We start from the raw sequence: 101,668 nt of genomic DNA on the forward strand, positions 1-101,668 counted from the left end.
CAGATCACTTCCGAGAGGCTTTTGCGGTCTGGACGGGACTCGAACCCGCGACCTCCTGCGTGACAGGCAGGCATTCTAACCAGCTGAACTACCAGACCAATTTTTATCTATTTTCCCCACCTTTTTATCGGTGAAAATCTTCATTTCTGAAGCCCTTTTGTTTAAGGTGTTGCAAATGTATGGTGGCGATTTTTTAAATGCAACAACTTGTCTGAATTTATTTTAATTTTTTTTCAAACTGCTGAAAATGCAACAGATGCTTACCAAAAGTCCATATAAGTTTTAATTTTGTAGCCTTAACTAAAAACGACATGCTATTGGATTTCGAAAAACCCATCGCAGAACTGGAAGCTAAGCTTGAAGACATGAAAAAGATCGCTCAGGAGAGTGATGTGGATGTTAAAGATGCTGTCAAGTCCTTGGAAGCAAGGATCAAAAACCTGAAAAAGGAAACCTTTGGTAACCTTACACGCTGGCAGAGAGTGCAGCTATCACGGCACCCCGAGCGGCCTTATACATTAGATTATATATATGAAATGTCTGATGATTTTGTTGAGTTGCATGGCGACAGAACAGTGAAGGATGATAAAGCTATTGTAGGAGGCTTTGCAACCATTAATAAACAGACTTTTATGATCATAGGTCAGCAGAAGGGAAGGAATACCAAACAACGGCAAATGCGCAATTTTGGTATGGCCAATCCGGAAGGTTATAGAAAGGCGCTGCGTTTGATGAAGCTGGCGGAAAAATTTAACAAGCCTATTATTACCTTAATAGATACTCCGGGAGCATTTCCTGGCCTGGAAGCTGAAGAACGTGGACAGGGGGAAGCCATTGCGCGAAACCTCAAGGAAATGTTCATGCTTAAAGTACCGGTGATCTGTATTGTGATAGGAGAGGGAGCTTCTGGCGGAGCCTTAGGGATTGCCATTGGCGACAGAGTATTTATGCTGGAAAATACCTGGTATTCGGTGATATCTCCTGAAAACTGCTCAACAATCTTATGGCGTAGCTGGGATTATAAAGAACAGGCTGCTGAGGCCATGCGTGTAACAGCTCACGATATGCTTGATCTTAAATTGATCGATGGCATTATAAATGAACCGCTGGGAGGCGCTCATGTTGACCTGAAGGCTATGACCAAAGAGCTTAAAAAGGTAATTATGGAGCACATTAAAGAATTACTACAAAAAACACCGGAAGAGCGTATTGAACAACGCATAGATAAATTCTGCAAAATGGGTGTAGTAAAGGAATAGATTATAGAAGGTTTCTTTTAATTTTAGGCCACAGGATATCAATTCTGTGGCTTTATTTTTATCACTGTCAGGAAGCTGAAATATTATGAAATTACATGTTATAAATACCGGGTTTTTTAAGTTGGATGGAGGAGCTATGTTTGGCGTGGTGCCAAAGTCCTTGTGGCAGCGAACGAATCCTGCCGATGAAAATAACCTTTGTACCTGGGCCATGCGTTGTCTGCTTATAGAAGACGGAGACCGGCTTATTTTGATAGACAATGGAATTGGAGACAAGCAAAGCGATAAGTTCTTATCCCACTATTATCTGCATGGAGACGCCAGTCTGAAAAAATCTCTCAATGAAGCAGGGTTTAAAGAAGATGATATCACAGATATGTTTCTCACTCATCTTCACTTCGACCATTGTGGAGGGGGGGTGAAATATGCCACGAACGAAAAGCTGGAGCTAACCTTTAAAAATGCCAGTTATTGGACGAATGAGGACCATTGGAAATGGGCCACAGAGCCCAATGCCCGTGAAAAGGCCAGCTTTCTAAAGGAAAATATTATGCCCATGCAGGAAAGCGGGCACCTTAAATATGTACCCACTGATGGCGCCTCACCATTTAATCAATTTGATATTATTACAGTAGACGGACATACCGATAAGCAGATGCTTCCCCGTATAAAATATAAGGATAAGACCATAGTATTTGTGGCTGACCTGCTGCCGTCAACCGGACATATCCCCTTGGCCTATGTAATGGGGTACGACACAAGGCCGCTGCTTACACTTCAGGAAAAAGAAGCATTCCTCAATGAAGCAGTTGATAACGAGTACATTTTATTCCTTGAACATGATCCTGTCAACGAATGTTGTACCGTGAAGCATACTGAAAGGGGCGTTAGGCTAGACAAAACATTTCCTTTAAAAGAGGTGCTGTGATGAAAAAGGTAGGACTTGTTCTTTCCGGCGGTGGCGCCCGGGGTATAGCACATCTGGGTGTCATTAAAGCCCTGGAAGAAGCGGGGCTTATTTTCTCGGCAATATCCGGCAGTAGCGCTGGTGCTATTATTGGAGCGTTTTATGCGCAGGGATTTACAGCCGATGAAATAATATGCATTGTTAAAGAAGTTAAAACCTATCATTTTCTGTTGCCTTCCCTAAGTTGGAAGGGCCTTTTAAAAATCGATGTGATCAGAAGGTTTGCTGATCGTCATCTACGGGTAACTACTTTTGAGGAATTAGCTATACCGCTATATGTTGCTGCCACTCACCTGAAGTCCGGGCGCACAAAGATATTTCAATCAGGTGACCTTGTGAGCGCTCTGGCTGCATCGTCATGTATACCGGTGCTTTTTGATCCTGTGGAGTATGAAGGCGAGCTTTACATTGACGGAGGGATCTTAAATAATCTTCCTGTAGAGCCAGTACGCAAAAGCTGTGATGTGGTGATAGGCTCTCACTGTAATCCCGTGGATCATAATTTTGATGCAAAAAATGCCAAATTAGTAATGGAAAGAGCGCTTTTGCTGGCCATTTCCTGCAATGTATATAGCAGAAGCGGTCTTTGCGACTTCTTTTTTGAGCCTAAAGGCCTGGAAACATATAAAGTAATGGACCTTTCTGCCGTTGATGATATGTATGAAATCGGCTATATAGAGGCTAAAAAACAGATTGAAGCACAACAAATTGTTGAGCGCCTTAATACATAAGCTATCAAACTTATGCTTGATTTGAACCTCAGTTAAAGACTAAACAATAGAATTAAAAAATGAATTTTAAAGAACTCATACTTCAGGGAATACCGGATGAACTGCCTCCTAAAAAGGAGTATGATCCGTCCGTTAATCACGCACCAAAACGCAAGGATATTTTATCTGATCAGGAAAAGAAATTAGCGATAATCAATGCGCTGAGATATTTTCATCCGAAGCATCATGGGGTATTGAGCAAGGAATTCAGTGAGGAATTGCACCAATACGGTCGTATATACATGTACCGGTTCCGTCCGGGCTATGCCATGTATGCCAGATCTATTGACGAGTATCCCTGCCAGTCGAAGCAGGCGGCAGCCATAATGCTGATGATACAAAACAACCTTGATCCCGCGGTTGCACAGCATCCCCATGAACTGATCACCTATGGGGGAAATGGCGCGGTGTTCCAAAACTGGGCTCAGTACCTGCTTACTATGCAGTACCTGGCCACTATGACTGATGAGCAGACCCTTCATATGTACTCAGGCCATCCGCTGGGGCTGTTTCCTTCCTCCAAAGGAGCGCCACGTGCGGTGGTGACCAATGGCATGATGATACCCAACTACTCCAAACAGGACGATTGGGAAAAATACAACGCCTTAGGAGTAACCCAATATGGCCAAATGACCGCAGGGTCCTATATGTATATCGGGCCTCAAGGTATCGTACATGGCACTACTATTACTGTGCTTAATGCCGGTCGTAAGATCGCTAAAAATGGAGAGGGGCTTGCTGGTAAATTGTTTGTATCTTCAGGGTTAGGTGGTATGAGTGGCGCTCAGCCAAAGGCAGGCAATATTGCGGGATGTATCTCTATTGTAGCCGAGGTCAACCCCAAGGCCATCCACACCCGTCATTCTCAGGGATGGGTCGATGAAGTGATAGAAGATATGCACTCGCTTATTCAGAGGGTGAAAAAGGCTAAGGATGTTAAAGAGGTAGTATCCATTGCCTACCATGGTAACATTGTTGAAATATGGGAAGAATTTGATAAAGCCGGAGTTTATATTGATATGGGTTCTGATCAGACGTCTCTGCACAACCCATGGGCAGGCGGCTATTATCCCGTAACACTCTCATTTGAAGATGCCAATGCAATGATGGCTTCAGACCCGACTCAGTTCAAAGAACATGTGAAGGAGTCATTAAGAAGGCAGGCTACTGCTATCAACAAGCACACGGCAAAGGGCACTTACTTTTTTGATTATGGGAATGCCTTCTTACTGGAAGCATCCAGGGCAGGAGCCGACATCATGGCTGAAAATGGTATAGATTTCAGGTACCCTTCCTACGTACAGGATATTATGGGGCCTATGTGTTTTGACTATGGCTTCGGGCCTTTCAGGTGGGTATGCACGAGTGGAAAAGCAGAGGATCTCGAAAAAACGGATCAGTTAGCTGCTGATGTACTTGAAGAGATCATGCGTAACTCACCAGCAGAAATACAACAGCAGATGGGTGATAACATACGCTGGATCAGGGCTGCCGGTGAAAATAAACTGGTGGTAGGGTCTCAGGCCAGGATCTTATATGCAGATGCTGAAGGTAGAATGAAGATCGCTTCGGCATTTAATGAAGCCATCAAACGCGGAGAAATTGGACCGGTTGTGCTCGGGAGAGACCACCACGATGTTTCCGGCACGGATAGTCCATACAGGGAGACATCTAATATCTATGATGGCTCACGCTTCACTGCTGATATGGCCATTCAGAATGTAATTGGTGATGCCTTCAGAGGAGCTACCTGGATATCTATTCATAACGGTGGTGGTGTAGGCTGGGGAGAGGTGATCAACGGAGGATTCGGCATGTTGCTTGACGGAAGTGAGGAAGCGCAACAGAGATTGGAGAACATGCTTTTCTATGACGTGAACAACGGCATAGCGAGAAGAAGCTGGGCCCGGAATGAAGGGGCGGTCTTTGCGATTAAACGAGAAATGGAGAGAAATCCTAATTTAAAAGTTACGGTACCATATTCTGTTAAAAATGATGATTTTTTTCGTTAAGAGATTGATATAGTAATTTTTCTATAATTTTTTAAGTTTAAAAAAAGGCGAAATTTGTTGGATAAGTAATTTTAACCAATAGATTTGCAGTAAATTTAATTTTTTAAAATACAAAACATTATGAAAAAAGTATTACTTTCTATTTTTGCAGTTATTGCTTTTGCTGCAACATCTAATGCGCAAGTTAACTTTGGTGTTAAAGCTGGTCTAAACCTTGCGGATCTTGCATCTTCTGAAGACGAGTTTGAAGCGGATTCAAAAATTGGTTTGCACCTAGGTGGATATGTTGAGTTATCTCTTTCTGATAAGTTTGCTTTACAGCCAGAATTAGTTTATTCCGCTCAGGGAGCGAAATCTGAGTTTTCAGGAGAGGAAGATTTGGGCGGAGGAATTATTGGAACTTACTCTGAAGAATATAACCTTAAATTGAACTACCTGAACGTACCGGTATTGTTTAAATTTAAACCTTCTGAATCATTTTATATAGGAGCAGGTCCTCAATTAGGCTTACTTCTGAGTGCAAATTCTGAATATGACTACACTGTTACTGCTTCTGGAATATCGGTTTCTGATTCTGGCGAGGAAGATGTGAAAGATGAAATGAAAGGAATGGATTTGTCTTTTGCCATCGGTGCTGGACTGGAGCTTGAGAGCGGTTTGAACTTCGGTTTACGATACAACTACGGCCTGTCTGATGTATATGATAAGAATGAAGGAGATGCTGTAAGAAACTCTGTTCTTCAATTTTCTGTAGGATTCAGATTGACAAATAACTAAAATATTAAGTAGTGTTTGTAAGAAAGCTCTAAGTGGCTTTAAGAAAAGGTTCCCGCTAAAGAGCAGGATGAAGTTCAAAAAAGCAGTAGTCCCGTACAGTTGTCGGGAAGAGTATTTTTGGAACGAGTGTAACGCGAACATTGGCGTTTTCTTAGAGACACTAAGTAAATAAATTGGAGCCGGAGTGTATTGCACTTCGGCTTTTTTGTTGATAAATAAAATTTGTCAGATATTTACCTCTTAAAACCAAAATTTACTTATATGAAAAAATTTTTACTCGTTGTCTTTGCTTTAGTTGGTTTCTTGGCTTCAGTGAATGCGCAAACTGAAAAAGGTTCTATTACTGCCGGAGGAAATATTTCGATAGACTTTGAAAAAGAGAAATTCAAATCGGGAAGTACCACCGTAGATGTGGGAAACAATACTTCTTTTACTTTTAATCCTTTAGTTGGATTTTTTATTATGGATGGGCTGGCTGCGGGCTTGGAGGTTAACCTTCAGACGTCAAAATTTAAATCAGATGATGATACGTTTGAGTCAAAGTTCAATGCTATATCCATAGGTCCATTTGTTAAATATTATCATACAAGTGGCGCCTTCGGGATGGGAAGTATTGGCTTTGGGTCTGCAAAATCCGAATCAACAAATAACAATAACACCAATGAAGCGGAATTTGGTCTGTTTACATGGCGGTTAGGGGGAGGCTATGCGCTGTTTCTTAATGATCATGTTTCTCTTGAGCCCATGCTTTCTTATGGGTCATTTGTCACTAAAGATAAAGACTCAGATCAGGACGAAAAGGATATTACCAATGGTTTTCAGATTAGTGTGGGGTTCCACATCTTTTTGAAATGACATTTATTGGGTAGCACCCTGGAAATGAAAAAGGACTGTCATGTTGATCAGTCCTTTTCTATTTTTGATAGTATATGTGTTTTATTTTTTACCTCCGAAAATAAAAGCACCTATTCTTATGCCAATGTAGCTGTTCTTGAACTCATATTCTATGGTTTCAGTGCCGAATTGCATACTGTCTTCTGTTTTAGGAATAATGTTGTAGTCAATATTAATATTGAAATGCCCAATATCAGCACCAATTCTTGGATATAATCCGAATTTAGAACTGGCATCAAGTTTAAGATCTGCATCATCAAAACCTACAGAAGCGATTGAATATAAACCAAATCCAAGTCCTACATAAGGACGGAAGGTGTTATCGCTCAGATAGTACTGCCCGTTTAGAGTATAGGAGCCATTTGTTGAAATGTCAGCCTCGGTATTATCAATACTCTTAGCCATTGCAGCCCATTCCATTCTTAAACCAACTGCAATAGCATCGTTAACCCTATAAGCAGGTTCAATGGCAAAAAGAACACCGCCACCACCATCTGGTATGGCATAGCCTAATCCTAATCCAAGCTTAAAAGGCTTGTAATTTTGTGCGTTTACGGTTGCAAAAGCAACAAAAAGTAACGCAATAGAAAAGAAAAATTTTTTCATAAAAAGTAAGTTTTGGTTATAAAAATTTTTTCAAAATAGTGATAAAAATGAATATGTCAAATTCTTTTTCGATAGTTTTTTGATCAACTAAATAAGATGAAGTAGAAATATACTAACATTATCCAATGTTATAGTAGTTCATCTTGAGGCCTTTAGCTTACTTTATGGTCCTTTTTTGTATATATTTATCAAAATAAAAAAACTAAAACCAAAACTGATAAATTATGAAAAAGCTGTTACTAACATTTGGTATTGTCTCCTCAATCATCACCTTTTCGAATGCCCAAGGTATAACGTTAGGAGGTGGGTTGGCTTACGGTACAGAAATAGACGAGTTGGGATTAGGGTTTGACGCTGAATTTTATCTTAAAGATAACCTGTCCATTTCTCCTGATCTTATCATTTACTTCGTAGATGACTCCCGTTTTGTCGACCGTGGTTTTGGGAGATCAATGCCAATATAAACTATTATTTTCTTCAGGAAAGCTCAGTCGATGTATATGGAGTTGGAGGCTTGAGTTTGGGCACCGTTAAGGTGAAATACGATGATGGTAATATCAGGTATAAGGACACGAATTCCGAACTGGGCCTGAATTTGGGAATAGGCACCAACCTGAATTTAGGAGGTAGCATTAAACCTTTTGCGGAATTTAAATTTACCATAAGTGATTTTGACCAGGCCGTACTGTTTTTCGGGGTTAAGTACGACTTAAAGTAGTATTTGTTCGAAAAACTTATGCAGAGACAAATTATTTATAGCCTTTTTTTATATTGCGGCTAACAATCAAAAGAAAACTAACTATGAAAAAACTAACTATTCTAGTCTTACTCTTGGCTGCCACCATGGCAGGGGCTAATGCTCAAGTAGGTTTGGGTGTTAAGGCAGGATTAAATTTTGCTAACTTAGATGCAGCAGGTGACCCGGATGCAAAAACCGGATATCATTTTGGTGCTTTTGCAGAAATTGGATTGGGAGGCATTGCCTTACAACCTGAGTTGTTGTTTTCAGCAAAGGGAGCAGAGGATTTTGATTTAAGTTATCTTGAAATTCCAATTTTGCTCAAGAAAAATTTTGCTAAAGTTCTAAATATCCATTTAGGACCTCAATTTGGCATTTTAACAAAGGCTGAAGCAGATTTTGGAACTGGTAGTGAAGACATCAAAGATAGCCTTAAGTCATCGGATTTAAGCTTGGTGGCTGGTGCAGGTGTAAACCTACCTATGGGATTGGTTGGAGGAGCAAGGTACGTTCTGGGGCTTTCTGACATCAATGACTTTGAGGGGAGTGACTCCGACATAAAAAACAAAACCTTCCAGGTATATGTAGGCTGGAAATTTGCCGGTAACTAATAGTACAAATATACGTTTTATATCTAGCCCCGTTTTTGCGGGGCTTTTTTTATAACAAAAATATAAACCATGAAAAAACTACCATTACTAATTGCTCTTTGTCTATTTGGTTTTATTATTGGATCTCATGCTCAGGTAAGCGCACGACTGGGAGTAAAAGCCGGCCCTAACTTTGCAAATGTAGATGCAAAAAGTTCTTTTGGGGAAAAATATAATTCTCGTACTGGCTTTCACGCTGGTGCTTTTGCCACTTTTAAATTTACCAAGTTGGCGGTTCAGCCAGAATTGATTTTTTCAAAACAGGGCTCAACCATAGATTTTAATGGAGAGGATCTGGATAGGAATTATTCCTATTTTAATATCCCTGTAATGCTAAAGTTGTATTTATTAGGAGGATTGAACCTGCAAGTCGGCCCGCAGTTCGGCTTTTTGGCCTCAGCCAAGGGTGATGTTTTAGACGGGCTTGGAAACAAATCAGAAGAAGACATCAAAGATGAACTAAAAGGCTCAGAGATCAGTCTCGGGCTGGGTGCCGGATGGGACCTGCCTTTTGGACTTACGGTAGATGCACGTTATAACCTGGGTTTATCTGATATCAACGACAATGAGGCTTCACCTGAAGCAAAAAATCAGGTGTTTCAGGTTTCCATAGGTTACCGGCTTATTCAGTTGGGAAAATAATCTCTGTCAGTAATTAAAAAAATCAAAACTAACAGTCCCCGGACCTGTTCCAGTACAGTTGTTCGGGAAGTGGAACGAGCGTAACGCGGACATTGGCGTTTTCTTAGAGACACTAAGTACATTTAATTCAAGAAGCCTTGTCATGCGACAAGGCTTCTCTTTCTTCATAACATTGGTGCGGCATTTGCAAAGTGTAATGTATGGCAAGAATAAAAATACAACACGGCAAATCGCCCATAGTAGTATGTGCTATTCACAACGGCCATAATATCCGGCCGGAGGTGCTTCCTTACCTGAATTTATCTGAAGCCGAACGTTTGCGTGAGGAAGACCCTTATACCACCGAATGGCTCTATATATCGGATAATACCATAAAATTAACTGTCTCCAGATTTGAGCTGGACATCAACAGGCCCCGGGAAAAGGCTGTGTACCTCAAGCCGGAAGACGCCTGGGATCTTCAGGTGTGGAAACAAGATCTCCCGCAGCAAATTGTAGATAACTCTCTACAACTGTATGACGAATTCTATGATCAGATAGAAGCCTATTTTGATCAACTGTTTCACGAACACGAATGGCTGGTAATATACGACCTGCATTCCTACAATTATCGCAGGGGAGGGGTAGATCAATATTCCAGTCCGGAGGGAAACCCTGAGATAAACCTGGGGACCCAAAATCTTAACCGGTCGGTTTGGACTCCTGTTATTGACACAATGCTTCAATCCTTTCGGGAGTTCAATTTTGAAGGCCGACACCTCGATGTACGGGAAAATGTAAAATTTGGTGGTGGCTACTTCAGTAAGTGGCTTTATCAGAAATATGGCGACCGCATCTGTCCTGTGGCTTTGGAGTTTAAAAAGTTTTTCATGGATGAATGGACTGGCGAGCAGGATGACAGGAAGATCCAACATATCAGGGAGTTGCTGATCGCTTCTATTAATCCTGTAAAAGAAGCCGCCTCCAAAATAAAAGTGTCGGTATAATATGATTGAACAATCTTTTATCCAATCCATCTGCAAGTCATTAAAAAGAGGTAAGAGCGTTAATCGTCTATTACCGGATGGTGGAAAAATAGTTATTGATCAATTGCTGCCTTATATCTGTATTTACAGGTATCCTGCTGATCACCAGGATGTTTACCTGTCGGGTATTCTGCGTACGCAAGCGGCCTATATTCTGGTTAGTCAGGACCTGGATATCAGGGAGTTGGTTCGCTGTATAGCGTCAACGGTTTCCTCACGATTTAAGGCGATGATGATCATTGAAATGTGGCCGGGCAAGGGAGCTGATATCGAAGCATTTAAAGTGTTGTGCCCAAGTGAAAGAGCACCGGCTACAGCTAGGGCACTAAAGGAAGGCCTGGAAGAGGTAAAGCTGGACTATCCACAGTTGTCAGTAGAGGTTATTGATACTAAGCACCGTCATCCCGATGGCTTACCAGAGTTGCTGTCTATTGATCAATCAAAAGAAGCGGGCAGCTTGATTATCGGTATTGAAGTGCCACCTATATATATCAGTGCTAATAAGGCATACTTTGCTCTCTTATACAGGAAATTGAGAACCCGGTTATCGAAGGTGCTGAAGCGCGCTGCGTTTGAATTTGTAAGGGTACAGACCGCCAACGAATTTACGCATTATCTCATGATGGGCAAGACCCGCCTGACGCAACTTGTACGGTCTGCGGATCAGAGAATAGCAGAGGTGAGTGAGCGAATGAATTTTCTTATGCGCGTGACACCTGTCAATGATGTTACAGCATGGGAAAAATTTAAGGAAAGCAAGTTTCAGAAAGTACCGTCATTTAAATACCGGCTAATTCCGCTAGATCCTGAGCTCGAAAAGAGGAAGCTTTATAGCATAGAACTGGAAAGGATAGAAGATCCTACGCTTGCATTTCTTTTTAGGAGCAAAAGAAAGGAACTGGAGCTCCAGCTCTCCATGCTTGAGGCAAGGCAAAAGCAAAGTTTCAGGCACCTGAGTCAGAGTTTGTTCGGAGAGATACCTGAGAGCACTAAACGACTTGCAAAGGATATTCTCAGCAATATCTCGCTTGCAAATACCACTGGTGCGAAGAAAATGAAATGCTATGAATTTGCAGAATTAGCAAAAAGGGAAATAGCTATATATCAGGAAAAATTTCCTGAAATAAAAATAGGAGTAGAGATCAGGCATGATGTTACTGGTCTGATGGTTTCCAAATCAATGCTGCTCGTGGGGGATACGCTTTCTATAAATCCGGCAAGGGCAGAGGCTTTGATCCAGCACGAAGTGGGGACACATATATTGACCTATTGTAACGGTAAAAGACAGCCCATCCATCAAATGTATGCAGGTCTTGATAGCTATGACCAGCTTCAGGAAGGGCTGGCGGTATTGGCAGAATACTTTACCGGAGGGCTTACAGCCGGCAGGTTGCGGTTGCTGGCTGCAAGGGTACTAGCTGCTGACCTTATGGTGAAAGATGCCGATTTTATTGAGACTTTCAGATATTTAAAGGATGAATTGGACTTTCCACCGGTAAGCTCTTTTGACATTACTGCAAGAATATTCCGCGGTGGCGGGTTCACCAAAGATGCAGTTTACCTGCGTGGATTGGAACAGTTGCTGAAATTTCTTCATAAGGGGGGCAATATCGAGACGCTCTATCTGGGAAAGTTTGACCTCAAACATGTTAGCTTTATTGAAGAACTGTTGCACAGAACTGTTCTTAAAAAACCAGTATTGCCTCCTTTTTTAAAGCAAAATATAGTTGAAAAAAAATTAGAAAAAATCCGCCAGGGTATGTCACCGCTGGCGCTGTTGGAACCATTGCAACAACTAAATTGAAAATGAAAATAGCATTTATAATCAACGATATAAAAACCGAAAAAAAAGGGTACACTACAGTAGATCTGGCTCTTACCGCCCATAGAATGGGGCATGAGATATATGTGATAGGGGCCGGAGAGCTGGCTTATGCTTCTGATGGCTTTATGACCGCACGAGCCTACATAGTACAGGAAACAAAGTACAAGTCTGCCGAGAATTTTTTGAAGGCTCTTCAGAAGTCCGACCCGGTAACGATCAACGCTAAGGATCTGGATGTCTTGTTTATCAGGAATGATCCCTCCGATGATATGAATGACCGCACCTGGGCGCAGAATTCACCGTATGTTTTTGGGCAGATCGCTATGCGAAACGGTGTATTGGTGCTGAACCATCCCGTAACGCTGCCCAATTCCATTAATAAGATGTATTTTCAGCACTTCCCAGAGATTATACGTCCAAAAACTATTATCACCCGGGATGTTCGGGAGATAGAGGATTTTTTTAAAGAGCAGAAAAGCAGGATGATCCTGAAACCACTTCAGGGCTCAGGAGGGAAAAATGTGTTTTTGATAGAAGAAAAAACAAAGAAAAACCTGAAGCAGATAATAGAAGCCATAAGCCGGGATGGTTATATCATTGCCCAGGAGTATCTGCCTAAGGCAGTTGATGGCGACACTCGTATGTTTTTAATGAATGGTGAGCCACTAGTGGTGAATGGCAAGTATGCGGCTATCAGGCGTGTTAATAATAATGGAGATATCCGGAGCAACATACATGCTGGCGGGCATCCGGAAAAAGCAAAAGTAGATGATGATATGCTCAGGCTGGCCGATGCCCTTCGACCGAAACTGATCCAGGATGGAATGTTCCTGATCGGTATCGACATAGTAGGGGATAAGCTAATGGAAGTAAATGTTTTCAGCCCGGGCACATTAAATATTATGTCAAAAACATATGGAGTGGACTTTAGTAAGGCGGTTATCCAATCCATAGAACGCAAGATCAGGTACAAGGAAATATACGGACCGGATGTGAATAATGCTACATTAGCAGTCCTGTAGAGGGCTCGGTGGCCGTAGTCTAAATTCAGGTTCTTCCGACTTCGGTCTTCGGACTTCCCCGCCACTGTCCTCCGCTGGCGGAGGTGTCCGAAGGACGGAGGTGGTAGAGCGTGGAGCCGAACGGCAGGCGCTAAGAGTCAATTCACTTTTGCATCTATTTTCGGGAGGAGCATGAGCACGTGTATTAAAAACATTGCGGTTTGGGATTAGTGATGACTGCTTACTATTCAGGTTCTTCGGACTTTCCATAGTTATTCATCGGATGAGACATGCTTTGAGAAGACACTCATCGGATGAGTTCGCACACCTTGCTTCGGACTTCGGTCTTCCGACTTCATCCTAAACCACATGTATCAAATAGTAGTTCTTCTTACCTTTTTGCGCCAGCAGGTATTTCCCCTGCAGCAGTTCAAAATCAACCGCCTGCTTAGGGTCGCTTACTTTGGTTTTGTTGATGCTTACACCACCACCCTGTATCATCTTACGCGCCTCACCTTTTGAGGAGAAAATGATACCGTTTGATGCGTCTGAAAGCAGTTCCGTAATATCTGAAGTTGTGCCTAATGTATCCTTGCTGATCTCTGTTTGTGGTACACCTTCAAATACTGACAATAGCGTTTGCTCATCAAGAGATGCCAGGTCTTCTGTGGTAGACTTTCCAAACAAGATCTGGGAAGCCTTTACGGCCATATCAAAATCCGCTTCTGAATGAACTCTTATGGTGATGTCCTTCGCCAGAGCGTGTTGCAGCTTCCTTTCATGAGGTGCTTCGGCATGTTCTTTTTCAAGCGCTTCGATCTCTTCTTTGCTCAATAGCGTAAATATTCTGATGAAGTTGGAAGCATCTTCATCGGAAGCATTTAGCCAGTACTGGTAGAATTTATATGGGGATGTCCTTTCCCTGTCCAGCCAAACGTTACCTTCCTCAGTTTTGCCGAATTTGGTGCCGTCTGCCTTTTTTATCAATGGAGTTGTAATGGCAAATGCCTCTCCCTGGTCCTTACGTCTGATCAACTCTGTTCCCGTTACAATATTTCCCCACTGGTCTGATCCTCCTAGTTGTAGCCTGCAGTTTTTGTTTTTGTATAACCAATAGTAGTCATACCCCTGAACGAGCTGGTAGCTAAATTCAGTGAATGACATACCGCTTTCGAGCCTGTTTTTAACGGAGTCTTTTGCCATCATATAATTAATCGTAATATGCTTACCAACATCCCGGATAAAATCCAGGAATTTAAAATCTTTGAACCAGTCGTAGTTGTTAACCACTTCTGCCGAATTATCACCGCTATTGAAGTCGAGGAATTTCTCCAGTTGTTTTTTTACACATGCCAGATTGTGGTTGAGTGTCTCTTCAGAAAGCAGGTTCCGTTCTGCTGATTTTCCTGAGGGGTCGCCTACCATTCCGGTGGCTCCACCTACCAGGGCAAATGGCTTATGACCGGCTTTTTGAAAGTGTACCAGGGTCATGATCTGAACCAGGTTACCGATATGCAGCGAATCAGCAGTAGGGTCAAAGCCTATATAGCCGGCAGTCATCTCTTTGTTCAGTTGCTCTTCAGTGCCCGGCATAATGTCGTGAATCATGCCCCTCCATCTCAATTCAGCTACAAAATCTGTCATTTTTTTTAAAATTTATTAGCATTGTAAATAGGGTGCAAATATAGAAAAACGAATGAACCATTCTCGAAATTTAAATATCAATATTGACAGGGTTACTTACTGGAGTCAAATTAAATAACATGTTATTGGGATGTAATTGACAGACGTTTAACACCAATTTTTTCCGTTTGAGTAATAAATGACAACCGATCGGATATTTTTGTCGCTATAAATGTAACCTATTCACCGCAAATCAGTCAATAACAGAAGGATTATCTAAGTAACTATGAATATAAGACAAATTGTAATTGTAGGAGTCGGTATAGTAGTTTTGGTCGGTTCCTTTGTGCTAAGTGGGATACTGGGGAGTATGAAAGAACCACCTCAGGTAAAGGCTCCTGTTGAAATAAAAAAATATGTGAAGACTAAGCCGGTTGACTATGACCCGATAGCTACAGAGGTCACTGCTTTTGGCAGAGTAAGAACTGCAGAATCTTTGGACATGATAGCCGAGGTGTCGGGAAGGATGTTCGAAGGTGCCGTTACTTTAAAGGAGGGACAGCGATTTACTAAAGGTACACTATTGTACAGAATAGATGACACCGAAGCTAAATTCAATTTACAATCACAAAAGAGCACTTTCCTGAAGGATCTCGCAGCTATTTTACCCGATATGAAAATTGATTTTAATGATAATTATTCGGTATGGGAAAGCTATTTCGGATCTGTGCGTATGGATGAACCTCTGCCGGAGCTTCCCGAATATAAAAGTAACAAAGAAAAGACTTTTCTGGCTACAAAGAATATTTTCAGTAGCTACTATAGCATAAAAAGTCAGGAGGCGAATCTTAGAAAATTCAGGTTTTATGCCCCATTCAACGGAACAATTTCAGTAGTAAACCTGCAATCCGGATCATATGTAAATCCCGGTAGTAATATCGGTAAGCTACTACGGTCCGATAAACTGGAGATCAAGGTAGATGTCGCTACTTCGGATATTGACTGGATAGAGCTTGGCTCGCCCGCTACCGTAGTTTCTGAAAATGGTGATGAATGGACAGGGAGGGTAACCCGGATAGGAGAGTTCGTAAACCAGCAAACACAATCTATTGATGTTTTTGTGGCCATTCAGCCCGGAAATCGCAGGATCTATGATGGTGAATACCTAAAAGCACGAATACCTGGCAAAACTGTAGATAATGGAATGATCATACCACGTAATGCTATTTTTAATGGGAATGAGGTATTTGTTTTACAAGACAGCACACTGAAAGTAAGGCAGATCCAGGTACATAAACTGAATCCTGAGACTGTGATATTCTCAGGCTTACAGGAGCAGGAGAATGTGGTTGTGGAGCCGTTGATCAACGCACACAATAATATGAGGGCCTTTAAGCTGGAACAAAAGGAAAAGGAAATAGATCTCGAAAAAAAAGAGAGCTCGAACACTCTGGTAAAAAACTAATCAATCATGATGAAGTCGGTTAAAGGCTTAATTGAATATTTTGTTAAATATCCAATACTGGCCAACGTAATTATTGCACTCACACTCCTGGCAGGAGTAGTAAGCTTGCTCCATACTAAAAAGTCATTCTTCCCGACCCAAAAGGATAAAAATATTATCATTCAGGTGGCTTACCCGGGAGCTTCCCCGGAAGAAATGGAAGAAGGAGTGACATTAAAAGTAGAAGAAGCCTTAACCAGTATTGCCGGTATTGATGAAATTATATCCACGTCTTCCGAGAATTCAGCCAATATCACCGTAGTTACTCTTGAGAGCTATGCTATTGATGAAGTATATACGGATATAAAGAATGCAGTGGATGGTATCAGCTCCTTTCCGGTCAATGCTGAAAAACCCATCATCTACAAACAGCGTCAACAGTCGGTAGCACAGTGGCTGGGACTCACAGGTGATGTCGACCTGAGGGTTTTGGAACGGTATGCCAAAGATATAAAAGACGACCTGTTGGCCTCTGGTGTTATCTCTCAGGTCAATATCAATGGATTGCCACCCAGGGAGATCTCTATTGAGGTATCTGAGCAGGATCTTGCGCGATATGGCATCACTTTCGATGAGGTGGCCAATGCGGTAAGGCAAAATAACCAGGATATTTCCGCAGGCTCCATTAAGGCGGAAACGGAGGAAATCCTCATTCGCTCAAATGCAAAAGAGACGGATGCGGCTATTATCGGAGAAATAACTGTACGGTCCAACGCTGATGGAAGCAAACTTTTGCTCAAAGATATCGCTACAATTAAGGAGCAGTATGCTGAGCAACCGCAGAAGGCGCTGCTCAATGGAAAACGTGCTGTATTCATACAAGTGAATAAACTGGAAGACGAAGATCTTCAGGAAATATCAGCATTTGTAACACCCTATGTTGAGGAGTTTAACAGTACCCATAATGGTGTGAAGCTGGAGTTAACGTGGGATTTTATGACCATGTTGAACCAGCGCCTTGAATTGCTTACCAGTAATGGATTGATCGGCCTGTTCCTTGTACTTATTGCACTAGGTACTTTTTTGAGTCTCAGGTTGTCGTTTTGGGTAGCCTGGGGTATTCCTTCCTCTTTTCTGGGCATGTTTGTGCTGGGCAGTTTTGTGGGCCTTACTATCAACATGATCTCCCTTTTCGGTATGATACTCGTCATCGGGATACTCGTTGATGATGGAATTGTGATTGCGGAGAATATTTATTCTCATTTCGAAAAAACAAAGAACCCTATAAAAGCGGCCATACAAGGTACTTTGGAGGTGGTGCCGGCAGTATTTACTTCCGTAACCACTACCATTGTGGCTTTTCTGCCATTGCTGTTCCTTACAGGTGGGTTTGAATTCCTCAGAGACATGGCCTTCGTGGTGATTTTTAGCCTTGCATTTTCGCTCTTGGAGGCATTCTTTGTGCTGCCTGCTCACCTGGCCAGCAAAACGGTACTGAGTGTAAAAAAAGAAGATACCCGTAGCCATAAGATCAGGGGCTATATCAATCGAGGTATTGATTTTATGCGCTATAGCCTCTACGGCAATATGTTGAAATATACCATTAAATATAGGGCCGTGTCAATATGTTTCCTTATAGGGTTGTTTCCAATAATAATGGGGCTGTTCCAGGGTGGATTCATTAAGTCTACATTTTTCCCCCAGATCCCGTTTACAAGCTTCAATATCAATATTGCTTTTAAACCCGGTGAGCGGGAATCCAAGGTCGAAGCTTACCTGGAACGGTTTGACAATGCAGTTTGGGAAGTAAACAGTGACTTGAAAGAGGAACTTGATATAGAGGAGGATATTGTGAATTACACTTTTGGATCTGTGGGAAATACTGGTGATGGCTCCGAGTCAGGCTCACATGCAGGCAACATTAATGTGTTCCATAAAGAACTGGACGATTACGGTATCAATAGCTTCGATCTGATCAGGAAAATAGAAGAGAAGATAGGACCTGTGCCAGAGGCGGAAAAATTCAACATCGGTGGGGGCAACAGGTGGGGTAAGCCCATTTCTGTTAGGCTACTGGGCAAAAACTATGAGGAGCTGCAGCAGGCAAAGGATTTCCTAAAAGCAGAGCTGGTGAAGATTACCGACCTTAAAGATGTAGAAGATAATGTGGCTATCGGTCGCAGAGAAATGCTTTTCGATCTTACCCCTGAAGCGTACTTCTTAGGCCTTACGCATAATGACATCACCAAGCAGATCCGCCAGGGCTTTTTCGGCGAAGAGGTGCAGAGACTACAAAAAGGAGATGATGAAGTAAGGGTATGGGTAAGATATCCGGGATCAGGCAGATTGAATGTAGGCCAGCTTGAGGATATGAAGGTTAAAACCCAGCAGGGAGAACAATTCCCGTTGACACAGGTTTCAAACTATACTGTTGAGCGTGGTATTTCAGGTATAAGACATTATAATACCAATCGCGCTGTTACTGTTGAAGCGGATATGGTCGATCCCTTTGGAGAAGTACCACCGATATTAAATAAAGTGCAGACAGAAATTGTTCCTCAGCTACAGACCCAATACCCCACGGTAAAGGTTGACTACGGTGGGCAGGCTAAGGAAAGCGCCCGGGCAGGACAGGAAATAGGCTTGTTTTTCGGAGGAGCATTCTTGCTGATTTTCTTCATCATTATGATTACCTTCAGGTCCTTCTACCAGGCGGTTATGATCTTGGCCATGATCCCGCTAGGATGGATAGGAGCGGCTATAGGCCATGGGCTGGAAGGACACCCCGTGTCATTACTGAGCGCATGGGGAATGATCGCTTTGTCCGGTGTAATTATTAACGATGCCGTGGTATTCCTTGCAAAATACAACTCACTGGTGAAAGATGATGGACAATCGGTTTCAGAAGCTGCTTACAATGCTGGTATAGCTAGGTTCAGGGCTATTATGCTTACTTCCATCACAACTGTTGCCGGGTTGTGGCCTTTGATCATGGAGAAGAGCTTTCAGGCACAATTCCTGATACCAATGGCCATTTCAGTAGCCTATGGAGTGCTGGTAGGTACATTTATCATACTACTCTTCTTCCCGGTGCTCATCCTGTTCTTTAACGATGTAAGGAGATTCGCCAAATGGGTTTGGACAGGCGAAAAGCCTCTGAAAGAAGATGTGGAAAGAGCGCTGATAGATGAAGAGCGCGTCCATAAATATGACATTGCAGCATAAACCTGTTGAAAGATGAATTACAAAAAGGTATTTTTTAATAAAAGTAATGAGGAGCTTCTGGAGCTTTTGGAGCACGATGAAGGTACTATCAACTATAGTGCTAAATTATCCCTTCTTGATCTGCTGAAGGAGCGGAAAATAATTGATGAAGATGACCCTCGGGTTATTGCTATCAAACAGTCGTTGCAGGTGGAAGAGGATAAAATTAAGGATTTGAAATACCTGCACAATATGGGCTTTAAAATTCATGCTGCTGACGGTCAGGTGAAGATTGTAAGGTCAGGGATGGCGAAATTTGTTGATCTCTTGGGCGCTTTCCTCGGATTTTTGCTAATGCTCGTGTTTATACCCGCTTTTGGCAGATGGCGCGAAATATTTGATACAGGTATGGAGATAATGCCATTAGTTTTTGCAATAGTCCTTTCGGTTATTGGTCTACTGGGACTTATGCTTTTCCAAAAAGGCGCTGCGAGGTTTATTGATCACCTGGGGTTTGAGATTTTGAAAGACGGAAGTGCAATTAGGGTAAGCAGGCTTACCGGTTTTAAATTAAACAAATTTGATGTAGCCCCAAATGCTCTTTTTGTTGAAAAGAATGATGGAAACGTTAGTCTCGTTTGCGACAGCAATGATACCAGGTTTGCATTGATCACAACACATGGTGGCCCCCGTTTTGAAAAAACCATCTACTATTTAAAGTCGGAACTTGCTTAAAATGAATATGTATCGATCATTACTAATAATTGCTTTCAGCTTTTTATATATTTCTGTGTCCGCTCAGGAGGAGCTTTCACTTTCAGATGCAATAAAAACTGGTCTGAAAAGAAATTATGACATCAGAATTGAAGAGAAGAATATCGAAATAGCAGAGAATAACAACAGTTGGGGCGAAGCAGGCAAATATCCTACGCTTACACTTAATCTGAATCAAAATAACAGTTTGACTGATAATATTAAAACCGCCAGTCCTTTCCAGCTTCAGGACCAGACTATTTCAAATAGTTTGAACCCTGGAATAAATCTGAACTGGACATTGTTCAACGGTTTTAAGATCAATATCTCCAAGTATAGATTGGAGCAATTGCAGGCTCAATCAAAGGGAAACGCAGAAATTGTGATCTCCAATACCATACAATCGATTATACTGGGGTATTACAAGGCTGTTCTCGAAAAAGAGCGTTTGGAAGAGTTTGAGAAGCAGTTGCGCCTTTCTTCCGATAAATACGAATATACAAGGGTTAAATCAGAGTTGGGTAGCGCGGTGAGTTCTGATTTGCTTTTAGAAGAAGCCAATTATCTCACAGACTCAACGAATTATATTAATCAGCAGTTGACACTTCGAAATGCGGTCCGTGACCTAAATGTCCTGCTTGCTGAGCCTGAAGTGGATAAGCAGTATGTGCTTACCACAGAGTTGGCGGTAGAGGTGGAGGAGTATGAACTCGCGAACCTGATGACAAAGCTTAATACAAATAATGTTGATCTTAAGAAGCAATATATTGCTCAGCGACTTCTGGATTATGATGTAAGGCTGAGTAGGGCTGAAAGGTATCCCCAGGTTGCTCTTAATGCTGGTTATTCCCATAACAGGAGCCGTGTTGATTTGAGTAACGCTACTTTCCCCAGCCAGGATGGCAGCAGTTCTCCCGGGCCTCCGGATCCACTAAATGCTGTCACAGATAATTATTTCGCTAATTTTACAGTCTCCTTTACACTTTTTAACGGTGGACGAATTAACAGGGCCATACAAAACACTATAATCCAGGAGGATATCGAAAATATAAGAACTGATAAACTTAAAAATTCATTGTATGGAGATCTGGCAAAAGCACATGATGAGTACCAAATAAGGGCTCGGCTCTATAGGATCAGTGACAGAAGGAAAACTTCAACTCAAACTAACCTGAATATTTCAGAAGAAAAGTTTAAAACGGGAACGATCAATTCTTTTGATTACAGGACCGTGCAAAACAACCATCTTTCTGCCGCAATCCAGGAGCTCCAATCATTGTATAATGTAATAGATGCGAAAGTCACATTGATGCGCCTTACCGGCGGTATCATCGAAACTTATGTAGTAGAATAGTGGCGATCATGAACGATCTCAATAAAAACCCGTGAATTATCGCGGGTTTTCTTTTTTCAGCTCACTTAAATGGTTAAAATTGCATTTTTAAATTGATCATCTTTTATGAAGCAACCCGAATCTCTCCAACAAGTAGCCGAATTCCATAAAACTTTCCAGCATCCGATATTGGATAACCCTACTATCCCTGATGAAAAGCGGTGCGCGCTTCGGGTTTCGCTCATTGCGGAAGAGTTAAAGGAATTGGAAGAGGCGATAAAGGCTAATGATATTGTGGAGATTGCTGATGCTCTTTGCGATATACAGTACGTGCTGTCAGGCGCTGTACTTGAGTTTGGGCTCGCTGAAAAATTTAAAGCTCTTTTTGATGAGGTACAACGCTCCAATATGAGTAAAGCATGCGATAATGAAGATGAAGCCAAAGCCACAGTAAAATACTATCAGGAGGAAAGAGATACAGAATGCTATTTCAAAAAGATCGATGGTAAATACCTGGTTTTCAGAAGGTCAGATAATAAGACTATCAAGTCAATTAATTATTCTCCTGCTGATCTAAGATCAATTCTCAATAAATAATATTTCCTGAAGACCCCGGAAAATATTATATTACAAGTAGAGAAATAGCTACATGTCTAAAGAAGTTGAATCCCTTAAGGCTGAAATAGACAGGTTGAAAGCGATTATCAATCGGGATCATTCTGCGATAGATGATCAAACTTTTAAAGACCTGTTCGACAACAGCAGTGACCTGATTTACATTCATGATGAAAATGGCATTTTCATAGATGTCAACAAGGCTGTTTTAGAAAAATATGGTTATAGCAAAGAGGAAGTGATAGGGCAAACACCCCAAATGCTTTCCGTTGCCGGTATGAACGATCTTGATGATGTAGTTGCCAAAACAAAGATCGTATGGACGGGTGGGCCTGCGCAATCTCTTGAGTGGTGGAGCAGGCGGAAGGACAACACCATGTTTCTCAAGGAGCTTATCCTTCGTAAGGGTAAATATTTTGGCAGAGAGGTGATCGTTGCCACAGGCAGAGATATAACCGAAAGAAAAAGGGTTGAGAATGAACTTCGTAATAAAAACGAGGAGCTTAAAAATCTAAACGAAGCGCTTGATGCCTTTGTGTATAGCGCTTCACACGATCTGAAGGCACCGCTTCTTTCCATTAAAGGCCTCGTGGGGCTTATGAAAGTTGATAAGGAGACTAATCCTAACTATTACCTGGAGAAAATCAATCAGTCAATTCAAAAACTGACAAGCTTTGTCAATGACCTGGTGGAATATTCCAGAAATACACGCACAGAGGTAAAGGTCGAAGGTGTCGATTTCAGGGAATTTATTGATGAAGTATTTAGCAATTTTGAATTTTTACCTGACGACAGGCAAGTATATAAAGATATTGAAATAGATCAGGTCCACGATTTTTATACTGATCGTTATCGCCTGTATGTTATCCTCAATAACTTAGTCTCTAATGCCATCAGGTACAGCGACAAGGAGAAGGGGCAGTCTTTCATTCATGTGAAGGTACACCAGGAAAAGAGCAAGGTGATGATAAGTGTTTCTGATAATGGCATTGGTATCGCCAAAGCTCATGCCGGTAAGATATTCCAAATGTTTTATCGCGGCACAGATGTAAAAACAGGGTCAGGCTTGGGATTATACATTGTGAAGGAAACATTGAATAAGCTACAAGGCCATATCACATATACCTCTGAGCCAGGGCAGGGTACAACTTTTGTAGTAGAGCTCCCTAACCTGAAGGGGATGACTAATATTTAAGACCCATGAATACCTGATCACCTTTTTGTCTGACTGTGGATTCCGGTGAGGCCATGCAGCAGGTTGAACCAAGTAAAAATTTCCCAATTTCATCGGCTACATTCATAGATGCTCCTGGCTTAATTTGTAGATCAAGTACGATGGTACCAACAGCAGGTCCACCCACTATAGATAAGTGCCATGGACGACCAAGATCATCTGTTAGTTGCAAGTTTACACGTTCATTTCTTAAAGCAGGTAAAGACGGATCTTTCTTATAAACCCAGGGCCTGAGCAGGATCAGCTCTCCGGGGATGCGTTCTATCTTTTCAACTATACAATTCACAGGGCTATGGATTCGGTGATAATTGTTGTTGTGTAAAAACACATTGGAGAAAAAGTAGTGGCCGGGGATGTCTTTACCTAAATTTCCGAATATATGATGAATCAGTCGTATATCTCCCTTGACATTGATAGCGGGTAATTCATCCACACGGCCGTAATCACAAAGCAGTCCTTCACACGGCCAGATGTATGGCTCATCAGTTATGGGGCCCTTTTTGTACACGCGGGTAAAAAAATCCTGGAAGCTGCTATAATTAGCGTTGCCGGATTCTGATTGAAACTGTGACAGATATTCTTTAGTAAGTCCGTTGAATCTGCAATACGGTTTGATGATAAACCGGGTAAATGCGTGATTGTATACCCTCGCATATACCGATGAGATCATCTTTTGCCATAGAGCAGGGAGCTGTCCCCAGATGTGTAGTGAAATGAATCTATAGAGCACCATATTAAGATACGAATTTATAATGGAGATATTTTTTCGATATACGTGATGCAATGGCAGAGGGATTACCCTTGAAGAGGTTTTTAGACCAATAACAGGTTGCTGATGATCAACGATGTACATTTCTATATTGAGGAAGCCTAACACCCTCGCACCAGCTCCCGGACTTGTTCCCATAGCCGTTAACTTAAGAGAATAACGAGCCCCCAGAGGGGGTAAATCTTTGTAGCCCGGGGTGAAGCCCCGGGTTTAAACGAGAAGTTGAGTGTGCCATAGGAAGGCCCAACCATGGAACACAGGCTTCCTTGGCACACATGGCAGGAATGAGTTCGAAGCATTTACCTTAGTAAGCATGGATGCGCCAAAATAGCCTTCTCATCTTCCCAAGCTTGAATGTGGCGCATAAAAAAATCTAATCCTGTCCCGGGGCTTCACCCCGGGCTACCAATATTGCATCCCTACCGGGATGCTTAAGTTAACGGCTATGGGACTTGTTCCGGGACCCTTCAGCAAAGCACTTCTTGAGAAGTAGCCCGATAAACCCAGTCAATGAAATGGCGCAGAAAAAATCCCTATTTTTCGGCTTTTCATTGGTTTTGGCGGAGTGTTACTTCGGTTAATCCCCCTTCTCTCAAGGGCCCCGGAACAGGTCCGGGGACAAGTGGTTATGGATTTGACGTCTAAATATAGAACTCCAGTTGAAATACGGGAGATGTTTTTACAGGGATCGGGCGTACAGCCAGAATATTGGCATTGTTAAATACATCGATGAATTCAGTACGGCTAATACGTTCTTTACTCTGACCTGGTTTGATCTTGTGGTATTGCATTCGTCCCGATGAATTTGCCGTTGCGCTGTAAACATAATTATAGCGCAATGGAATAGGGGAGGGGACAAATCTCATATTGTTCATATCGTAACATCAGTCAGTATGAATTCTTGAAATTTGTATATACCATCCTGTTTTGCAGACTGTTATACTGTGAAAGCAGTATATAAGCTGAGTCGGGAACGTAATTAAACCTTCTTTTAAACTCATCAACTTTCATAGATAGTTCGTTGACGTAAAATCTGATCTGTTCCAGGTTTTTACACCGGGTAGGTTTTTCAAAGTTCTTTCTGGCGAAACTTGAAAACTCTTCGTCCAGCCTCTTTTTTTCGAATTCACTCATAGATTTGTGTATTTTTGCACAACTATCTAAAGCAATAATAACTAATACTCAGATTAATAACAATAAAATTGAGCATTTTTTTTGTGCATTTCTGCACATAAATAATAGACGATAGTTATCAATGGGTATGAAATAAACGAATTTGATGAAATGTTATAGTTTGTTGATTTACAGGTAGTTATTATATCTAACCGAAGTTATTTTTTAATCGTATTTTAGTAATATAATAGCGATAAGCATTGATCAGTTTGTTCCATTTGCTCAGTTTGTCGAGGTCTTTCCTGCTGTATCTCTACACACAAGAGTTTTTAAACATTATTTTTCTGACTTTTCTCATCATAGGAAAGTTGATGACATGTAAATTGAACAATTTACTCAAGGGATTAACAACTATTTAATTATATTTATGGCAAGTAAAAATAATTAAATAACAGTGACTATGGAAGAATCTACTGCAGGTGGCTTTCTCTCAAATTGGCATAGCGCAATGATTATAGGCGCTATTGCATTTACCGCGTTAGCTATTATCATCTATATATATCATAACATTCGTGTTTCTGGTATTAGTGATTATAAGGATAAATATGACTATCTGAGAAAATATGAGATCAAAGCGTACAAGCTGTGCTTTATACTTATTGCGGTAGCCGTAGCTATGTTGATCAATACATATGGTAAAAACACGCTTGAATTCGATCCGGTATGGTTTTTCGTGCGTTTGTTTATTTCCGTTGCAGGCGGAACACTCATAGGGTATATAGCTGCGTTGGTACTACAATACTACTACCCTACGAAGCTAAATAAAAAGCTCAGAAAATGGAGGTATACACCTCGTGTCAATCCTAATACCGGCAGAAAAATGAGACTGTTGAGCGAAGATGAGGAAGATGTACATTTGGATGAAGGGATGCAAGCGGAAGAGAATGTATTTTCAGTGGATTATGATGTTTGGATAGATGAGGAAACCGGTTATACCAAAATAGAAAAGTATCAGGGACACCTTGAAGCGCTGCAATGCGGCAATTGCGGCTTTTACACAATGAAAGTTGTTAGGGAGGAGATCATTGAGCCTCCAACAGAAACAAAGGAGGGTGAGCTGATCAAACATTATGAATGTCAGTATTGTGGCTCGGTTAGGGCTACACAATTCCATATAGCGAGGGAAGAAAACTATGATGGCTTCAAGCCCGAACAGTCCAAGTTCAAAAAAAATGCGCTGGTAAACGTAGTAAAAGTAGAGATCCATGGTTCAAATGGCGAAAAGAAAAGCTATACTTTTCAAACCGTAGAGCAGGCCACAAAATTTCTTGATGAGTTTGATTTCGAAAAAACAGGAGCAATATAGCTTTAATGTCATTCTTGGGAGGCTTTTCTCTATAGTCAACAAAAGTGAAAGCCTCCCTTATTCTACAGATGAAAAAACCTGAAAATCACTTCCTTTTATTTTTTATTTTGCCTAATTTACTCAATGCTTTTTCACCCGGTTTAGTTTTTTTTGAGAAGTTTTGTTACTTCTGGCACCCTTTTGGTGAAGTATGCGTTAATACCACAGAAAAATAATTATTGATTAGAAAGCAGAGAAGCATGAAGAAGATCGCAGTTCTATTAGCTCCCATCCTGGTACTTTTAAGTTTCATCACCTATAGTTCTAACCCTGCTGCTGACCTGGGTCTTGCTCCCGGAGATAGCACCGAGCTGGTTCCTAAATCGTATTACGGAGATGAAGCCAAACTGATCGCTCAGATACTGGACACCTACCATTACAAAAAAATTAAGCTTAACGACTCACTTTCATCAGTGATCCTCGATACGTACATTGAAACACTGGATAATAACCGTTCCTATTTTTTGAAATCGGACATCGAGTCTTTTGAGAAGTTCAGAACTAAAATTGATGACTTAACGAAAGCAGGAAGCGTTAGCCCCGCTTACGAAATATATGCAGTTTTTAAAGAACGGTTTGACAATAGAATGTCCTTTGTTCTCGATAGCCTGGTAAATGTGGAATTTGACTACACCATTGACGAATACTACAACACTGACCGCTCAAAAGAAGCCTGGTCTAATAACGATCATGAATTGAACGAGCTTTGGAGGAAGATGATAAAAAGTCAGACGCTTTCGTTGAGATTAAACGGCAAGGATCAGGAGGGCATAAAAGAAACTATTACCAAACGATATGAACGCTTTGACAAGGCCATTCAGCAATATAAAACAGAAGATGTGTTTGAACTGTATATGAATGCTGTTGCAGAAGCATTCGACCCTCATACCAATTACTTCTCACCACGTACTTCAGATCGCTTCAAACAGAATATGAGCCTTTCATTGGAGGGTATCGGAGCCAGATTGCAGACAGAGACAGATTTCACTAAAGTTGTGCAGGTATTGCCTGGAGGCCCTGCAGAAAAGAGCAACCTGTTGCATGAAAACGATAGAATAGTAGGTGTAGGACAGGGCGAGGAAGGTGAGATCGTAGATGTGATAGGATGGCGTATAGACGATGTAGTGCAATTGATCAAAGGGCCAAAAGGTACTACGGTAAGATTAGAAATATTACCTGCCGAGACTGGTGTTAACGGTCCTTCAGAAGTGATCACACTGGTTCGTGATAAAATTAAGCTGGAAGATATGCAGGCCAAGGCAGAAGTCGTGCCTCTGCGTAAAGATGGAAGAGAATTCAAAATAGGTGTTATCACGCTACCTAGTTTTTATATGGATTTTGATGCTTATCAGGCGGGAGACCCTGATTATACCAGTACCACAAGAGATGTGAAACGCCTGGTAGAAGAGCTCGAAGCGCAGGGGATTGATGGGTTGATGATGGACTTGCGTAATAATGGTGGCGGATCGCTGGCAGAGGCCATAGATCTTACCGGTTTGTTCATAAAGGACGGTCCGGTAGTGCAGGTGCGTACCTCAACCAACCGGATCGAAGTGGGTGAAGATGACGATCCGGGAGTGATCTATGACGGACCTTTGGCAATAATGATCAATAGATTTAGCGCTTCGGCCTCTGAAATTTTTGCTGCTGCTATACAGGATTACCACCGGGGTGTGGTAATCGGTGAACAGACATTCGGGAAAGGAACGGTTCAGAGTATAATTGACCTTGGTAAGTACCTCCAGTTAGATGGACAGCAGCAGGCAGGCCAGCTTAAGCTAACTTTGCAAAAATTCTACAGAGTAACCGGTAGCAGCACCCAGCATTTAGGTGTTAATCCCGATGTCAATCTGCCGTCAGCATTTGATGCAAATGAATTCGGAGAGAGCGCAAGCAAAGGTGCATTGCCCTGGGATCAGATCAAAAGCGCAACATTTAAAATGACAGACAAGGTATCACCCAAAATGGTGGTAAAGCTGAATGATGTTTACAATAAGAGACTTACCAGCGATAATGGCTTGAAAGGCCTGGTAGAGGATACCCGTGAGTTAAAAGAAAGCCTGTCTAAAACACAAATTTCGCTGAATGAAGAGAAGCGGAAGCAGGAGATAGCAGAGGCTGAAAAGAGAAAAGCCAGCCGGGTTTCACTTTCCGGGACTAAAATACAAAAGGAAGGAGACGGAGAGAAAGATGCTATTAAAATTGAAGACCCATACCTAAAAGAAGGGGTAATAATTCTATCTGAAATGATCTCAGAGATAGGATAAGATCTGTTGTATATTAGAAAGGAGCCATTATTCGCAGTTACGGAATAATGGCTCTTTTTTTTGGAAGAAGAGTGGCAGGCATGCATTAAATCGGCCTCTGGTTACCGATTATCACCGATTACTTCCGGCCTTAGTCTTCCAACTTTCACGTTTTTGATTTTTGAGCTATCTCCGTGCTACATTGTAGAAATTATTTAATTTTAAGCTTCAAGTAAACTTATAATGTATGTTAAATCGTAAGATATATTTATTGCTTTTCATCATGAGCATACTGGCTTTCAGGCCGGAATTAATTGCTCAGCAGAAGGAATATTCTGATGTCCGTGAGGCATTGTTTTCAGGAGGCAGGCTTTCGGGTGGTAGCGGCCCTGCCAGTGTCAACTGGATCGATAAGGGGGACCGGTTTTCCTATATTGATAGCAAAAATGGTACTCCTGAAATCAGGTCCTTCAATCCCAAAACTCAAAAAGACGAATTGATCTTTAAGGCAGAAGGGGTGAAATTTCCTGACCATGACAAAAATTTTGAGTACACCTCCTTTCAGTGGTCAAAAGATTCAAAGTATATATTATTCCAAACCAATTTCAGGCCGGTATGGAGAAGGTCAGGAATTTCTGACTTCTACTTTTACTCGGTGGCGGACAAGACACTAAAGCTCGTGGCTAAGGATGCTCAGACTGCTGAAATATCTCCTGACGGCACCAAGATAGGCTATGAAAGAGACGGGAACCTGTTTGTTTTTGACTTTAGTACCCAAAAGGAAACACAGCTTACCCTGGATGCGGAAGAGTATTTTTATAACGGACGTTTTGGTTGGGCCTATGAAGAGGAATTCGGATTGGCCCAGGCGTGGGTTTGGTCACCGGACAGTAAGTATATTGCATTTTGGCAGTCCGATGAACGTGACGTGCCTATTTTTCAGATGACCGACTATTCAGGGCAGCATGCGGAATATGTAAATGTGCCATATCCAAAGGTAGGTGATACCAACCCCACAGTAAAAATAGGCGTGATAGATGTGGCTGCACGCCACAATCAATGGATGGATGTGAAACTGAATGGTGGATATATTCCAAGAATTTACTGGACATCTACCTCCGGTCAGTTGGCTATCGTGCATCTAAATCGTAAGCAAAATCATTTGAAACTGTTCTTTAATGATGTAAAAAGCGGACAGGGAAAGCTGATCATGGAGGAACAATCGGAAGCATGGATAGATGTGTTTGATTTCTTTGCCGGTATCATGCATTTATTCTTTTTCCCTGAAGATAAGGAGGAATTCTTGTGGATATCGGACAGAGACGGGTGGAGCCATATTTACAGATATGATTACCAGGGTAACATTATCAACCAGGTGACCAACGGTGAGTGGGAGGTGACACGAGTGGAGGCTGTGGACTCAAAAAATAGCACGATATACTATACCAGCACCGAAGTGTCTCCCCTGGAACGTCACCTTTATGCTGTTAACTTTAGTGGTAAGGATAAGAAGAAGCTAACAAGAGCGGCAGGAAGACACTCACTTGATGTAGCTCCTAATGGAAAATATTATATCGATTCCTATTCAAATATTAATACTCCTCGTCAGGTGGAATTATGGACGTCCAAAGGCCAGATGCTGAAAAAATTTGAAGAGAATAAAGCCGTGAAGGAATTTACCAATGAGCACTTCTATTCCCCCAAAGAATTGGTTACCTTCACTACCAGCGATGGGCAGAAGCTCGATGCGTATATTATTAAGCCTAAAGATTTCAATCCCGAAAAGGCTTACCCGTTAGTGCTCAACATCTACGGAGGACCCGGTGCACAGTCTGTATATAATGAATTCGCCACCAGTGCCTGGGAGCAGTATCTGGCCCAACAGGGTTATGTCATTGCCAGCGTCAACAACAGGGGCTCAGGAGGCTATGGCAGTAAGTTCGAAAAGGTTGTCTATGGTAATTTGGGAGAGTGGGAGAGTAAGGATTTTGTTGAAACTGCCAAATACCTCGCTTCGCAATCCTGGGTAGATGGAGACCGGATGTCTATCCGAGGCCATAGCTATGGCGGATATATGTCAAGTTATACCATGCTTAATCACCCAGATGTTTTTAAGGTGTCGCTTGTAGGAGCGCCTGTCACCGATTGGAGGTTGTATGACAGTATATATGCGGAACGTTATATGGACCTGCTTAATGATAACAAAGAGGGTTATGAGAAGAGCGCTGCTACGGCAGCCGCTGGGAATCTGCAAGGAAGAATGTTTATTGCTCATTCAGCCATGGACGAGAACGTTCACATGCAAAACACCATGCAGTTGGTGAAAGCGCTGATTGACAATGGAAAGGATGCAGATCTGAGGATCTATCCCCCCGGCGCACATGGCGTGGCGTATAATGGCCCAAGCTATGTGTTGTTATACACCCAGTATGTCGACTATCTCAATGAGCACCTTAAGGCAGAAAATAAGCCAAAGGGAGTGAAGGTTGATAGTAAGTAGTGTCTTTAAGAAAACGCCAATGTCTGCGTTACGCTCGCCCCAAAAATGCTCACGTACCTCTTAGTAAGCCTTGACCTTGGCGTTTTCTTAAAGTCACTAAGTAGTTGAGTGGTCAATGGTCATTAGTTCCTTATTCACTAATGACCATTGACCATTGACCATCCTTACTTCGTTGTCTGCCCCTCATAGCTATCTGTAAAAACCTGATCTACAGGCTCCCACAATTCGATTTTATTATTTTCCGGGTCCAGGATATGGACAAACTTCCCATATTCATAGGTCTCTATATCATCCAGCACTGTTACCCCCGAAGCTTTTAGTTCATCAACCAGTGCTTCAATATTTTCCACCCGATAATTGATCATAAAATCTTTCTCCGATGGCTCGAAATAAGTAGTGTTTTCACTGAAAGTACTCCATTGCAAGTATCCTTTTTTCTCAGGATCATCCGACTGACGGAACTCAAATAAGGAGCCATATTCGTTAGTAACCAGCCCCAGATTTTTGTCATACCACTCTCTCATTTGATTGGGCTCCTTACATTTAAAGAAAATTCCTCCTACACCTGTAACTTTTTTGTTGTTTTTACTCATAATACTTGAATTTATTGTTGATTATTCTTTTCTCGCTATTCAAACTTACACCACAAGCTGTTTGAATGATGTCATCTCTTTAGCTCGCAAATAGGTAGATAATCAGGCATTTTTCCTCATACTTTAGTATGATTTGCCTTCTTTGCTATCATTGATTGTATTAAAAATTGCAATAAAAGTTACATGAGTCATGGTGTTTGTTATTAACTAAACTTATTTAAGTAATTGTTAATGTTATTTATATAATTTAGGTTAAATACTAAAAGTTTTTTGTTCACTAATGTTTGTTACTGTTACCTGGGCTGGATTTCAAATATAAACAACAGACCGGAAGATGCGGTAAAAGACATCTAAACTGGTAAAAAGGTGTTATGATAAAAGTATTTGTGGTCGATGACGACCCGGTTTATTCTATGATGATAGGAGAGACCTTAAAAAGACATGAGTTACTTGAGTTTACATATTTTACAAACGCTGAAGACTGTGTCTCCAGCTTGCATGAGAGACCTGATATCATTACGATTGATTTTCATCTGCCGGATGCTAATGGACTGGAGTTGCTATCGAAGATCAAAAAGTTTGATACCGGTATCTATACCATTCTGATCTCAGGTCAAAAGGACCTTGAAGTAGTGGTGGAGGCCTACAAAATGGGCGCCACCTCTTATCTGATAAAAAATGAAGATACGCTGGTTGAGCTTGATAACAGTGTGAAGAACCTGATCGCAGCTATCAAACTGGAGCAGGAGGTGGAGTCGCTCAGAGAGCAGGTGTTTGAACGAAATAAATACAGCAATATCCTGGGGAGTAGCCCAGCGATCATGAAGATGCTGAACCTGGTTCAAAAAGTTGAATCAAAGAACATACTGGTGATGATTTCCGGTGAGAGTGGTACGGGAAAAGAACTTTTTGCACGTGCTATTCACTACAACTCTCAAAGAAAGAAAAAACCTTTTGTAACCGTAAACATGGGAGCCATTCCCCTTGATCTGGTGGAAAGCGAATTGTTTGGTCATGAGAAAGGAGCTTTCACCGGAGCCACTTCAAAGCGGATCGGGAAGTTTGAAGAGGCAAATCAGGGTACCATCTTTCTTGATGAAATAGGAGAGATAGATATGGATACCCAGAAAAAGCTGCTACGAGTACTGCAAGAGCAGGAAGTGGTGAGGTTAGGAAATAACAAAGCCATGAAGCTCGATGTACGCGTGATTGCAGCAACCAATAAAGACCTGATGAAGGAAGTAAAAGAGGGACGTTTCCGGGAAGATCTTTTTTACCGTCTGCAAGGGTTTTTATTACAGTTACCTCCGCTCAGGGAGCGTGGTGATGACATCATTATTCTGGCAAAGGCATTCCTCAAGGAATTTACAGAGCAGAATAAGATGGGCGAAATGAAAATATCACGACCTGCTATGGAAGCGCTTGTGAAGCATTCATGGCCTGGTAATGTGAGAGAGCTAAAGTCTATAGTTGAAAGGGCTGCTTTAATGGCTGATAGCTCAGAAATACAGGAAGAGGACTTAATATTCTCGGGATAAATTTAAATACATGAGTTATGAGACTACGTCAAAAACAGAAACCTACCTTAAAAACCAGCACGAGTATTTATCTTAGATATGCTGCTATCGGTATGGCAACCGCGGTTGTCATCTTTATAGTGGTTTTTATCTATAACAGTTTTGTCAATGTTGATGCTACGCGTGCCGAAGGTGATTTCGGAGGTGGCGTGAAAGGACCGGGCTACGCGCTCACCTTTGATGGCGTAGATGATTATGTGGCGTTGGATGATTCTTTTGAAAAGGCGGGACAGTTTGCTCAGATCACTATTGAAGCATGGGTGAATACCACTGCAAAGGGTGGGAATAATGTGAATGATGAAGGAGCTATCATTGATTTTGATGGAAATGAGTACTTCAGCCTTTATATAGATAAGAAAAAGGGTCGTGTGTCTTTTCGAACTACCGATGAGAGTGAAACAGTAAACGACCTGGAGGCTAAAGATAAGGTGAATGATGGGGAATGGCATCACATAGCGGCTGTGTATGACGGAAAGGATAAGGTTATTTATATTGATGGGAAGGAATCTGCTTCTGTAAAAAATGCTCACAGTGGCCAGAATCTGGGTACCGGGAAGAGTCGTTTTGGCTTTATCGGGGAAGGCTCAAAGGCAGATAGTTACAACGGTTCACGAAAGTCTTATTATTTTGAAGGTAGCCTGGATGATGTGAGACTTTGGCACATAGCCAGAAGCCTGTCTGAAATTCGAAGTACCCTTACTGAAAAGCTTTCCGGTAATGAAACAGGCCTGCTTTACTACTTTAATTTTGATGAGGGAGTTGATGGAATAACTTCTGATAAAACCCGTGGTGTTACAGGTACTTTAAGTGCAGACTTGTCAGCAGGGTGGATGGCTTCCGGTGTTTATATGGGCGACCAAAGTAGCTATGCGTATGATGCCGATGAATATACATACAGTATCCCGGGGAAGGGCGCGGTAACTGTAACTATTACAGATGGCAAACCTCAAGGTATTCATATTTATTATGTTGGAGCAGCGCCTAATGATATTACCTTGCCTGACGGTATAGAAAGCCTGGAAGGATATTATTGGGGTGTATATGTAATGGGCAATACGAAGTATACACTTACTTACGATTATAGTGATTATGAAGGGGCGATTGATACGGCAGTGCTGGTATTGGCCGAAAGGCCGAACAGTGGGGCTAAATGGGCGCATGGAAACCCGCAAAAAGGCTCTAAAAAACTGGTAATTCCCAATCAAACTGGTACAGAATATATACTTGGATCGGGAGAAGAGACCGTTATGCCTATTGAGCTGCTAAGCTTTGAGGCAGTGGTAGAAGGCTCGGATGTAATTATAGACTGGACCACAACCTCCGAACTGAACAATGACTTCTTTACTATTGAGAGAAGCCGCGATGGAAAGGAATACCAAATTGTGGGCACAGTAGATGGGGCCGGCAACAGTGATGAGTCATTGTCTTACTCCTTCACTGATAGAAATCCTATGGCCGGAAAATCGTATTACAGGCTTAAGCAAACTGACTTTGACGGTAAGTTTGAATATTTTGCTCCGGCGCTGGTAAGTTATACTACTACAACTACGGAAGAATTGATGTTATCTGTGTATCCAAATCCCTCTTTTAACCAGACAATTACAGTCACCGTTGAAGGTATGGCCAGTGGACAGGACGCCCGGGTGGTGATGATGGATCTCCAGGGTAATGCGGTTTTCAGACAAGACATTCAAGATGAAGGTATGGGAGCAGTTGCCGTCAGGATAGATCCAAGTAACATGTCGGCAGGCAATTACCTGGTGATGGTATCCACTCCTGAGAATAAATACACCAAGCAGGTGATCCTAAGAAAATAACCATGTATGTTTAAAGTAAGCGGGCGGCTGTGGTTTCATGGCCACCCGTTTTTTTAAGCCGGGAAGGGTATTCTTCCTAAATAGGCTTAGTAATTCCGTTAAAAACTATAATATAAAAACAGGTGCAAAAGTGTAAATTAAGATGGATCCAAATCTGAACTACTGATTATCATTGGCAGGGCATCCTGCGGGTTCATACCTTTTGAAATCTTTTCATTTTCGGGCGCTAAAGCAGTGGGATGGCAAGATTCCATTCCGGGTACGCGTGTAATCCGTGATTGTTAATAAAAAAGCTATCTCGTTAATACTACATAGTCATTGATCAGGACTTTTAGAAAGTCGATATCCGGCATAGAGCCCTGATCGATGTTTGTTTGCGCCTTTATTTTGTCAACAAGCATATGCACTGCTTCCCTATGTGCCCGGTTGGGAAATTCTTTATAACGCTCCAGCACATTTTTTACCAGGATCATATTTGCTTCGGATAGTTTCTTCACCTCAGGAAACTTCGGTTCATAGTTTTCCAAAGAATTTATCTTGATGATATCGCTGAAGCGCAACACTTTTGAGGGCTTGATCTTGATAACGGAGGTTTCGGCAGCCATATCGCCCAGGCGCTGGTTTTTGTTGGAGCTGCTGATGAAAATAGAAGCCAGCGCGCCAAGCGAAAAGTAAATATCAATCATGCGAAATGACCATCGCAGTACATAGTCACTGGAGCGTGGTTCCGACCCGTTTAGCTTGACCACTTTCAGATCTACTGCACGTTTACCGGGTGTTTGTCCGTGGTTCAATATTTCAAATAACAATGTATAGAATAGAAATATAGGAACAATAACAAGATAATATGCATATTCGACCCCTGATCCTAATGCCGCGGCCATAATAATCATTAATATTGTGATACTACCGGCCAATATGAGAAAATCGATGAAAAAGGCAACAATTCGCTCCCTCAGAGAGGCGGCCTCAAATTCAATATTAACATTTTGTGTGGTGTTAATTTCAATTTTTTGCATATTGGAAGTCTAATAATATTGAATCACGGATAACTGATGAAGGAGACAAAGTTCATTGAGCAAAATAAGGAAAAATGGTTGAAGTTTGAACAACTCCTGCGACTTAATAAAAGAGATCCTGACAAATTAAGTGATCTGTTTATTCAAATTACCGATGATTTGTCATATGCACGCACTAACTACCCTAATCGCTCCATAAGGGTTTATCTCAACAACCTGGCCCAACAGCTTTTTTATAATATCTATAAAAACAAAAAGGAGAGCAGGAACAAATTCACCCATTTTTGGAAAGAAGAGCTACCTTCCATTGTGTTTCATTCACGTGTGGAGTTATTCATCGCCTTAGCCGTGTTTCTATTGGCTGCAGCCATTGGTGTGGTATCTTCGGTGCATGATCCGGAATTCGCCCGCAGTATACTCGGAGATTCGTATGTAGAGATGACAATCAGGAACATTGAAGAGGGAGATCCGATGGGTGTTTATAAAAAAATGAATGAGGTTGATATGTTCCTTGGCATCACCCTCAATAACGTGCTTGTTGCGTTCAGAACATTTATTACCGGCATTTTCTTCTCCCTGGGGGCCATTATCATTCTTATTTACAACGGCATAATGGTGGGCACTTTTCAATACTTTTTTATTGAAAGGGACCTGGGCTTTGAATCATTCCTTACCATCTGGCTTCACGGCACATTGGAGATATCTTCCATCGTCATTGCCGGTGGAGCAGGTATTGTATTGGGGAAAGGATTCGTTTTTCCCGGTACCTATTCGCGGTTGAGGGCATTTCAGCTTTCAGCAAGACGCGGGCTGAAGCTCCTGGTCGGAATTGTACCTATATTGGTTTTTGCAGCTTTAATAGAGTCATTCATAACCCGATATACGGAGCTGCCCACTTCGGTAAAGCTGGCTTTGATATTGGTGTCGCTGGTATTTATGCTTTTTTATTTTGTTTGGTATCCTTTTGTAAAACACCGTAATGGAACGCTGCAAGGGATCCTGGAAAGTCATTTGCAAGTCAGAAAAACACAGATTCCTCAATTTAAAGGAGCAATCAGAGGTGTCAATGAAATTTTCAGAGATGCGTTGATCATTTATAAGAAACTTTTCAGGTACTATATTAAACCGGTATTTCTTTGTTCGGTGATATATGTGGGAGCGGCTGCTTATATTTTGCAGAAGCCTGTTTCTATTGGCTTGATTTCCATCGATGTCTGGGCTTTTGAAAAGCTGTCGTTCCTTATTAATTACACGGAGTTTCCCTCATTGTTTCTTTTGAATACAGCGCTTTTAGCCGGAGTTGCTTATTGGACGCTTTACAAAGCTTCCGACATCATGATGTTCGAGCTTAATAAAAAAAGGCTTTTATGGGGAATAGTTACCAGTGCCATTTTATTCAATATCCCGTTTTTTGCCGATGGCTTTTTATCATTTATCTTATGGCTAGCAGTGCTTCCCACCGTATACTATAGCTTGTTTATCTATCTGCAGGCCAAAAGATCATTTATTTCCGCAATGGGTTTTTTTAAGGGATTCTTAGTGCAGAGTTCGGGTCGTATTCTAGGATTATATTCGCTGCTGTTATTTATTGCATTTGTGTTTTTTGTTTTGGTTGATTCCCCGTTTTTTGCTTTCTACCTTGATTTCCTAACCTCCAATTTTGTGCTTGACCCTGATACGACATACTATGTAGGGCTGGTGCTCAACGGACTTGTTATTACCATATCTATCACCCTGATTTTACCATTGTTTTTGTATGGTTTTTCACTGCAATATTTTAGCTTGCTTGAAATAAAGGAAGCAGGTTGGTTAAAGCAGCAGATCGAGCTATTTGGAAAGGACACGGAATGATGAGGATGCGTGGTATTTGTTTATTAATATTTGGATTAACATTTGTTTTGTCCGGCCTGAGAGGACAGGAATTCGAATCGTTTGACAGGAAGGAGTGGCGTCAGATTACAAAAGATATTGACTATTCTCCCGATGGAAAGGGGGGTAATGCAGGTGAGAATAATATGCCTCGGGGAAAAGGAAATGCCGGCAAAGGACGACAGCGTGGAGAACTTCAGGATGATAATACTTCGCGTCCGATCAGCGGCTCTGGATGGGGAACCATCTTTCCTTTCGCAGGTCCGGTTTTAAAAATCATTTTTATAGTGCTGGCGATTGCGGTACTGGTGTTGGTGATCAGCAAACTGGTGGGTAATAATATTTGGCTCAAGAGGAAAAAGAAGGAGGGGGATCAGGAGCAAATGGCCTTAGAAGACATAGAGGAAAATCTGATGGAGTCAGATTTGATGCGCTGGCTACGAAAGGCTGTTGAAGACAAGAATTACCGGCTCGCTCTTCGGATCTATTACTTAATGATCATTAAAGAGTTATCCATCAAAGGCCTTATAATCTGGAAGAAAGAAAAGACCAATCTTGAATACCTCTATGAAATGCGTGACCATGGCAGTCATTCGCAATTTGAGGAGATTACTGGTATCTATCAGTTGGTATGGTATGGCGAGAAGGAGTTAGGAGATGGGTACCTGATCAATGCCAGCCACAAGTTCAAGGATTATTTTCAAGCTATTAACACCCTTCAGAATGGATAGAAAAAAGCTGTTCATTATTATCGGGGCGTTGCTGGTGGGGGTCTTTCTTGTTTTCTATTTTACGAAAGACCGGGACTCCAGGTTCTTTAGCTGGCGAGAGACCTTACGTATTGATAGCAAGGAGCCTTATGGTGCATTTGTTTTTCACCAGTTACTGAAATCACACTTCAGTGATTCCTTTACCATATTGGAGTCATCGTTGTCAGACACAATATCCGGCACACAACGCAACTCACTCTATGTGCTTTTGGGGCAGAGCGGCTACTATCAGTATGAAGATATTGATTCTCTGATGTCGTTTGTAAATGCTGGTAATGTTGCTTTTATAGCAACAAACGCTTTTCCCTATGATGTCAGTTATGAGATACTTACCGGTGAGTGTGGTATTATTCAGTCATGGCCGTCAGAGGAGGTAGAAATGAACCTCGAAAATGATTCGACACGTTACTGGTATACCTACGTGCAGAATCATGAAGCTGCCGACTACTATTGGAATTATCTGGACAGTCTGATCTGTCCGCAGCAACTGGAGGCATTGGGACACTTTGAGGGAAGCAGAGCCAATTTTTTGCGGGCTCCTTATGGAGAAGGTTATTTTTACTTTCATACTACTCCGCTGGCGTTTACTAATTATTACCTTACGGATGAAGAGCACCTGGGTTATGTGGAAAATCTATTGGCTTACTTCCCGACCGGGCATATTTACTGGGATGAGTTCAGTAAACTTCCTTTTCAGGCTGGAAATGATAAGAATAGTCCGCTGAAGTACATACTTTCGCAGCCAGCACTTCGATGGGCATGGTATCTTTTATTGGCAGGCGTACTCATTTATTTCATCTTTTATGCCAGGCGCAGACAAAGAATTATTCCTGTACTTGCTGCTAACCGCAATACATCAATAGAGTTTGCCGAAACCATGGGATACCTCTATTTTGAGGAACAGAATCATAAGAAAATAGCTGATCATAAAATGAACCTCTTTATGGCATTTGTGAGGAACAGGTATTATCTGCATACGAATAATGTGAATGACCAGTTGATCAGAAAAATAAGCCTGAAATCTCATGTGTCTGAAGACGAGGTGCACAAGATTTTTAAAGAATACCAAAGGCTTGATTTTAAAGTGGAAATATCAGCTAATGAGCTCATTAGATTTCACGAAATGATTGAGTCGTTCTATCAAAAAAGTAAATAAGAAGAAAATATAGATTAATGGAAGAAGAAAATATACAAGTAGATGAAAAGCTGGTTCGCTTCAGGGAAAGTGTGAATGCCGTGAGGCAGGAAATAAAGAAGCTCCTTGTTGGACAGGATCAACTGGTAGACCTGATGATGGTGTCACTTTTTACCAAAGGACACATATTATTAGAAGGGGTACCCGGACTGGCCAAAACTATGGGAGCAAAATTATTTGCCCAAACTTTGTCGGTTAACTACAGTCGCATCCAGTTCACACCGGACCTCATGCCTTCCGATGTTGTAGGCACTTCGGTGTTTAATCTTAAAAATTCGGAGTTTGTGTTTAATTCCGGGCCGGTATTTTCCAATATTGTTCTCATAGATGAGATCAACCGGGCGCCCGCAAAAACGCAGGCAGCCCTCTTTGAAGTAATGGAAGAACGACAGGTGACAGTGGATGGCACCACCTACCCAATGGAATTTCCATTTATGATCATTGCCACACAAAATCCGATAGAGCAGGAGGGTACATACAGACTTCCTGAGGCACAACTCGACCGGTTCCTTTTTAAGATTAAGCTGGATTATCCAAACCTGGAGGAAGAAAAGCTTATTCTTAGAAAGTTCAGGCAGAACTTCTCACTAGAGTTAATGAAGACCGTAAAGGCGGTACTGAAGGAAAAGGATATCAAAGAAGCGGGACAGTTGATAGAGAAGGTACATATAAAAGATGAGATCCTCGATTATATTGCGGAGATCATCTTTGATACTCGTAATAATGGCGATCTATTCCTGGGCGCTTCCCCCAGGGCGTCTCTGGCGCTTATGCGGGCCTCAAAAGCAGTTGCAGCCATCAATGCACGAGATTTTGTGATCCCCGATGACGTAAAATTTGTATCAAAGGCTGTGCTGAACCATCGTATCATTCTCAACCCCGACAGGGAGCTTGAAGGAATGGAACCAGAAGATGTTATCGAAGAGATCATCAAGAAAACTGAAGTGCCCAGGTGATAAAACTACGCAACTTGTATCTGCCTTCCAGATTCTTTTACCTACTGGGAGGCATCATTTTCATATTTGTACTGGGCTTTGTATGGCCAGTATTTTTGGCTATTGGCCAAACAACTTTACTGGCACTGGCAGCTACACTGATCGTGGATGTTCTGCTGCTATATAACAAATCGCTGAAGCTGAGGTGTGTGCGGATTACCTCAAGGCTTATGTCGCTTGGAAATGAAAATGAGGTGAAGTTGAGAATAGCAAGTGCCGCTGGTATTCCTCTTATTATTGATGCGGTAGATGAATTGCCCTACCAACTCCAACAGCGAGATTTTCGGCTGAAGTTTATGATCAATCCCGGAGAAAGAAAGCTATTGGTATATCATGTGCGGCCATTGGTGAGGGGAGTCTATAATTTTGGCCGCCTGCATCTGTTTTTGTCTTCTGCAATCGGTTTAATACAAAGAAGGTTATCGTTTGAAATTCAGCAGGATATTGCGGTGTATCCCTCTATCATGGACATGAAGAAGTACGAGCTGAGATCTGCCATGAGCGCCACCGCTAACTTTGGAATCAAAAAGATCAGAAGGATAGGGCATAGTTATGAATTTGAGCAGATCAAGGAATATACCAGAGGCGATGACTATAAAAGTATGAACTGGAAGGCTACGTCACGGATCAATAAGCTGATGGTAAATAGCTACACAGATGAGAAGGCCCAGCAGGTGTACTGCCTGATCGATAAGAGTCGTTATATGAAAATGCCTTTTAATGGTCTCAGCTTACTTGACTATTCGATTAACTCGAGTTTAGTTATTGCGAATACATCGCTTCAGAAGCAGGATAAGGCGGGATTGATCACTTTTTCGGACCGGGTGGAAAGTATGATTCGGGCCGATAGAAATCGCAATCAGCTTAAACTGATACTCGAAACTTTATACAAAGAGGAGGAGTCGATGCTGGATGCTAATTATGAAAAGATGTACCCTGCCCTGCAGCGAACGCTTAGAAGCAGAAGTCTTATATTCCTGTTTACCAATTTTGAGAGTGTGCATTCTTTGGAACGGGTATTGCCTGCTCTTAGAAAGATCAATAAATCGCATTTGTTGGTCGTCATAGTATTTGAGAATAAGGAGTTGATAGAATACTACAATGCTGAGAAGAAATCCCTCAAAGACATCTATTACAAAACAATTGCTCACAAGCTGGCTGCTGATCGGGAGCAAATAGCCAACGAGCTTCGGCACTATGGCATTCAATACATCTTTACCCGCCCTGAGCATTTGTCTATCAATGCCATTAATAAATACCTGGAATTAAAGAGTAGGGGCATGATATAAAGTTTCACACTATCGTATATTTCTCATTTTCAGAGATCAAATGACTTTTTGCACCTAACTATCCAAGGTTGTGATTGTTATTAGAAAAAATAATAATTCAATAAATCAAGGATATACTATGGAAGCAAAGGTAGCTAGTGAAATAAAAGAGATATTTGAAGTGCTTAACGAAAGGATCAAGGGCTATGAAAAAGCTTTTAACAATGCTGAGGCTCCTGAAATTAAGTCCATATTTGAGAAATATATGCTCCAGTCGATAAGCTTTGAAGAAGAGCTGAGGCCATTTTCAACCAAACGTCCCGAAGACGCGGGTACACGAGTGGTTGGTGATGTCTGGAGGTTCTGGATGGACATAAAAAAAGCACTGTCAGCCAATACCGATGAAGCTATGATCAATGCTTCAATTACCGGTGAAGAGGCGGCAATTGACAAATACCAGCATGTGTTAAGGGATCCGGATCTCTCTTCTAACCTAAGAGAGCGCCTGGAGCAGCAGTTGATCGAACTTCGTGGCGCTCACGGCAACTTATGCCGTTTGAGGGATCTTGTAAAAGAGTCGCATTAGAGAGAAGTCCGAAGTCCGAAGTCTGAAGTAAAGAAGTGCAAAACTGGTCGGATGAGCATGTTTTTAAAACAAGTCTCATCGGGTGAATGATTTTTGAAAGTCGGAAGACGGAAATTGGAAGAACCTGAATAGAAGACGGTGATCGGTAATGCGAAACCTGTGAGTTTTTATATACGCGCTCATTCTCCTCCTTCGGAGATACAGAGGTGGATTGACGCTTAGCGCTTAGCGCCCGGCTCCACGCTCTACCACCTCCGTCCTTCGGACACCTCCGCCAGCGGAGGACAGTGACGGATGTAAGAAGTGCAAAACTGATCGGATGAGCATGTTTTTAAAACAAGTCTCATCGGGTGAATGATGACTATAATGAGGTAGCCTTAAAAAAATAATCCGGCCGCAGAAGCCGGATTATCAAACATTAGGAATTAGATTAACTTAATGGAGAATATTTTCTTCAACTTTTCTTAAATCACCATATACAAAAGATGTTCCTTTATTTTAAACTGCTTCAATGCTTAAAATTTAGCCGTTTGAAGCATCTACTTCTTCATGTAATCCCCAAATAACCTCAAAAATGTGGAGAAATATTCTCAAAATTGCACAAAGGCATGATGCCGTTATTTAGAAATTGTTACTGAAAACAGGGAATCAGTTTGAAGCCCCTTAACAATCTTTTACATTTCGGTTCCTGTTCACACAGTTTCCCTGGTATTCTCCTTTTGAAACTTATAGATAAGATAAAACAGAGCAGGCAGGATGAACAGGCTCCCCATTATTAAAGCCCAGCCCAAGCCATCTACCGGGCCCTTGTTTGCTGCGGCATCCAGCAGAGACAGGTTGTCGCCATTGCTGGTTACGACAAAGTCAGGAAAATAAAGATAGCTCACTGCAAAAAGTATCATCGTAATTTGGAATCCAGCAGTGAGCCTGATCCTGACTTTGCTTCTGCGCTTGAGGAACTGCCATAGCAGGATCAGAGAAAGTGTGGCTGCTATAAGTGCCGTTAACGTCACCGGTTGACTGATAAGCTCTCTCATAAGCTTTAATCCCTCTATTTCCGCAGCTATGAATACCAACCCACCTGTAGTAACTGTGGTAATGTTAAAAAGACGCGATTTTCTGATGAAAACGGTTTTCATTGCCTCATCTTTTGTTTCACCCGTTAAGTAAATGGCAGCCAGGAACCCACAAATGGAAACAGTAAATAGTCCTACGGCAAACGAAAAATAATTTATCCATGTCCAGATGTAGCCTTCGCTGAAAGTTTGGGCTTCAGGGTCAATATTCCCCGCAAGTAAGGAACCTGCTATTATTCCCAGAAATAACGGAGTGATGAAGCTGGAATAAGTAAATATAAAGTTGTAGACCTGTTGCATGTCATCCTTCACCGCATCGTAATGGCGAAAAATAAATGCCGTACCTCTTCCAATAATACCGAAAAGCATTAATAGCAGAGGGATGTGCAGGTGGACGGAAAGAATGCTGTAGATAGCCGGAAATCCTACAAACAGGATAACAATAACTATGATCAGCCACATGTGGTTGGCCTCCCAGATAGGGCCTATAGTTTTGTAGGTGAGTGTTCTTACTTGCGTACGCACTTTGCCTCCGGATGTCAGTTCAATAATGCCGGCTCCGAAATCAGCTCCCCCAAACAAGATGTAGAGGAGTATGGAAAGGTATAAAAAAGCTATTACAACGTATATCATACAAAAGATGGATTAGTAGTGTCTCTAAGAAAACGTCAATGTCTGCGTTTCGTTTGTCCCAAAAATGCTCTCGTACCTCAGTACGCTCCGCTTTTTGTGACTTCGTCCGGCACTTTGTCGGGAATGTTTTCTTAAAGCCACTTAGAGTTTTCTTACCAACACTAGTTAAGATAAAGAGAGTCGCCCGGATCATCGCCATTTGCATCATAGAGTACAGGAACCATTTTCATCTGCCTGTATAACAGAAAAGTAACAACAGCAGCCAGTGATATATACACTATGGTGAAAAGAATAAACGAATAGAAGATACCAGGCATGGGTGTTACAGCATCTTTGGTCTTCATTATCCCATATATTATCCACGGTTGCCGGCCCACTTCTGTTACTGTCCAGCCGGCCTCTACCGCTATGAAGCCAACAGGGGTGGCCGCGATAAAGAGCCGTAGAAACCATTTCTTCATTATCCAGCTTTTCTTCTTCCACCGAGCAATAAAAAACAAAATACTAAGGGCTACCAGCGCCATCCCAAATAATACCATGATCTGAAATGCGAAATGTGTGATCAGCACCGGAGGGTGATATTCCGCGGGGATATCGTTGAGTCCGGTTACGCGAGCGTCAAAATCTCCATGAGCCAGATAGCTGAGCGCTCCGGGTATTCTTATTGCATAGTCAACAGTTCGCTTTTCTTCATCAGGAATACCGCCAATGATCAGGTCCGCGTGATCTTCGGTCTCAAAATGAGCTTCCATGGCCGCCAGCTTAGCAGGTTGTCGCTGTGCTACATCTTTAGCGGCCACGTCACCTGTTAAAGGCTGTGCTATGGCTGAGACAGCTCCAAATACGAGGGCAATTTTAAATGCCTTAAGATGAAATCGTATATTTTTTCTTTTTAGAAGCATAATAGCGTGTATGCCGGCTACCCCGAACCCGGTGGCAACAAAGGCAGCCACGATCATATGTAATGCTTGGGTAAACCAGGCATCGTTAAACATGGCTGCTATCGGATCAATATTGTGGTATTCTCCATTGACATAGTCAAAGCCTTCAGGGCTGTTCATCCATCCATTGGCTGCTACTACAAGTATACCCGAGGCAATACCGCTGATCCCAACAACGACACCAGTTACCCAATGGAACCATTTGTTGAAACGGTCCCAGCCATAGAGGAAGAAACCAATAGCGATCGCTTCTATGAAAAATGCCGTTCCTTCTAAAGAAAAGGGCATACCAAAAATAGGTCCTGCATGTTCCATAAACTGGGGCCAGAGAAGGCCCAATTCAAAAGAAAGGATGGTGCCGGAAACAGCGCCGGTTACAAAAAAGATGGCAACTCCCTTGCTCCAGGCTTTGGTCAGGTTTCTATATTGCTCGTCATTGAAGCGCAGGTAAAGGTAATGTGAGGTGGCCATAAAAAAAGGCATTACCATACCGATGCAAGCAAAAATAATATGAAAGCCCAAAGACAGGGCCATTTGCGAGCGGGCTGCCAGCAAGTCATCCATAGTAGCAATGTTTTGGTTTTAAAAACAGCCATGAATACTCGATTGTTGCTCTGCAAGCCTGAGCATTATGCCGTTATATAATGCTTTCAACAAGTATTCGTCTGTACCGTAAAAGTAGTCATCAAAGAACAAGTATCATTAGTTGTCGATGATGAATATCTGTGATAATGTCATCTTTTTTTTATATATTATAATCACAACCTACCTGGATCAACTGAACACTGGAAAACTAAAAAAAAAATAATATGGCACAGTTTATTGCTTATGACAAGAAGGTCAATGTAAACGGACAAACTATTCTTTCGGTGATCAATGCCATGGACTATGGTAAAGATACCCGGGCGGCTATTCTGAAAAAGCATGGTTTATCAGGTATCGAGCCTGAGAAGTGGTACAACCAACAAAATTGGTTGGATGCATTTAAAGAGATACAGTCTTCGCTAGGCGAAAAGACATTGTATATTATTGGTAAGGCCATACCTGCTAATGCTAAATTTCCACCCGAAATAGACAGTCTTGAAAAGGCGCTTGGCTCCATAGACATTGCCTATCACATGAATCATAGTAAGGGTGAAATAGGTCATTACAAACTTGCCGCGTTTGATGGTAATAAACATGAAGCTGTTATGGTTTGTAACAATCCTTACCCCAGTGAATTTGACCGGGGAATAATCATGGCCATGGTGAGCAAATTCAGACCAAAAGATTCAATTAAATATGATGTGCAACTGGATGCCTCAAAGGAAACGCGAATAAATGGCGCTGATAGCTGCACCTACAAGATCAGTTGGTGATGGGGCTTAGATATGAGATATGAGATGGGCCTGGTGGCTTTAGGCACTTCTATTAAGCCTGAGGCCAGTAGCCTTATCAACGGTGAAACTGAGAACTGAGAACCGGCTGACAACAATCATACCCCAATGTGACGCTGGTCATCTGATTTTAACGGTATCTCACTTACTTTCATATAAAAATTAGAGCTATGAGATCGACACGAGTAAAAGCCGGACCATTTCACAGAATAGGAGATAGTTATGCAACATTCTTTGATCGCGATCATTTTCTGGGTAGGAACGCCTTCGAAGACGGATGGTTAACCAAATCTTCCCGCGACTTGTTAGTAAGGTTAGGAAAGGATAAGCATGGTAATACCCGCCTGGAAGTATTGACGCCTATTAAACCGGTAAAATAGTTTGGTAAGCGAAGGGGTAGTACTCTATTGACACCTGGACTTTTGCGGAGTAGGGTATTCCAGGTCAGGTAGGAATTGATTTGTGTCATTTAAATGAGTAACTTATGATAATCATAGTATTTGGTTTACCCGGATCCGGTAAAACGTATTTTGCCGAACGACTGGCGCATCGAATTAAAGCAAACCTCATAAGCAGCGATACGTTACGCAAGGAAATTGTGGATGTGCCCACATATTCAGACGATGAGAAGAGGCTGATATATAAGAAAATGTTTGACATTATGTATGATTTTCTTCATTCAAAAAATCACCTGGTGTTGGATGGCACATTTTACAAAGCTGAACTCAGGAATAATTTTATAGAAGAAGCACAGGGCATAGGAAAGAATATCAGTTTTATTGAGATACAGGCAGATGAAGGGCTGATCGAAGAACGGCTGGCTCATAAACGTAAAACCAGCGATGCAGATTTTGAGGTATATCAACGTATTAAAAATGAGTTTGAGCCTTTTCATTTGGATCATCTGGTCTTAAAATCAACCAATGAAAACATAAATGAAATGCTGGGAACAGCTATGGAGTATCTTTTTCCGCAGCATGTCATAAAACAATAATGCCATGATGGATTTTAATAAATATGCAGCAAAGGGTAATCAAATATTAGATGAAGTTGCTGTTGAACTCGGCTTCGTTGATGACAGGGAAAGAGCCGGGCGAATATTACGCGCAGTATTACACACATTACGGGAGCGCCTTACGATCCAGGAATCGTTTCAATTGATAGCACAGTTGCCATTTGTCATCAAAGCGCTGTATGTAGAAGGGTGGAAATACCAGGAAAAACCATTCAGGATCAAGCATATAGGTGAATTTGTAAAAAATGTCATCCATGAGGATTTCCCGGTTGGCCACCATGACATATCTACGGCAAAAGATGGTGAAAATGCAATAATGGCTGTGTTAAAAGTAATTAAACGACATGTGTCAGAAGGAGAGATAAGAGATATATTGGCTACTATTCCGGCAGACTTGCATCCACTATGGGGCGAGGTAAAAAAGGAACCGTCTTCATGACTAAGAATGAGGTAGACTTACTTATTACCAGTGGGTTTTCTGACCAAGGAAAGACCATTGAAATGATAGAAACTCATATTTCATGGGTTATTATCACTCCTTTTTTTGCTTTTAAACTAAAAAAACCAGTCAAATACCCTTTTTTGGATTTTTCAACGCTCGACAAACGTAAATTTTACTGTGAGCGTGAAGTGCTTTTAAACAGCAGACTTTCCAATGATGTCTACCTGGGAGTGCTTCCGGTTTGGCAGTATAAAGACAAGTTCGTTATCGGGGAAGCGGGCCCGGGTACAATAGTAGATTATACAGTGCAGATGCGTACGCTCGATCCCGATAAACGAATGGATAAGCTGTTAAATGCCGGACTTCTCACCTTTAATGATCTAAAACCTATAGCTGAAAAGTTGATTACCTTTCATCAGCATGCCACCGAAATTAAGGGGGTGGAGTATAATGCCATTGGGAAACGCTTTGCTGAGGTAGCTTCGGAAACTGAATTTTTAGCTGGTACATTGGGTAGCACAGCCGACATCATACAGGAAGCCATCCAGCAGTCGGACAACTTTGTTGACCAAAATAGCGAGCTCTTAAAGGAGAGGGTAGAAAAAGGGTACATAAGGGACGTTCATGGAGACTTGCATGCCCGCAACATTTTTTTGCTTGATAAACCAATTATTTTTGATTGTATCGAGTTCAGCGATGAATTGCGACAGATCGATCTGCTCAATGAGCTTGCCTTCTTTTGCATGGATCTTGATGTAGCCGGGTACCAGGAGTTAAGCTCCCGGTTTTTTGAGTATTACAATCAACTGTTCTGCATTTGTAAAAGCGCTGAGGAAGAAAAGCTGTTTGTTTATTTCAAAGCATACAGAGCCAATGTGAGAGCGAAGGTCAACTCACTCAGAGCCAGGAGCGCTGATAGTGAGGAGGCGCTTCAGCAGGCTTTGAATGAAGCCAGGCGGTATCTCATACTGATGAAAACTTATATGGATATATTAGTGGAACAGCATGCAGATCACAACCGGTAATTGTTTGTTTTAGAACTTAAAGCTTGGATCTTGCTGCTATACTGATCTCCTTGATCCCAGATAATATGCCAGACACAGCTATTCGTTTATAGTTAAGGCGCTAATTACCACATCCGAATCTTCCTGAGCTTTTAAGACAATGTCTTTAATATTCTGATCAACGGATATCAGCATCAGGTCGCCCTCTCCTAAAGAGTAATGGCTATCAAGCGCTATTTCCAACGCGCCTCTAAAAGTATAGCATCCAATTACTGAGCTATCCTTATTGACGGCATGTTTGTATGTATCGCCCTTCTTTAACGTAAATCCTTCCAGTCTTCCTTTGGTTTTGCCCCTGGTCATTAAATTAAAGTCAGTAGCTCTGCCATAGCTAATAGTATCCCAGCCCCCGTTAAAGGTGTCGGTATCAAATTTCTCCAGTGTGACGGTGTGTTTACCCGGGTGTTCCAGGGTGAGGCGCCCATCCAGCACTAATAGTGTTCTGTCAATTCCAGGCAATTTGGTAAAACTGGACTCATCTATTTCTACCTCGGCCAGGCTCAGCCGGTAAAAAAAATTCCTATCCTTAAAACGGCTTTTTTTTGGATAAATGACCAATTCTGTAGTCGTGCCACCGGTCCATCTGGTGGTCGCCTGTTCTTTTTTCCTGATGATATTAATTTGCATAAACAAATGATTTAAGACCGGTCTATTACTAAATACCGGAGAGGAACCGGAATAAGCAATATATTGTGAGTTCGATATAAAATACCTAGTGTCTCTAAGAAAGTGTCAATGTCTGCGTTACGCTTGCCCCAAAAATACTCTTTCCGGCAACTGTACGGGACTCTGATTTTTGGGGCTTCGTCCCGCCCTTTGGCGGGAACATTTTCTTAAAGCCACTTAGAGTTTTCTTACAGACACTAGTTAGATGCACAGATGCATCTGAAGTCACCCAATCCTCGTTGAAGAATCATTCCCTGCCTTTTGGGTAGGGTGTTTTAGGTTCCCTGGGAGGTGGGGTAGGTGGTTCGCCCGGAGGTTGAGTAATAGGTTCCTTTGGTGGTTTTTCCGGCTCTTCAGGGGGAAATTTTTCCGGACTATCCGGCTCCGGTATTATTTCAGGGGGCCTGTTAGGTGGATCTATTTCTGGTCTTTGCTGGTCTGTCATAATTTTAATCTTGAATTATTGAGTTTTGTACCTTAATTCAATGAGCCTTGAAATTGGGGAGCTTTGTCAGCTCTATCATTAAAATGAATTTTACTCGCGTTTTGTTTAATATCATGCCCATTTTAACTTGTTCAATAATCGGCTGGAAGTGTCAATAGCGGTGTGTCGCTATGCAAAACCAGCTTTCTGGTGGTACTTCCTTCTACCAATTGGTATAAAAAACTATGCTTACCGGGGCTCATGGCAAGGAGGTCGATACCATTTTTAATGGCATACTCATTTATTGAATTCGCTACGTCTTCAGATGAAATGTTAACGTATGTTTTATTGAGGTCTTTCAGTTGTTCCGAAAGCCATAATACCGCATCCGGGCTTACATCATCATCCATCGAAACGTCTTTGTCTTTTTTGATGTGCAACAGTATAACCTCCGCTCTGAAATGACGTGCCAAATGCTTCAATACGGTCAGCAAATGGATGTTTTCCTTTTCATGCAGCCCAACCGCGAGTGCAATTTTGTTGATAGAAAATTTTGAGGCTTTCTGAGGCACTGTCAGTACCGCGCATTCAGCGTGTTTCACTATTTTGTAGGTGTTACTGCCAAATATGTCCTTCAATTTGTTGTTTGAACCTTTTGTGCCCATGACAACAAGCGACACCTCTTTGCTCGCGACCATCTCCTCGATCTTGTTCACAACAAAGCCGGTTACCACTTCAATATCTACCAAACCAGGATCAATGTTCGGGAGTTTCTCTCTCACCAGTTGATCAAGCTTTTCTCTGGCTTCCTGCATTTCATCTTCAATCATACCTTCATCTACAAACATAGTGGCATCTCCTCCTATGGGTTCAACCACGTGCAGAAGCATCAGTCGGGCATGCAGGGCCTGTGTCATTTGTGCTGCATAAGCAAAAGCATTTAAAGCACTTTCGGAAAAATCAACCGGCATTAAGATCTTAAACATTTCTGGTACGGTTAAGTTGTGAATATCTTTTTGTTTCAGTTTAATAAAAGTTAGCCAAAGGAATATCACCAGCTTCCATTTTTTTGCCTTTTTTTCTGTTGCTCAGGTAGTCGGATATGATCTTAAACTGCAACCTGTTCATTTTTTTTGTTTTATGAGGTGAATTTAGAGCCAGATAGGTAAGCCCCAGCAGGGAGAGTTTCCAATCTTCATATACGCGGCCCTGATCACAGCGATAAACCAGCTTGATGTTTTCCGAAGCGTCAATATGAGCATCAGTCATAGCATCTATGAGTGGAGATATCGCGTGATGTAATTCATCCATATTTGCATACCCCATCGATTTCATCCAATCTTGTGCATAGTAAGTTAAGTTTCGATCATTTAATGCTTCAATAAAACGCTCCAGTATGGCGCTTTTTGATAATTGTTCCAGTGATGTTATTGAGATTTCCATGTTTGTTTTCTGTTTAGTTGGCATGACTCGTTTGTTTGGAATGGTGCATTGCTTTAAGCTGCTTGAAAAGCGCTGTTTCCTGATCACTTAAGCTGGCAGGTATCAGTACATTGACAGTTACATAAAGATCTCCGTATCTATGACCCGTTTTTGCTGGCATACCTTTCCCTTTTATCCTTAATACTTTGCCATTAGCAGTACCAGCAGGAATGCTCAGGCTCACCGGCCCGTGTAGGGTGTTTATGGTTATTTTTCCACCCAGCACGGCTGTATAGATGTCCAATGGAAGGTCAGCATACAGGTCGTCTTCCTTGCGCTGATAGCGTGGATGAGGATCGATATGAATTTGCAGGTAAAGATCCCCCCGTGGACCACCGGCAGAAATGCCTTTTCCCTTTACGCGTAGCGTTTGACCATCCTGTACACCCGGCTTTAACTTAATTCTGATCTTCTCACCGTTGATATTGAGTATCTTAGCTCCTCCGCCAAAGGTATCTTCAAGGCTTATCCGTATATCGGCATGCAGGTCCTGTCCCTGGGGTTGACGGCTGGTCCTTCCGGCATTTTTTCTGCCAAATCCGCTTCCAAAAATGGTTTGAAAGAAATCTGAAAAATCGCCCCCGCCAAAGAAATCATTCATATCGCCCTCATAATAGGTATGTCGCTGCCCCTGGGGACCGGACGCATATTGAGCCCAGTCAAAACCTGACCCATCGCCACCGGCATGTTGATAATGTCTCCAATTGGCTCCCAATTGATCATATTTCTTTCTTTTTTCCGGGTCCTTCAGCACTTCATATGCCTCGGCAATTTCCTTGAAACGAGCTTCTGCCTCTTTATTATCAGGGTTTTTGTCAGGATGATACTTTACCGCCAATTTTCGGTATGCTTTCTTTATATCCTCTGCGGAGGCTTTTTTGTCCACACCCAGTGTTTTATAGTAATCCTTGTATTCCATCAGTTGGCCAGATCAGGAGGTCTTCTTTTTTAACAAACAAATGAAGTATTCAATGAGTTAAAATTATTGTGAGAAAAGGGAAGTAAGAAAAACATTCGTCAAACGAAATAATGATTTATGTCATGTGCTAAAATTTAGCTTTAAACGAAACATTTTAAACCAATTAGCATTACTACATTAAGGATGAATTGCCCGGGCGCACATGACGAAGATCAGGTGTAATCTTGAGATTTATTATTACAATTCTTCATGTTCAGTTTTTAACTTTAAGAAATACAAGATCCCGCTATGAATACCAAATCCAAAGTTCCGTACAAAGTCTCTGAGTATATCAGGGATACATTTCGCGAAGAGTTTCTGTGTTCGATCAAGTCTTATACCAGAGATGGTAAAACTTATTATCTTGCAGAGGTGACTAAGGATGATCTTATCCATCACCTGAAATTTGATGAGAAGGGCCAATTGATGAAAGATGATGCCGATCCGGCTTTTCCTCCGGATATTCATGATGAATCCTTTAAAGAGGAGGGACTTGATTTTGAAGATTATTGATTTACCTTCTTTTTGTGTATATTAGGTATACTAACAAGCACTTGTCGTATGAAAGGCATTTTTATTTTATTTTGTTGTTTTTATGTCACAGACTTGTTGCAAGCACAGGATATCATTCCCTTCAGAGAGGCAAATTCTTATGTCTTTGAATTAGACTATAACTTTAAAACAAAACCGCCGCCACCTAAAGACTTCATATCGATGACCGATACATCTCCGGGTACCACGGATCTGTTGCCCTATGTTAAAGTAAAGTTTGATCTACTCACGCTGGGGCAAAATGATTATCGGATTAAAGTGGTAAACGGCCATGGAGGATCAGTTTTTAGTAGAAAATTGAAGGGGCCAATGGCCTTTGATATCGATATGGGATTTGCAGAAGACATTAAAGACCGTATAGTACCCCATTCCTATAGCGTCTATTTTATGGATAAAGCTAAAAATATCCTTTCCCAGATCACCATTGAAGTAAAAAAAGACGGTGAACTACTGCTTAATGAGCAGGTATATGGGAAGTTGTAGTGGCTATATATCTGTCTGATTACCAGTTATTTAAATTTTATTTTCTCCTTTTGGTCCTATAATTGTTCTACAACGTGCAGAACAATCTCTTAAGGCTATGAAGATAACTGTACCGTTTTTATTGATACTGGCTGTTGCAATCCAGGCCTGCCACATCGATATAGAAGAACCGGCTCCCGTGATAGTATATGCCGATGAGAGGGATTATTTCACTGGAGTTTTTAATGTGGAAGAATACAGCGAGACATTCGATGTTCATAACTATTATACTATTGATGTGGTGAAGGCAGCGGGATATCCAGGTATGGTTTACCTGAGAAACTTTTACGGAGCAGGTGTAATGGTTTTGGCCGAAGTAGAGGGCGTTCATTTGTATATTCCTCACCAGGAAATAAATGGATTTGAAATTGAAGGAGAAGGTATAATTAACGATCACCGGCTTGATCTGTACTATACAGTGCATGATCATCTGGCGGCATATGATTTTATAGATTACTGTAGTTCCACGGCATGGCGATAGCCGCTGTGGGGTGTTGTTTTGAGTTTTATGACCTGAAATCCCGGATTACCCCGGGATTTTTTTGTTTAAACATTAATTATAAACCGTGCCTTTCCTTTTATTTAGTAATTTAGCGTTTTCAATAAGGTTTTTAGAAGATGAAATTAGATATATTGGCATTGGCGGCCCATCCGGATGACACAGAGCTTAGCTGTTCAGGTACGTTGGCGGCACACATAGCTCAGGGATATAAAGTTGGAGTGGTCGACCTCACCAGGGGTGAAATGGGCACCAGGGGTACTGTTGAGATCAGGAAACAGGAGGCGCAAGCATCAGCAGAAATATTAAAATTGTCAGTACGGGAAAACCTGGGATTTGAAGATGTGTTTTTTGCCAATGATAAGGAACATCAGCTCCGGGTTGCAGCAATAATCCGAAAATACCGGCCGCACATACTGCTGGCTAATGCAGTTAGAGACCGGCACCCTGATCATGGGAAAGCTGCAAGCCTGGCTACTGACGCTTATTTTGTTGCTGGTCTGAAACAAGTGGAGTTGACTGATGAAGATGGACAGGTGTTGGAGCCGTGGCGTCCTAAGGCGGTTTACCACTATATTCAAAGCAACTACATAAAACCTGATTTTGTAGTGGATATCAGTGATGTATGGGATATTAAAATGGCGTCTATAAGAGCATTTAAGTCACAGTTTTTTAATCATGACAGTGCTGAGCCTGAAACTTACATATCCAATCCGGAATTTATGAAGATGATAGAAGCCCGGGCTAAGGAATACGGCCATAGCATAGGCGTAAAATATGGAGAAGGGTTTACAGTAAACCGTAATATCGGCATTAAAGATATCACCGGTTTACTGTAAGTTGTTACAAACCTTTAACAGGCTCTACTGTATAACCTTCCTGGGAAAGCAGGTGTAAAATTCCCTCTTCATCGGCAAGATGAGAGGCACCAATAGCGAAGAACGTAGGTGATTCTTTCATATAAGAGGTCATTTTAGGGATCCACTCCCTATTTCTTTCAACAATAAAATGCTGTTTAAACCGGGCATTTTCTTCAACAGGATGCATAGTATACTCCAATGTAGTGTGAAGATCGCCCTGCTTATATGCCTCAATCAATGTTTTGTAATCGGCCAATTGGGCATCAAGATTTTCCAGTGTATGTTTCAAAGCGTTTACCTGATCTTCGATAGGGAATTTTTCCAGGGCTTCCACCTCTCGTTCTACAGTTTCAAGGCCGAGCGTCAGCATATCCTTTTCTACAGCTTTTTCAATCAGGTGTAGCTCATAATATTTCACCTCTTTACCCAGGGCCAGCCGGGTAATAGTCGTGGAAAGCATTACAGGTTTAAAGTGTTTGTATACCAGATTAAATTTCATGCTGCTTACACCAAATTTATTGGTAAACAGATCCTTCAGCTTGTTGTATTCTTCCTTTGAAAGAAAATCTTCAATGCTTTTGTGGCCATCGAGGTGAGCGGCTTTGTTTAATTCATGTTTGGCATGATGATCTAACAGTGTTTCTGTGGAGAGTATTTTACATTCGGCCAGGCGCTCGCTGACGTTTTTAGGCATGAAAAAATCATCGGCAGGTATAAATTTGACAATGGCGAAAATGTAAGATGGTTTTTCCAGCCCATTACCGCTTACCTTCCAAAGGAGCGCGTTTTCTTTGTAAACCTCAGTTTGCCCGACTGAAGAAAAGTGAATCAGAAAGAGAATGGCAGAAAGCGCCAATTGCACGCTTCTTTTGAAGGATGTAGTTAAAGGATTGTTCATTAGTACGTTTGGTTGATATCTTGTTGTAATTTTACAGAGCGAATCTAAAAAAATAATTTGAATAATGTCGATAAATATTACAACGCCTGCATTGCTTTTTCCTGCCATTTCACTTCTGCTATTGGCCTATACAAATCGCTTTTTGGCCATAGCCACATTGATCAGAAGTTTGCATAAAAAGCACCAGGAATACCCAAACGAACATATCATTGTAGGGCAGATCAAAAACCTGAAAACCAGGCTCAGCCTGATCAAAAACATGCAGGTGTTTGGTGTGTCCAGCTTCTTTTTATGCGTATTGAGCATGTTTATGCTTTTCCAGGACAATGAACTTTATGGTAATTACATGTTCGGTGCCAGTATGCTGCTTTTGTTGATATCTCTGGGTATTTCTTTGAGAGAACTCCAGATCAGTACCCGTGCGCTTAGCCTGGAGCTGAGTGATATGGAGCTTAAGAAGTAAGCTTCTTTACACCTATTGCTTCTTGAGGCTGTCTATTTCTGCGCCAGCAGGTCTTAGGAATAATGATGCATCCGCTTGTTTATCAGAAAGATCGACATTTGAAAATTCGGCACGATATCGCACCTCTCTGATGGAATCAGCTTCATATTTGTGACCTGTCATCACTTTAGGTACGGTCAGTCCGTTTACCTGCTGCCATTCGTTGTACACAAGTACATTGTAGTTTTCATGTTTTTCTCCACTAAAATAGGTGACCGTGTATAGCAGTACCTCAAGTTGAAAGGTCTCGGGATTGAAATGGGCGATATACAGATCACCATCTGCGTCTCCTACACCTTTTTGAAATGAGACTTTTAATGCCAGGTAGCGCTTTCCTTCTATTTCACGTTCACCCAGATCTTCATAATTAATACCTGGATCTGCCAGCACAAAAGGCATAGCAAAAAAATAGAAAACCAGGTTGTGATAAAACCTGGGTGGCATTTGGGCAAAAGCAACTTTATCAGGCGTCACCCACACATCTTCACCATCAAAGCCTATAGTATAACTGCTTCCGCTAATGCGGACTTTACGGCTCTTAAGGTCTATCAACTGATGCTCTTTTTTCTCTTTACCAAGGGTGGTTGTGAGGTCATATTCGAGGGAATAGAATGTTTGCCAGTGCGCTGAACTGCCATGGGCATCCAATGCCTTTTGTAAAATGTGGGGATATTCCGGTTTATTTTTTTTCGCTATTACAGCGTCCGGCCTGTCTGAAGGTTTATCTGAACAAGCCGATGCAGTAAAAACCAAAAGGAAGAGCAGATACTTTCTAAATGGGTGCATGCGTATTTTCATCTTGTTATTTTTCATCACTGCTTCTACATATGGTTAAATTCATATTGATGAGGTAAAGATAGGGTCACCTTTGTTCACCTGAATGTCTCATGGTTGACATAATAGCCCATCCGGGTGAATATAGTGAATCACACTAACGTCCGATGCTCATAGCGCTCTGCATTCTTTTTTGGTTGTATATGATGTCCTTTTTCCTTCATATATACCAAAACGAATGCGGCTCCGAAATACATGATGAGTGATGCATAAAAAATGAACAGTAATAGAAGCATGATGGATGCAGAGGCACCGAAGATGTTGTTCAGGTTGTCGGTTATCAATAATCTACCAAGCAGAAACTTGCCGATATCGAACAAGATAGCTGTGAAAAACCCTCCGATTATGGCGTATTTGCTTTTAATTCTGGCATTGGGCAGGTACCTGAACAAAATAGCAAACCAAAGGGTGGCTATCAGCAGCGATATGAGCTCATTGACTCCTCTGATCACTAGTGCATTTACTGAAGGTATGATCTGGTCGAGGTAATCTTTTAGCAGTGTGATAGCCGCGTCAGTGAGTATAGAAATCGAAAACAAAATTCCACCAACAAGTATGAGTGCAAAGGCACTCAGCCGCTGTTTAATGTTGTGTTGAATCTTTCGTGACTTCTTCAAGCGTATCTTCCATATCTGGTCAAATGCTTGCCTGATAATATGGAGAAGGGTAGTAGCTACAAATGCCAGAAAGATACTTCCACCGATAGTGATCCATTTACTACTCGCTTGTTTTCGAAAGTTATCGGCTATATTTCTTATCTGATCGGCTGTATCAACGCCAAACCAACCGGCCATATGTTGATAAGCTTCTGTTGAAAGTGTATCTTGCCGGAAATAGAGACTTAATATATTGAATAAAATAATTAAAATGGGAGCTGATGCGAAAAGTGTGAAAAAGGCTGTTGATGAAGCCAGCAGCAGGGGTTGACTTCTTTTCAACACATGGAATGATTTCGCGATGATCTTTCCGGCCTTTTTGATGTTCATAAATTGTTGTACACATTTATTCTTCGATACTACAACAATTTTCAGTGCATCGAGTTTTATTAAAGTTTGTTTTTTGGCCTGGAATGAATAGTGGGCAGTGGGCGAAAGTAGTGGCGAAAAGAGTGTGGGTAATAACCGGGTCTTCTGTGCTGCACTTTGCTCTTAGGGCTTTCGGTCTTCCATCTATCTCAATACTCAATACTAATATCTCAATACTAATATATACAGGTGAAAAGTATTAATTATTTTTATATGTTTATGGAATGACACTGTGCCGAAGCAATGTATTGGCAATTTTGCTAATGACTATGTCCTTACTATCATGTTCAGAGGGTGAAAACAACCTACTGGCGCCCGGTATATCAGAGGAGTTGGCGAATTATCGCAAATCTACCATTGATAGTATTGTATATGATCTTAGGTTCAATATTCCTCCCGGAAAGGATGCTCCGGTAACTGGTGAGGCCAGGATATCTTTTGCGCTTAAGAATAACGCTGAAGATGTGATCCTGGATTTTAACGCCTCTTCGGATAAGATCAAACAGGTAAAGTCAAATGGAGAGGTTATTGATATTTGGTGGGAGCAAGAGCATTTGATTATTCCTGCAGCACAATTGCAGTTGCAAAACACTATTCATATTCAATTTGAAGCGGGAGAGCAGTCTCTTAACCGGTATGAGGACTATCTGTACACCCTTTTTGTCCCGGAAAGAGCGTCCACATGTTTTCCGGTATTTGATCAGCCCGATCTGAAGGCTCGCTATAAGCTGGCATTGACAGTGCCCAAAGGATGGCAGGCCGTGGCCAATGGGCCTGTGACATCCATAGAAGAAAATGGTGATGCTGTTAGCTACTATTTTGCAGAGACAAAACCCATCAGCAGTTATTTGTTTTCGTTTGCTGCCGGGGACTTTAAAGTTGTAACCCGAGATGCGGGAGGCAGGGAAATGCGAATGTTGCACCGTGAAACTGACAGTGCTAAAGTAAATAGAAATGTAGATGCTATTTTTGAATGGCATGCCAAATCGCTGCAATGGCTGGAGGAGTATACAGGTATACCTTACCCTTTCGAAAAGTTTGACTTTGTATTGATCCCTTCCTTTCAGTATGGTGGTATGGAGCATCCGGGAGCTATTTTATACTCAGCTTCGACCTTATTCCTTGATGAATCATCCACACTCAATCAGGAGCTGGGTCGTGCGCGGCTTATTGCTCACGAGACTGCCCACATGTGGTTTGGAGACCTCGTCACCATGAAGTGGTTTAATGACGTGTGGTTAAAAGAGGTATTTGCCAATTTTATAGCAGCAAAGATTGTGAATCCCGGTTTTCCTGAAGTGAATCACGACCTTCAATTTATGATGGCTCACTACCCGGGAGCTTATCATGTAGATCGTACGCGAGGTACCCATCCTATTCAGCAACCATTAGAGAACCTTAAAAATGCCGGCACGCTTTACGGAGGTATTATATACCAAAAGGCTCCGGTAGTGATGAGAATGCTCGAGGAGAGCACAGGCAAGGATAAACTACAGGAAGGACTTCGTCAATATCTTAATACCTATGCTTTTGATAATGCCAGTTGGGATGATCTCATAAATATTCTTTCGGATGACGTCACCTTTAATATAGACGGTTGGAACCAGAGGTGGGTAAAGTCTGCCGGTATGCCAGTGGTTTACTACAGGCTTTCAAGTAAGAAGAAAAATGAGACACTGATAGACAAACTTTCCATTTGGTCGAGAAATGAGTATGCCGATGAGGTACAATGGTGGAATCAGGACCTTCAAATACTATTGGGCTACACTGATTCTACGGCCATTGTTGAAGCTAATATTCTGACAGACTCAAAATCTTTTGACCTGGAAGGGATGCCATATCCGGAGTACCTTTTTTTGAATGCAGGAGGGTTGGGGTATGGATATTTTCGTATGGGTGGGGATTCGAAGGAGCATTTTTTGAAAAACATTGATAAGCATCAAGATCCTGTATTACGGGGTGCAGTATGGATCAACCTGTTTGAAGCGATGCTAAGAAGGCAACTGGACCCGGAAAAACTGATGAGCCGGGCTATGGCTAGTCTTCCACAGGAGAAGGAGGCGCTGATAGCAGAATATATTACCAGTATTATTGAAACCATATATTGGAGGCTCTATAGTCCTGAGCAGCGCCTACAACTGGCTCCGCGCTTAGAAGGACTGCTGCTCAATATGACGCTTCATGCCCCTACGATTAATTTGAAGTCCACTTACTTCAACATACTCAAAAGGATCGCCATTACTGATAATAGCGTGATGATCTTAAAGAGGATATGGAGTGAAGAAATGACCCTGGAGGGCCTGCCTCTGGCTGAGCGTGATTTCACCAGCCTGGCCTATGAGCTGGCGGTAAGAGAAGTAGAGGGATACGAAGACATATTGAAACACCAGTACGAAAATATTACTAACCCAGACAGAAAGAAAAAATTTGAATTTATAGAGCCCGCGCTTTCTGCAGATGAGACTGTAAGAGATGCTTTTTTTGCGAGTCTGAGAGATGAAAAGAACAGAAGCAATGAAGCCTGGGTGCTTGATGCTTTATCTTATCTCCACCACCCTTTGAGGGCGCAAAGTGCAGTGAAATATATTAAACCTGGTCTTGAAATGCTTACTGAAATTCAGTTGACAGGAGATATATTCTTCCCCTACCGGTGGCTGGACAGAACACTTTCGGGGCATAGCTCTGAAGAAGCTGACAATGAAGTAAGGCAGTTTCTGTACAGACATAATAATTATCCGGCAAACCTGAAAAACAAGATATTACAGACTTCCGATATGCTTTTCAGAGCTGTTGAAATTAAAAATAAAACTGATAAATAATGGGTAATGAATTTTTTATCAAAGGATTATTGCTTTGCTATTGAAGCTTTTATTAATTGAGCTGTCGTTTACTTTTTAAAGATTAGTTACCCCGATCCATGAGCGAGGAATTACTTAAGGCCATTATTCAATTGTTTGCTATCGTTGCCAAAGAACGTGTTACGGAAGACGAGCGTGCCAACATCAAAGAATTCCTGTCAGTTCACCTCAACCAGGAAGCCATTGGCTTCTACCTCAGCCTGTTTGACAAATACTGTTGTGAAAACGACCTGTCTCAAAAGGCAGACCTGGGGCAGTTAGATGATGATACCCTGGAGTTTGTGGGTGACTGGGCCAGGATAATGGCAATTACAAAAGAGGTAAACAAGGCCCTCACCATGCAGCAGAAGGTGGTTTTGGTAGCAAAGATCATTGAGTTAGTGTTTGCTGACGGTGAAATTTCCGAGCGTCAGGGCAACCTGATTTTTTATATTGGTGAGGCGCTTAAGCTGTCACGTAAAGACACGATATTACTTCGCAACTTTGTCACAGGCCAGGACCTGGAGGAGCTGTCTTCCAGCGATATTCTGATTATTGATGAAGGATCGGGTGAATACGACCTGGAGGGACCCAGGCTTGTAGCCAAGAACTTAACCGGTCTCATAGCGATATTACGGCTGCCGGAAATCGAGACTTATTTCATTAAATACCTGGGTATATCCACCCTTACGCTCAATGGTATTCCGCTGAAAAGCAGGAAGATAGATATTTTTCCCACAGGCAGTACCATACGAGGAAACAAAATAGAGACTATCTACTACAGTGATGTGGTAAGTGAATTTTTACAGGGGCATGTAAAAAGCACCATCACCTTCAGTGCAGAACATATATTCTATCACTTCAGGGGTGGTCGTGCCGGGCTTCAGAATGTCAACATATTTGAGAAAGGAGGGAAGTTGATCGGAATCATGGGTGCCAGCGGTTCGGGGAAATCCACCTTACTCAACGTTATCAATGGCGCGGAGGCTCCTTCCAGCGGACGGGTGCTGATCAATGGTATCAATATTCATGAAAATCATGATGCTGTACGAGGTGTGATAGGGTATATCCCCCAGGATGACCTGCTCATTGAGGAGTTGACTGTATTTGAAAACCTCTACTATGCCGCCAGGCTATGTTTTAGCCAATATAGTAAGGAAGATACCGAGCAACTTGTGAATAAAGTGCTGCTTAGCCTGGGGCTTTCCGAAATTAAGGACCTTAGAGTAGGCTCGCCACTTGATAAAACCATTAGTGGAGGCCAAAGGAAAAGAGTAAATATCGGCCTCGAATTATTGAGGGAACCCAGTGTACTTTTTGTTGATGAGCCTACCTCAGGTTTATCCTCACAAGACTCTGAAAATATCATGGACCTTTTGAAGGAGCTGACATTGCGAGGAAAAATGATATTTGTGGTGATCCACCAACCTTCGTCCGATATTTTTAAGATGTTTGATAACCTTCTCATCCTCGATGTTGGGGGGCTGCAGATATACTATGGAAACCCTATAGAGTCGGTCACTTATTTTAAAGAGATTGTAAATGCCGCCAATAAAAACCAAAGCTCATGCCCTGAGTGCGGCAACGTTAATGCTGAGCAGGTTTTCAGCATAATCGAAACTAAAGTGGTGAACGAATATGGCAGGTTGACAAATACAAGAAAGATATCTCCGGGGCAATGGTACCAATATTTCCGGGAGCGCATTAAGCTGCCGAAGGTGAAGCATGTAAAGGAAAGTATAAATGTAACCCAGGAGATACCCAATTGGTTTAGGCAGTTTGGGGTGTACGTCACACGTGATGTACTTTCCAAGGTGGCCAATACCCAGTATATGGTTATTAACCTGTTGCAAGCCCCTGTGTTGGCCATTTTTATGGCCTTTTTGGTCAGGTATTATACCACAATCGAAGAGCGAAATCCCGCCTACTCGTTTTACGAGAACGATAATATTCCGGTATATTTCTTTATGAGTATTATTGTTGCCCTTTTTATGGGACTGACAGTGAGTGCGGAGGAGATATTCAGGGATAGAAAAATACGAAAGCGTGAAAGATTCCTTGACCTGAGCAGGAGCAGCTATTTGTCCTCCAAAGTATTTATTTTGTTTTTGATCAGCGCCATTCAAACAGGTTCGTTTATTATTATTGGCAACTGGATACTGGAAATAGATGGGATGGGCGTTCGCTTCTGGATGATACTCTTCAGCGCTTCTTGCTTTGCTAATATGCTTGGGCTAAATATTTCAGCGTCATTTAACTCTGCAGTCACTATTTACATTTTGATACCCATTCTGCTTATTCCTCAGCTATTGTTAAGTGGAGTGGTTATCAGTTTTGATAAATTTAATCCAACGGTAAGTTCACAGGATGAAGTACCGTGGATTGGGGAGGTGATGGCATCCAGGTGGGCCTTCGAGGCTGCTATGGTTACCCAATTCAGAGATAATCCCTATGAGAAAATGTTTTACGAAGTAGACAAGAAAACTGCCAACGCTGAGTATAAAAAGCTATATTATATTCCCAGGCTGGAAACGGAACTTACTTTTGTTTTTAATAATATGTCGAAAAGGATGACCCCTATGGCAGGCGAGATGAGGGCATCTTTGGAGTTGCTGCGCAATGAGATAGGCCATGAGTTAACCAAGGTTGGAGAGGAGAAATTCTCAAAAATGGAACGCCTGGTTCTTGAAAAATTTGACTCTGCAACCTATTTCGCTACCCAAAATTTTCTTAATACATTAAAACAACTCTATATTAACAGGTACAATGCTGCAGTAGAAGAAAAAGCTCTCGTGGTTGAATCATTCACCAGCACACAGGAGGGATTACACACACTGGACTCTTTACGTCTCAACTATCAAAACGAAGCTATCGTCACCGCCTTGCAAAATACTAACATTACACACCGCGTTATTGCAATGGATGGCCGGCTTGTACAGAAAATTTATCCGATATATTTTGACGATTTTCAGCCTACCGGGCCTTTAGATTTCCGGGCCAAATTCTTTGTGCCAAAAAAACACTTTGCCGGCTTATATATTAATACCCTGTATTTTAATATTGTGGTGATATGGGTAATGTCCCTGATATTGTTCATCACCCTGTATTACAGAACCTTGCAATGGATGATATCGCTTTTTATAACCAAAAGAAAGAAACGATAAGAAGAGCCATCTTTACTGTAAGAAATTTGCATAAGCAGAAATTTAAAATGATCTGCAAGTGGTATTTTGTGCCTGAAATGAGTATATTATTACTGTTTTGTTGTTAAAAAAAACGTTTTATAGTTGGAAGCTTTACCTAACGGCTTTTATTTATCTATTAGATGCGAAAAAGATGCATTTCAACATTATTGAGTGATTAGTCAGGTAGTCCCTGCCTGTGCGCAAAGGTGCTTTTAAGTAATGATAAATGAATTTTATTTTTTTTCCACATCTAATAGATTCCAGATACAGGGCAACTTTTCCTTTTTTCAGGAAACTGATGCTGGTATTGTGTATGATATTCTCAGGTTCAGCGTCACTGGCCCAAATAGGAGAGAACAGGCTGAAGAGTGTCTGGATGGAGAAATTTTCCAGGTTTATTGAATGGCCCGATACTGACACCTCCGAATATTTTGTAATTGCCATATTGGGTAACGGAGAAATTAATCACGCTCTTGAAGATCTTTACAGCGAGAGAACCATAAAGGGCAGGCCTGTGAGGATAAAAGTTATTGAAAACGCCCATGATCTGAATGGCTGCAATATACTTTTTGTCAATTCCGATCATGATGGAAAGCTGGACGAGATCGTCAGAATTGTGAGGTCGAAGCCAATTCTAACCATTGGTGATACCGATGGGTTTGCTAAAAGAGGCTTGATGATCAATTTCTTTATTGAAAAGAACAAAATACGTTTTGAGTTCAATGTCTCCGCAGCAAAAAGCAGTGGTCTTAGTGTTGATTTCAGACTTTTGGAGGTGGCTAAAATTATAAAGAGTAGCTGATGTTATCTTTTAAACAGTTGACGATCAAAAATAAGCTCATTGCAGCAATACTTGCTGTTACCATATTGGCTTTGCTCACCAGTTCGGGATTTTATAGCTACTATTCATACTACAGCAGCCGAAAGGCTATCCTTAACCAGATGGAAGTTACGGCCAGATTGATCAGTGAATATGCTGTTGGGCCCCTGGTATTCGAAGATAAACGGGGAGGTAATGAGATCATTGAAAAGGTTGCCAGCATCCCTGAGATCAGTCATGCCTATATCTTAACAAAAGACAGTACCTTGTTTGCATACTACAAAGGTGTAAATGAAAAGGAAGATACTTTGATATTTCATCAGGCTGGGGAAAATTACTTTCAAATAAAGAATATTATTGATTATCAGGAGGAAAACTTTGGCTATGTAATGCTTTTGGTGCCCAAGCGCTGGGTGAGCCAAATGGTATGGAAGGATGTGTCTTACCTTGTAATTATTTTTATTGGCACCTTGTTGGTATCCGTGTTTTTGACTCAAAAGCTACAAGGGTTCATTTCCAGACCGATCATACGTCTGGCGGATTTTGCAGAAGAGATAGCAGAACATAACGATTACACCCGGTCAATAGAGCATAACGAAAAAGGAGAGGTAGGGTACTTATATGACAGGTTCAATCACCTGCTCACCCAGGTCAGAAAAGAGGAAATTGAGCAAAAAAGGATCAATAGAGCCCTGAAGCTAAGCAAGGAAAATTATCAAAACCTCTTTCGAAATTCATTGGTGGGAATATTTCGCATAGATATAGCCACAGGAAGGATTACCCAGGCCAATAAACGCACCTGGGAGATCTTTCAGGTGGAGCCGGTGTTCGATCAGAACATTTTCAGCCAGTTTCTTAAAGTGGAGAATCTGTGGAGCTTATTACGGACGCTACTCAGGCATGGGTTTATAGAAAATAGCGAGGTAAAGCTTTCTACCAAAGACAATAGTCCTGTATGGGTGTCTGTTTCAGGACGTTTAAATGCCAAGGATAACTATTTTGAAGGAGTGATCCAGGACATTACCGAAAAGAAGAAAAACTACATTGAGCTTCAAAAGGTGAATTTCGAACTTGACAACTTTGTTTATCATGCTTCCCATGACCTTCGATCTCCCTTGAGAACTATTCTTGGCCTGATCCATATATCGAAGCTGGAAAAATCAAAAACCAATATAGATAAGATATTACAGCGGGTAGAAATCAGCGTCAAGCGCATGGATAAGCTGATCACGGACTTGCTGACATTTTCCAGGAATGGCCGCATAAAAGGACAGATCGAAGAGATCAATATCAGAAGAATGATCGAACTGTCCATAGAGCAGATAGATCCGACCAGAGTAGAAAAAATTAGGATTGAGATAGATACCAAAGGGACTGCAGTATTTAAATCTGACCCTGTCAGGGTAGGGGTAGTATTGAATAACCTTATCAGCAATGCTTCGAAGTACCAGGTTGAGGATAATCCGCACAAATATATTAAAATAAAAACAGATGTAACTGAGCAGGAACTGGCGCTGCTCATAGAAGATAATGGTGAAGGAATACCTATTGATAGCCAGGCAAAAATTTTTGATATGTTTTACCGGGCCTCGGAAAATTCGGAGGGCTCCGGGTTGGGGTTATATATCGTTCACAATGTTCTGGAAAAATTGGGAGGTAACATTTATATCACATCTGAGCCGGGCAAAGGCACCTCGGTTAGGGTAGTTCTGCCTAACTTTGCTAACCCTGAGTTACTTAGTTTTATTTCTCTTATAGAAGATCATTCTTAATGCTGAAAATAGCCTGGTCAGACTGTTATTGCCACCCATTGCCTGCTAATCATCGCTTTCCTATGGAAAAGTATGAGCTACTTCCGGAGCAGTTGTTGTATGAAGGCACCATATCAACGAGTAATTTTTTTGACCCCGGATTGCCAACTGAAGCGATGGTGCTCCGCACGCACGAATCGGCATACTGGGAGAAACTCAGAGATCAGAAACTTTCACGCTCTGAAATAAGAAGAACAGGCTTCCCTTTATCGCGCCAACTGGTTGACCGCGAAATGACCATTGTTCATGGCACCACGCTTTGTGCCAGATATGCACTTACACATGGTGTTTCTATGAATATCGCAGGAGGCACACATCACGCTTTTACAAATAGAGGGGAAGGGTTTTGCCTGTTAAATGACATGGCCGTAGCTGCCCATTTTCTATTGGACCAGCAGCTTGCAGGCAAAATACTTATAGTAGACCTGGACGTGCATCAGGGCAATGGCACGGCTCAAATATTCAGGAATGATGCAAGAGTATTCACTTTCAGTATGCATGGGGCAAGGAATTATCCGATGCAGAAAGAAATTAGCGACCTTGATATAGGCCTGCCTGATGGTGCGGACGACCACTTTTATTTAAAGATCCTTGAAGTAAATTTGAAAAACCTACTGCATGAAGTAGAGCCTGATTTTATTTTTTTTCAGTCAGGTGTTGATATTTTAGCTACAGACAAACTGGGCCGTCTCGCGATAAGTAGAGACGGATGCAGACAGCGGGACAAAATGGTGCTACAACTGTCTAAAGAAAACAATATTCCACTGGTAGCATCTATGGGTGGTGGATATTCGACAAATATCAAAGACATTGTTGAAGCGCACGCTAATACCTTTCGGTTGGCCCAGGAAATTTATTTTTGATCCCTGACGGCCACATAACTTGCCGGTACACCATCATTATGCTTATAGTAATTATTTAAGAGGTTAAGCACCTGATGATCATGGTTTTCCAGGTCTTCAGACGTGAACCTGGGGGCTTCTGTGATCCAGTGTGGGTCAAAGTCGACCCTCAATTCACTGGTCTTGTCATGTAAATAGAATCTTTTTACCGGCAAGGCCCTTAATACATCCTGGTCTTCAGTAAGGTTTTCAACGCTTCTTTCCCTGAATACAACATATTTATTGTCATTACCCCTGAGTATGTCTTTAATTTCGCCAATTTCTCCATACACCGGATGATACACCTTTTTGTTCATCAATTTTTTCATAAGTAACTCTTCTAACTCCATATCCCAAATTGTTGGTAACAAAAACCGTGTGGCAATAATCTTACCAATGCATAGTAGCGGTCATATGCCGGCTACCAAGCAATAATTATGATCAAATGTTGTGAAGAATTACCCACAATATGTATGATATTACTCACCTCCGTGGGGAAAAACGGAGAAGTTGCAAAATCTATGTGCTGGCAGAGTTATGGCTGTATGTTAATTATACAGAAATACTAACCATAAATTTTACGATCATGTCAACTAGAGATAAAGTACTTAAAAAATTGAACGAGCTGCTGACGAGGAATTACGATGCAGAATATGGCTATAAGGAAGCAGTGAAAGATATAAAGGATTCTAAATTGAAAAAGGTATTTAAAACTTATGTGGAACAACGCAATAGATTTGGGCATGATATCAAGGGAGAGATTGCAAACCTGGGTGAAGATCCGGAAAAAGCCAAAGGTACCAGCGTAGCAGGGGACATCCATAGAAAATGGATGAACCTGAAAAAAGTCATTAGTAGCAACAATGAGGAGGCGATACTGGAAGAATGCAGAAGGGGAGAAATGGTCACGTGGCAGGATTATAATGAAGCCCTGGCACTCGAAGACCTGCCGCCTACAACCATGACCTTGTTAGAAGATCACAAACGAAAAATTGATGAAGCCCTTTATGATATTATGGAATTGAAAAGCGACTATGCCAGCTAATGGTTGATTTTCAGTGAATTACGTAATGTTAATACAAACTTCACATTCGGGTCTGATTAGAATTATTTAGTTATGGCTAACTTAGTACCGAAATCAACCATTTTAAAACCTAAATCTATTAACTATGAAACAATTCTACAGGCTTATACTTATAAGTTTGCTAGCCATTGGTATGTGTATTCCTACATATGCACAACAGGTTTTTATCAATGAACTACACTATGACAATGACGGTGCTGATACCCAGGAGGGCGTTGAAATTGCGGGTCCTGCTGGTACTGATTTGTCTGGTTGGTCATTGGTTTTCTACAATGGCAATGGCGGTTCTTCTTATGCCACTTTAAATCTTAACGGAGTATTACCTGACCAGCAAGGAGGTTTTGGTACTTTGTTTTTTGCTCAAGCGGGAATCCAGAATGGCTCTCCTGATGGGCTAGCTTTGGTCGATGCCGGTAATACAGTTGTGCAATTCTTAAGCTATGAAGGTTCTTTTACCGCTGTTGGCGGTCCGGCAGACATGCTGATAAGTACTGATATTGGAGTAAGCGAACCCTCAACATCTCCGGTTGGAAATTCTTTGCAGTTAGCAGGTAGCGGATCCGAATATACGGACTTTGCCTGGCAAGCTGGAGCACTCAATAGCTATGGTGCCATCAATAGTGGACAAACCTTTACTTCAACTGCCACAAATCCTGTGATCAATGAGTTTGTATTCAATCATACAGGCACTGATACCAATGAATTTGTTGAAATATTAGGGCAGCCATCAACAGATTATTCTCACCTATGGCTGCTGGAGATTGAGGGAGACAGCCCCTCTACCGGTATTATTGACGAGGCGATACAATTGGGAACAACCGATGCTCAGGGATTTTGGTCTACAGGTATGCTGAGCAATGCTTTCGAAAATGGCACCGTATCTCTGCTACTGGTAAGTAATTTTACAGGAAGTGTCGGTGATGACATTGACACCGATGACGATGGAATAGTTGATGTTATCCTTTGGGATGAACTTTTAGACAATATTGGTGTCAATGACGCTGGCGCTGGTGACCTTAACTATTTTGGTCAGGTGCTCACACCGGATTTTGACGGTTCTTCCTTTACTGTGGGGGGAGCATCAAGAATACCTGACGGACAGGATACTGATAATATAGCAGATTGGGTGCGAAACAGCTTTGGCGGTGCCGGTTTACCTGATTTCCCCACCGCTATTGCGGAAGCCGGAGAGGCCGTAAATACCCCCGGAGCGCCCAACCAGGTAGCACAAGGCCCTGCAGCCACGGTGCTGATCAATGAAATAGATGCAGATACAGAGGGCACTGACGTGGCAGAGTTTGTCGAGCTTTACGATGGAGGTGTAGGAAACACCTCTTTAGATGGCCTGGTGGTTGTATTTTATAACGGAAGCAATGATCTGAGCTATAATGCCTTTGATCTTACCGGTTATTCGACTGACGCACAAGGGTATTTTGTGCTTGGAAACAGCGGAGTACCGGGGGTTTCTATCGAATTTCCCTCGAATGGCTTGCAAAATGGAGCAGATGCTGTGGCCCTTTATCAAGGCACTGCCGCAGATTTCCCTACAGGTACGGCTATCACCTTAGATGGACTTCTTGACGCTGTGGTGTATGATACAAATGATGCTGACGATGCCGGATTGCTCACCCTTCTAAATGCAGGTCAACCGCAGGTGAATGAAGATATGGCAGGCGATAAAGACCGCCATTCCCTGCAAAGATATGCCAATGGATCGGGCGGTTTAAGAAATACCGACACCTACGTAGCAGCGCTTCCAACACCCGGAGCTGCCAACTCTAATGTCACCGAACCGATCACTATCGTTATCAACGAAGTGGATGCCGATACGCCCGGATCTGATGAGGCTGAATTTATTGAGCTTTATGATGGAGGAACGGGTAATACATCTCTTGCAGGACTGGTGATCGTACTTTACAATGGCAATGGTGATGTCAGCTACAATGCTATCGACTTAAGCGGATATTCAACAAACGCTGAGGGCTATTTTGTTATAGGGAATGCAGGTGTGGCCAATGTTGATCTGGTGATCGCTAACAACAGCTTACAAAATGGAGCAGATGCTGTTGCTCTTTATCAGGCAAGCGCTTCCGATTTTCCATCCGGTACGCCGGTAACAACAGCTAACCTTCTTGACGCGGTGGTATATGATACGAATGATGCTGATGATGAAGGGTTGCTGGTACTTTTGAATGCAGGAGAACCTCAACTCAATGAAGATGAGGGAGGGAATAAAGACAATGAATCCCTTCAGCGAATCCCGAATGGTGCAGGTGGAGCCAGAAATACTTCTGCCTTTGTCACAGCCAGTCCTACTCCCGGCGCTGAGAATGGTGGTGGTGTAGTGCCTCCCGGAGAGACTATCACTATAGCAGAAGTATATACAAAAGCAATAGGTGAGACGGTGACCATCACCGGGGTGCTCACCGCCACGGATCATTTCAGAGGCCCTGCCTATATTCAGGATAATACAGCGGGTATACCTGTATTTGATGTTGCCGTACATGGGGATGGGGCCTACCAGATTGGAGATTCCCTTACTATCACAGGTGTGAGAGGAGCGTTTAATGAGCAGGTTCAAATCTCCGGAGTAACTAATGTGGTGAGCTTTGGGGCTGCTAATCAACCCATTGAACCTCTTGTGATTAGTCTGAACGAACTATCAGCGCATCCCGGAGAGTTGGTGTCGGTATTAAATGTTAATTTCCCTCAACCGGGCGATATGATTTTCGGCAACTCCAATTATCTGCTATCTGATGCCAGTGGCACTGGTGAGATACGCATCGATGCGGATGTGGAGGCGCTTGTGGGTTATGCACAGCCTGACACTTGTAGTGTCGTAACCGGGGTTATAGGCAGATTTTTAAGCACATATCAACTATTGCCGAGACAGGCAGCAGACATGCCTTGCGCTGAAAAATATCAACCTTCCGGTGATGACTTGGGTATCCCTAAATCTGAGACTTTTGATATTGTAACGTGGAATATCGAGTGGTTTGGCGATGACAATAATTCACCGGCCGCTGGCAGGCCAAATTCGGATGATATTCAGAAAGATAGTGTGAAAACTATCTTACAAAAGCTGGATGCCGATATCGTTGCGGTAGAAGAGATTACAGACCTGGCCTTGTTTGATCAAATGATCAGCGAGCTTCCGGGTTACGACTATGTGTTATCAAGTGCCACGTCCTACCCGGGCAGTGTAGATGCACAACATGTCGGGTTTATCTACAAAACCGCTACTGTGGTGCCTGATACAGTCGAGTCAAAAGCATTACTGGCCACGATCCATCCGCTCTACAATGGAGGTGACGCCTCAGCACTTGTCGGCTACCCTGATGATCCGACACGGTTTTGGGCCAGTGGCAGGTTGCCTTATATGATGGTAGCAGATGTGACCATTAATGATATTACCAAAAGATTACACGTGGTAGTAGTGCATGCACGCGCAAATAGCGGTTCGGGCGCTCAGTCTAGGTATGACATGAGAAAATATGATGTGGAGGTCTTAAAAGACACTTTGGATGCGCAGTTTGCAGACACCAATCTGATCATGCTTGGCGACTATAACGATGACCTGGACTTTACTGTAGCTGATATTGCTTCAACAGTATCATCATATGAAGCCTATATGGCAGATACAGCAGCTTATAAGCCGATAACACTCACTTTAAGCGAACAGGGATTCAGGTCATATGTATTCAGAGAAAATATGATAGATCATATTATCATTTCGGATGAACTGGCAGATGAATTTATTCCAACCTCTGCCCGTGTTGGTTATGAATTTTATGATAGTGACTATACCAATACAGTATCCGATCATATGACAGTGTCAGCGCGTTTCCAGTTTGTGGAGGACATTACCTTTAACCAGTTCACTGCCGTTAGGGTGGTGTCATTTAATCAGGGAAAAAGAAGGAATGGCAGGCCGGTGCATTGGTTGAGAAGCGACCCTGGAAAAGCGCTTGGTCAGCCCCTGGAAAACTATTATTTCAACTTTGTGAGCCTTGGTTTTGGAGGCGAGATTACCCTGGAACTGGATAACTACATGTATGACCTGGAAGGCAATGAGTTTAAAGTGTTTGAAAGCACATTTGGCCCCTTGAATATACCTTGCTATTGGTATCCTGAGAAAGCTGAGATTTTAGCTTCAGCAGATGGCACAGCGTTTACCTCCCTGGGCACCACCTGCCTTGACGGAGAGTTTGACCTTGCTGCAGGCGGTTTGAAAAAAGCCAAATACATTAAGATCGTTGACGTTTCAGAAGCTCGCAACTTCTTAGGAAATGCAGACGGCTATGATCTGGATGGGATCTATAACCTGAAACCAGCACCTGCTGGTGCCGCAAGTAGATCTGTTTCACTTCAGGATCATGAAAACTTTGTGCCTAATGAAGTGGCGGAATTCGAAGTATTGGTATACCCCAACCCTTTCAACGATTATCTGAAACTCAACTTCAGTATTGAAGATGATGTAGCTGTAACTATCCAGGTGGTGGATCTTTCAGGAAGAGCACATGTAAACCAACGGGTGAACTTCACATATGGATCACATGAAGTTACACTAGACCTTAACAAACTGGCTAAAGGCGTGTATATTGTGAAGATCAAGAGCGAAGAGGCCTCTTTAGAGCAGACCCTGAAAGTAGTGAAGGAGTAAGGATCACTTTCGTTCCCGTTTAAAGAGTCATTCGGAGGCCTGGTAAACCTCCGAATGACTTTATTTTTTCCCATGGTACGTGTCCCATCCTATGGTACGTGTCTCACGTACCATCACATCTCACATCCATCCCATGGTACGTGTCTCACGTACCATCACCCATCCCATGATACGTGTCTCACGTACCATCACCCATCACTACCATCACATCTCCCCGTATCCTCACGCCCAAACCCAAACTCATCATACACCCTCAAATCGAGGTGATCATCTTAATCAGGTCTTCCTTGTACGTCCTTCCCATAGGGATCTCATGCTTGCCAATGATCAACTTATTTTCGCAAATAGAGTCCACTTTGTCGAAATTGATAAGGTATGAGCGGTGTACCCGAATGAAATTGTGCCCCGACAGGTAATCTTCAACCCATTTTAACGGGTGGCTTACCAATCTTTTATCCATAGCCGTTTGCAAAAAAGTATAGTTATCATATGCCTGCGCCCATAAGATGTCATTTAGCTCAATGCGAACCAACTTTCCTCTATCCTTTACAAACAATGGTTCTTTAGAAATGGAAAGCTTTTCCTGACGACCATTGTTCTTAATTTTGAAGAGTGCGATTTCGATGTTGGCTAAAAGCTCCATTTCCTCAAATGGTTTCAAAATATAGCCTGCCGGCATAGTTTGCTTGCTGCTATCTATGGTTGCTTTATCACCATAAGATGTAATGAAAATAAAAGGTATTTTGTATCTTTCATTAATGAGCTTGGCCAGGTCTATGCCATTTAAAGCCTGTCCCAGGTTGATATCTACCAATACCAGGTCGGTACCGCCCTTATCCAGAATATTAAGTGCATCACCAACACTATGTGCGATACCCGATAGTTCATAAGCTGCTTCCTCAAGATAACACCTCATTTCTTCCGCGATCAGCGGTTCATCTTCAACGATTAATATCCTCCGGTTTTCACTCATATTACTTTCACATTTTTCATCACCAATTCTACAGAAGTTCCACCATGGTTGTTAAAGGTGAGCGTGGCTTCCAGTTTTTTAGCCAGCGAACGAACAAGAGACAGACCAAACGATTCATTTTCATCGGCTGCAAATGATATCCCTTTGCCATTGTCGGAAACTTTTAGTACAATGGGGCGCTCGACCCTTTTTAGTTCTATCGACAACTTCCCTGAGCCATCCGGGAATGCATGCTTCAGTGCATTAGAAACCAGCTCATTAACAATAAGGCCAATAGGCAGCGTGGTTTCTATATCCAGCTCCAGATCCTGCACGTTCATTTCTAAACTGACATCATCACAACCATAGGAACTGAACAATTTTTCGATTAGCGAGGGGATATATTCGTTTAGCCGTACCCCTGTGAGGTGATCACCCTGGTAGAGGCTCTGATGTAACAACGCCATGGATTTTACACGATTTCTACCTTCCCTGAAAGCTTTTAATGTTTCAGGATCACTAATGTGTCGTGATTGCAAGGCCAGCAAACTACTTACGATCTGCAGGTTGTTCTTCACCCTGTGATGGATCTCTTTTAGAAGGACTTCTTTCTCTTCCAGCGCCTTTTGCAACTGAATACTTTGCAGGTTCAGTTGAGCATTCTTTTTATTCTTGATTTGAAAGAGATAGAACAATAAGCCCAGACTTATGATACTTAGCACCATAACCATTACTAAAAACCACTTTTCTGACTTACTTTTTTTCAGGGCTAGTTCCTTGAGGTTGTTGGCTACCTGGAGATGATAGATCTCCTCCGCTTTCTTTTTGCTCTCGTATTGTGCCTCCAGAGCGATCATTCTTTCCTGTACCGCAAGGTTGAGCGTGGAGTCCTTAAGTTTTTGATATCTTCTGTAGTATTGAAGAGCTTCTGCCGGCCTGCCATTCAATTCTTTCACGCGCGCCAGGTATTCCAGGCTCCTGATGATGTTATCCATATTACCTGACACCAGAGCCATTTGATAGCTTTCTTTAGCATAGAATAGCGCGCTATCATAATCGTGTTTGGTTAAGAAGTAATCTGTAAGGTTCAGATACGGGAGTGTAAGACTCCTTTTGTCACCCTGAAGCTGTTCAAAATGGAGACTTTGATGGAGGCAATAGTAGGCCGAATCCAGCTTGTTTTGTTGTAAATACAGGCTGCCTAAGTTATTATAGATGGTGCCCGAATTAGTTGTAATGCGCAATTGCTCCTGGATATCAAGGGCTTTTTTGTATTTCCGAATGGCATTGGGGTAATCATCAAGATTTTTGTGTATCACGCCTTGATTGATGTATGAGCCGATCATTCCTTCAGGATTGTTGAGAATAATTTCTTGTTTCAGGGCCTGATCAAAGTATTCCAGCGCTTTTGCATACTTTTCCAGCTCAAAGTATAATGCCCCGATATTGCTGTAGGTAGATGAGAGGTCGTAAGTCAGCCGGTACTTTTCCTGTATGGTCACCGCCTGCAGGTAGTGTTCCAGCGCCAGGTCAGCTTGTCCGCTGATATCCTCGACCACGGCTAGCATACACAACGCCCTGGAAAGGGAGATAGAGTCCGTCTTTTGGGCGTACTTTACGGCAGTTTTGGCATAGCTTAGGGCAGCATCTATTTGGGTCGGGTAGGTCTCCCAGGCCAGATCAATGAGAGTCTGAATTTTGACAGAATCGGGAGCAAAAGAAAGGATTTGCTGAATGCTGTCAGGTTTAGTATTGGAGGTCTGCCCAAAACCATGCAGAGAGAAAATAATAAGAATAGCTGCGGGAACGCCTGAGCGAATATTATAAAGCACTTAACAATTGAATTTAACTTCCAATATTCAAAAAAATTAATTTTAAATAAACACTTCGGAAGCTTTTATTTGAGGAAAGCGAGCATTTTCAGGGACGAACGTAACGCAGGCATTGGTGTTTTCTTGGAGACGCTAAACAATTTTGGTCTTGTCAGCCTTATCTTTACTCTGCTATAAGTGTGATTTTAAGGGAGTTTCCTTAATTTTAATTGATATAATAAATCCAAACAGGCGCTAGCAAACCCATGGCCCGCGATTCTCAATATGTACAGATAGGTAAGCGCAAGCTCGAAATATCCAACCTGAAAAAAGTTTTATATCCTGAGTCGGGAATCGTAAAGGCCGAGGTGATACAATATTATCTCACCATAGCTCCAACGATGCTATTTCATATAAAAGGACGTGCGCTTTCACTGGTTAGGTTCCCGGAAGGTATTGACGGTGAACGTTTTTTTCAGAAAAACCGGCCCGAGTGGGCGCCTGATTGGCTGGAGTATGTTTCACTCGGAAGTGATCAAAAGAAAGACTATATCATTGCTACCGAAGAAGCTTCTCTGGTATGGCTCGCCAATATGGCCTGTCTCGAGCTTCACCAGATGCAAACGCGAAGGCCGCATCACGACCTTGGTGATTATATCGTGTATGACCTTGATCCCCCTGAGGGCTACGATTTTGAGGGGGTAAAAGATATAGCATTTGACTTAAAGGCCCATATTGAGGGATATGGATATCAATGCTTTGTAAAGACTACCGGAGGTAAAGGGTTGCACCTCATTACACCGGTTCAGGCAAAATGGACTGTTGACGAATGCTTCGATGCTGCTAAGGAGGTGGCTCAGCCTTTTTCAGAGAAAAGGAAGGACACTACATTAAACATTAAAAAGGATGCCCGCAAAGGCCGCGTACTTATTGATATTTATCGTAACAGAAGCAGCCAGACCATTATAGCGCCTTACAGCTTAAGAGGCTACCCCGGAGCCCCTGTATCTATGCCTGTTACCTGGGAAGAGCTTGAAGACCTTGAAAGCTCCCAGGCTTACAATATCAGGACCGCCCCGAAAAGTATTTTGGAAAGAGGAGATGCCTGGGAGGGCATTGGAGCCTACGCGGTGCCACTTCATACTAAAAGAAAGACGGGCGTCAAAAAGGACCTTGGGCCTAATAAACTATATAAATCTCCCAGGCAACTTGAAGATTATAGTAAGAAGCGGGATTTCGCCAAAACTCCTGAACCCAAAGCATTATTTTCGGGGGGAGATAATACCGGTTTTGTTGTCCACCGGCACCATGCCTCGCACTTGCATTATGACCTTCGGCTCGAACAGGATGGTGTATTACGATCATGGGCCGTACCTAAAGGGCTTCCTGCTCAGCCCGGGATCAAAAGGCTGGCCATGGCTACGGAAGATCACCCCATGGAGTATATCACCTTTGAAGGGGAAATACCGAAAGGCCAGTATGGCGGAGGTAAAATGTGGATATATGCCAATGGTAGATATGCGATTACAAAGCAGAAAAAGGACGGGTTTTATTTCACTCTGAACAGCCCGCAGATCAACGCAGAGTACCGAATGCATAATACCAAGGGTAAGGAGTGGCTTTTAGAGCGGGTAGACACACCACAGGTCGACTGGCTGAAGACTCCCGTGCAGCCGATGCTGGCTGATACAGCTAAGAAGGTGCCTGTTGGTGATGAATATATCTACGAGTTGAAATGGGACGGTATCCGCGCGCTGATAGTGATGGACGAGGGTGAGGTGACCATCTGGAGTAGAAATCATAAAAAGCTGAACAAACAATTTCCGGAGCTAATGGTAGCAGAGAAAGCATTTAGAGGTACCAGCGCTGTTTTTGACGCAGAAATTGTATGCTTTGATACCCAGGGAAAACCTGATTTCAAAACGGTCATCCATAGAATGCAGCGTACCGGTGATACCGAAATTGAAAGGAGTTCGAAAAAATACCCGGCTTACTGCTATGTCTTCGATTGTCTGTACCTGGACGGCCGGGCGTTGATCAATGAGCCTTTGGCCAGGCGCAGGGAATGGATGGAGGATTCTTTGAGACGAGATACGCCATACAGAATAAGTGAAGCAGTGCAGGAAGGAAAGGAGCTTTACAATGCTGCAAAGAAGATGCAGTTGGAAGGAATAATAGCTAAAGATATCAATAGCAGGTACTTACCCGGGAAGCGTACCGGTAGTTGGCTCAAAGTAAAAGTAAAGCAAACAACAGAAGCATTAATTATCGGCTATTCATGGGGAAAGGGAGATAGGGAAGGGGGGATCGGAGCCTTACACCTGGGCCAGTATGAAGGTGGCGAACTGGTATACCGGGGGAAGGTGGGTACGGGTTTTAATGAAAAAACCTTAAAAGAAGCATTTACTGAATTGTCAGAATTGCCTGAGATAGAGCGACCTGTAAAGGAAAAACCGGTGACAGAAGCCAACACCATATGGATCGAACCCAGGCTATATTGCGAGTTGCAATACTCCATGATAACTAACAATGGCAGCTTTCGAGAACCCGTTTTTCTGAGAATGCGACCGGATTTAAGCGAATAAATAATAATAAAGCATTGATTTTTAATTCATTAATGTGGTATATTTATATTATCACTTGATATTTGACTAGGAAAACAATCAGGTGACTTTTTACGTTATTTACTAAATTGAGACATTAACCGCTTCAGCTATGCGTGCTATTTGGAAAGGTCATATCAGATTTAGCCTGGTAACAATTCCTATCAGGATCTATACAGCCCTCGATTCAGCCCAGTCAATCAGGTTTAACCAATTATCGAAAGAGACCAAAAACCCTGTTAAATATGAGAAAAAGGACAAGGTAACAGGGGAGGTGCTCAAAACTGACGATATTATTAAAGGCTATCAATACGAGCCGGGTCAATATGTAATTATGAACCCGGAAGATTTTGAGAAGATCAAGTTGAAAAGTACTAAGGTCATTGAGATCGAAGGCTTTGTTAATGCCGGGGAAGTGCATCCTACATTATATGAAGCCCCTTATTTTATAGGTCCTGACGGTGATATTGCTGCCAAAAGTTATGCTTTACTCATGCAGACGTTGAAAGATAGCGGCAAAGTAGGAGTAGGCCGGGTTGTACTTAGGGAAAGGGAAAATATGGTATTGCTAACCCCGCACGGCAAAGGAATAATGCTGTACAAACTTAGGAGCCCGGAGGAGATCAGAGATATTGCCGATGTTCCTAAAATTGAGGAGGTGGAGGGAGCTGATAAAGACCAGCTTAAGTTGGCGAAGACATTGGTGGAGTCTATGAGTAAGTCTTTCGATGAGATAGACATGACCGACCACTATCATGAGGCCCTTAAAGAGGTGATCAATGCCAAAATAGAAGGTAAAGAGGTAGTCTCTTACACTGAAGAGGAACCTGAAGTAGTAGATATTATGACTGCTCTGAAAGAAAGTATTGAGCAGGCGAAGTCAGAGAAGAAGCCTATGAAAAAAGCGACTGGCAAAAAGGAAGGGAAGGAGCAGGCCAAGTCAAAAAAGAAGGCCAGTTAGCAGGTCCATGATAAATTATGCCTCTATTGAATCAATTGATGCATTTATTGGTTACTATAACCTATAAGAAGTTAATTCCAAGTGGCTAAAATAGTAAAATTTCCAATTAATAATACGTCCAAGTTGGGCTATAAAAAGGTGCGCAAGTGCCGGAAAGTCAACCTGGAGGACTATGGTCAGTTGAATATGTTCACTACCGCCCCCTCAGAGGCAAAAGTGGTGAGCATGCAGACGCACCAGAGTCCTTTTGAGCAGGCATTATACCTTGATGAACAGGACAACGAAAGGGCAATAGAGTTTTATTGGAAAGCCATAAGTGCGGGAGAGTGTGTTGCAGACGCCTATTGTAATTTGGGTATACTTGAATCGGGTAAAGAAAATTATATAAAGGCTATTGATTGTTTTGCAAATTGCCTGAAATATGATCCACGCCATTTTGAAGCCCACTACAACCTGGCAAATGTATATTCCGAAATGGGTGACCTGGCGCTGGCTAAGCTACACTATGAGCTTGCCATAGAAATAGAGCCGGAATTTGAGAGCGCTTACTATAACCTTGGGCTGGTAATGGCCATGCAAAAGGACTTCAAGAGTGCTATAAGTATTCTTAGCAAGTACAGAAATTTGTCAACAGAGCGGGAGAGGGGGAATGTTGATAAGCTGATTGAAAGCCTTCAGAAAACAATGAAAAGCAAAGCACAGTAAAACGCCAATATTATGGAAACAACTGCAGAATTAATTCTAAAAGGACACTTTAGTAAGCTCAGGGAACAGATCAATAAAGAGGTCATCAGGGATGCTGATAATGAAGGAAGATTGGAAGAAATGCTCAACCAGGTGTTTAAATATCTTAGAAGACAACAAATAGATGGTATACTGGATGCCGAGGGGTTGGAGCTATACCATCAACTGAGTGAACTGCTCAATGAAGTAAAAGATGCAAATCAAATGGATGTGCCTGGTAAACTCCCTATGCAGAAAGCCGGGGGGCGAAGTAAGACAGGAGGCCGGCAAAAGACAGGTACCTGATGGCTACCGATGATTAGGTATAGTAAGTGTAAAAGTCGTGCCTACACCTTCTTCTGATTCTACCCGTATTTCTGCACCAAGTTTATCGGCAGTGTCTTTTACAATATAAAGCCCTAAACCTGATCCTTCTGCACTTTCCGAAGCCCGGAAAAACATATCAAATATTTTTTCAAGGTAGGCCTCAGGTATCCCCTGGCCATTGTCCTGGATAGCAATTTCAGTTTTCTGATCATCTTGATGGGCTATCACTTTTACGTATGGACGCGGCTGCTCATAGTTGTGATATTTGACACTATTAGTGATAAGATTGCTCAATATTATTTTTAGCCTGCTAGAATCAGACTTCAAAGTGAAATCGGCACCATATTTCTTTTTCAGGTCTACTTTTTCTGCCTTTTCAAAATATTTGATCTCGGTAACGATGTCATTGATCACATCATCTAATTTTACCTCCTGGAGTATAATCTCCCTTTTGGCATTTACAGAGTAGTCCATTATACTCTTGATGAAGTCTTCCAGTCGTAGCACGCTGTTATTCATTATCTGTAAATAATGCATCTGCGTGTCCCCCGGATTGTCTATTTTAGCCAGATGGATGAGCCCTTTAAGCGATTTAAGAGGTGCTACAAGGTCGTGAGATGATCGATATACGAAATTATCCAACTCTGAATTAATGGTCATCAGATCTTTATTAGCATTCTGAAGTTGTTCACGCTGAGCAAGCAATTCCGCAGTTCTTGCATTGACAACACTTTCGAGCTGTTTATTAAGGCGCTTGAGCTGTAAGGTCCTCAGTTTGATCACTCCGTATATCACCGCTACCGACAGCAATGCCATCAGCCCGATGAAACCATAGGAAAGATACCATGGCTTAGGTATGGTTATTGACAATGAAGCGGGCATAGTCTCCATGCCGTTGATTAATTTTCCCTTTACATGAAAAACATAATCTCCACTACTGAGATTTGTATATTCCTTTTTTACATCGTCATTCCATGCTGACCAGTTGTTACTGTAGCCCTCCAGGTAGTAGCTGTATTTCATGTCAGCTTTGTCGAATCCGTAGGTGGCATAGTGAAAAGTAACAGAGGACTCAAATGGAACAGTTACATTTTCTTTAAAGTAGGGCGAGATCAGGTCATTTTCACCCCTTGATATTTTAGTGATCTGCGTGGCAGGAGGTGTGTCCGGCTCGTTTAGTTTGGGCCATTGCAGGTAGGTGATCCCATAATTTGAAGCCACCCAAAGGTTGCCTCTTTTATCCAGAAGAGGTTCCCGCAGGAAATTGGTGGAGAGACCATCGCTTTTGGTGAGATTCTTGACCATTTCCCCCTTTTTATTTACAAAGGCCAACCCTTTTTCCCAAGTCGAACATATGTAGAGACTGTCTTTCCACAATACTCCGTAGTACATATAAGCCTTTTTAAAGAAATCACTTACCGGGGCATCAAACTTCTCGATGCTATTCGTTTGATCATCAAAAAGAAACAGGCCATGTGACGAGGTGAAAATAATCAGCTTATCCTTTGACCAGGGCAGCACCTGCATTGCTCCATCCTGCTCAAATTTTAGTTTATCACTAATAAAAACAAGTGAATCACCAGTTATTTCATAAAAATTCCCATGGAGTTGCGAGGCGTAGAGCTTGTTTTTGGCCACAAATAAAAAGCAGTTCTTCAAAGGAATATTATGCAGCGAGTCACCGTCCCACCTCAGTATGCGCTCGTATGACTGGAAGTATGCGCTTCCTTTGTGGTAGATCGTTTGCCATACTTCCGAAAGTGTGGAGTCGGCATGGAGCAGGTCACGCATAGAGGTATATTCAAAAGTGCCGGTGGAGTCCTTCCTGGCTCTGCCGAATTCATTAAAGCCTCCTATATAGAGTATTCCGTTTTCTGTTTCAGCCAGAGACAATACCCCGGCATAGTTCTTTATATTGTGGAGCAGCCATTCACTACCATCGTATTGTAGTATGCCATTTTCATTGGCAAAGTAGTAGTTGCCATCACGGGCATGTATGCCCATATAGTTGAAGGAAGTAGCCTGGTAATTGCCGGTATTAAAATTTCGAATAATAATAGTGTCTGCACTTTGTGATATGGCTTCCTTATTAAGAATAAGTACCATACAGATGCAAGAGATTGCCATGCCGGAAATCCGAGAGAAAGCAAACCAACTATAAATACGTTTAGTCAAATCAGTGTTAATATCATTAACAGGTGTGGAAAGGCAAGGCTGTAACGGTATATACTGATACAGCCTTTAAGGTAAATAGTGTCTCTAAGAAAATGCCAATGTCTGCGTTACGTCCTTTCTCTGCCAAAGCTGCTGCCCGAAGGTGAGCTTAACCTTGGCGTTTTATTAAAAGCCGTTTAGAGTTTTCTTACAAGCACTAAATAGGATCAATTAAACCGTCCAGGAACCAGACTCTACAGGATCTGAATACCAGGTCCAGGTGCCGTTACCAGCGGCATCCCAATTAATATCGTAATATAATTCACCGCTCAGGTAGTATTTAAGTGAACCTGACTTATCAGGATTTACTACAAGTTTCATTACAAATCCACCGTCTGCAGATTCAAAATCGAAATGGAATGTACCATCGGCTTTCTCTTCCCATGCGTAGGAAAATACCACCTCATTGCCCGTGCCACCATAAATGTCATAAATATCCATAAATCCTTTCCTTTGAGTTTTAGATTCCTCAGCATGAATGAATTTTACAAATTCTGCCTCATCTTTGTACTTAAAGAAAATCTCAAATACATAGTTATCAGTCGTTTGTGAAATTTGATAAGCTACGGTGATCTCTGTGTCTGACCATGTATATATCAGATATTCTTCCTGGGTTTGAGCCATTCTACCATTGCTGGCAGTTATTGGAGTAGATGATTTTGTTGCTCCTGCAGGAGGCTGAAAATTAGCCAGGTATTGTGATATACCATTGGCGGCGCTAATGTAAGATGTTGCTAATTGAGCCTTCTCATCAGTAGATTCCATCATTGCCGAAGGAACCTCAATTGGAGTAGCATCTTCGGTCAAGCTAAGTTTAGCTTGTGCAAGCTCATCTGCGGGGGATACATCGTCATCATCGCCTCCGCATGACATAAGAAAGGTAGTTAAAGCCAGTAGACAAAAGAATTTAAATAGGTGTTTCATATGAAAAAATTAAATTTTGGTAAATTACAATAATAGTAAAATATTAAGACGGATCAATATTTTTTTAGCCCTATTTATTTTGCATTACCCACTTGGCAGTAAGTGAGGCCAGAGCGTTGAAAACCTCCTGCTGGCTTCTACCGCTACTTTTTAACATTTGGAAGGAGTGATCCGCCCCATCAAGGAAAATAAGCTTGCTTTTGTCCAAATGTTCGGTAGTTTGTTTCATCAGTTCGGGGGTAGCAAGCTTGTCACGTGTGCCTTGCAAAAAGAGCATAGGTATAGGTACTTGTTGTAGATGGTCTGCCCTTTGTACAGAGGGTTTTCCGGGCGGATGAAGGGGAAATCCGAAGAAGACCAACCCTTTCAGTTCAGCGAGCTGCCTGAAAGCTGCCAGTTGAGATGTCATTCTTCCTCCAAATGATTTACCTCCTGCATATATCGGCAGGGCGGGGTATCGATGGTGTGTTTCTAAGATTACCCTATAGATGGTTTCCTGTGCTATTTTGGGAGTATCCGGACGTTTTTTGCCCTGCTCCATGTATGGAAAATTAAAACGAATGGTAGAAATACGCGAGCTGGCTAATGCTGCCGCCAGTTGTAGCATAAAGGAATGATGCATGCCTGCTCCCGCACCATGCGCAAGCGCTAAAATGGCTATTGGTTTATCAGCTTCAATAATCTCGCAAGTCACCGCGCCAGCTCCTTCGGAAATGTGTAATTTAAAAGAAATTTGACTCATTGAATGACAATTGGGATACATGTGTTAAGCTAGCGAATTAACACCAAAGGTAAAAGGAGTAACTTTGAATGTAAAGAAAAATGTGGTTGGTATACCACAACACTATGTGTGAAAAATGAAGCTGTCTTGAAAGTCGCCTTTTGGCGTCATCCCGAACTTGATCCAGGATCCCTTGTTTAGTTTCTGCTCATTTTCAGGGGACTCCAAATCAAGTTTGGAACTGACTTTTGAGACAGCTTCATTGGTATTGACGGTTAATCAATGTTGTTACAGGTTCTGTCCATCGTCTTTGTTAGGATCCTCATCGTCCTCGCCTTCAAGATCCACCTTTACATCCTCAGTCTCTACACCCAATTCTTTATTATCAGCATCCAATTCTACTTCAAGGTCTTTTTCAGCTTCAGTATTTTCTTCCGCACCTTGTTCCATAGAATGAGATGGAGCCTCTATTTCTTTGGTTTCATCGTTTACTTGTTCCTTTTTCTCATTATCGGTACATGCCGACAGGGCAATACCACCGGCAATCGCAAGTATTAATTGAATTTTTTTCATGATTTTTACTTTTTGGTTTGCCAGTTATCTTGCAATTGGTTTGCCACAATCTCTCAAAATATCATGAAAAATGAGGTGCCGGCTTCTGGTGAGGATGTTACAGTCAGGTTTCCTTTTTGAGCTCGCATATATTGTCTGGATAAGCTTAGGCCTATACCTGAACCCTGCTTTTTAGTGGTATAAAAAGGTACAAAGATCTGGTCCATGGCTTCGGCTTCTATGCCGGGGCCATTGTCTTTTACAACTATAACGGTACGATGGTTCTTAATGAACGTGGTTAATTCAATGCAAGGTTGCTCCGTGTTGACCAATGCCTCTTTCGCATTTTTGATGAGGTTGATAAGGATTTGTTCGACCATATCCATATCAGCCTCGATCTGTAGTGCCGGGTCAACGGCCTTCGTTAATTTTACTCCCGCTCTTTTTAAGTCAGGGCCCAACAATGCCTCAGTTCTTTCTACTAACTCCAGTACATGCACCCTCTGGAATTTTGGCTGAGGGATTTTGGCCAACTCGCCATAAGCATTGACAAAGTTGACTAATCCTGCGCTACGCTTCTGGACCGTACGAATACCAATTTTAAGGTCGTCCAGGTCTTCCTGCTGAAGTTGAGAAAGATCCTTGAGCTCACCTCGTTCGTCAACAATCATTTGATTGATCACTTCTGTAAGCGTGGATATGGGTATGGCAGAATTTTTTATTTCATGGGTCAGTACCCGTATTAGCTTTTGCCACGACTGAATTTCCTGTTCATCGAGTTCTGCTTTGATGTTCTGAAAGGAAATCAGCTTATGTAATCTGTCATCAAGTTTGATTTCCCTGGCAAGTACGGAAAGGTGTAGCAGTTCATTCTCAATCACAGTTTTTATCAATTCCTTTTGGCCGCTTTGAAGTTTTAATATCAGTTGAAACAGGTGCTTGTCCAATTGCTCGATTGATTTGAGATTGGTGAGGTGAGGTCTTTTAAATAGCTCCTTTGCAGCCTTATTCATTAGGGTTATTTTCAACGTTTCCTCATCGTACACCATAAGAGGGACACCCGAATGCTCAACTACCGTCTGTAGAAAGTGATAATTGGATTCTTTTTCCTTTCGCAGTTGCTGAAACTCTTGGGTGATCAGCATGAAGGCTTTGTTGAGCTCGTCGCTATTACTATTATTTTTAGAGTACGTCCCTAAAAAATCCTTCTGTTTGATGTTGATCAAAAAATTACTCAATTCCCTTTTTGTCCGCTCCAGAGACCTGATCAGTTCATAGATAGCTATCCCGGAAAAAAGTAATAACCACAGTGATAACAGCCAAAAAGGGGTTTCGGTCAAAATATATAAACCTGAGTATCCCAACAGGAGGATAATTATAAGGCGAAGGACGATCTTGAAGCGATGAGTACCCAAATTAGTTTAAAAATAAATTTGATGCAGTTTCGGTGCAATTGTACACTGAATACCACCCTTTGTTGCGAATGTTACACGCATAAAATTTTCTTAACCTTCTCTTTATCAATGTTCACACCGGATGGCCAACTATTTGTATGTTTTATCAGGTAAATAATAAACTAACAAAATAAACTGCTATGGCCAATAAAGGTAAAGAAAAATTGAAAAAGCATCCTGATCCTGAAAAGAACACGAAACAAAATCCCAAGGACGTTCCCATGCGCGACCCGGAGACGAATCCGGCTCGCGACCCGCATGGAAAGCCTTCAAAGGAAAGTACAAGGAAAAGATGAGAGTTAACGTGAGGTCGATATAAAACGCTTAAAAATAGTAGGTCTAAAGGACGTGAGGAAGGATCTTCCTAAGTTGTGAATAGTACCCTTGAACTTTAGTAAGATTCTTCATTTTTACAGAATGACCTTAAAAAGAGGTTTTTTTGTCTGGTTTCTGATAACCTTTAATCGGTTCTACTATGTCGAACTCACGTAGGATTAATGAATGTTGGCTTTTTCCCTCTGTTTAGTTGAATTTCCTACCCAGTGTAGTTTGGTGTATTTGACGAACTACTTCATTTTAAAGGGTTTAGGAAATGGGCGAAAATTTGTACACGGAACCTTAAAAAATACATTAGAACTATGAGTACAGAAGAAAAAAAAGACAGGGGCGGTCAAGGCAACCAGTCCGGTCAAAAAAAAGGTCCGAAACAGGGACAAAACAAGGGCTCTAAAAGTCCTAAAAAATAGTCCTCCTAAAACAGCCGGCACAGTGTGTTGGCTGTTTTTTATAAACCGTACTTTTCAATTTTTCGATATAGGGTACTCCTTCCCAAACCTAACTCCCTGGCAGCGCTGGTTAAATTTCCATTACACTTTTCGATGGCCTGTACAATGGCATTCTTTTCTATGTCCTCCACATTGAGGCTTTTCACTGATGATGCCGTAGTAGTCTTTTTGATCAAAAAGTCGGCAGGATCAAGGACGTGCTGCGTACTCATGATCACGGCCCGCTCTACCGCATGTTGTAGTTCGCGCACATTGCCCGGCCAGGGATAGTTTTGGAGCTTTTTGACAGTATTCTGAGCTAGCTTAAGCTCATCCTTTTCATATTTCCGGCAGTAGACGGATAAAAAATGTTTTGCTAATTCCTCAATATCTTCCTTTCTCTCCCGAAGAGGCGGAAGTTCGATCTCCACGGTATTTATCCGGTATAGAAGGTCTTGCCTGAAGCTTTCCACTTCCACCATTTCATAAATATCTTTGTTGGTAGCACAGACTACACGGATGTCGATGGGTAGTAATTTGTTGTCACCGATCCTGGCTACCTGGCGGTTTTGCAGTACCGATAAAAGCTTCGCCTGTTGCGCCAGAGAGATATTTCCAATTTCATCGAGAAAAAGGGTACCCTTGTCAGCTATTTCAAAGCGTCCCGCCCGATCTTCTTTTGCATCAGTAAATGCACCCTTCTTATGGCCGAAGAGCTCTGATTCAAAAAGTGAGTCTGTCAATGCACCCAGGTCTACTTTTATAAAAGCGTGATTGGCCCTTCCGGATGCTTGATGTATGGCCCTCGCTACCAACTCTTTACCTGTTCCGTTTTCACCAAGGATCAAAACGTTGGCATCTGTTTTTGCTACCTTTTCGATACTGGTGTAGACAGCTTGCATGGTGGGTGAGGAACCAATGAGCTGACCTTTGGCTTTATGCACATCTTCTGAGAGTGTCTTTTGCGTATTTTGTAAATGAGAGATCTGCCGCTTAGATTGCTTCAGTTCATATACATTGATAACAGTAGCCAATAGCTTTTCCCTTTCCCAGGGCTTCACCAGAAAGTCGATAGCGCCTTCCTTCATACACTCTACCGCCAGTTGGATGTCCCCGTAAGCGGTGTTCATGATGATATGTATGCTGGCATCGAGAGATCTGATCTTTCTGAGCCAAAACAAGCCTTCGTTACCGCTCGTAGCTCCTGTTTTGAAGTTCATGTCTAAAATAATGATATCAAGATCATTATTTCTGATAAGGCTTTCCAGGTTTTTGGGACTGGTTGCTGTCTGTACTTGCTCAAAATGATTTCTCAGGATCATACGAGCGGTGATCAGTACATCTTCATCATCGTCAACTATAAGTATGCTGCCTTTGCGTTTCGACATTTGTTTTATTCAAGCCAATTGATGTGATTGCTAATGTAATGGTCGTCTCACTATGAAACAAATAGTTGTGCCATTATGAGACAAGTTTAATGTGCGTACTTTTTACAACCATCTGTTAATCAATTAATTGATCTAATGGTATGGCTGTTGGTATCAAGCCTTTAGCAAGATTTACGATTATGATTAAGAATTACTTCAAAGTGGCTTTAAGGAACCTGGTTAAGAACAAGGTTTTTTCTGTGATCAATATTATGGGGCTGGCCTTTGGTCTTTGTTGCGCTATACTTATAGCCCTATGGGTGTGGGATGAAATGGGTTATGACCAATTTCATGCAAATGGGGAGCGTATCTATCAGACTATTGCTGAGATCAATGCAGGTGCTTCTCCTCAGTTTTGGGTAAATTCTCAAGGTGTGCTGGCGCCTGCCCTTAATGACGAAGTGGCTGATATTGAAGTTGCCATCCGGGTTTCCTACAACATGACTCCTTTGATCAGTAATGGCAGTGTAAAAGCAAAGCCTGAGGGTTTATATGCCGACAGTGCATTTTTCCATGTTTTCAGCTTTGGCTTCAAGCATGGTGATCCTCAAACAGCGCTGCAGGCTCCGTATAATATTGCTATCTCAGAAAAGCTGGCGCTACAGTTCTTTGGTGATGAAAATGCAATTGGTCAAACACTAACGGTTCGCGATTTTGGAGAAAAGGAAGAATACCTGGTAACAGGTATATTTGAAAATACACCTGAGCAGTCCACCCTGCAATTTGATTTTGTGATGCCCTATGGACCCTATCATAAGAAAAGGTCGTGGATGAACTCATGGGGTAACTATGACGACAGGACCTTTGTTTTGTTGCGAGAAGGAGCAAATGTTGACAATGTACGTGAGGAAATTAAAAACTTTATCATAGAACATCAGGGCCCTGAATCCACCACGCTGCTTCACTTATACCCGTTCCGTGACATCTACCTGAAGGCTGATTTCAGCCGGGGATTAGGCGAAGGAGGCAGAGTTCAACTGGTTCGACTGTTTTTGGCCATAGCAATACTTATTTTGGTAATTGCGTGTATAAATTTCATGAACCTTGCCACCGCAAGAGCAGGAAAAAGAGCCAAGGAGGTAGGTGTGCGTAAAGCCACAGGTGCACATAGAGGCTCCCTGGTTGTTCAGTTCATTGGGGAGTCGATACTGATTACCATGATCAGCGTATTACTGGCTGTTACTTTGGCTGACCTTATGCTGCCCTTCTTCAACACACTCACGGAAAAGGATATTTATGTTCCCTATGGTAATGCTTATTTTACCCTAAGCCTCTTGGGTGCAGGTGTAATCGTTGGAACGCTGGCCGGAAGCTATCCGGCCATTACTTTGTCAGCATTTCAGCCGGCAAAAGTGCTAAAAGGCGCTGCCCACAGTTCCAAATCATTGGGTGGGTTGCGAAAGGTTCTGGTCGTGTTCCAGTTTACCTTATCAATAGTGTTGATTATAGGTACGATCATTATTTACAACCAGATCAGGTATGTGTTAGATAAAGATCTGGGCGTTGCAAAAGAGAATATTCTTTATCATCCGCTGTATCAGGCCGCTCAGCAGAGAGAAGCCTATAGAAATGACCTTCTCACGGTACCCGGTGTACAGTCTGTTGCCTTCTCCAACTTTAGCCCTCTGGATATTGGAAACACTACTTATTCTGTAAGCTGGTCCGGTAAAGGTGAAGAAGAAAACATAGCTTTTCATGTGATACAGGCCGATCGTCAATTGCTCGAAACTTTTCAACTCAAATTATTGCAGGGGCGTGTCCCGGAAAAACAGGATTCACTTATTCAGGTGCTGGTAAATGAAGAGGCTGTAAAAGCTATGGGAATGGACGAGCCTGTAGGACAAATAATAGATGTATGGGGAGGTAAAGGTATAATCCGGGGGGTAGTGAATGATTTCAACCATCAGAATCTTTTTCAAAAAATCGATCCGGTAGTAATTTATCTTAATACGGGTAACAGAGGGTTTATTGCCATAGAATCAGGTAATATCGGAAAAACCATCGCTGATATTGAAAATATATTCAAAAAATACGATCAGGAATATCCTTTTGAGTATGAGTTTGTTGATAAGGCTTTTGAGCAAAACTATAAGATAGTGGTTACTGCAGGCACGCTTTCCAATGTGTTTGCTGTTATAGCTATTGTTATCTCCTGCCTGGGGTTATTTGGTCTGGCATCGTACATGACGGAGCAGCGTAGAAAGGAGACCGGTATTCGCAAAGTGTTTGGAGCCTCGGTATATCATCTTACCACAATTTTTTCACTTGATTTCCTGAAATTGGTGCTCATCGCCTTTGTCATAAGCATGCCCCTGGCCTGGTATACTGGGAGTTACTGGCTTGATTATTTTTCATATAGAATAGATATTACCTACTCTCCTTTTTTGATTGGAGGACTTAGCGCTTTTTTTATTGCCCTTACAACAGTAAGCTATCATACCATCCGGGCGGCTATGTCTAACCCGGTGGATGCACTGAGATATGAGTAACGGAGTGGCAAAAGCTGTATAATGAAAGCCCGAGATTATTGTGAATAGACCGTTGATCATAATAGCCAATAAAAGAAATGTTTAAAAACTACTTAAAAATAGCTTTTCGTAATTTATTGAAAAACAAGGTGGTTTCACTGGTCAACATTGGCGGATTGGCTATTGGTATGTCTGCAACATTTTTACTTTTGATGTATGTAAATTATGAATTCAGCTACGATGCTTACCATGACAAAGCTGACCGCATTTACCGGCTTGTACACCATCGTTTTGTTGGCGAAGCCCTAGAATACAAACGTGCTAAGGTATTTCCGGAAATCGGTCTTGAACTGGAAGGAAGCTTTGGTGAAATAGAAGAAAGCGCCCGAATTTTTTCGGTATCTGAGGAGTATGACCCGGTATTTCTGATTGAGGATCAGGACGGGAATGTAAAGAAATTTAATGAACCATCAGTTTTTCTGGCTGATAGTTCGGTGGTGAAAATATTCGATCTTACTTTTATTCATGGCAGTCCGGAGACTTTTCTGCAGGGTGCGAACCAACTGGCTCTCACTGAATCAGCAGCGCTGAAATTTTTCGGAAGCACAGATGTGCTCGATAAAAGTTTGGATTGGGTAGGGCAGGGTGAGTGGCGGGTGACTGCAGTGGTTAAAGATATGCCTGCCAATAGCCACTTTCACTTCTCCATTTTGGCTTCATGGTTTGATACCTACGGAGAAAGAAGCTTGTTAAGGTGGGATGGCTTTTATACCTATGTGCTTTTACGGCCTGGTACTGATATTCAAAAACTTCATGAGGGCATTCAGCAATTTACATCCGACTATTTAGCTCCTTACAACCAGGAAAGAAATATCAACTCAGAAATTCATCTGCAACCTCTGACGGACATTCACCTCCATTCGCATTTGAAGGACGAGCTTGATACTAATAACAACTATAAAATAGTGTACGCCCTGTTTTTTATTTCCCTTATCATTCTTTTGATTGCTTTAATCAATTATATTAACCTGTCAACGGTCGCAGCTCTGGACCGGGCAAGGGAGATTGGCATCAGAAAGACAATAGGATCTTCTAAAAGGCAGTTATTAGCTCAGTTTTTATTGGAAGCATTGGTGGTTAATGCTTTAGCTTTGGCCCTCTCAGTTACTCTTGTTCAACTAACTTTGCCATTATTTAATAGCTGGTTAGGTATGGAACTTTCCATACTGCACTGGAGTCCTTATGAAATTTTATCATACATACTGGTTGCGTTGATTTTCCTGGTGTCAGTCTCAGGGTACTATCCGGCTATGGTCCTGGCTTCTGTTACCCCATCACGCGCATTAATAGGTCCCGGTAAGCCCGGGCCACTTAAGAACACGCTGATCATATTTCAGTTTAGTGCTGCCATAATTTTAAGTATTTCAGCAGTGGTAATACATTACCAGATCGAATATATGAAAAGCAGAGCGTTAGGAATAAATATTAATGATGTATTGATAATGAAATCTTTAGCATCTGTGGAAGATGAACATGTGAATGATTCATTATACGTTGGGAAATTGGATGCATTTAAACAACTGGTAAAAAGTAACGCAGGTATAAGGGCCGTAACTGTAAGCTCAAATGTGCCCGGAACAATAAATTCGTTTTTCGGACGAATGAGAAGAAAGGAGGGAGGAGCTGAGATACAAAGTTATCTTACCAGGGTGGACGAAGAATTTGCCAGGGTTATGGATTGGATGTATTAGCAGGCCGGTTTTTCCACCCTCAGGATCTTACTGCATTAACAGATCGTTTGGTTATTAATGAATCCGCAGCTTTGGCGCTGGGTTTCGACAATCCGCATGAAGCCATAGGAGCCATTATTCCTACAGCAGGGCAAAGGGAGATCATTGGTGTGATTGCAGACTATCATAACCTTTCACCCAAGTACCCAATAGAGCCATCATTGTTTGCGATTGATTTTGGTCATATGACCTTTATATCTATACTATTTTCCTCTTCCGGGGGTGAATTCCAGGATTTGATAACTGCTGTTCGGTCTGCCTGGCAGCAAATCTTTCCGGAGAAACCATTTCACTATGACTTTCTGGATGACCGGTTTAACGCTCAATATGCTGATGATAAGAGATTAGGAGTGGTTATATCCACTTTCACGGTTTTAAGCCTCATTATTGCTTGTTTTGGGCTGTTTGCACTCGCCTTGTTCACCACTAAAAAGAGGAGCAGGGAAATTGGACTTCGGAAGGTGCTTGGAGCTACTATTGTTGATATCCTGAGCCTGCTTTCCTTTAACTTTATGAAGCTCTCACTCATTGCTGCTGTCGTGGCTGTTCCGGTCGGTTATTTTATAGCATTGAATTGGTTGAATAACTATCATTCCAGGATTGCTATTTCATGGGACATACTGATCTTGCCAGCAATTGGCATAATCTGCATAGGCCTTTCAGTGATCATTGTCCAGGCGCTAAAAACTGCCGGCCAAAAACCAGCCGATAGTTTAAGATGTGACGACTGACGAAGCAGGGATTAATGACAGCAGAAATAGATAACGAAGCTGCGAGCTATTAGTCAGACCCAACTGGCCCCAACTGAGTTCTCATTTGCAACTGCCTTTGCCAACTGCCAACTTTTTCAATTCGGGCTCCTTTCGCATGTAACTTTTTCTTCTAAAATTAGAAAATATAAAGCTCTGTTATGACTAAAATTATTTTTTCTTTTTTTAAAAGGTGCTATATTATTATTGGAAGAATACCTTGTCCAGTTAGAGATTGTCAACCTATGTACCCTGAGAAAGATGCTATTGAAGATGTTGAAATTGAACTTCTTTTGGAGGGTGTCTATCAACGGTACGGTTATGATTTTAGAGATTATGCCCGTACTCACGTCAGGCGGAGAATACTTAATCGACTTCAACTCAGTCAGCTTGAAAGCATTTCCCAACTTCAACATCATGTATTATATGACCCTGATTTTGCATCTTTATTGATCAAAGATTTATCTATCAGTGTGACGGAGATGTTTCGGGATCCTGCGTTTTACCGGGCGGTACGAGATAAGATCATTCCTGCTTTAAAGACATGGTCATATGTTAAAATATGGCATGCGGGATGCTCTACTGGCGAAGAAGTTTACTCCATGGCCATACTTTTAAAGGAGGAGGGACTTTACGACCGCGTCCAGATATATGCCACAGATTTTAATGAGTACTCTTTGAAACAGGCCAGAGAAGGCATTTTCTCACTCGAAGATATGAAGCAATATTCTGGTAACTATCAGCAATCTAATGCCCGCCATTCATTTTCCAACTACTATTTTTCTGACTTTGGCCTTGCTATCATGGATCAATCGTTGAAAAAGAATATTGTATGGGCTAATCACAATCTTGTAACAGATAGTGATTTCACTGAAACGCATATGATAGTTTGTCGCAATGTTCTGATCTACTTTAATAGAGGCCTTCAAAATAAAGTGTATAAACTATTTTATAGCAGTCTGGTCAATGGAGGGATCTTATGCCTTGGCAGCAGGGAGAATTTATACACCTCTGATTTCAAAAACAATTTTGATGTAATAGATCAGGATCAGAAAATTTATAAGAAAAAATACATTTCAGGAGCATGACGGCAATACTCCGTTTAGACAAAACCATTTAATGAAGTTATTAGCAGATACATTGGGAAAAAAAATAGGGCTTGGTTTTATAGCCATGGTGTTCATTTTAGCAATTGCGGTAAGTATTTCGGTCACTATGACAGGCACTACCACTGCATTAACGGATCGCCTGTCCACAGTAAGAATACCAACCACGCAGTTTGGCTTAGTGTTATCTGATGGCATAAGCCGCTCGGTGGCCGCCCTCCGAGGATACTTGCTGTTGCAGGATGAAAAATTTATAACCGAAAGAAAAGCGATATGGAGCAACACCATAAAACCGACTCTGTATGAGCTTCAAGTCGTATCGGGGAGCTGGACGGATGCAGAAGATATAAAGAGATTGAAGCAACTGGCGCCTATGCTTGAGGTTTTGGAGGTGCTTCAGGAGCAAATAGAGGGCCTTGCTTCTGCAGATATAAATGAGGCCAGGCGTTTGATGGACACCAATAGTGTTTCGCTAACCGCTGACCTTATGGCATTGCTAGCGGCCATGAAAGACAGCCAGGAAAGCCTGATGAAGGCAGACGTTTCTGCCATACATGGCAGGGTGGTGCGGCTTAACAATGTAGAGTGGGTATTATTGGTTGCTGGCATCACTATTAGTCTTTTTTTGTCGTTAGTTATCACACGCGCTATTACCAGCCAGGTATCGCGGGCGGTGGAAGCGGCTGATCATATAGCAAAGGGAGACCTCGAAGCCGAGGTTAGCATGGGAGGATCTAAGGAGCTGAAGAAACTGGGGCGTGCGCTGCGTGATATGAAGAACTCCCTCAGAGCCAAAACAAAAGAAACGGAACAATACCAATGGATATCTTCAGGACAAAACCGCCTGTCAGAGTTAATGCGTGTAGACCATGGTCCGGAGGATTTATGTAATGATATCATAAAGTTTTTGTCAGAATATATTGGGGCTCATATCGGGGCAATATTTCTTACCAACGAGAGTAAAACAGAACTACATTTATGCGGGAAGTATGCCTTTGGGCATCAGGAGAAGTCGTTTGAAGTATTTAGAATGGGAGAGGGCCTTATTGGTCAGGTGGCTGTAGATGGAAAGCCGCTTAGACTTTCAAACCTTGAAGAGGTGCATATCCGGGTGAGGACTGCTGTAGTCAATGCGTGCCCCAGGCATGTATTTGTTACCCCCTTTTTTGCCGAAGGTAAGATTCTTGGTGTGATAGAACTGGGTAAGATTGATGGTTTTGAGGATGTTCATTTTGATTTTGTGAACCTGATCACTGAGGCCGTTGGTATCACCTTAAATACCGCCATAGCCAAGCAAAAGGTACAAGACTTGCTGGAGGAAACACAGCGTCAGAGCGAAGAGTTACAGGCACAACAAGAGGAGTTGCAGCAAAGCAATGAAGAGCTTGAAGAGCAATCGGAAAGGCTTAAGCAGCAGCAGGAGGAGTTGCAGAGCATCAATCAGGAGCTGGAAGAGCAGGCTGACGTAGTGCAGAAAAAAAACCAGGCGTTGGAGGCCGCCAGGCTGGATATTGAACTTAAGGCTAAAAGACTTGAAGTGAGTGGCAAGTATAAGTCAGAGTTTCTTGCAAATATGAGCCATGAGCTGCGGACTCCTCTTAACAGCCTGCTCATACTCGCCAATGATCTACAGCAAAACAGGGAAGGAAATCTAACGGAGGAGCAAATAGAAAGCGCAGGTATTATTGCTAAAAGCGGGGATGATTTGCTTAACCTGATCAATGAAATACTTGATCTGGCCAAAATAGAGTCGGGAAAGATGGACCTGAATATAGAGAAGGTATATGTTTCTACGCTGGCTGAAAATATTATAGCAAATTTTAAGTCTCAGGCACAGCAAAAAGGATTAGTCCTTGAAGTTGCCCGGGATGAAGCAGTAGAATACTTGCAGACTGACCCTTTACGCCTTGGCCAGATTATAAAAAACCTGGTGTCAAATGCTGTGAAATTCACAGAAACAGGTGAAGTAAGAGTTTATCTGGGAAAAGATGCCGGGAATAATTTTGTGATCTCAGTCAGAGATACCGGCATAGGTGTACCTAATAATAAGCAGGAGATAATTTTTGAAGCCTTTCAGCAGGCTGATGGGACCATTTCACGGAAGTACGGGGGCACAGGCCTGGGCTTGTCCATATGCAGAGAGCTTACCCAATTGTTGGGCGGAAAAATATCGCTTGAGAGCGAGGTTGGCAAAGGCTCTCATTTTACTGTTTCCATTCCATCAGTTGCAAAAAGAAAGAAGCGGGTTAAAGAGATAAACATTCGTCAGACCGGAGAACATCCGATATCTCCTGATGTCAGGAATAAATTCAATGATTATCCAACCATCGCTGATGACAGGCGTGAGATAGACAAAGGAGATCGTACGATACTAATTATAGAAGACGACAGGTCGTTTTTGCAAATTTTGGCCGATCAGGCAAAGCTTAAAGGATTTAAGTACCTGGCTGCAGGCTCAGGTGAAGATGGCCTGACATTGGCAGGTAAATATATCCCTCATGCCATCATTCTTGATCTTGATCTCCCGGGGATAGACGGCCGTACGGTGCTACGAGAGTTAAAAAGCGACCCTAATCTACGGCACATACCGGTGCATATTATTTCTGTTGATCAGAAAACCATTGATCCGTTTAAATCCGGAGCCGTTGAGTTTCTTACAAAGCCTGTTACCAAAGAGCAATTAGATGACGCCTTTGTCCGAATTCAGGAATTTATTAACAGAAAGATGAAGAACCTGCTGATCGTAGAAGATGACAAGTACCTTAGAAAAAGCATTATGCGATTGATTGGAAATGGCGATGTACAGTGTCTGGAAGCCGGTACAGGGGCAGATGCGTTGGAAATATATAATACCCGGCAGGTGGATTGTATGGTATTGGATATTGGATTGCCGGATATGTCGGGCTTTGAGCTGATCGGGGAGTTAGAGAAAGCCAGAGATAAAACTATTCCCCCAATAGTTGTCTACACAGGCAGAGATCTTACCAGGGAAGAAAATAACATGCTGCAGCAGCATGCTGAGACTATCATAGTGAAAGGTGTAAAATCGGAAGAGCGACTGCTTGACGAAACCGCACTGTTCCTTCACCGGACCGTAAGGGACCTGCCTGAGCAGCAGCGACAACTGATTACCGGATTATACGATCGGGATGCTATTTTTAAGGATAAAAAGGTGTTGGTGGTAGATGATGATATGCGCAACATATTTGCCTTGTCAAAAGTGTTGAGAGAAACAGGTATGGACATTGTGAAGGCAGAGAATGGCGTAGTGGCGCTTTCCCGGCTGGAGGAAGATGATTTTGATATGATACTGATGGATGTAATGATGCCGGAGATGGATGGCTATGAATGTATTAGAAAAATACGCTCCCAAGCCCGTTTCATTGATATCCCCATTATCGCCCTCACGGCCAAAGCCATGAAAGAAGACAGACAAATATGTATAAATGCAGGCGCCAATGATTATATAGCAAAACCTGTGGACCTCGAGCGGCTGCTGTCGCTTATACGGGTTTGGATCAGAAAATAATAATAATACTTATGCAAGCTATTGAACAAAATCACTTCAACGGAACGAAGATCAGGCCCAAGATCTTAATGGTAGATGATAGAAGGGAAAATCTCATTGCTTTAGAGAGATTGCTGAAAGAGATAGAAGTCGATCTCTATCCTGCTACCAGTGGAAATGAGGCACTCCGCCTGACCCTTCATCATGATTTTGCGCTTGCCTTGTTGGATATTCAAATGCCGGAGATGGATGGCTATGAGCTGGCAGGCCTGCTACGGCAGGATGAAAAAACTTCACGAATACCATTTATATTTATTTCAGCCATTTATACAGATCACATCAATGTTTTTAAAGGATATGAAAAAGGAGCATTTAGCTATATAACAAAACCTTTTGAACCAAAAATACTGATCAACAAGGTCAAGTTCTTCATGGAAAAGTTCCAGCACGAGGAAGCGCTCAGGTGTGCACATGAAGCACTTGAACAACATGTTAAGGACCTGAAAAATGCAAACGAGGAATTAAGATCATTCAGCTACTCCGTATCACATGACCTTAGGGCACCGCTGCGGGTTATATCAGGGTATTCAAACATTCTTTTGGAAGACTATGGTGCCAAACTGGATGATGAAGGGAAGAAGATCGTCAACACCATAGTGAGAAACACCAATAAAATGTCGAATCTGATCGATGATATACTAAATTTCTCACGGCTCACCCGGCAGGATAAAATGCTTCAGAACGTTAACATGAATGAGCTGGTCGATACTGTTTTTGGTGAGTTAACGGAGCATCTGTCTGAAAGGACAATAAAATACACAAGAACAGACCTGCAGCCGGCTTATGGAGATAAAACGATGATCCGGCAGCTTATTTCCAATCTGCTTGGCAATGCGATAAAATATACCGGTCCATGCAAAAAGGCTTTGATTGAAGTAGGGGGAAGTCGTGAAGGTAAGGAGTATATTTATTATGTGAAAGATAATGGTGTTGGTTTTGACGATCAGTATAAGGAAAAACTATTTGGGGTTTTTCAACGCCTGCATAAGGAAACAGAATTTGAGGGAACAGGTATTGGACTGGCCATCGCCAATAAGGTGGTTCGCCATCATGGTGGACGTATATGGGGGGAAAGTAAGCCTGATCAGGGAGCTACCTTCTTTTTTACCCTGAAATAATTCAGGTGATATGGAAACCTTTGGGTTTCTACTTCCTCCTTAGTACGAATGGCCATACAATAGTATGGCATTAAATAGTGTCTCTAAGAAAAGCCAATGTCCGCGTTACGCTCGTTCCAAAAATGCTCTCGTACCTCAGTACGCTCCGCTTTTTGGACTTCGCAAGCCTTGACCTTGACGTTTTCTTAAAGCTACTTAGAGTTTTCTTACAAACACTAAATAGTCAATAGGCAATTCCGATAGCGATAGCGCTCGCGACAAGCGAGGATGCATAATTGGCAGTTGGGTAAAAGTAACAGGCAAAAAGGGTGTGAGCATAGTCGAGAGTCTTCGATGATGTACTGGACTATCTCAATATTCAATACAAATATCTCAATACTAGATACAAAGACATGAAAAGTTTCATACTAACAACACTCGTACTGATCTCCTTCCTGCTGGTGAGGCCAGGGTTGAGGGCTCAGGAGCGTCAGCTTCCTGAATTTGATAAGATCGTCATTAGCCCTTTGATCGAACTGGTGCTTATAAAAGGTAATTCGGAAAGCATCAAGCTGGAAACCAGTAATATGGACACGGAAAAGGTGAACATTGAAATAAAAAATAAAACCCTTCGTATATATCTTGATAAGGCAAAAATGAAGGTTAAATATAGGAAGAGAGATGAAAATGGTGTACGTCATTGGACTAATAAGAGCATGTATCCGGGGGTTAAGGTAAAGGCTTATGTTACTTTCCGGGAACTAAAGAAACTGCAGGTGAGGGGAGAGGAGGCTGTAACCTGCAATGATATTATAGATGTTGACATCTTTAAATTGAAAGTGTTCGGGAAATCAGAGGTGAGGTTGGCGGCTGTTCAGGCTGATGTCATCAAAGTGAGCCTTTATGGGGAAAATGATTTATACATAGACTCAGGTAGGGCTGCCAAGCAGGTTTACAAGGGCTTTGGAGAAAACAAAGTAGTGGCCTCCAAGGTACTGGGCAGACTGGTAAGGACCAAAAATTATGGAGAGGGCAATTTTTATGTCAATGCATCTCAAAAATTAAACATTGCTTCATTTGGAGATTTTAGGGTAACCTACGAAGGGCATCCGAGGGTGCGCAAAGGCCTGAGCTTAGGATATGCTGATATTGAAAGGCAAGATGATGAATGACTTGTGAGGCCCATTTTTCGCTTTGCACCTGACGCAACTTCCACGCCAGTTGGGTGTGTCGATCGCACGTTATTAAAAAAACAACCTCTGACAAGTTGCCAGAGGTTGCCAATTGAGCTGATTTTGACTGGTCAATACTG

At 42.1% G+C, this 101,668-nt stretch carries 85 protein-coding genes and 1 tRNA gene; 59 read left to right on the forward strand and 27 right to left on the reverse strand.

All coding sequences use genetic code 11. The features are described 5' to 3' along the window. Positions 1-24 precede the first annotated feature (24 nt). Positions 25-98 (reverse strand) — tRNA-Asp (locus C900_RS00005). A gap of 213 nt (positions 99-311) precedes the next feature. Between C900_RS00005 and C900_RS00010 the strand changes: the two genes are divergently transcribed. From C900_RS00010 to C900_RS00035, 6 genes are all read left to right on the forward strand, one after another. Next, on the forward strand, positions 312-1,259 hold the full coding sequence (locus C900_RS00010; protein ID WP_009577426.1) for an acetyl-CoA carboxylase carboxyltransferase subunit alpha: 948 nt from the start codon (positions 312-314) through the stop codon (positions 1,257-1,259). Positions 1,260-1,344: 85 nt separating this feature from the next. Continuing rightward, the gene (locus C900_RS00015) at positions 1,345-2,187 is read left to right on the forward strand and encodes an MBL fold metallo-hydrolase (RefSeq protein ID WP_009577427.1); all 843 of its coding nucleotides are present in this window, start codon (positions 1,345-1,347) and stop codon (positions 2,185-2,187) included. After that, positions 2,187-2,957, forward strand: a complete 771-nt coding sequence (locus C900_RS00020; protein ID WP_009577428.1) for a patatin-like phospholipase family protein — start codon at positions 2,187-2,189, stop codon at positions 2,955-2,957. Before C900_RS00015 ends, C900_RS00020 begins: the two co-directional genes overlap by 1 nt. A 59-nt stretch (positions 2,958-3,016) precedes the next feature. Then, positions 3,017-5,008: a urocanate hydratase gene (locus C900_RS00025; RefSeq protein ID WP_009577429.1), complete on the forward strand. Its 1,992-nt coding sequence runs from the start codon at positions 3,017-3,019 to the stop codon at positions 5,006-5,008. Between the two features lie 120 nt (positions 5,009-5,128). Next, the gene (locus C900_RS00030) at positions 5,129-5,785 is read left to right on the forward strand and encodes a porin family protein (protein ID WP_009577430.1); all 657 of its coding nucleotides are present in this window, start codon (positions 5,129-5,131) and stop codon (positions 5,783-5,785) included. Between the two features lie 261 nt (positions 5,786-6,046). Beyond that, positions 6,047-6,640, forward strand: a complete 594-nt coding sequence (locus C900_RS00035; RefSeq protein ID WP_009577431.1) for an outer membrane beta-barrel protein — start codon at positions 6,047-6,049, stop codon at positions 6,638-6,640. Positions 6,641-6,721: 81 nt separating this feature from the next. Here the strand turns inward: C900_RS00035 and C900_RS00040 are convergent, their stop codons facing one another. Then, positions 6,722-7,285 carry an outer membrane beta-barrel protein gene (locus tag C900_RS00040; protein WP_009577432.1) on the reverse strand — a complete coding sequence of 188 codons (564 nt, stop codon included), beginning with the start codon at positions 7,283-7,285 and terminating at the stop codon, positions 6,722-6,724. 224 nt (positions 7,286-7,509) lie between these two features. On the opposite strand from C900_RS00040, the gene C900_RS00045 reads away from it, so the two are divergent. The 7 genes from C900_RS00045 (at position 7,510) to C900_RS00075 (ending at position 13,188) form a co-directional block, all read left to right on the forward strand. Next, the gene (locus C900_RS00045; RefSeq protein ID WP_009577433.1) at positions 7,510-7,749 is read left to right on the forward strand and encodes a hypothetical protein; all 240 of its coding nucleotides are present in this window, start codon (positions 7,510-7,512) and stop codon (positions 7,747-7,749) included. A 50-nt stretch (positions 7,750-7,799) separates the two neighbouring features. Continuing rightward, a complete protein-coding gene (locus C900_RS00050) occupies positions 7,800-8,003 on the forward strand; it encodes a hypothetical protein (protein WP_425401993.1) in 204 nt (67 codons plus the stop codon). A gap of 83 nt (positions 8,004-8,086) precedes the next feature. Next, the gene (locus C900_RS00055) at positions 8,087-8,635 is read left to right on the forward strand and encodes a porin family protein (protein ID WP_009577435.1); all 549 of its coding nucleotides are present in this window, start codon (positions 8,087-8,089) and stop codon (positions 8,633-8,635) included. Positions 8,636-8,704: 69 nt separating this feature from the next. Then, complete coding sequence (locus tag C900_RS00060) at positions 8,705-9,316, forward strand: porin family protein (protein WP_009577437.1); 612 nt, start codon at positions 8,705-8,707, stop codon at positions 9,314-9,316. A 200-nt stretch (positions 9,317-9,516) separates the two neighbouring features. Further along, entirely contained in the window at positions 9,517-10,302 is a 786-nt protein-coding gene (locus C900_RS00065) for an N-formylglutamate amidohydrolase (RefSeq protein WP_009577439.1), read from the forward strand. Between the two features lies 1 nt (position 10,303). Then, positions 10,304-12,145: a peptidase MATCAP family protein gene (locus tag C900_RS00070; protein ID WP_009577441.1), complete on the forward strand. Its 1,842-nt coding sequence runs from the start codon at positions 10,304-10,306 to the stop codon at positions 12,143-12,145. A gap of 2 nt (positions 12,146-12,147) precedes the next feature. After that, on the forward strand, positions 12,148-13,188 hold the full coding sequence (locus tag C900_RS00075; RefSeq protein WP_009577443.1) for a glutathione synthetase: 1,041 nt from the start codon (positions 12,148-12,150) through the stop codon (positions 13,186-13,188). 339 nt (positions 13,189-13,527) lie between these two features. On the opposite strand, the gene tyrS is transcribed toward C900_RS00075, so the two are convergent. Next, complete coding sequence (gene tyrS / locus C900_RS00080) at positions 13,528-14,811, reverse strand: tyrosine--tRNA ligase (RefSeq protein WP_009577445.1); 1,284 nt, start codon at positions 14,809-14,811, stop codon at positions 13,528-13,530. 265 nt (positions 14,812-15,076) lie between these two features. On the opposite strand from tyrS, the gene C900_RS00085 reads away from it, so the two are divergent. The 6 genes from C900_RS00085 to C900_RS27910 all read left to right on the forward strand — a co-directional run bounded on the left by C900_RS00085 (position 15,077) and on the right by C900_RS27910 (position 23,334). Beyond that, positions 15,077-16,255, forward strand: coding sequence for an efflux RND transporter periplasmic adaptor subunit (locus C900_RS00085; RefSeq protein WP_009577446.1), 1,179 nt, complete (start codon positions 15,077-15,079; stop codon positions 16,253-16,255). A gap of 6 nt (positions 16,256-16,261) precedes the next feature. Then, entirely contained in the window at positions 16,262-19,459 is a 3,198-nt protein-coding gene (locus C900_RS00090; RefSeq protein ID WP_009577447.1) for an efflux RND transporter permease subunit, read from the forward strand. A gap of 12 nt (positions 19,460-19,471) precedes the next feature. Further along, on the forward strand, positions 19,472-20,173 hold the full coding sequence (locus C900_RS00095) for a hypothetical protein (protein WP_009577448.1): 702 nt from the start codon (positions 19,472-19,474) through the stop codon (positions 20,171-20,173). A gap of 7 nt (positions 20,174-20,180) precedes the next feature. Further along, the gene (locus C900_RS00100) at positions 20,181-21,545 is read left to right on the forward strand and encodes a TolC family protein (protein WP_009577449.1); all 1,365 of its coding nucleotides are present in this window, start codon (positions 20,181-20,183) and stop codon (positions 21,543-21,545) included. 105 nt (positions 21,546-21,650) lie between these two features. Next, positions 21,651-22,121, forward strand: coding sequence for a pyrophosphohydrolase domain-containing protein (locus tag C900_RS00105; RefSeq protein ID WP_009577450.1), 471 nt, complete (start codon positions 21,651-21,653; stop codon positions 22,119-22,121). A 52-nt stretch (positions 22,122-22,173) separates the two neighbouring features. After that, a complete protein-coding gene (locus C900_RS27910) occupies positions 22,174-23,334 on the forward strand; it encodes a sensor histidine kinase (RefSeq protein ID WP_009577451.1) in 1,161 nt (386 codons plus the stop codon). Here C900_RS27910 and C900_RS00115 read toward each other — a convergent pair. The 3 genes from C900_RS00115 to C900_RS00120 all read right to left on the reverse strand — a co-directional run bounded on the left by C900_RS00115 (position 23,324) and on the right by C900_RS00120 (position 25,276). Further along, complete coding sequence (locus tag C900_RS00115; protein ID WP_009577452.1) at positions 23,324-24,280, reverse strand: phosphatidylserine decarboxylase; 957 nt, start codon at positions 24,278-24,280, stop codon at positions 23,324-23,326. The two genes, C900_RS27910 and C900_RS00115, sit on opposite strands and share 11 nt — an antisense overlap. A 503-nt stretch (positions 24,281-24,783) precedes the next feature. Beyond that, positions 24,784-25,017, reverse strand: a complete 234-nt coding sequence (locus C900_RS29640; RefSeq protein ID WP_157493822.1) for a hypothetical protein — start codon at positions 25,015-25,017, stop codon at positions 24,784-24,786. Positions 25,018-25,030: 13 nt separating this feature from the next. Continuing rightward, positions 25,031-25,276, reverse strand: coding sequence for a hypothetical protein (locus tag C900_RS00120; RefSeq protein ID WP_009577454.1), 246 nt, complete (start codon positions 25,274-25,276; stop codon positions 25,031-25,033). Between the two features lie 439 nt (positions 25,277-25,715). Here C900_RS00120 and C900_RS00125 point away from each other — a divergent pair, with 439 nt between their 5' ends. The 3 genes from C900_RS00125 to C900_RS00135 all read left to right on the forward strand — a co-directional run bounded on the left by C900_RS00125 (position 25,716) and on the right by C900_RS00135 (position 31,406). Further along, positions 25,716-26,621, forward strand: coding sequence for a hypothetical protein (locus tag C900_RS00125; protein WP_157493823.1), 906 nt, complete (start codon positions 25,716-25,718; stop codon positions 26,619-26,621). Between the two features lie 239 nt (positions 26,622-26,860). Further along, positions 26,861-28,927 carry a carboxy terminal-processing peptidase gene (locus C900_RS00130; RefSeq protein ID WP_009577457.1) on the forward strand — a complete coding sequence of 689 codons (2,067 nt, stop codon included), beginning with the start codon at positions 26,861-26,863 and terminating at the stop codon, positions 28,925-28,927. Between the two features lie 226 nt (positions 28,928-29,153). Further along, on the forward strand, positions 29,154-31,406 hold the full coding sequence (locus C900_RS00135; protein ID WP_009577458.1) for a S9 family peptidase: 2,253 nt from the start codon (positions 29,154-29,156) through the stop codon (positions 31,404-31,406). Positions 31,407-31,570: 164 nt separating this feature from the next. Here the strand turns inward: C900_RS00135 and C900_RS00140 are convergent, their stop codons facing one another. Then, entirely contained in the window at positions 31,571-31,999 is a 429-nt protein-coding gene (locus tag C900_RS00140) for a VOC family protein (protein WP_009577459.1), read from the reverse strand. A 371-nt stretch (positions 32,000-32,370) separates the two neighbouring features. On the opposite strand from C900_RS00140, the gene C900_RS00145 reads away from it, so the two are divergent. Together C900_RS00145 and C900_RS27915 are read left to right on the forward strand one after the other, a co-directional pair. Further along, positions 32,371-33,537 (forward strand): sigma-54-dependent transcriptional regulator, encoded by a 1,167-nt coding sequence (locus C900_RS00145; protein ID WP_009577460.1) that lies wholly within the window; start codon positions 32,371-32,373, stop codon positions 33,535-33,537. A 17-nt stretch (positions 33,538-33,554) separates the two neighbouring features. Then, a complete protein-coding gene (locus tag C900_RS27915; protein ID WP_009577461.1) occupies positions 33,555-35,393 on the forward strand; it encodes a LamG-like jellyroll fold domain-containing protein in 1,839 nt (612 codons plus the stop codon). Positions 35,394-35,686: 293 nt separating this feature from the next. Here the strand turns inward: C900_RS27915 and C900_RS00155 are convergent, their stop codons facing one another. Continuing rightward, positions 35,687-36,412, reverse strand: coding sequence for an RDD family protein (locus tag C900_RS00155; RefSeq protein ID WP_009577462.1), 726 nt, complete (start codon positions 36,410-36,412; stop codon positions 35,687-35,689). 36 nt (positions 36,413-36,448) lie between these two features. Between C900_RS00155 and C900_RS29085 the strand changes: the two genes are divergently transcribed. From C900_RS29085 to C900_RS00185, 6 genes are all read left to right on the forward strand, one after another. Beyond that, positions 36,449-38,263, forward strand: a complete 1,815-nt coding sequence (locus C900_RS29085; RefSeq protein ID WP_009577463.1) for a stage II sporulation protein M — start codon at positions 36,449-36,451, stop codon at positions 38,261-38,263. 47 nt (positions 38,264-38,310) lie between these two features. After that, positions 38,311-39,012 (forward strand): PepSY domain-containing protein, encoded by a 702-nt coding sequence (locus tag C900_RS00165; RefSeq protein WP_009577464.1) that lies wholly within the window; start codon positions 38,311-38,313, stop codon positions 39,010-39,012. Further along, positions 39,005-40,207 carry a DUF4350 domain-containing protein gene (locus C900_RS00170; RefSeq protein WP_009577465.1) on the forward strand — a complete coding sequence of 401 codons (1,203 nt, stop codon included), beginning with the start codon at positions 39,005-39,007 and terminating at the stop codon, positions 40,205-40,207. The genes C900_RS00165 and C900_RS00170 overlap by 8 nt, the downstream gene beginning before the upstream one ends. A 17-nt stretch (positions 40,208-40,224) precedes the next feature. Further along, on the forward strand, positions 40,225-41,202 hold the full coding sequence (locus C900_RS00175; protein ID WP_009577466.1) for an AAA family ATPase: 978 nt from the start codon (positions 40,225-40,227) through the stop codon (positions 41,200-41,202). After that, on the forward strand, positions 41,199-42,530 hold the full coding sequence (locus C900_RS00180) for a DUF58 domain-containing protein (RefSeq protein WP_157493824.1): 1,332 nt from the start codon (positions 41,199-41,201) through the stop codon (positions 42,528-42,530). Before C900_RS00175 ends, C900_RS00180 begins: the two co-directional genes overlap by 4 nt. 118 nt (positions 42,531-42,648) lie before the next feature. Then, positions 42,649-43,095, forward strand: a complete 447-nt coding sequence (locus tag C900_RS00185; protein ID WP_009577468.1) for a PA2169 family four-helix-bundle protein — start codon at positions 42,649-42,651, stop codon at positions 43,093-43,095. Positions 43,096-43,787: 692 nt separating this feature from the next. Here the strand turns inward: C900_RS00185 and C900_RS00190 are convergent. Next, on the reverse strand, positions 43,788-44,804 hold the full coding sequence (locus tag C900_RS00190; protein WP_009577469.1) for a cytochrome d ubiquinol oxidase subunit II: 1,017 nt from the start codon (positions 44,802-44,804) through the stop codon (positions 43,788-43,790). A gap of 161 nt (positions 44,805-44,965) precedes the next feature. Beyond that, entirely contained in the window at positions 44,966-46,309 is a 1,344-nt protein-coding gene (locus C900_RS00195; RefSeq protein ID WP_009577470.1) for a cytochrome ubiquinol oxidase subunit I, read from the reverse strand. A 245-nt stretch (positions 46,310-46,554) separates the two neighbouring features. Here C900_RS00195 and C900_RS00200 point away from each other — a divergent pair, with 245 nt between their 5' ends. The 5 genes from C900_RS00200 to C900_RS00220 all read left to right on the forward strand — a co-directional run bounded on the left by C900_RS00200 (position 46,555) and on the right by C900_RS00220 (position 49,603). After that, a complete protein-coding gene (locus C900_RS00200; RefSeq protein ID WP_009577472.1) occupies positions 46,555-47,103 on the forward strand; it encodes a hypothetical protein in 549 nt (182 codons plus the stop codon). Between the two features lie 188 nt (positions 47,104-47,291). Next, entirely contained in the window at positions 47,292-47,501 is a 210-nt protein-coding gene (locus C900_RS00205; protein WP_009577473.1) for a hypothetical protein, read from the forward strand. Positions 47,502-47,605: 104 nt separating this feature from the next. After that, on the forward strand, positions 47,606-48,115 hold the full coding sequence (locus C900_RS00210) for a P-loop nucleotide/nucleoside kinase family protein (protein ID WP_009577474.1): 510 nt from the start codon (positions 47,606-47,608) through the stop codon (positions 48,113-48,115). 4 nt (positions 48,116-48,119) lie between these two features. Further along, the gene (locus C900_RS00215) at positions 48,120-48,575 is read left to right on the forward strand and encodes a DUF2267 domain-containing protein (protein ID WP_009577475.1); all 456 of its coding nucleotides are present in this window, start codon (positions 48,120-48,122) and stop codon (positions 48,573-48,575) included. After that, positions 48,572-49,603 (forward strand): hypothetical protein, encoded by a 1,032-nt coding sequence (locus tag C900_RS00220; protein ID WP_009577476.1) that lies wholly within the window; start codon positions 48,572-48,574, stop codon positions 49,601-49,603. The genes C900_RS00215 and C900_RS00220 overlap by 4 nt, the downstream gene beginning before the upstream one ends. Before the next feature lie 78 nt (positions 49,604-49,681). On the opposite strand, the gene C900_RS27920 is transcribed toward C900_RS00220, so the two are convergent. From C900_RS27920 to C900_RS00245, 5 genes are all read right to left on the reverse strand, one after another. Further along, positions 49,682-50,269 carry a HutD family protein gene (locus C900_RS27920; RefSeq protein WP_009577477.1) on the reverse strand — a complete coding sequence of 196 codons (588 nt, stop codon included), beginning with the start codon at positions 50,267-50,269 and terminating at the stop codon, positions 49,682-49,684. A gap of 286 nt (positions 50,270-50,555) precedes the next feature. Continuing rightward, positions 50,556-50,753, reverse strand: coding sequence for a hypothetical protein (locus C900_RS00230; RefSeq protein ID WP_009577478.1), 198 nt, complete (start codon positions 50,751-50,753; stop codon positions 50,556-50,558). A 131-nt stretch (positions 50,754-50,884) separates the two neighbouring features. Then, positions 50,885-51,718, reverse strand: coding sequence for a universal stress protein (locus C900_RS00235; RefSeq protein ID WP_009577479.1), 834 nt, complete (start codon positions 51,716-51,718; stop codon positions 50,885-50,887). 40 nt (positions 51,719-51,758) lie between these two features. Continuing rightward, positions 51,759-52,175: a hypothetical protein gene (locus C900_RS00240; protein WP_157493825.1), complete on the reverse strand. Its 417-nt coding sequence runs from the start codon at positions 52,173-52,175 to the stop codon at positions 51,759-51,761. Positions 52,176-52,188: 13 nt separating this feature from the next. Then, positions 52,189-53,133: a DnaJ C-terminal domain-containing protein gene (locus C900_RS00245; protein WP_009577481.1), complete on the reverse strand. Its 945-nt coding sequence runs from the start codon at positions 53,131-53,133 to the stop codon at positions 52,189-52,191. Positions 53,134-53,421: 288 nt separating this feature from the next. Between C900_RS00245 and C900_RS00250 the strand changes: the two genes are divergently transcribed. From C900_RS00250 to bshB1, 4 genes are all read left to right on the forward strand, one after another. Continuing rightward, complete coding sequence (locus tag C900_RS00250; protein ID WP_009577482.1) at positions 53,422-53,685, forward strand: hypothetical protein; 264 nt, start codon at positions 53,422-53,424, stop codon at positions 53,683-53,685. Positions 53,686-53,733: 48 nt separating this feature from the next. Continuing rightward, entirely contained in the window at positions 53,734-54,207 is a 474-nt protein-coding gene (locus C900_RS00255; protein ID WP_040495005.1) for a hypothetical protein, read from the forward strand. 97 nt (positions 54,208-54,304) lie between these two features. Next, positions 54,305-54,727 (forward strand): hypothetical protein, encoded by a 423-nt coding sequence (locus C900_RS00260; protein WP_009577484.1) that lies wholly within the window; start codon positions 54,305-54,307, stop codon positions 54,725-54,727. Positions 54,728-54,864: 137 nt separating this feature from the next. Continuing rightward, positions 54,865-55,584, forward strand: coding sequence for a bacillithiol biosynthesis deacetylase BshB1 (bshB1, locus tag C900_RS00265; RefSeq protein WP_009577485.1), 720 nt, complete (start codon positions 54,865-54,867; stop codon positions 55,582-55,584). Between the two features lie 4 nt (positions 55,585-55,588). Here the strand turns inward: bshB1 and C900_RS00270 are convergent, their stop codons facing one another. Further along, positions 55,589-56,503 carry a TraB/GumN family protein gene (locus C900_RS00270; RefSeq protein ID WP_009577486.1) on the reverse strand — a complete coding sequence of 305 codons (915 nt, stop codon included), beginning with the start codon at positions 56,501-56,503 and terminating at the stop codon, positions 55,589-55,591. Positions 56,504-56,567: 64 nt separating this feature from the next. Between C900_RS00270 and C900_RS00275 the strand changes: the two genes are divergently transcribed. Beyond that, entirely contained in the window at positions 56,568-56,966 is a 399-nt protein-coding gene (locus tag C900_RS00275) for a DUF2721 domain-containing protein (protein ID WP_009577487.1), read from the forward strand. 12 nt (positions 56,967-56,978) lie between these two features. Here the strand turns inward: C900_RS00275 and C900_RS00280 are convergent, their stop codons facing one another. Then, a complete protein-coding gene (locus C900_RS00280; protein ID WP_051052737.1) occupies positions 56,979-57,803 on the reverse strand; it encodes a DUF6503 family protein in 825 nt (274 codons plus the stop codon). Positions 57,804-57,931: 128 nt separating this feature from the next. Further along, positions 57,932-58,825, reverse strand: coding sequence for a YihY/virulence factor BrkB family protein (locus C900_RS00285; RefSeq protein WP_009577489.1), 894 nt, complete (start codon positions 58,823-58,825; stop codon positions 57,932-57,934). A gap of 308 nt (positions 58,826-59,133) precedes the next feature. On the opposite strand from C900_RS00285, the gene C900_RS00290 reads away from it, so the two are divergent. The 5 genes from C900_RS00290 to C900_RS00310 all read left to right on the forward strand — a co-directional run bounded on the left by C900_RS00290 (position 59,134) and on the right by C900_RS00310 (position 68,380). After that, entirely contained in the window at positions 59,134-61,683 is a 2,550-nt protein-coding gene (locus C900_RS00290; RefSeq protein ID WP_009577490.1) for a M1 family metallopeptidase, read from the forward strand. Positions 61,684-61,781: 98 nt separating this feature from the next. Next, on the forward strand, positions 61,782-64,865 hold the full coding sequence (locus tag C900_RS00295) for an ATP-binding cassette domain-containing protein (protein WP_009577491.1): 3,084 nt from the start codon (positions 61,782-61,784) through the stop codon (positions 64,863-64,865). 247 nt (positions 64,866-65,112) lie between these two features. After that, entirely contained in the window at positions 65,113-65,688 is a 576-nt protein-coding gene (locus C900_RS00300; protein WP_040495010.1) for a TOL_0243 family YfiR-like periplasmic protein, read from the forward strand. Further along, the gene (locus C900_RS27925) at positions 65,688-67,478 is read left to right on the forward strand and encodes an ATP-binding protein (RefSeq protein ID WP_009577493.1); all 1,791 of its coding nucleotides are present in this window, start codon (positions 65,688-65,690) and stop codon (positions 67,476-67,478) included. The genes C900_RS00300 and C900_RS27925 overlap by 1 nt, the downstream gene beginning before the upstream one ends. Further along, entirely contained in the window at positions 67,478-68,380 is a 903-nt protein-coding gene (locus tag C900_RS00310) for a histone deacetylase family protein (protein ID WP_009577494.1), read from the forward strand. The genes C900_RS27925 and C900_RS00310 overlap by 1 nt, the downstream gene beginning before the upstream one ends. On the opposite strand, the gene C900_RS00315 is transcribed toward C900_RS00310, so the two are convergent. Further along, the gene (locus tag C900_RS00315) at positions 68,371-68,748 is read right to left on the reverse strand and encodes a hypothetical protein (protein ID WP_040495011.1); all 378 of its coding nucleotides are present in this window, start codon (positions 68,746-68,748) and stop codon (positions 68,371-68,373) included. The genes C900_RS00310 and C900_RS00315 overlap by 10 nt on opposite strands. Positions 68,749-68,984: 236 nt before the next feature. Here C900_RS00315 and C900_RS00320 point away from each other — a divergent pair, with 236 nt between their 5' ends. Both C900_RS00320 and C900_RS00325 read left to right on the forward strand, forming a co-directional pair. Beyond that, positions 68,985-69,443 (forward strand): ferritin-like domain-containing protein, encoded by a 459-nt coding sequence (locus C900_RS00320; RefSeq protein ID WP_009577496.1) that lies wholly within the window; start codon positions 68,985-68,987, stop codon positions 69,441-69,443. Positions 69,444-69,567: 124 nt separating this feature from the next. Then, entirely contained in the window at positions 69,568-74,145 is a 4,578-nt protein-coding gene (locus C900_RS00325; protein WP_157493826.1) for a lamin tail domain-containing protein, read from the forward strand. A 253-nt stretch (positions 74,146-74,398) separates the two neighbouring features. Here C900_RS00325 and C900_RS00330 read toward each other — a convergent pair whose 3' ends face one another. After that, positions 74,399-75,118: a LytR/AlgR family response regulator transcription factor gene (locus C900_RS00330; RefSeq protein ID WP_009577498.1), complete on the reverse strand. Its 720-nt coding sequence runs from the start codon at positions 75,116-75,118 to the stop codon at positions 74,399-74,401. Next, positions 75,115-76,929: a tetratricopeptide repeat-containing sensor histidine kinase gene (locus C900_RS00335; protein WP_009577499.1), complete on the reverse strand. Its 1,815-nt coding sequence runs from the start codon at positions 76,927-76,929 to the stop codon at positions 75,115-75,117. The genes C900_RS00330 and C900_RS00335 overlap by 4 nt, the downstream gene beginning before the upstream one ends. A gap of 245 nt (positions 76,930-77,174) precedes the next feature. Between C900_RS00335 and ligD the strand changes: the two genes are divergently transcribed. The 4 genes from ligD to C900_RS00355 all read left to right on the forward strand — a co-directional run bounded on the left by ligD (position 77,175) and on the right by C900_RS00355 (position 81,501). After that, a complete protein-coding gene (ligD, locus tag C900_RS00340) occupies positions 77,175-79,493 on the forward strand; it encodes a non-homologous end-joining DNA ligase (protein ID WP_009577500.1) in 2,319 nt (772 codons plus the stop codon). Positions 79,494-79,623: 130 nt separating this feature from the next. Then, positions 79,624-80,472 carry a non-homologous end joining protein Ku gene (gene ku, locus C900_RS00345; RefSeq protein WP_009577501.1) on the forward strand — a complete coding sequence of 283 codons (849 nt, stop codon included), beginning with the start codon at positions 79,624-79,626 and terminating at the stop codon, positions 80,470-80,472. A gap of 81 nt (positions 80,473-80,553) precedes the next feature. Then, positions 80,554-81,177 (forward strand): tetratricopeptide repeat protein, encoded by a 624-nt coding sequence (locus C900_RS00350; protein ID WP_157493827.1) that lies wholly within the window; start codon positions 80,554-80,556, stop codon positions 81,175-81,177. A gap of 12 nt (positions 81,178-81,189) precedes the next feature. Beyond that, complete coding sequence (locus tag C900_RS00355) at positions 81,190-81,501, forward strand: hypothetical protein (RefSeq protein ID WP_009577503.1); 312 nt, start codon at positions 81,190-81,192, stop codon at positions 81,499-81,501. A gap of 3 nt (positions 81,502-81,504) precedes the next feature. On the opposite strand, the gene C900_RS27930 is transcribed toward C900_RS00355, so the two are convergent. The 5 genes from C900_RS27930 to C900_RS00380 form a co-directional block, all read right to left on the reverse strand. After that, a complete protein-coding gene (locus C900_RS27930; RefSeq protein WP_009577504.1) occupies positions 81,505-83,628 on the reverse strand; it encodes an ATP-binding protein in 2,124 nt (707 codons plus the stop codon). Between the two features lie 279 nt (positions 83,629-83,907). After that, complete coding sequence (locus tag C900_RS00365; RefSeq protein ID WP_157493829.1) at positions 83,908-84,660, reverse strand: hypothetical protein; 753 nt, start codon at positions 84,658-84,660, stop codon at positions 83,908-83,910. A gap of 70 nt (positions 84,661-84,730) precedes the next feature. Next, the gene (locus C900_RS00370; RefSeq protein ID WP_009577507.1) at positions 84,731-85,402 is read right to left on the reverse strand and encodes an alpha/beta hydrolase family protein; all 672 of its coding nucleotides are present in this window, start codon (positions 85,400-85,402) and stop codon (positions 84,731-84,733) included. A gap of 267 nt (positions 85,403-85,669) precedes the next feature. Further along, the gene (locus C900_RS00375) at positions 85,670-85,954 is read right to left on the reverse strand and encodes a hypothetical protein (RefSeq protein WP_009577508.1); all 285 of its coding nucleotides are present in this window, start codon (positions 85,952-85,954) and stop codon (positions 85,670-85,672) included. A 53-nt stretch (positions 85,955-86,007) separates the two neighbouring features. Then, a complete protein-coding gene (locus tag C900_RS00380; protein WP_157493830.1) occupies positions 86,008-87,273 on the reverse strand; it encodes a sensor histidine kinase in 1,266 nt (421 codons plus the stop codon). A gap of 254 nt (positions 87,274-87,527) precedes the next feature. On the opposite strand from C900_RS00380, the gene C900_RS29645 reads away from it, so the two are divergent. Further along, the gene (locus C900_RS29645; protein ID WP_009577510.1) at positions 87,528-87,683 is read left to right on the forward strand and encodes a hypothetical protein; all 156 of its coding nucleotides are present in this window, start codon (positions 87,528-87,530) and stop codon (positions 87,681-87,683) included. A gap of 488 nt (positions 87,684-88,171) precedes the next feature. On the opposite strand, the gene C900_RS00385 is transcribed toward C900_RS29645, so the two are convergent. After that, complete coding sequence (locus C900_RS00385; RefSeq protein ID WP_009577511.1) at positions 88,172-89,539, reverse strand: sigma-54-dependent transcriptional regulator; 1,368 nt, start codon at positions 89,537-89,539, stop codon at positions 88,172-88,174. 179 nt (positions 89,540-89,718) lie between these two features. Here C900_RS00385 and C900_RS00390 point away from each other — a divergent pair, with 179 nt between their 5' ends. The 7 genes from C900_RS00390 to C900_RS00420 all read left to right on the forward strand — a co-directional run bounded on the left by C900_RS00390 (position 89,719) and on the right by C900_RS00420 (position 101,528). Beyond that, on the forward strand, positions 89,719-92,067 hold the full coding sequence (locus tag C900_RS00390) for an ABC transporter permease (protein ID WP_009577512.1): 2,349 nt from the start codon (positions 89,719-89,721) through the stop codon (positions 92,065-92,067). Positions 92,068-92,144: 77 nt separating this feature from the next. Continuing rightward, positions 92,145-93,797: an ABC transporter permease gene (locus C900_RS00395; RefSeq protein ID WP_009577513.1), complete on the forward strand. Its 1,653-nt coding sequence runs from the start codon at positions 92,145-92,147 to the stop codon at positions 93,795-93,797. Continuing rightward, complete coding sequence (locus tag C900_RS00400; protein ID WP_009577514.1) at positions 93,785-94,567, forward strand: ABC transporter permease; 783 nt, start codon at positions 93,785-93,787, stop codon at positions 94,565-94,567. Before C900_RS00395 ends, C900_RS00400 begins: the two co-directional genes overlap by 13 nt. 263 nt (positions 94,568-94,830) lie before the next feature. After that, on the forward strand, positions 94,831-95,673 hold the full coding sequence (locus C900_RS00405; RefSeq protein ID WP_009577515.1) for a CheR family methyltransferase: 843 nt from the start codon (positions 94,831-94,833) through the stop codon (positions 95,671-95,673). A gap of 31 nt (positions 95,674-95,704) precedes the next feature. After that, the gene (locus C900_RS00410; RefSeq protein ID WP_009577516.1) at positions 95,705-99,220 is read left to right on the forward strand and encodes a response regulator; all 3,516 of its coding nucleotides are present in this window, start codon (positions 95,705-95,707) and stop codon (positions 99,218-99,220) included. 11 nt (positions 99,221-99,231) lie between these two features. Then, positions 99,232-100,377 carry a sensor histidine kinase gene (locus C900_RS00415; protein WP_009577517.1) on the forward strand — a complete coding sequence of 382 codons (1,146 nt, stop codon included), beginning with the start codon at positions 99,232-99,234 and terminating at the stop codon, positions 100,375-100,377. 392 nt (positions 100,378-100,769) lie between these two features. Beyond that, on the forward strand, positions 100,770-101,528 hold the full coding sequence (locus C900_RS00420) for a GIN domain-containing protein (RefSeq protein ID WP_009577518.1): 759 nt from the start codon (positions 100,770-100,772) through the stop codon (positions 101,526-101,528). The last annotated feature ends 140 nt before the right edge of the window (positions 101,529-101,668 follow it).

Source organism: Fulvivirga imtechensis AK7 (genome assembly GCF_000331535.1).
Taxonomy (GTDB): domain Bacteria; phylum Bacteroidota; class Bacteroidia; order Cytophagales; family Cyclobacteriaceae; genus Fulvivirga; species Fulvivirga imtechensis.

Bases quoted from the DNA above. Each gene is read 5' to 3' on its own strand.
- C900_RS00010 (WP_009577426.1), top strand. From the start codon at position 312: ATGCTATTGGATTTCGAAAAACCCATCGCAGAACTGGAAGCTAAGCTT.
- C900_RS00015 (WP_009577427.1), top strand. From the start codon at position 1,345: ATGAAATTACATGTTATAAATACCGGGTTTTTTAAGTTGGATGGAGGA.
- C900_RS00020 (WP_009577428.1), top strand. From the start codon at position 2,187: ATGAAAAAGGTAGGACTTGTTCTTTCCGGCGGTGGCGCCCGGGGTATA.
- C900_RS00025 (WP_009577429.1), top strand. From the start codon at position 3,017: ATGAATTTTAAAGAACTCATACTTCAGGGAATACCGGATGAACTGCCT.
- C900_RS00030 (WP_009577430.1), top strand. From the start codon at position 5,129: ATGAAAAAAGTATTACTTTCTATTTTTGCAGTTATTGCTTTTGCTGCA.
- C900_RS00035 (WP_009577431.1), top strand. From the start codon at position 6,047: ATGAAAAAATTTTTACTCGTTGTCTTTGCTTTAGTTGGTTTCTTGGCT.
- C900_RS00040 (WP_009577432.1), bottom strand. From the start codon at position 7,285: ATGAAAAAATTTTTCTTTTCTATTGCGTTACTTTTTGTTGCTTTTGCA.
- C900_RS00045 (WP_009577433.1), top strand. From the start codon at position 7,510: ATGAAAAAGCTGTTACTAACATTTGGTATTGTCTCCTCAATCATCACC.
- C900_RS00055 (WP_009577435.1), top strand. From the start codon at position 8,087: ATGAAAAAACTAACTATTCTAGTCTTACTCTTGGCTGCCACCATGGCA.
- C900_RS00060 (WP_009577437.1), top strand. From the start codon at position 8,705: ATGAAAAAACTACCATTACTAATTGCTCTTTGTCTATTTGGTTTTATT.
- C900_RS00065 (WP_009577439.1), top strand. From the start codon at position 9,517: ATGGCAAGAATAAAAATACAACACGGCAAATCGCCCATAGTAGTATGT.
- C900_RS00070 (WP_009577441.1), top strand. From the start codon at position 10,304: ATGATTGAACAATCTTTTATCCAATCCATCTGCAAGTCATTAAAAAGA.
- C900_RS00075 (WP_009577443.1), top strand. From the start codon at position 12,148: ATGAAAATAGCATTTATAATCAACGATATAAAAACCGAAAAAAAAGGG.
- tyrS (WP_009577445.1), bottom strand. From the start codon at position 14,811: ATGACAGATTTTGTAGCTGAATTGAGATGGAGGGGCATGATTCACGAC.
- C900_RS00085 (WP_009577446.1), top strand. From the start codon at position 15,077: ATGAATATAAGACAAATTGTAATTGTAGGAGTCGGTATAGTAGTTTTG.
- C900_RS00090 (WP_009577447.1), top strand. From the start codon at position 16,262: ATGATGAAGTCGGTTAAAGGCTTAATTGAATATTTTGTTAAATATCCA.
- C900_RS00095 (WP_009577448.1), top strand. From the start codon at position 19,472: ATGAATTACAAAAAGGTATTTTTTAATAAAAGTAATGAGGAGCTTCTG.
- C900_RS00100 (WP_009577449.1), top strand. From the start codon at position 20,181: ATGTATCGATCATTACTAATAATTGCTTTCAGCTTTTTATATATTTCT.
- C900_RS00105 (WP_009577450.1), top strand. From the start codon at position 21,651: ATGAAGCAACCCGAATCTCTCCAACAAGTAGCCGAATTCCATAAAACT.
- C900_RS27910 (WP_009577451.1), top strand. From the start codon at position 22,174: ATGTCTAAAGAAGTTGAATCCCTTAAGGCTGAAATAGACAGGTTGAAA.
- C900_RS00115 (WP_009577452.1), bottom strand. From the start codon at position 24,280: ATGGGAACAAGTCCGGGAGCTGGTGCGAGGGTGTTAGGCTTCCTCAAT.
- C900_RS29640 (WP_157493822.1), bottom strand. From the start codon at position 25,017: ATGAACAATATGAGATTTGTCCCCTCCCCTATTCCATTGCGCTATAAT.
- C900_RS00120 (WP_009577454.1), bottom strand. From the start codon at position 25,276: ATGAGTGAATTCGAAAAAAAGAGGCTGGACGAAGAGTTTTCAAGTTTC.
- C900_RS00125 (WP_157493823.1), top strand. From the start codon at position 25,716: ATGGAAGAATCTACTGCAGGTGGCTTTCTCTCAAATTGGCATAGCGCA.
- C900_RS00130 (WP_009577457.1), top strand. From the start codon at position 26,861: ATGAAGAAGATCGCAGTTCTATTAGCTCCCATCCTGGTACTTTTAAGT.
- C900_RS00135 (WP_009577458.1), top strand. From the start codon at position 29,154: ATGTTAAATCGTAAGATATATTTATTGCTTTTCATCATGAGCATACTG.
- C900_RS00140 (WP_009577459.1), bottom strand. From the start codon at position 31,999: ATGAGTAAAAACAACAAAAAAGTTACAGGTGTAGGAGGAATTTTCTTT.
- C900_RS00145 (WP_009577460.1), top strand. From the start codon at position 32,371: ATGATAAAAGTATTTGTGGTCGATGACGACCCGGTTTATTCTATGATG.
- C900_RS27915 (WP_009577461.1), top strand. From the start codon at position 33,555: ATGAGACTACGTCAAAAACAGAAACCTACCTTAAAAACCAGCACGAGT.
- C900_RS00155 (WP_009577462.1), bottom strand. From the start codon at position 36,412: ATGCAAAAAATTGAAATTAACACCACACAAAATGTTAATATTGAATTT.
- C900_RS29085 (WP_009577463.1), top strand. From the start codon at position 36,449: ATGAAGGAGACAAAGTTCATTGAGCAAAATAAGGAAAAATGGTTGAAG.
- C900_RS00170 (WP_009577465.1), top strand. From the start codon at position 39,005: ATGGATAGAAAAAAGCTGTTCATTATTATCGGGGCGTTGCTGGTGGGG.
- C900_RS00175 (WP_009577466.1), top strand. From the start codon at position 40,225: ATGGAAGAAGAAAATATACAAGTAGATGAAAAGCTGGTTCGCTTCAGG.
- C900_RS00185 (WP_009577468.1), top strand. From the start codon at position 42,649: ATGGAAGCAAAGGTAGCTAGTGAAATAAAAGAGATATTTGAAGTGCTT.
- C900_RS00190 (WP_009577469.1), bottom strand. From the start codon at position 44,804: ATGATATACGTTGTAATAGCTTTTTTATACCTTTCCATACTCCTCTAC.
- C900_RS00195 (WP_009577470.1), bottom strand. From the start codon at position 46,309: ATGGATGACTTGCTGGCAGCCCGCTCGCAAATGGCCCTGTCTTTGGGC.
- C900_RS00200 (WP_009577472.1), top strand. From the start codon at position 46,555: ATGGCACAGTTTATTGCTTATGACAAGAAGGTCAATGTAAACGGACAA.
- C900_RS00205 (WP_009577473.1), top strand. From the start codon at position 47,292: ATGAGATCGACACGAGTAAAAGCCGGACCATTTCACAGAATAGGAGAT.
- C900_RS00210 (WP_009577474.1), top strand. From the start codon at position 47,606: ATGATAATCATAGTATTTGGTTTACCCGGATCCGGTAAAACGTATTTT.
- C900_RS00215 (WP_009577475.1), top strand. From the start codon at position 48,120: ATGATGGATTTTAATAAATATGCAGCAAAGGGTAATCAAATATTAGAT.
- C900_RS00220 (WP_009577476.1), top strand. From the start codon at position 48,572: ATGACTAAGAATGAGGTAGACTTACTTATTACCAGTGGGTTTTCTGAC.
- C900_RS27920 (WP_009577477.1), bottom strand. From the start codon at position 50,269: ATGCAAATTAATATCATCAGGAAAAAAGAACAGGCGACCACCAGATGG.
- C900_RS00230 (WP_009577478.1), bottom strand. From the start codon at position 50,753: ATGACAGACCAGCAAAGACCAGAAATAGATCCACCTAACAGGCCCCCT.
- C900_RS00235 (WP_009577479.1), bottom strand. From the start codon at position 51,718: ATGTTTAAGATCTTAATGCCGGTTGATTTTTCCGAAAGTGCTTTAAAT.
- C900_RS00240 (WP_157493825.1), bottom strand. From the start codon at position 52,175: ATGGAAATCTCAATAACATCACTGGAACAATTATCAAAAAGCGCCATA.
- C900_RS00245 (WP_009577481.1), bottom strand. From the start codon at position 53,133: ATGGAATACAAGGATTACTATAAAACACTGGGTGTGGACAAAAAAGCC.
- C900_RS00250 (WP_009577482.1), top strand. From the start codon at position 53,422: ATGAATACCAAATCCAAAGTTCCGTACAAAGTCTCTGAGTATATCAGG.
- C900_RS00255 (WP_040495005.1), top strand. From the start codon at position 53,734: ATGAAAGGCATTTTTATTTTATTTTGTTGTTTTTATGTCACAGACTTG.
- C900_RS00260 (WP_009577484.1), top strand. From the start codon at position 54,305: ATGAAGATAACTGTACCGTTTTTATTGATACTGGCTGTTGCAATCCAG.
- bshB1 (WP_009577485.1), top strand. From the start codon at position 54,865: ATGAAATTAGATATATTGGCATTGGCGGCCCATCCGGATGACACAGAG.
- C900_RS00270 (WP_009577486.1), bottom strand. From the start codon at position 56,503: ATGAACAATCCTTTAACTACATCCTTCAAAAGAAGCGTGCAATTGGCG.
- C900_RS00275 (WP_009577487.1), top strand. From the start codon at position 56,568: ATGTCGATAAATATTACAACGCCTGCATTGCTTTTTCCTGCCATTTCA.
- C900_RS00280 (WP_051052737.1), bottom strand. From the start codon at position 57,803: ATGAAAATACGCATGCACCCATTTAGAAAGTATCTGCTCTTCCTTTTG.
- C900_RS00285 (WP_009577489.1), bottom strand. From the start codon at position 58,825: ATGAACATCAAAAAGGCCGGAAAGATCATCGCGAAATCATTCCATGTG.
- C900_RS00290 (WP_009577490.1), top strand. From the start codon at position 59,134: ATGTCCTTACTATCATGTTCAGAGGGTGAAAACAACCTACTGGCGCCC.
- C900_RS00295 (WP_009577491.1), top strand. From the start codon at position 61,782: ATGAGCGAGGAATTACTTAAGGCCATTATTCAATTGTTTGCTATCGTT.
- C900_RS00300 (WP_040495010.1), top strand. From the start codon at position 65,113: ATGAATTTTATTTTTTTTCCACATCTAATAGATTCCAGATACAGGGCA.
- C900_RS27925 (WP_009577493.1), top strand. From the start codon at position 65,688: ATGTTATCTTTTAAACAGTTGACGATCAAAAATAAGCTCATTGCAGCA.
- C900_RS00310 (WP_009577494.1), top strand. From the start codon at position 67,478: ATGCTGAAAATAGCCTGGTCAGACTGTTATTGCCACCCATTGCCTGCT.
- C900_RS00315 (WP_040495011.1), bottom strand. From the start codon at position 68,748: ATGGAGTTAGAAGAGTTACTTATGAAAAAATTGATGAACAAAAAGGTG.
- C900_RS00320 (WP_009577496.1), top strand. From the start codon at position 68,985: ATGTCAACTAGAGATAAAGTACTTAAAAAATTGAACGAGCTGCTGACG.
- C900_RS00325 (WP_157493826.1), top strand. From the start codon at position 69,568: ATGAAACAATTCTACAGGCTTATACTTATAAGTTTGCTAGCCATTGGT.
- C900_RS00330 (WP_009577498.1), bottom strand. From the start codon at position 75,118: ATGAGTGAAAACCGGAGGATATTAATCGTTGAAGATGAACCGCTGATC.
- ligD (WP_009577500.1), top strand. From the start codon at position 77,175: ATGGCCCGCGATTCTCAATATGTACAGATAGGTAAGCGCAAGCTCGAA.
- ku (WP_009577501.1), top strand. From the start codon at position 79,624: ATGCGTGCTATTTGGAAAGGTCATATCAGATTTAGCCTGGTAACAATT.
- C900_RS00355 (WP_009577503.1), top strand. From the start codon at position 81,190: ATGGAAACAACTGCAGAATTAATTCTAAAAGGACACTTTAGTAAGCTC.
- C900_RS27930 (WP_009577504.1), bottom strand. From the start codon at position 83,628: ATGGTACTTATTCTTAATAAGGAAGCCATATCACAAAGTGCAGACACT.
- C900_RS00365 (WP_157493829.1), bottom strand. From the start codon at position 84,660: ATGAAACACCTATTTAAATTCTTTTGTCTACTGGCTTTAACTACCTTT.
- C900_RS00370 (WP_009577507.1), bottom strand. From the start codon at position 85,402: ATGAGTCAAATTTCTTTTAAATTACACATTTCCGAAGGAGCTGGCGCG.
- C900_RS00375 (WP_009577508.1), bottom strand. From the start codon at position 85,954: ATGAAAAAAATTCAATTAATACTTGCGATTGCCGGTGGTATTGCCCTG.
- C900_RS29645 (WP_009577510.1), top strand. From the start codon at position 87,528: ATGGCCAATAAAGGTAAAGAAAAATTGAAAAAGCATCCTGATCCTGAA.
- C900_RS00385 (WP_009577511.1), bottom strand. From the start codon at position 89,539: ATGTCGAAACGCAAAGGCAGCATACTTATAGTTGACGATGATGAAGAT.
- C900_RS00390 (WP_009577512.1), top strand. From the start codon at position 89,719: ATGATTAAGAATTACTTCAAAGTGGCTTTAAGGAACCTGGTTAAGAAC.
- C900_RS00395 (WP_009577513.1), top strand. From the start codon at position 92,145: ATGTTTAAAAACTACTTAAAAATAGCTTTTCGTAATTTATTGAAAAAC.
- C900_RS00405 (WP_009577515.1), top strand. From the start codon at position 94,831: ATGTACCCTGAGAAAGATGCTATTGAAGATGTTGAAATTGAACTTCTT.
- C900_RS00410 (WP_009577516.1), top strand. From the start codon at position 95,705: ATGAAGTTATTAGCAGATACATTGGGAAAAAAAATAGGGCTTGGTTTT.
- C900_RS00415 (WP_009577517.1), top strand. From the start codon at position 99,232: ATGCAAGCTATTGAACAAAATCACTTCAACGGAACGAAGATCAGGCCC.
- C900_RS00420 (WP_009577518.1), top strand. From the start codon at position 100,770: ATGAAAAGTTTCATACTAACAACACTCGTACTGATCTCCTTCCTGCTG.